At 58.2% G+C, this 115343-nt stretch carries 99 protein-coding genes and 1 riboswitch (2 of these 100 running past the window's edge); of the genes, 65 read left to right on the top strand and 34 right to left on the bottom strand.

Features of this window, described 5'->3' with window-relative positions; all coding sequences use genetic code 11:
* From ACWFTY_RS14185 to ACWFTY_RS14120, 14 genes are all read right to left on the bottom strand, one after another.
* On the bottom strand, positions 1–245 hold the start of the coding sequence (locus tag ACWFTY_RS14185) for a heme-binding protein (protein ID WP_447524833.1). 1780 nt of this gene lie to the left of the window's left edge; 245 of the gene's 2025 nt are visible here — the first part of the coding sequence; the start codon lies at positions 243–245; the stop codon falls past the left edge of the window.
* 10 nt (positions 246–255) lie between these two features.
* On the bottom strand, positions 256–1662 hold the full coding sequence (locus ACWFTY_RS14180; protein WP_447524832.1) for a multiheme c-type cytochrome: 1407 nt from the start codon (positions 1660–1662) through the stop codon (positions 256–258).
* Positions 1663–1873: 211 nt separating this feature from the next.
* Entirely contained in the window at positions 1874–3313 is a 1440-nt protein-coding gene (locus ACWFTY_RS14175) for an aldehyde dehydrogenase family protein (protein ID WP_447524831.1), read from the bottom strand.
* An 11-nt stretch (positions 3314–3324) separates the two neighbouring features.
* Entirely contained in the window at positions 3325–4971 is a 1647-nt protein-coding gene (locus ACWFTY_RS14170) for an acetolactate synthase large subunit (RefSeq protein WP_447524830.1), read from the bottom strand.
* A 144-nt stretch (positions 4972–5115) separates the two neighbouring features.
* Complete coding sequence (locus ACWFTY_RS14165) at positions 5116–6066, bottom strand: D-2-hydroxyacid dehydrogenase (RefSeq protein WP_447524829.1); 951 nt, start codon at positions 6064–6066, stop codon at positions 5116–5118.
* Positions 6067–6177: 111 nt separating this feature from the next.
* Entirely contained in the window at positions 6178–7725 is a 1548-nt protein-coding gene (cysS, locus tag ACWFTY_RS14160; RefSeq protein WP_447526904.1) for a cysteine--tRNA ligase, read from the bottom strand.
* A gap of 58 nt (positions 7726–7783) precedes the next feature.
* Positions 7784–19597 carry a beta strand repeat-containing protein gene (locus ACWFTY_RS14155; RefSeq protein ID WP_447524828.1) on the bottom strand — a complete coding sequence of 3938 codons (11814 nt, stop codon included), beginning with the start codon at positions 19595–19597 and terminating at the stop codon, positions 7784–7786.
* 49 nt (positions 19598–19646) lie between these two features.
* The gene (locus tag ACWFTY_RS14150; RefSeq protein WP_447524827.1) at positions 19647–21440 is read right to left on the bottom strand and encodes a ShlB/FhaC/HecB family hemolysin secretion/activation protein; all 1794 of its coding nucleotides are present in this window, start codon (positions 21438–21440) and stop codon (positions 19647–19649) included.
* 100 nt (positions 21441–21540) lie between these two features.
* Complete coding sequence (locus tag ACWFTY_RS14145) at positions 21541–22341, bottom strand: hypothetical protein (protein ID WP_447524826.1); 801 nt, start codon at positions 22339–22341, stop codon at positions 21541–21543.
* The gene (locus ACWFTY_RS14140; RefSeq protein WP_447524825.1) at positions 22328–24382 is read right to left on the bottom strand and encodes a CHASE2 domain-containing protein; all 2055 of its coding nucleotides are present in this window, start codon (positions 24380–24382) and stop codon (positions 22328–22330) included. Before ACWFTY_RS14140 ends, ACWFTY_RS14145 begins: the two co-directional genes overlap by 14 nt.
* Positions 24382–27528: a CHAT domain-containing protein gene (locus tag ACWFTY_RS14135; RefSeq protein WP_447524824.1), complete on the bottom strand. Its 3147-nt coding sequence runs from the start codon at positions 27526–27528 to the stop codon at positions 24382–24384. Before ACWFTY_RS14135 ends, ACWFTY_RS14140 begins: the two co-directional genes overlap by 1 nt.
* A gap of 188 nt (positions 27529–27716) precedes the next feature.
* Positions 27717–28388 carry a nitroreductase gene (locus ACWFTY_RS14130; protein WP_447524823.1) on the bottom strand — a complete coding sequence of 224 codons (672 nt, stop codon included), beginning with the start codon at positions 28386–28388 and terminating at the stop codon, positions 27717–27719.
* Positions 28385–30217: a cobaltochelatase subunit CobT gene (gene cobT, locus ACWFTY_RS14125; protein ID WP_447524822.1), complete on the bottom strand. Its 1833-nt coding sequence runs from the start codon at positions 30215–30217 to the stop codon at positions 28385–28387. The genes ACWFTY_RS14130 and cobT overlap by 4 nt, the downstream gene beginning before the upstream one ends.
* 87 nt (positions 30218–30304) lie before the next feature.
* Positions 30305–32416 (bottom strand): transglycosylase domain-containing protein, encoded by a 2112-nt coding sequence (locus ACWFTY_RS14120; protein ID WP_447524821.1) that lies wholly within the window; start codon positions 32414–32416, stop codon positions 30305–30307.
* 114 nt (positions 32417–32530) lie between these two features.
* On the opposite strand from ACWFTY_RS14120, the gene ACWFTY_RS14115 reads away from it, so the two are divergent.
* On the top strand, positions 32531–32905 hold the full coding sequence (locus ACWFTY_RS14115; protein ID WP_447524820.1) for a hypothetical protein: 375 nt from the start codon (positions 32531–32533) through the stop codon (positions 32903–32905).
* 13 nt (positions 32906–32918) lie between these two features.
* Here the strand turns inward: ACWFTY_RS14115 and cobS are convergent, their stop codons facing one another.
* Positions 32919–33908: a cobaltochelatase subunit CobS gene (gene cobS, locus ACWFTY_RS14110; RefSeq protein WP_447526903.1), complete on the bottom strand. Its 990-nt coding sequence runs from the start codon at positions 33906–33908 to the stop codon at positions 32919–32921.
* A gap of 54 nt (positions 33909–33962) precedes the next feature.
* On the bottom strand, positions 33963–34571 hold the full coding sequence (locus tag ACWFTY_RS14105; protein ID WP_447524819.1) for a J domain-containing protein: 609 nt from the start codon (positions 34569–34571) through the stop codon (positions 33963–33965).
* Between the two features lie 113 nt (positions 34572–34684).
* On the opposite strand from ACWFTY_RS14105, the gene ACWFTY_RS14100 reads away from it, so the two are divergent.
* The 3 genes from ACWFTY_RS14100 (at position 34685) to ACWFTY_RS14090 (ending at position 36278) form a co-directional block, all read left to right on the top strand.
* Complete coding sequence (locus ACWFTY_RS14100) at positions 34685–34960, top strand: BolA family protein (protein WP_447524818.1); 276 nt, start codon at positions 34685–34687, stop codon at positions 34958–34960.
* Between the two features lie 62 nt (positions 34961–35022).
* Positions 35023–35388 (top strand): cupin domain-containing protein, encoded by a 366-nt coding sequence (locus ACWFTY_RS14095; protein ID WP_447524817.1) that lies wholly within the window; start codon positions 35023–35025, stop codon positions 35386–35388.
* Entirely contained in the window at positions 35385–36278 is an 894-nt protein-coding gene (locus ACWFTY_RS14090; RefSeq protein ID WP_447524816.1) for a pirin family protein, read from the top strand. Before ACWFTY_RS14095 ends, ACWFTY_RS14090 begins: the two co-directional genes overlap by 4 nt.
* Positions 36279–36458: 180 nt before the next feature.
* On the opposite strand, the gene ACWFTY_RS14085 is transcribed toward ACWFTY_RS14090, so the two are convergent.
* Positions 36459–37514, bottom strand: coding sequence for a DUF2332 domain-containing protein (locus tag ACWFTY_RS14085; protein WP_447524815.1), 1056 nt, complete (start codon positions 37512–37514; stop codon positions 36459–36461).
* Between the two features lie 45 nt (positions 37515–37559).
* Between ACWFTY_RS14085 and hisG the strand changes: the two genes are divergently transcribed.
* From hisG to ACWFTY_RS14020, 13 genes are all read left to right on the top strand, one after another.
* On the top strand, positions 37560–38210 hold the full coding sequence (gene hisG, locus ACWFTY_RS14080) for an ATP phosphoribosyltransferase (protein ID WP_447524814.1): 651 nt from the start codon (positions 37560–37562) through the stop codon (positions 38208–38210).
* Between the two features lie 138 nt (positions 38211–38348).
* A complete protein-coding gene (gene hisD, locus ACWFTY_RS14075; protein WP_447524813.1) occupies positions 38349–39644 on the top strand; it encodes a histidinol dehydrogenase in 1296 nt (431 codons plus the stop codon).
* Positions 39645–39666: 22 nt separating this feature from the next.
* Positions 39667–40191: a DUF1993 domain-containing protein gene (locus ACWFTY_RS14070; RefSeq protein ID WP_447524812.1), complete on the top strand. Its 525-nt coding sequence runs from the start codon at positions 39667–39669 to the stop codon at positions 40189–40191.
* Entirely contained in the window at positions 40188–40634 is a 447-nt protein-coding gene (gene nusB, locus ACWFTY_RS14065) for a transcription antitermination factor NusB (protein WP_447524811.1), read from the top strand. Before ACWFTY_RS14070 ends, nusB begins: the two co-directional genes overlap by 4 nt.
* A 33-nt stretch (positions 40635–40667) precedes the next feature.
* The gene (locus ACWFTY_RS14060) at positions 40668–41591 is read left to right on the top strand and encodes an alpha/beta hydrolase fold domain-containing protein (RefSeq protein WP_447524810.1); all 924 of its coding nucleotides are present in this window, start codon (positions 40668–40670) and stop codon (positions 41589–41591) included.
* Positions 41588–42523 carry a thiamine-phosphate kinase gene (thiL, locus tag ACWFTY_RS14055; RefSeq protein ID WP_447524809.1) on the top strand — a complete coding sequence of 312 codons (936 nt, stop codon included), beginning with the start codon at positions 41588–41590 and terminating at the stop codon, positions 42521–42523. Before ACWFTY_RS14060 ends, thiL begins: the two co-directional genes overlap by 4 nt.
* 156 nt (positions 42524–42679) lie before the next feature.
* A complete protein-coding gene (locus tag ACWFTY_RS14050) occupies positions 42680–44803 on the top strand; it encodes a sodium-translocating pyrophosphatase (RefSeq protein ID WP_447524808.1) in 2124 nt (707 codons plus the stop codon).
* 172 nt (positions 44804–44975) lie between these two features.
* Positions 44976–46193, top strand: coding sequence for a GNAT family N-acetyltransferase (locus ACWFTY_RS14045; protein ID WP_447524807.1), 1218 nt, complete (start codon positions 44976–44978; stop codon positions 46191–46193).
* A 5-nt stretch (positions 46194–46198) separates the two neighbouring features.
* Complete coding sequence (locus tag ACWFTY_RS14040; protein ID WP_447526902.1) at positions 46199–47062, top strand: transcriptional regulator; 864 nt, start codon at positions 46199–46201, stop codon at positions 47060–47062.
* Positions 47063–47290: 228 nt separating this feature from the next.
* On the top strand, positions 47291–47683 hold the full coding sequence (locus ACWFTY_RS14035) for a type II toxin-antitoxin system HicB family antitoxin (protein WP_447524806.1): 393 nt from the start codon (positions 47291–47293) through the stop codon (positions 47681–47683).
* A 98-nt stretch (positions 47684–47781) separates the two neighbouring features.
* Positions 47782–48240, top strand: coding sequence for a hypothetical protein (locus tag ACWFTY_RS14030; RefSeq protein ID WP_447524805.1), 459 nt, complete (start codon positions 47782–47784; stop codon positions 48238–48240).
* Positions 48241–48358: 118 nt separating this feature from the next.
* The gene (locus ACWFTY_RS14025; protein WP_447524804.1) at positions 48359–48862 is read left to right on the top strand and encodes a hypothetical protein; all 504 of its coding nucleotides are present in this window, start codon (positions 48359–48361) and stop codon (positions 48860–48862) included.
* Complete coding sequence (locus ACWFTY_RS14020; protein ID WP_447524803.1) at positions 48859–49170, top strand: putative quinol monooxygenase; 312 nt, start codon at positions 48859–48861, stop codon at positions 49168–49170. The genes ACWFTY_RS14025 and ACWFTY_RS14020 overlap by 4 nt, the downstream gene beginning before the upstream one ends.
* A gap of 98 nt (positions 49171–49268) precedes the next feature.
* On the opposite strand, the gene ACWFTY_RS14015 is transcribed toward ACWFTY_RS14020, so the two are convergent.
* Positions 49269–51788, bottom strand: a complete 2520-nt coding sequence (locus ACWFTY_RS14015) for a TonB-dependent receptor plug domain-containing protein (protein ID WP_447524802.1) — start codon at positions 51786–51788, stop codon at positions 49269–49271.
* A gap of 232 nt (positions 51789–52020) precedes the next feature.
* Between ACWFTY_RS14015 and infA the strand changes: the two genes are divergently transcribed.
* The 7 genes from infA (at position 52021) to ACWFTY_RS13980 (ending at position 57553) form a co-directional block, all read left to right on the top strand.
* Positions 52021–52239: a translation initiation factor IF-1 gene (gene infA / locus ACWFTY_RS14010; RefSeq protein WP_066742521.1), complete on the top strand. Its 219-nt coding sequence runs from the start codon at positions 52021–52023 to the stop codon at positions 52237–52239.
* A gap of 111 nt (positions 52240–52350) precedes the next feature.
* Positions 52351–52920 carry a Maf family protein gene (locus tag ACWFTY_RS14005; protein ID WP_447524801.1) on the top strand — a complete coding sequence of 190 codons (570 nt, stop codon included), beginning with the start codon at positions 52351–52353 and terminating at the stop codon, positions 52918–52920.
* Positions 52913–53911: a ribonuclease E/G gene (locus tag ACWFTY_RS14000; protein ID WP_447524800.1), complete on the top strand. Its 999-nt coding sequence runs from the start codon at positions 52913–52915 to the stop codon at positions 53909–53911. The genes ACWFTY_RS14005 and ACWFTY_RS14000 overlap by 8 nt, the downstream gene beginning before the upstream one ends.
* Before the next feature lie 47 nt (positions 53912–53958).
* Positions 53959–54591 (top strand): maleylacetoacetate isomerase, encoded by a 633-nt coding sequence (gene maiA / locus ACWFTY_RS13995; RefSeq protein ID WP_447524799.1) that lies wholly within the window; start codon positions 53959–53961, stop codon positions 54589–54591.
* Position 54592: 1 nt separating this feature from the next.
* Positions 54593–55003, top strand: coding sequence for a GFA family protein (locus tag ACWFTY_RS13990; protein WP_447524798.1), 411 nt, complete (start codon positions 54593–54595; stop codon positions 55001–55003).
* A 42-nt stretch (positions 55004–55045) separates the two neighbouring features.
* Positions 55046–57100 (top strand): TonB-dependent receptor, encoded by a 2055-nt coding sequence (locus ACWFTY_RS13985; protein ID WP_447524797.1) that lies wholly within the window; start codon positions 55046–55048, stop codon positions 57098–57100.
* A gap of 9 nt (positions 57101–57109) precedes the next feature.
* Positions 57110–57553, top strand: coding sequence for a MarR family winged helix-turn-helix transcriptional regulator (locus tag ACWFTY_RS13980; protein ID WP_447524796.1), 444 nt, complete (start codon positions 57110–57112; stop codon positions 57551–57553).
* Positions 57554–57605: 52 nt separating this feature from the next.
* Here the strand turns inward: ACWFTY_RS13980 and ACWFTY_RS13975 are convergent, their stop codons facing one another.
* The 7 genes from ACWFTY_RS13975 to ACWFTY_RS13945 all read right to left on the bottom strand — a co-directional run bounded on the left by ACWFTY_RS13975 (position 57606) and on the right by ACWFTY_RS13945 (position 64672).
* Positions 57606–58592, bottom strand: a complete 987-nt coding sequence (locus ACWFTY_RS13975; RefSeq protein ID WP_447524795.1) for a type II secretion system F family protein — start codon at positions 58590–58592, stop codon at positions 57606–57608.
* Positions 58593–58611: 19 nt separating this feature from the next.
* Positions 58612–59583, bottom strand: a complete 972-nt coding sequence (locus tag ACWFTY_RS13970) for a type II secretion system F family protein (protein ID WP_447524794.1) — start codon at positions 59581–59583, stop codon at positions 58612–58614.
* 40 nt (positions 59584–59623) lie between these two features.
* Positions 59624–60910: an AAA family ATPase gene (locus ACWFTY_RS13965; RefSeq protein ID WP_447524793.1), complete on the bottom strand. Its 1287-nt coding sequence runs from the start codon at positions 60908–60910 to the stop codon at positions 59624–59626.
* Positions 60910–61509: a CpaD family pilus assembly protein gene (locus ACWFTY_RS13960; RefSeq protein ID WP_447524792.1), complete on the bottom strand. Its 600-nt coding sequence runs from the start codon at positions 61507–61509 to the stop codon at positions 60910–60912. Before ACWFTY_RS13960 ends, ACWFTY_RS13965 begins: the two co-directional genes overlap by 1 nt.
* Positions 61510–61530: 21 nt before the next feature.
* A complete protein-coding gene (locus ACWFTY_RS13955; protein ID WP_447524791.1) occupies positions 61531–63156 on the bottom strand; it encodes a type II and III secretion system protein family protein in 1626 nt (541 codons plus the stop codon).
* Positions 63156–64115 (bottom strand): Flp pilus assembly protein CpaB, encoded by a 960-nt coding sequence (gene cpaB, locus ACWFTY_RS13950; protein ID WP_447524790.1) that lies wholly within the window; start codon positions 64113–64115, stop codon positions 63156–63158. The genes ACWFTY_RS13955 and cpaB overlap by 1 nt, the downstream gene beginning before the upstream one ends.
* Before the next feature lie 74 nt (positions 64116–64189).
* Entirely contained in the window at positions 64190–64672 is a 483-nt protein-coding gene (locus ACWFTY_RS13945; RefSeq protein ID WP_447524789.1) for an A24 family peptidase, read from the bottom strand.
* 93 nt (positions 64673–64765) lie between these two features.
* Between ACWFTY_RS13945 and ACWFTY_RS13940 the strand changes: the two genes are divergently transcribed.
* From ACWFTY_RS13940 to ACWFTY_RS13930, 3 genes are all read left to right on the top strand, one after another.
* A complete protein-coding gene (locus ACWFTY_RS13940) occupies positions 64766–65734 on the top strand; it encodes an alpha/beta fold hydrolase (RefSeq protein WP_447524788.1) in 969 nt (322 codons plus the stop codon).
* Positions 65731–66846, top strand: a complete 1116-nt coding sequence (locus ACWFTY_RS13935) for an NAD(P)/FAD-dependent oxidoreductase (RefSeq protein ID WP_447524787.1) — start codon at positions 65731–65733, stop codon at positions 66844–66846. Before ACWFTY_RS13940 ends, ACWFTY_RS13935 begins: the two co-directional genes overlap by 4 nt.
* 84 nt (positions 66847–66930) lie before the next feature.
* Positions 66931–67107 carry a YegP family protein gene (locus ACWFTY_RS13930; RefSeq protein ID WP_447524786.1) on the top strand — a complete coding sequence of 59 codons (177 nt, stop codon included), beginning with the start codon at positions 66931–66933 and terminating at the stop codon, positions 67105–67107.
* Positions 67108–67116: 9 nt separating this feature from the next.
* On the opposite strand, the gene rnhA is transcribed toward ACWFTY_RS13930, so the two are convergent.
* From rnhA to ispH, 3 genes are read right to left on the bottom strand one after another with little or no spacing between them, the layout of a single operon-like run.
* On the bottom strand, positions 67117–67578 hold the full coding sequence (rnhA, locus tag ACWFTY_RS13925) for a ribonuclease HI (protein WP_447524785.1): 462 nt from the start codon (positions 67576–67578) through the stop codon (positions 67117–67119).
* Positions 67575–68534: a homoserine kinase gene (thrB, locus tag ACWFTY_RS13920; protein WP_447524784.1), complete on the bottom strand. Its 960-nt coding sequence runs from the start codon at positions 68532–68534 to the stop codon at positions 67575–67577. Before thrB ends, rnhA begins: the two co-directional genes overlap by 4 nt.
* Positions 68534–69493, bottom strand: coding sequence for a 4-hydroxy-3-methylbut-2-enyl diphosphate reductase (gene ispH / locus ACWFTY_RS13915; protein WP_447524783.1), 960 nt, complete (start codon positions 69491–69493; stop codon positions 68534–68536). Before ispH ends, thrB begins: the two co-directional genes overlap by 1 nt.
* Before the next feature lie 159 nt (positions 69494–69652).
* Here ispH and ACWFTY_RS13910 point away from each other — a divergent pair, with 159 nt between their 5' ends.
* The 9 genes from ACWFTY_RS13910 (at position 69653) to tatC (ending at position 76819) form a co-directional block, all read left to right on the top strand.
* Entirely contained in the window at positions 69653–70312 is a 660-nt protein-coding gene (locus ACWFTY_RS13910; protein ID WP_447524782.1) for a hypothetical protein, read from the top strand.
* 69 nt (positions 70313–70381) lie between these two features.
* On the top strand, positions 70382–72106 hold the full coding sequence (gene argS, locus ACWFTY_RS13905; protein WP_447526901.1) for an arginine--tRNA ligase: 1725 nt from the start codon (positions 70382–70384) through the stop codon (positions 72104–72106).
* 27 nt (positions 72107–72133) lie between these two features.
* Complete coding sequence (locus tag ACWFTY_RS13900; protein ID WP_447524781.1) at positions 72134–72772, top strand: SPOR domain-containing protein; 639 nt, start codon at positions 72134–72136, stop codon at positions 72770–72772.
* 112 nt (positions 72773–72884) lie between these two features.
* Entirely contained in the window at positions 72885–73904 is a 1020-nt protein-coding gene (gene nagZ, locus ACWFTY_RS13895; RefSeq protein ID WP_447526900.1) for a beta-N-acetylhexosaminidase, read from the top strand.
* On the top strand, positions 73901–74686 hold the full coding sequence (locus ACWFTY_RS13890) for a segregation and condensation protein A (RefSeq protein ID WP_447524780.1): 786 nt from the start codon (positions 73901–73903) through the stop codon (positions 74684–74686). The genes nagZ and ACWFTY_RS13890 overlap by 4 nt, the downstream gene beginning before the upstream one ends.
* Positions 74687–74720: 34 nt before the next feature.
* Positions 74721–75386, top strand: a complete 666-nt coding sequence (gene scpB / locus ACWFTY_RS13885) for an SMC-Scp complex subunit ScpB (RefSeq protein WP_447526899.1) — start codon at positions 74721–74723, stop codon at positions 75384–75386.
* 25 nt (positions 75387–75411) lie between these two features.
* Positions 75412–75642, top strand: a complete 231-nt coding sequence (locus ACWFTY_RS13880; RefSeq protein WP_447524779.1) for a twin-arginine translocase TatA/TatE family subunit — start codon at positions 75412–75414, stop codon at positions 75640–75642.
* Positions 75643–75677: 35 nt separating this feature from the next.
* Positions 75678–76046 carry a Sec-independent protein translocase protein TatB gene (gene tatB, locus ACWFTY_RS13875; protein ID WP_447524778.1) on the top strand — a complete coding sequence of 123 codons (369 nt, stop codon included), beginning with the start codon at positions 75678–75680 and terminating at the stop codon, positions 76044–76046.
* Positions 76043–76819, top strand: a complete 777-nt coding sequence (tatC, locus tag ACWFTY_RS13870) for a twin-arginine translocase subunit TatC (protein WP_447524777.1) — start codon at positions 76043–76045, stop codon at positions 76817–76819. Before tatB ends, tatC begins: the two co-directional genes overlap by 4 nt.
* A 95-nt stretch (positions 76820–76914) precedes the next feature.
* Here tatC and ACWFTY_RS13865 read toward each other — a convergent pair whose 3' ends face one another.
* Together ACWFTY_RS13865 and ACWFTY_RS13860 are read right to left on the bottom strand one after the other, a co-directional pair.
* Positions 76915–77004 carry an entericidin A/B family lipoprotein gene (locus tag ACWFTY_RS13865; protein WP_447526898.1) on the bottom strand — a complete coding sequence of 30 codons (90 nt, stop codon included), beginning with the start codon at positions 77002–77004 and terminating at the stop codon, positions 76915–76917.
* A 47-nt stretch (positions 77005–77051) separates the two neighbouring features.
* Positions 77052–79193 (bottom strand): TonB-dependent receptor, encoded by a 2142-nt coding sequence (locus tag ACWFTY_RS13860; RefSeq protein ID WP_447524776.1) that lies wholly within the window; start codon positions 79191–79193, stop codon positions 77052–77054.
* Positions 79194–79333: 140 nt separating this feature from the next.
* On the opposite strand from ACWFTY_RS13860, the gene ACWFTY_RS13855 reads away from it, so the two are divergent.
* From ACWFTY_RS13855 to ACWFTY_RS13845, 3 genes are all read left to right on the top strand, one after another.
* Entirely contained in the window at positions 79334–79798 is a 465-nt protein-coding gene (locus ACWFTY_RS13855) for a VOC family protein (protein WP_447524775.1), read from the top strand.
* 127 nt (positions 79799–79925) lie between these two features.
* The gene (gene purT / locus ACWFTY_RS13850; protein ID WP_447524774.1) at positions 79926–81116 is read left to right on the top strand and encodes a formate-dependent phosphoribosylglycinamide formyltransferase; all 1191 of its coding nucleotides are present in this window, start codon (positions 79926–79928) and stop codon (positions 81114–81116) included.
* A 239-nt stretch (positions 81117–81355) separates the two neighbouring features.
* On the top strand, positions 81356–82054 hold the full coding sequence (locus tag ACWFTY_RS13845) for a glutathione S-transferase family protein (protein ID WP_447524773.1): 699 nt from the start codon (positions 81356–81358) through the stop codon (positions 82052–82054).
* A 19-nt stretch (positions 82055–82073) separates the two neighbouring features.
* On the opposite strand, the gene ACWFTY_RS13840 is transcribed toward ACWFTY_RS13845, so the two are convergent.
* Positions 82074–82991: an AEC family transporter gene (locus ACWFTY_RS13840; protein WP_447524772.1), complete on the bottom strand. Its 918-nt coding sequence runs from the start codon at positions 82989–82991 to the stop codon at positions 82074–82076.
* Between the two features lie 21 nt (positions 82992–83012).
* Positions 83013–83864, bottom strand: coding sequence for a crotonase/enoyl-CoA hydratase family protein (locus ACWFTY_RS13835; RefSeq protein ID WP_447524771.1), 852 nt, complete (start codon positions 83862–83864; stop codon positions 83013–83015).
* 178 nt (positions 83865–84042) lie between these two features.
* Here ACWFTY_RS13835 and ACWFTY_RS13830 point away from each other — a divergent pair, with 178 nt between their 5' ends.
* From ACWFTY_RS13830 to ACWFTY_RS13725, 22 genes are all read left to right on the top strand, one after another.
* Complete coding sequence (locus ACWFTY_RS13830) at positions 84043–85038, top strand: cysteine synthase A (RefSeq protein WP_447524770.1); 996 nt, start codon at positions 84043–84045, stop codon at positions 85036–85038.
* A complete protein-coding gene (locus tag ACWFTY_RS13825) occupies positions 85028–85393 on the top strand; it encodes a hypothetical protein (protein WP_447524769.1) in 366 nt (121 codons plus the stop codon). The genes ACWFTY_RS13830 and ACWFTY_RS13825 overlap by 11 nt, the downstream gene beginning before the upstream one ends.
* Positions 85394–86185 carry a Gldg family protein gene (locus tag ACWFTY_RS13820; protein WP_447524768.1) on the top strand — a complete coding sequence of 264 codons (792 nt, stop codon included), beginning with the start codon at positions 85394–85396 and terminating at the stop codon, positions 86183–86185.
* 271 nt (positions 86186–86456) lie between these two features.
* Complete coding sequence (locus ACWFTY_RS13815; protein WP_447524767.1) at positions 86457–86960, top strand: division/cell wall cluster transcriptional repressor MraZ; 504 nt, start codon at positions 86457–86459, stop codon at positions 86958–86960.
* Positions 86957–87904 carry a 16S rRNA (cytosine(1402)-N(4))-methyltransferase RsmH gene (gene rsmH, locus ACWFTY_RS13810; RefSeq protein ID WP_447524766.1) on the top strand — a complete coding sequence of 316 codons (948 nt, stop codon included), beginning with the start codon at positions 86957–86959 and terminating at the stop codon, positions 87902–87904. The genes ACWFTY_RS13815 and rsmH overlap by 4 nt, the downstream gene beginning before the upstream one ends.
* Positions 87901–88503 (top strand): hypothetical protein, encoded by a 603-nt coding sequence (locus ACWFTY_RS13805; protein WP_447524765.1) that lies wholly within the window; start codon positions 87901–87903, stop codon positions 88501–88503. Before rsmH ends, ACWFTY_RS13805 begins: the two co-directional genes overlap by 4 nt.
* On the top strand, positions 88500–90218 hold the full coding sequence (locus tag ACWFTY_RS13800; RefSeq protein WP_447524764.1) for a peptidoglycan D,D-transpeptidase FtsI family protein: 1719 nt from the start codon (positions 88500–88502) through the stop codon (positions 90216–90218). The genes ACWFTY_RS13805 and ACWFTY_RS13800 overlap by 4 nt, the downstream gene beginning before the upstream one ends.
* Entirely contained in the window at positions 90205–91647 is a 1443-nt protein-coding gene (locus ACWFTY_RS13795) for a UDP-N-acetylmuramoyl-L-alanyl-D-glutamate--2,6-diaminopimelate ligase (protein WP_447526897.1), read from the top strand. The genes ACWFTY_RS13800 and ACWFTY_RS13795 overlap by 14 nt, the downstream gene beginning before the upstream one ends.
* A complete protein-coding gene (locus tag ACWFTY_RS13790; protein ID WP_447524763.1) occupies positions 91644–93041 on the top strand; it encodes a UDP-N-acetylmuramoyl-tripeptide--D-alanyl-D-alanine ligase in 1398 nt (465 codons plus the stop codon). Before ACWFTY_RS13795 ends, ACWFTY_RS13790 begins: the two co-directional genes overlap by 4 nt.
* A complete protein-coding gene (gene mraY, locus ACWFTY_RS13785; protein ID WP_447524762.1) occupies positions 93041–94111 on the top strand; it encodes a phospho-N-acetylmuramoyl-pentapeptide-transferase in 1071 nt (356 codons plus the stop codon). Before ACWFTY_RS13790 ends, mraY begins: the two co-directional genes overlap by 1 nt.
* A complete protein-coding gene (murD, locus tag ACWFTY_RS13780) occupies positions 94108–95442 on the top strand; it encodes a UDP-N-acetylmuramoyl-L-alanine--D-glutamate ligase (RefSeq protein ID WP_447524761.1) in 1335 nt (444 codons plus the stop codon). Before mraY ends, murD begins: the two co-directional genes overlap by 4 nt.
* Positions 95439–96698, top strand: coding sequence for a peptidoglycan glycosyltransferase FtsW (locus ACWFTY_RS13775; RefSeq protein WP_447524760.1), 1260 nt, complete (start codon positions 95439–95441; stop codon positions 96696–96698). Before murD ends, ACWFTY_RS13775 begins: the two co-directional genes overlap by 4 nt.
* Positions 96695–97879 carry an undecaprenyldiphospho-muramoylpentapeptide beta-N-acetylglucosaminyltransferase gene (gene murG / locus ACWFTY_RS13770; RefSeq protein ID WP_447524759.1) on the top strand — a complete coding sequence of 395 codons (1185 nt, stop codon included), beginning with the start codon at positions 96695–96697 and terminating at the stop codon, positions 97877–97879. Before ACWFTY_RS13775 ends, murG begins: the two co-directional genes overlap by 4 nt.
* Positions 97876–99282, top strand: coding sequence for a UDP-N-acetylmuramate--L-alanine ligase (gene murC / locus ACWFTY_RS13765; RefSeq protein WP_447524758.1), 1407 nt, complete (start codon positions 97876–97878; stop codon positions 99280–99282). The genes murG and murC overlap by 4 nt, the downstream gene beginning before the upstream one ends.
* Before the next feature lie 136 nt (positions 99283–99418).
* Positions 99419–100315, top strand: a complete 897-nt coding sequence (gene murB / locus ACWFTY_RS13760) for a UDP-N-acetylmuramate dehydrogenase (RefSeq protein WP_447524757.1) — start codon at positions 99419–99421, stop codon at positions 100313–100315.
* Positions 100312–101244 carry a D-alanine--D-alanine ligase gene (locus ACWFTY_RS13755; RefSeq protein ID WP_447524756.1) on the top strand — a complete coding sequence of 311 codons (933 nt, stop codon included), beginning with the start codon at positions 100312–100314 and terminating at the stop codon, positions 101242–101244. The genes murB and ACWFTY_RS13755 overlap by 4 nt, the downstream gene beginning before the upstream one ends.
* Positions 101241–102122, top strand: coding sequence for a cell division protein FtsQ/DivIB (locus tag ACWFTY_RS13750; RefSeq protein ID WP_447524755.1), 882 nt, complete (start codon positions 101241–101243; stop codon positions 102120–102122). The genes ACWFTY_RS13755 and ACWFTY_RS13750 overlap by 4 nt, the downstream gene beginning before the upstream one ends.
* A gap of 57 nt (positions 102123–102179) precedes the next feature.
* Positions 102180–103439, top strand: coding sequence for a cell division protein FtsA (ftsA, locus tag ACWFTY_RS13745; protein ID WP_447524754.1), 1260 nt, complete (start codon positions 102180–102182; stop codon positions 103437–103439).
* A 106-nt stretch (positions 103440–103545) separates the two neighbouring features.
* Positions 103546–105066 (top strand): cell division protein FtsZ, encoded by a 1521-nt coding sequence (gene ftsZ, locus ACWFTY_RS13740; protein WP_447524753.1) that lies wholly within the window; start codon positions 103546–103548, stop codon positions 105064–105066.
* Between the two features lie 125 nt (positions 105067–105191).
* A complete protein-coding gene (locus tag ACWFTY_RS13735; RefSeq protein ID WP_447524752.1) occupies positions 105192–107015 on the top strand; it encodes an SPOR domain-containing protein in 1824 nt (607 codons plus the stop codon).
* Positions 107012–108172 carry a deoxyguanosinetriphosphate triphosphohydrolase gene (locus ACWFTY_RS13730; RefSeq protein WP_447524751.1) on the top strand — a complete coding sequence of 387 codons (1161 nt, stop codon included), beginning with the start codon at positions 107012–107014 and terminating at the stop codon, positions 108170–108172. Before ACWFTY_RS13735 ends, ACWFTY_RS13730 begins: the two co-directional genes overlap by 4 nt.
* 122 nt (positions 108173–108294) lie before the next feature.
* Positions 108295–108954: an NAD(P)H-binding protein gene (locus tag ACWFTY_RS13725; RefSeq protein WP_447524750.1), complete on the top strand. Its 660-nt coding sequence runs from the start codon at positions 108295–108297 to the stop codon at positions 108952–108954.
* A gap of 103 nt (positions 108955–109057) precedes the next feature.
* Here ACWFTY_RS13725 and ACWFTY_RS13720 read toward each other — a convergent pair whose 3' ends face one another.
* Positions 109058–109987: a hypothetical protein gene (locus tag ACWFTY_RS13720; RefSeq protein ID WP_447524749.1), complete on the bottom strand. Its 930-nt coding sequence runs from the start codon at positions 109985–109987 to the stop codon at positions 109058–109060.
* Positions 109988–110152: 165 nt separating this feature from the next.
* Positions 110153–111076, bottom strand: a complete 924-nt coding sequence (locus ACWFTY_RS13715) for a caspase family protein (RefSeq protein ID WP_447524748.1) — start codon at positions 111074–111076, stop codon at positions 110153–110155.
* Positions 111077–111213: 137 nt separating this feature from the next.
* A riboswitch (glycine riboswitch) is annotated at positions 111214–111315 on the top strand.
* Positions 111316–111505: 190 nt separating this feature from the next.
* On the opposite strand from ACWFTY_RS13715, the gene gcvT reads away from it, so the two are divergent.
* The 4 genes from gcvT to gcvPB all read left to right on the top strand — a co-directional run.
* Positions 111506–112651, top strand: coding sequence for a glycine cleavage system aminomethyltransferase GcvT (gcvT, locus tag ACWFTY_RS13710; protein ID WP_447524747.1), 1146 nt, complete (start codon positions 111506–111508; stop codon positions 112649–112651).
* 23 nt (positions 112652–112674) lie between these two features.
* The gene (gene gcvH / locus ACWFTY_RS13705; RefSeq protein ID WP_447524746.1) at positions 112675–113046 is read left to right on the top strand and encodes a glycine cleavage system protein GcvH; all 372 of its coding nucleotides are present in this window, start codon (positions 112675–112677) and stop codon (positions 113044–113046) included.
* Between the two features lie 148 nt (positions 113047–113194).
* On the top strand, positions 113195–114553 hold the full coding sequence (gcvPA, locus tag ACWFTY_RS13700) for an aminomethyl-transferring glycine dehydrogenase subunit GcvPA (protein WP_447524745.1): 1359 nt from the start codon (positions 113195–113197) through the stop codon (positions 114551–114553).
* On the top strand, positions 114550–115343 hold the 5' portion of the coding sequence (gcvPB, locus tag ACWFTY_RS13695; RefSeq protein ID WP_447524744.1) for an aminomethyl-transferring glycine dehydrogenase subunit GcvPB. Its footprint extends 790 nt past the window's final position; the window shows 794 of its 1584 coding nt (coding positions 1–794); it begins with the start codon at positions 114550–114552; the stop codon falls past the right edge of the window. The genes gcvPA and gcvPB overlap by 4 nt, the downstream gene beginning before the upstream one ends.

The following is a 115343-nucleotide window of genomic DNA, read 5'->3' as shown; positions in this document are numbered from 1 at the left end:
ACCGAAGGCAGATTGCGAGCCTGTGCTTCACCCACGGCCTGGGCGAGGATCGTTTGCACATCCGTGACTGTCAGCGACCGCAGTGCGGGTGCCGTGAACAAGCTGCCGGTTGGCGTGGGCGTTGGTGTGGGAGCCGGAGATGGCGATGGTGTGCCGCCAAAATCATTGCTGTCGCCACCGCCGCCACAAGAGGTCAGTAGCAGCGCTGCGGCTGAAATGGCAGAGGTGAAAAAGGGTTTGCGCATCACCAACTCCCTATCTGAGCGACCGGATCGTGCGGACGGCGCTGCCGAGTGCCCGGCGGTATTTCAGCGGTTCATAATCATTGGGCTCGGCAACGGCCGCATAAGCGACATTAATTTGTCCGCGCAGACTGGAAGCAGCAGATTCGCTGACCTGACCGCTGTTGACCAGTCCGTTGAGCAAAGTGTCGATCGCCATGACCGCTTGCACGCTGCCTTCATAATCGGTGAAGCGCGGCGATATCGCCTGACCGGCGATGGTCTCCATGATCTGGAAAGTCTGGTCGCGGCCAAAGCTGGCGCGGGAGAAGCGGTCGGCGAGTTGCGTTGCATATTGGCGCAGGCGGGCGGCTTCCTCGACCGCAGGGCCGCGGCCTTGCGCCATGGCGGCGTGAAATGCTCTGGAGCGGTTGTCGAATTCACCCGCAATGTCCGGCGCCGCCACTTTGATCGCGGCGCTGAGCATGATCATATTCTCGTCATTATAGGGCGGCATGCCTTCGGGGATCGGACGCCCGGGATTGTCGACCGATGTTGGTCGAGCGGAAGCATTGTCATAAATCCGGCGATGGCAACTGTGGCAGTCGTAGAAATAGAATTCCGGGAAAATGCCTTCGGTGGCGAGAGCCGGTTTGCTGAAAAGATTGAGCGAGCGTTCGAGCGCCATCGCCTGACCGACCGCCCAGAACCGGACGCTGTTGGTCCGGCCCTTGCGGCGGACATAATCGACATCCTCGTCATGATGTTGCTGCAAGGTCGAGAACAGGTCCATCTCGAACGAGATGCGCGGGTGACCGGCGGCCATGATCCTGTGATCGACAAACTGGCCTTTTTTGGCGCTGCCGAAATGACAGTCGAGACAGACGCTGGCGCGGGCCTTGGGATTGTCGAGAGGCGTGAGGCCCTGCGCGACATTGCGGGCATGACTGGCGCCAACGGCATAATGGCTGGAAAGCCAGCCGGAGGATGCGCCGTGGCAGGATTCACAGCCGACACCATCGTTCAGCTGGAACCGCGGGCCCTTGCTCGCGGCCGCTGTGCTGTGACAGCCGAGGCATTCGGATGCGGAGGCTGCGTCCTTGATGCCGAGGCGTTTGGCGATCGCGATGCTGCGGGGTTCGCGGAGGACACGGAAAGCGCGGCTATGGGCGCCGCCGGGGGTGGATTCTTCCTGCCAGCGCATGATTTCGTCTTGGCGGACAATTTCGCCATCGGCTTCCTGACGCCCGTGGCAGGTCGACCCACCGCAGGTTGCCACGCCAAGATGGGTGCCTCTGGCGGTGTCGGTGGCGGCTTCTACCGGTTCCGGGCTTGCCATGGTCGAGACAAATAAAGCCGCTGCGACCAGTGCCGAGCAGAATAGGCTAGCGGCCAGTACTGACCAGCCTGGTACCCGTGAAAATTTTGCCCTCGTTTGCATCGTTGCCCAATCCGGTTTTGAAACCGGTCCCCTTATTCAGCACGAAGCGACCCTTGCCGTTTAATATAACGATCAGGTTACCTATCCCCCAAGTGATGCTCAATGCAAACGAAAATCGCCCGATTTCTTTTATTTTTTAGGGCGTTGACGATCCTATCATGCAGCAATGGAAACTTGGTGTGGCCCCCGGGCCACGGTCAGATCCGGCTGGCTAGCCGGGTTTGCGGCGAATCACCAGATTGCGGATTTCCGTCATGTCCTCCATGGCAAATCTGATGCCTTCGCGGCCCAGGCCACTGTCCTTGACCCCGCCATAAGGCATATTGTCGACCCGATAGGATGGCACATCATTGATCACGACACCGCCGACATCAAGATGGTCCCAGGCATCGAGTGACTTGAACAGATCGCGGGTGAAGATACCCGCCTGCAGCCCGAATTTGCTGTCGTTGACCTCGTCCATCGCGGCACCGAAGTCGCTGAATTTGGAGAGCAGAGCGAGCGGACCAAAGGCTTCTTCGCGATAGGCGTCGGCGCTGCTGTCGACATTTTCCAGCAACGTCGCCTCGAGCATATTGCCCTTGCGGTTGCCGCCACAAAGCAGCTTTGCGCCACCGGCAACAGCGCTTTCGATCCAGCCATGCAGGCGGCTGGCTTCGCCTTCGGAAATCATCGGACCGATGAACGTATCGCGATCTTTCGGGTCGCCGGAGACCAGTGTCTTTGTCTTGGCAACCAGCATGTCCCTGAACTTGTCGTAGATGCTTTCGTGAATGATAATCCGCTGCACGCCGATACAGCTTTGGCCGGATTGATAAAAGGCACCGAAGACAATCCGTTCGAGCGCATCGTCGAGATCGGCGTCGGCATCGACGACGACCGCGGCATTGCCGCCGAGTTCCAAAATGACCGGCTTCTTGCCGGCCTTTGCCTTCAGGTCCCAGCCCACACCGGGAGAACCGGTGAAGGACAAGAGCTTCAGGCGCTCGTCGGTGGTGAACAAATCGGCGCCATCCCGACTAGCGGGCAGAATCGAGAAGGCGCCTTTCGGCAGATCGGTCTCCGCCAATATTTCGCCCATGATGATCGCGCCCAGCGGTGTTTTGCTGGCCGGCTTCATTACGAAGGGACAGCCCACGGCAATCGCCGGTGCAATCTTGTGCGCCGCCAGATTGAGCGGGAAGTTGAACGGGGAAATGAAGCTGCACGGACCGATTGGAACGCGTTTCCACATGCCCATATAGCCTTTGGCGCGCGCGGATATATCCAGCGGCTGGACCTCGCCATAGTTGCGCACGGATTCTTCGGCGGCAATACGGAAGGTGTCGATCAGACGGCCGACTTCACCCTCTGCATCCTTGATCGGCTTGCCGGCTTCCACGCAAAGGGAATAGGCCAGTTCGTCATAGCGTTCCTTGAACCGGTCGACACAATGCTGCAGCACATTCTGCCGTTCGTAGCTGGCCATTCTGGCCATCGGTTCGGTGGCGGAAACCGCCCCGGCAATCGCCTCTTCGATGACATCGGGTGTCGCCAGCGCCGTCCGGAAAGCAACCTCATTGGTATATTTGTCGGTTACTTCCAGATCGGTGTTGGGCTGGACCGCTTCATTGTTGAGATATAGCGGATAGACGTCTTTTAATTTTGTCATAGGGTTCCTACTCAAACCTTTGCGCTGAGTTCCTTGATCTCGTGATTCAAGATGCGATCATTGTCGGAATAATCAACTGGAACTTCGATCAGATGCACGCCTTCGCTGTTCAGGCATTTGTCGATCGTTTCCTGCAGGTTCTGGGCGCTGGTGATCCGGTAGCCATTGGCACCATAAGCTTCTGCATATTTGACAAAGTCGGGATTGCCATAGGTCAGGCCCCAGTCCTTGAAGCCCATGTTCGCCTGTTTCCAGCGGATCATGCCATAGCTGTTGTCGTTCAGCACCAGCACGGTGATGTTGAGTTTCAGCCGGACAGCGGTTTCCATTTCCTGGCTGTTCATCATGAAGCCGCCATCACCGCAGATCGCCATGACCTTGCGGTCGGGATAGACCATCGCCGAGGCCATGGCAGAGGGCAGGCCGGCGCCCATGGTCGCCAGAGCATTGTCGAGCAATACCGTATTCGCCTGACGCGCCTTGTAGTTGCGGGCGAACCAGATTTTATAGACGCCATTGTCGAGGCAGATGATCCCGTCGGCCGGCATCGCTTCGCGGACGACCTTGACCAGATGCGGCGGGTAGATCGGGCAACGGACATCGTCGTCCATTGAATCCGTATGCTCTTCCTCGGCCCGGCGCGCCTTATACATTGCGTCGAAATTCCAGCTGCCGGACGGAACGATATCTTCCTTCATCTGCCAGATGGCATTGCCGATATCCCCGATCACCTCGATCTGCGGGAAATAGACAGGATCGACTTCGGCGCTGTTCATCGACACGTGGATGACTTCGGTGCTGCCGGTAGCCATGAAGAAGGGCGGTTTTTCGATCACGTCATGACCGACGTTGATGATCAGGTCCGCGGCTTCGATTGCGCGATGGACAAAATCGTTTGCCGACAGGGCCGCACAGCCCATGAATTCCTTGTGGGTTTCATCGACCACGCCCTTGCCGAGCTGCGTAGTGACAAAGGGGATGCCGGTCTTTTCGATAAATTGCGTGAGCATGCGGCCGGTGGTGGTCCGGTTGGCCCCGCCGCCGACGACAATGATCGGAGATTTGGCATTCTCGATTTTCTTGGTCGCGGCGCGGACGGCTTTTGCCTCGGCAACGGGCCGTCGGGCGAGGCTAGGCGCGATTGGCGTCGAATCCGTTTCCTCGTCGGCAATATCTTCCGGAAATTCGATATGGGTGGCGCCGGGCTTTTCTTCTTCGGCGAGGCGGATCGCTTCGCGTACGCGGCTCGGGATATTGTCGGCGGAGGCCAGCTGATGGGTGAATTTGGTAATCGGGCCCATCATGTCGACGACGTCGAGAATCTGGAAGCGGCCCTGTTTGGATTTCTTGATCGGCTTCTGGCCGGTGACCATCAGGATCGGCATGCCGCCGAGTTGCGCATAGGCTGCTGCCGTCACCAGATTGGTCGCGCCGGGGCCGAGGGTTGCCATGCAGACGCCGGTCTTGCCGGTATGCCGCCCGTAGGTAGCTGCCATGAAGCCAGCGCCCTGTTCGTGACGGGTGAGAATGAGCTTGATTTTCTTGGAGCGCGATAGGCTGTCGAGCATGTCGAGATTTTCTTCGCCGGGAACGCCGAACAGATATTCAACGCCTTCATTCTCGAGACATTCTACGAAAAGATCGGATGCTTTGGTCATGTGGGTCCTTCCCTGGCCGCGACGACCAGTACTGGTGCGAGTAATTGGTAACGACCCCAATGACCCTCAATCCCCCTCAGAAATGAGACTCACTCTACCCCTATGTTCTTGGTTGATAAGTTAAAATAGCCGCGAAGTCACCCCTCAATATCCCCGGTCGAAGTCGGCCACGGCAATCATATCGTCGCCATTTTTATAGCGTTTCAGATTTTCGACGAAGCGGGCAGCGGCACGCTGGAACATCCGGGTTTGCGCTTGCCCCGACAGATGCATGGTGATGAGGCAATTGGGCGCGTCCCACAAAGGGTGGTCGGCGGGCAGCGGTTCGGGGTCGGCTACATCGAGCGCAGCCCCGCCAATAGTCTTGTCTTTGAGCGCTGCAAGCAAGGCATCCTGATCGACCAGCGATCCGCGCGCAACATTGACCAGCCAGGCGGAGGATTTCATCGCGGCAAACTCGTCTGCACCAAACATATGTTTGGTGTCGCTGGTTGCAGGGGCGGAAACGAAGACCCAGTCAAATTCGCCGAGCCGTTCGCGCCAGTCATCGAGCCCGATGACATTGGGCTCGCCGGTCGCGGTGCGGCGGACAGCGGTCACGTCGACGTCAAATCCGGAAAGCTTTTTGGCGATCTGCTGGCCAATGCCGCCATAGCCGATGATCAGCGCCTTGCTGTCGTCAATCTCGGCTGTGCCCGGTGGCGTTTCGAGCCAGTTGTGCTGGCGCTGGTTGTCGAGAATGACATCGCTACGCTTGGCGGCGGCGAGCATCATCATGACCGCAAATTCGGCGATCGGCGCGCTGTTCAGGCCAGCGCCGTTGGTCAGTTTCGTGCCCTGTGCCTTGAGCTGCTCCAGCGGAAAATGTTCGACGCCGGCGTAGATGCTGTTGAGCCATTTGAGACTGGTCGCGGCGGAGATGATTTCTGCCATCTTGTCCTTGTCATACATGTCGAACCAGCCGATCTCGGCATGCGGGGCGATTTCCATCGCTTCCTCGGTGCTGGTGAACCATGTGACATCCAGATCGCCGCAATGCGGTTCGACCAGTGGACGGACGAGGGAAGCCATGGCGGCTTTCGGTTTGGCGGTCATAAAGTCATTCTCCTAAAAATCGGCGTTCCCATTTTGACGGGAATCTGCATTTCTGTTCAAGCGTTGTCCAACCAGTCTCCCCGTCTTCGCGGGATAACAGGGGACGAAAATCTATATCTCTATCTTCCAGTCCCAACGCAGGGAATCGCCGTCCATCAATTCTACGCCCTGTGCGGTGAGTTCATCGCGGATGCTATCGGCGGAAGCGAAATCCTTTTCCGCTTTGGCTGCTTGGCGCTGGTCCAGTTTGGATTCGATCGCCTGTTCGGTGATTGTCACGCCAACTGGACGAATCCGGAGGTCAGCACGATTGAGCGTTCTCAAATTAAAGCCAAGGATTTCATCAAGAGCTAAGACTGTTCTTAGCTTTTCATCTTTATCGACTTTTTTCATGCCTACGATTTCTTCAAACCAAGGCAATGCATGTGGTGTGTTAAGATCGTCCTCGAGAGCTTGTCTGAATGTTTCCATTCGCAATCTTAACGTACCACCGATTCCGCTAGTTAATGATCCTACGTCAAATTGCAGGTTGTCATCATATGTAACAATTATTGCTCCGTTTGGCTGTCGTAGCTGATTGTCGTATAGGTCGAGCACATCGTTCAAGCTATTTGCCTGCTTTTTAGCGTTCTCCCATTGGATGACAATCCGCTTCAGCCGCGTCAGTGCTGCGACCAGATTTTCCCAGGTAAATTCCAGCTCGCTGCGATAATGGGCCTGCAGGCACATCAGGCGATAGGCGAGGGGATGGATGCCCTTGTCGATCAGCAACTGCAGGCGCAGAAAATCGCCAGACGACTTGGACATTTTGCCGGTCCGGTCGACCAAGAAATTATTGTGCATCCAGATTTTCGCGCCGGAGTGATCGGAGCAGCTGTGTGCCTGATTTTGTGCGATCTCGTTCGGGTGGTGAATCTCGCGGTGGTCTATACCCCCGGTATGGATGTCGAACGGAAGGCCGAGAAGGGCCTCCGACATCACCGAACATTCCAGATGCCAGCCCGGCGCGCCTTTGCCCCAAGGGCTGTCCCATTCCATTTGGCGGTTCTCGCCTGCTGGCGTCTTGCGCCAGATCGCGAAATCGGCGGCGTTGCGCTTGCCCTCGACTGTATCGATCCGGCCTTCGCCATCGTCGGTCGATGCGCGGGCGAGGCTGCCGTAATCGGCCACGGTAGACACATCGAAATAGAGGCCGCTGTCGAGCTCGTAGCAATGTTTGTCGGCTATGCCTTTTGCATAGTCGATCATCGCCGGCACATAGTCGGTGGCAATTGACCAGTGGGCCGGTTGCCGGATATTGAGCGCCTTGATATCCTGCCAATAAGCTTCGGTATAATGTTTAGCAATTTCCCAGATTGACTGGGCTTTCTCGGCCGCCATTTTCTCGAGCTTGTCTTCGCCTTCATCGGCATCATCGGTGAGATGGCCGACATCGGTAATGTTGATGACATGGGTGAGCTTATAGCCCTTCCAGCTCAGCGTGCGTCCAAGAAGATCGGCGAACACATAGGCTCGCATATTGCCGATATGGGGATAATTATAGACTGTCGGCCCGCAGGTATAGACGCGTGCTTCACCGGGGTGAACGGGCACGAATTCCTCCATCTGGCGAGTCAGGCTGTTGAACAGTTTTAGCGGATGCGAAGCAGTGTCAATCATCATCCATCGCCTAATGGCTTTCCGCGCAAAAGGTCAACAGATCAATTGACCGGCGGCGTCATTCCGCCGGTTCGAGCTCTTCCGCTTCGTCGTCAATCACGCACTCTCCGCTATTATCGCGCTCGCATTCAGAGCCGCCAACCCACAGATCGTCATTGCCCGCACCGGTCACCGGCTCGTCGATCAACGGCGCGTCAGCCATGTCCTCATTTTCCCTGATCTCGATAAGATTGGTCGCAAGCGGGTCTGCCACATATTCTTCCGGAGTTACCTCTTCCTCGATCACATCCTGAACCGGATCCATCAATGTGGGCGTGTCCGGCGTTGGAGTGGGTGTCGGAGTTGGAGTTGGAGTCGGAGTAGGGGTCGGCGTTGGAGTTGGAGTTGGAGTAGGCGCACAACTCGTCGGGTTGGCGATCACACAGCCGTTGATGGTTGACTGTTGATCGAAACCGGCCCCGGTTATCGTTGTGACCGGAATAGCGTCAATGCCCGTTGCGCCATTGACCGTGCCATTGATGACGATGGGCGTGACGCCACTGGGACCCGCATCGATGGAAAGTCCGCCAGTGCCGGCAACGAAGCCCCGCCGGGCATCGAAATCAGTGCCATTGCCTGTATTCTGAACATAGAATTGGCTGGCAAGCAGAGTGACGCTGATTGCCTCGGCCTGAATAAACCCGTTGTCTCGAACATTGCCGTCATTCTGGGCAAGGCGCTCATCAATTTCGGCGGCGCCCAGACCCTGGATATCGTCAAAAGCCTGATCGGTCATCGCGTATATATTGCGTGCGGTGAGAGACAGGTTCCCCGAAAGGCTACTGTCATTGCCCATCGCAATAGAGCCGGTCGTGGCGTTGACGAACAGATCATCACCAGCGGCGAGATTGAGGGTGGAATTGAAGTCGCCCTGAACTGAGAGACTACCGATCACACTTATCGATTGATCTGCGGTAATATTAAAATTTCCATCTGTGCCGAAATTGCCGTCATCAAAAGCGCTCGCCGTCAGGGTCTGGATGGTTAGATCAAATCCGCTGAGCCCCGTCTCGGCAACGTTGATTGTCAGGTCACCGCCCGAACGGATCCGGCTGAATTCGTCATTTGTAAGAGAGAAGACTCCCCCCAGATCCGTTTCGTCGCCGAGTCTCATCTGTCTGGTGCCGTCGGTAGAAATACGGATGTCGCTGGTTAAATCTCTCTGGCCAAGGCTGCCCGTCGATCCGATATTCATATCGGCGCTGACCGTCTGGATGGTGCCGCCAATTGTTGCTGCCTGGAGGTCGATCACGCCGCCGGCGGTGATCTGCAGATCATTCGCCGCGCTGACCGAGTCGTTGATCAGAACATTGTCGTCAGCGATCATGGCGATGTCACCAGTGGCTTGCGCGCCATCGACTTCCAGACCTGCTACCGAGGACAGATTGATATCGCCATTGGTAGCTTCGGCGCGGACCCTCGTATTTTGTTGCGTCACAATTGAGACCGCTTCGCCCGACGCGACAATGCCATTGGACACATCGACATTATTGGTGACATTGACCAGACCGTTTATGGCCGTCAGAAATATACTGTTGCCCGCGACATTGGCGATCTCGATGCCGTTGTTGGCGCTGATGTCGACTTCGTCTTCGCCTTGGCTCGTTGTCGCCGCATTCACTTCGCTTGCAGTAAAGGCACCTTGCAACTGGGCTCTGACATTTGCGCCGCTGTTAACGGTTCCGAGACTGGCGTCACCGCCGCCGTTGATCGCGATATCGCCACCGGAAGTCATGTCGCCACCGGTGATATCGCCGCCGGCGTTGAACGCCATGTCGCCGCTGCTCGCGGCGCTGGTGAAATCGATATTGCCGCCGGCATCGACGGTGAACGTTCCGCCCTGCGCATCGAGGTCGCCAAATCCGACATCACCGGTCGCATCGAGATCGATGCCGCCGCCGACCGTTACCGCGCCAGTCCCGTCGATATTGCCGGCAGTTGCATTGAGCGTCAGATCGCCGCCGATGGTACCGCTGCTTAGTGTGACAGATGACCCGGTAATGCTGGTGTCATTGCCGCTGATGACATTGGCAATAGAGGGAGTGCCCAGCGCTGTGACGATGATATCATCATGTGCGTCAAGCGTCCCGGAAACGCCGATATCGCCGCCGCCGTCGAGCATGATATTGGAGCCGGTCGCGGTCTCCGAGGAAAAGACAATGGATCCGGCCTGACCCGCATTGGCGGTGTCGAACGACAGGGCAAACAGATCAATACCTGCGCCGCTGGTGGTCGCGCTGTCCAGCGAGATCATACCGTCAGACCCGACGATGAAATCGTCACCTGCAGCGACAGTTGCCAGCGCGACATTTCCCAGCGCACGGATCGACACATCCTCGCCAGCGCTGAGCGAACCCGTGGCGGCAATATTGTCTCCCGCCAGCAAGCCGATCGAACCAGCGGTCGGAACGCCGGTTCCGGTTGCAGCGGCGGCGAGCGCGATATCTTGCGCCGCGGAAACCAGTATGTCGCCGCTATTGGTGGTAAGCGTGCCGACAGCCACATCATTTGCGTATAGATTGATGCCCGCCCCCACATCGGTTGCCGTGATATCGCCTGGGCCGCTGTTTGCGCCAATCGTGCCGCCGGTTGCGGTCAGGGTGATCGAAGCGGGCGACATGATCGAGTCGAACAATATGTTCGTGGCGCTCGAGAAGTTGATCGAACCGGCGTTCGCATCGCCGATGGCAATATTGCCGCCGTCCAGATTGAGCGCATCGGTCGCCGTCAGGTCACCGCCGTTGATGCTGCCGCCCGCTGTCATCGAGATGGAGCTGCTGCTGGTCGCCGCCGTGAAGGAAATGCTGCTGACTGCATCAAGCGTCATGGCATCACCGGAGTCTAGGCCCGCAGCTAGGATTTCGTCGCCATTGGCACTGATCGTCATTGCGCCACCCGCCGATGAATTGCCGAGCAGTTCGACCCGGAAGCCGGAACTCAGATCCAGGGCTCCGGCTGCATTCGCCGAGGCAAGGCTGATGTCGTCGGCGCTGACCAGGATATCGCTACCTGCGTCAAGATTTCCGGTTTGCACGGCGCCTGCTGCGTCGAGAGTGATGTTGCTGCCCGCTGTGATATCGCCCGGCCCGAAGAGAGCGGAAACGCCACCGTTGACCGCGCTGATGGTTACATCATTTGCGGCGTCCAGTGTTCCGAACTGCACATCGAGAAAATTCGCGACCAGATCGATATTATCCGCTGTGGCCGTGCCGACGAAAATGTAGTCTCCGGCCATTGTCAGGTCGCCGGCCGCATCTGCATTATCAATTGTTATTATGCCGCCCTGAACATCAATCGCGTCACCGGTCAGGCTATCAGCCGCTACACTGAAAAGCCCATTCAGGTTGATCACCGGCGCATCAATGCTGGAAAAATCGAGGTCTTCGGCGTCTATATTGACCGATGTGCCTGCGCTGGCATTGTTCGCGATGATAAATTGCGTATTGATATCCAGGCTGGTGGCTGCGTTCAGGTTGCCGCCGAATATGGCTTCTCCCGATGTCAGAGAGATGCTCGATCCGGTGCTGGTGATCTGGTTGAACTGGATCCCGACTGCTGCATCAACAATGACGGCACCGCTGGCCGTCGCCGTACCGAATATAGTTTCATTACCGGCATCAATCGTAAAGTCTCCACCATCGGCCGAGAGGTCGCTGAAACGGATGCTGTCGGTTGCGTCCAGATCAATGCCACCACCAACGGTCACCGTGCCGTTGCTGCCGATATCGCCTGCGGTTGCGTTGAGGGTCAGGTCGCCGCCGATGGTGCCGTTGTTCAGCGTCACCGACGCACCCGTGATACTGGTGTTGCCGCCGCTGATCGCATTGGCGATACCTGGCGTGCCGCCAGCGGTAACAGTGATATCTGTCGTCGCATCGAGCACACCGGTCACCAGGTCGGTGCCGGTTGTGATGGCGATGGATGCCAGAGAGGTGACATCTCCGACAGTGCCCGATCCGTTGGTGGCGGTCAGACGCAATGCGGTGGTATTGCCGTTTGTCGCCGAGGCGACGTCGAAATTCTCGCTTGCGGCCAGTGTAATGCCGAGGCCCGCGTCCAATGCGCCGGTCGTTATGCTGCCTGCTGTCGCATCGATTGTCAGATTATCACCCGCGGTGACATCGCCGACAGTGACATCCGTGCCGTCGATATCGACAAATGCGACAGCGTCGATAGCGCCGCCGGTAATCACAGTGCCGCTAATGCTGACGAGGCGGTCCGCTGTGACCGACCCGAAATCGGCGGTTCCGCCGGCGCGCAGCTGAATGTCGCTTGCGCCGCCACCGGTCGCGCTCAAATCGCCGGTCGATATATTGCCGTCCAGCGCGCTTACCAGGATCGATATTCCGGTGATGTCGGCGGTCGTGACGTTGCCGCCCGTCGCCAACGCCTGGATGCCGGTGCCAGAGAGCGCGCCTGTCGAGATATTCCCGTTAGCGGCGGTCATCGTGACAATGCCGTTTGATGTTGCATCGCCGGTCGTGATGTCATCCGCTTCGATGCGGACCAGCGCACTGCCGGTGATATTCTCAAAATTGGCGGTGATCGCGTCGACATCGACGATATCATTGGCAAGCATGGTGGTTACGGTGGCCGTCCCGCCGGACACCAGATTGATGGTCTGGTTGGCGCCGGCATTGGTTGCTGTCAGCGAGGTGCCGGTGATATCTCCACCCGCCGTCAGGCCGATTCCCTGGGCCGCGATGTCGGCAAAATCGATCGTCCCGTTATTGGCAACCACGGTAGTGTTATTGACGGTTGTGACATCGCCGAGAATGACATTGCCGCTCAATGCTTCCAGTCGCATCGACGATCCGCCGGTGACGGTGCCGATATCCAGATCACCGGTCGAGGTGGTGACATTCCCGATATTGTCCGAATTTAGCGAATTTGCATCGATAGCCCCGGCAATGATTGCAGTGGTCAGGCCGGCGCTGAGTATATCCGCGGTCAAGGTTCCGCCGGCATCGATATCCAATGTATCCGTCGCAATCGCGCTGCCAACGGTGATGTCACCGGTAGCATTGATAGCCAGATTATTCGGTCCACCGCCGGTTACGCCGAGCGATTCAATATTGTTGCCGCGAACATTGACTGCGTTGACAGTTACGCTGAACGCACCGACATCATTGAAATCGAAATCACCGGCGACGCCGGCGTTAACGGTCAGCGACGCGTTGCCGACGATATCATTCACGGCAATGTCATTTGTCGCGTCAAGAATGATACCATTATTGCCGCCGGTCAGATCGCCGACAGCGATGCTGCCGCCAATGGCTTCGATATCCAATATGTTGACGGTGGTTGCATTACCGCCAGAAACGTCGCCATCTGTCGCCAAAATATCAATTCTGCTGATGATATTGAACGAGGCATCAAGGTCGATGAAACCGACATTATCTCCGCTCAGGAATATATTGCTTGAACCCGTCGAGGTTCCCAGGAACACATCACCGGGTCCTGATTGGGCTGCGAGCAGCTGGATCGAGTTTCCTGGCGCACTGATCGAACCGAAGCTGATATCGTTACCCGCTTCGACCCGGAATTGCTGATTTGCGCCCTGCGTGTAGGCGCCAACATCGATACTGCCGGGAACCGTGTAGACATTCTCGGTTCCGCCGCCAACCAGCGCGATGGTAGTCAACTGCCCGCCAGTCGTGATCGATGCGGCGCTAATGTCCGACCCCACAGTGATGCCGATATCATTGCTGCTGGTCAGCGAGGCAGAGCCCAGCAGGCTGCCATTGACCGCGCTGATGAATATGCTCGCGCTGCCGACCGACGCATCGCGCAGGTTGACGTCGCCTTCGGTACTCTCGACGAGGAACTGGTTTGACGCATCGAGCAGCGTGGCGATGCCATCGGTGCCCATGATGATATCGCGGCGGGTCGTGACCAATATGTCATTGGCGGACACCGTGCCGGACTCGATGATGCCCTGAACCACATCATTGTTGCTCGCCTGGCCGATATAAACGAAATTGTCGGCGTTGAGCGTGCCCAGGCAGATATTGCCTTCGACACATTGTCCGCTGAGCAGGCCATCGTCATCGGATTGTCCGATCGCGGCGATTACGGCGTTGGAAGGGGCATCATTGATATCTGCCGAGACCGAACTGGCGGTGATCGTGCCACCGAGGCCGTCAATCGCGTTGGCCGACATCACCACAGCGAAATCATTGGCATCGATATTGCCGGCAGCGACAATCGAGGCGATCGGGCTAAGCGGCGTGGTGCTCAAAGACGTCAGACTGCCGGCTTGCAGGATCAAATTGTTGGTATTGGAAAAAGGACTGGCCGGGTTCGGCGTCGTTGCCGGGTTATTACCGGCAACGAGGCTCGCGCCGGTCTGGATGATGATGTCATCTCCAGTCGAGACGGTTAGGCCATTATCCGAAACCGTGCTGCTACCGGTGGCGAAAAGCGCGTTTCCGCCGGCGTTTACCGTGATAAAACCGGTGGAGGTGACGTCGCCATCGATTGTGGCGTTATAGCTAGGATCGAAGGGGCTCGGTGTCGGACTTGGATCATGCCCGGCCTGGATCAGCATTTGCGGGCCGAGCACCAGGGTTCCTGCTCCCAAGGTCACCGTCGTCACGGTTCCGGTCACCGCCGCATTGGTAACATTGGCATCCCACATGGCGGAAATATCAACCAGACCAACGCCGGCAATATCGGCGACCGTGGCATTTTGTCCTGTGCGAACCGTAGCTGTGCCGGCGGCATTGACCCGCGAGCCGGCTGTGCTGGTGAAATTGGCTTGCGCTGTCGCAGAAAAGTCTCCGGACACGTCTATGCTATTCACCGGAACCAGATTGTTGCTGTGATTGATCAGGATATTCTGACCACTGGTCAGAGTGGCATTGCCGCCAACCGTCATCTGCGCATCGCCGTCGAGATTATATTGGATGTTACCAGCAACGTCGACGACCAGATCGCCGAGAATCGATACAGCTCCGCTGTTACCAGTCATGAAGAAGCCGCCGGGCAGGGCCGAACCGGAACCGATCCCGGTTCCGACTGCGGTATCGAAAGCGGTGGCTGTCAGGCTGCCGAAACTTATCAATCCCGCGGGATCGGTCGAGCTGTCGGAAATCTGGATAAGTCCACCCGCGCCGACACGGCCGAACAAGCCGTCTCCACCCGTGCCGCTGGAATCTATGGTGACGTTGGCGAAGGTCAGTATTCCGGGACTGCCTTCCTGAATCTCGACAATCGCCGTTCCGCCAGTTCCGATGCCGCCGTAGCCCGGGGTTCCGTCGGTCCCGAAGGCGCCATAAAAGCCGCCGCCGCCGGCGTCGCCCGCCAGGCCGGCTGTGGTTATATTCAGATCGTTGCCGGAAATCGTACCGCCTTGTGCGAGCAGTCGACCGGTGCCGCCCGTTCCGTCACCGCCGTCGCCGCCGTCGCCGGCCACACTGTCATAAGAGTTGCCACCATATCCGCCAACTCCGCCGGTGCCGGTGCTGGTCATGGTAAAATCGGAAGAGGTCAAATTTATCGTTCCGCCCGTCCGCGCGATCAGTTCGACCGTGCCGCCTGACGCGTCACCGCCCGACCCACCATCGCCGCCGTTTATGCCGCCGCCAAAGCTATAGAAACCGTCGCCTCCGTTTCCGCCGGTAGCGTCAGCTTCCAATATGGCGAAGCCGAGATCGAGATTGCCGCCTGCACCTGTGATCTGCAGTCTTGCCGTGCCTGCGGTAGCATCGCCACCATTGCCGCTGTTGCCGGCATTGTTTCCCGGGTCAATTCTGCCCTGACTGCCATCACCGCCGGTCGCATTCGCCAATATCGTCGGATCGTCCAGATCGACGGCCGCGTCGTTGACGTTGATCGCCGCAACACCGCCATAGGCGCTGCCTCCGTTGCCGCCGGTCGAGCCATAGTCGCCTTGCCCGCCGATAGCGCTTGCGTCGACGGTGACCGTCCTGCTTGTGGCATTATTCTGATTTAGATTGAGTGTTGCATTCCCGCCTCGAGCGGTTCCGCCATTCCCGCCCGAACCGTTCCCGTAGAACGAGCCGCGGTTGTCGAAATTGCTCCCGCCGTCGCCGCCTACAGCCACCGACTCTATCGTCGCAGACGTGAAGGTCAGAGTGCCGGAGGTGTCGTTAAGAACAGCATCACCGCCGGTAGCATCTCCGCCTGATCCAGCCGGGCCACCGTCGATGTACGCATCGATGTTGTCGAATCTATCGCTGGTAGTTCCACCATAGCCGCCGGTTGCGGAGGTGCTAACCCGAACGTCTCCCGCGTCAATGGTAGCCGAGCCGGTCATGTTGAATGTCGCTGTGCCACCGATTCCGGCACCGCCGTTGCCGCCGTCGCTGCCATAGCCAAAACCACCCGCCGCATATGCTGCGTAGGGAGCAGATGCCGGGTTGTTCGCTTCTGCCGAGACGGACAGGGTGTTGGTTACGGTCAGGTTGCCAGATATAGCGTTGAACGTAGCATTACCGCCGATGCCACGACCACCATCGCCACCGGCGGTCCCGTCGAGGATATCACCATAAGCGCCGTTGCCGCCAAAGCCGTCCGCGCTGATTGTCAAATTGGTGACGGTGGCGTCGGCACCATCGAGGTTGAAAGTTACATCGCCGCCCTGACCGTCGCCGCCGTCGCCGGCAGAAGTGCCACCTGCCATAGGTGCATCAACCACGCTAAGATCCATAGGCTCGACCAAAGCAGACAGGTCAGGTGCCGGTCCATTGCCGTTGCCGTTCGGCAACGCTACTTCCGATCCGCCTTCTCCGCCAGCGCCGCTTGCGCTGGCGACGACATTGCCTGCGATGAACGTACCGCCGAGAAGATCAAATGTTATGTCGCCACCAAAGCCGCTGCCACCGCTTCCTTCAAAACGCGGCGTTGTTTCCGCACCGGCAGCGATCGAACCATCGGCATTGAAATCAACGTCTGCAAAACTCATGCGGCTGCTAATCGGAGACGTGCCCTCCAACAGGATTCTGACCGATCCCCCCTGGGCATTGGTTGTCGCCGAAATCGCAGGGTCTTTCACGCCCCCTCGAGCGCTTGCATTTACATAAAGGTTTCCTGCCAGAACAATGGCACCATCGTTGGCGTGAAGCAGGACATCGCCGCCAACCGCGTTGATGCCAAAAGTGTTCTCGGTGTTGGTATAAGCATAAAAGTCCGCTGCGTTGCCGGAAATCACCCCACCGTTTTGTGCAATCAAATTGATGTTGCCTGCGGTCGCAAGTGCGCTCATTTCGCCAAAGGAAAAGAGGTCTATGCTGGTATCAATGTATAAATTGTCAAAATTGACTTCGCCATTGTCAGCACCGATCGAAACCGATCCGGCGGTGAGTGCGCCGCCGAGACCGCCGCTGGAAGCAAAGGTGTAGACATCGATGCCATTTGACACGAACAGCCCTGTTTCCCCTCCGGTGTTGAAAACACTGATGGTCACAGCGTCTGCGGCTGGATCGTTGAGAACATTGCCGCTTGTCGAGGCGTCGATGACAATTCTGTCTGAAACGGCCACATTTGTACCGCTGTTGCTGATGGCAAGATTGACCGACGCACGAGTGACGTCGCCGACCATGCTGTTGCCGGCTGCATCGAATGAACTTCCGCCACTTGCAAAGGCGGAGAAATCCAGACTTCCGAAATCGTGATTGCCCCCCGAAATGGTGAGATCGATATCTCCGGCAGTGGCAGCATTATTCTGGGCGGTCGCGCTGTCCGAACCGCTGGATCCAATCGCATAGGCCGTTAACCCGAGATTGCCAGTGACCGACATCTGGCCACCGGTCAGATTCACGTCGATATTGCCTGCGGTGCTGTCGCTACCGACTAGGCCGGGCCCATTTCCGCCAATTTTACCCTCTCCGGCATTTAGCACCGCCGCGTTGAAATTGACATTGCCGCCAAATTGCGCAGTGCCGCTGTCCATATTGAAGGCTATGCTGCCTGCCTGGCCGAAACCATTTTGAGTCTCGCCTTTTCCGCCCTGGGCGCTGGTCAGGAAATTCGCATTACCGCCGATGTCCAACGCACCCCCGTCACTGATATTGATTGCAATATCGCCCCCGACAGCATCCTGCCCGATCCCGGTGTTGCCATTGTTTCTTACGATAAAGAAATCATCGGCGCCGGTTGCGCTGCTATCAGCCGTCAGATCGCCGACCACGCTGAGTCCGGTATTGGCCGCAGTCCCAAAGCCGGTGCGATCAATATTCAGATTGATGTTGCCGCCGGTGGCGCCGGTTCCGGCTCTCAAATTCACATCGCCGTTGACCAATATCTGGCCACCGCCCGATGTGTTCAGATTGATCTGATTGCCCGCTGTCAAATTTAAGTCCTGCGCTCCGACGGTGTTATTGATAAGAATTCGATCGGTTGCTGACTGCGAAGAAATTGTGATGTCGTTTGATGCAAACACCTCGAGCGTCGAACCGAATGCAGTCGCGCCGGTGCCGCCAATCTGGATATTGGTTGCTGCGGTTGACGTTGTATTTTCTTCGATTGAATTAACCGGCGCGGCAAGCGACCCGGATGCCGTAACATTCCCGCCAGCGCTGAGGATGATTTTGCCATTGTCAATCATGGCGGAGGAAGCGGCAAGATAACCTACTGTACCACCGACAAGCATAGTCACGGCATCATTCTTGGGTACTGCGACCATGTAAATGGCGCGGGCATCGGCATCCGTAATCTGGCCGGAGCCGTTTGAAGTCGGGGTCGAAGCGAGGCCGATGGTCGATCCTGTATGAACAACACCATTGGCATCGGATGTTCCAACGCCGATCGAAATGTCAAATAGCCCGTTGTTGATGGTCAGATCGGCTTGTTCCGCAGCGACATAAGCGACGGAACCGTCGGCGCGGACATTGCCGCCTTGCACGACACGCGGTGCCACCATGGCAACATAGGTATCTCCGCCAAAGAATTTATTGACGGTTATCTGATCGGTGCCCGGGCTTCCGGTCAAAAACGGTTCTATGGTGATGGCGCCGCTTGAGGCGTCGCCCCTGAACCGTATCTCGCCGGAAGGACCATATAGTCCGTTGGTCGTATCAATGGCATTGGTTGTGAGCACAAGGCTGCCGACATCAAAACGCGCGTTCCCGCCCACAACAATGCCGCCGGGACTGTAGAACCAGACATTGCCACCTTGCCGTGGAGTGGAGATATCCAATATGCGGCTGGTAACATTGCCGTCAAAACGGATCCCGCGAGTCAGATCAGTCGGCACGATGCGGTTGAGCACTGTGTAATCAGTGTTACCAGAAAATGCCAAAGTGTTGCCATCGGGAAGGAAAGAGATCGCGCCCGTTCCGCTTTGATCGACAAGAGTCCAGTCTATGATGGTCTGGCCGGTTAGCCCGGTAATGCTATTCGTCTCCGCTCCCGGCGTAAAGGCGCCGGCGCCGGAGGTGAAAACCGGGTTGCCGTTTACAGCATGGCCGCTGGCCGTTGGACCAGCCTGTGCCTGAACCAGTCCCGGCACTGGTGCGGATATTCTGATCGGATCGAAATTGGCCGGTGCGGGCGCGGAAATCCGTACGTCCGTAACAGGTGGTCGCGCAATCGGCGCCGAAATCCGGATATCGGCGTCAGGCAGCCGTGCGATTGGCGCGCTGATCCTGATATCATTGACCGGAAGCGGCGACAGCGGCGTAGAAATCCTGATATCCCGCGGAGAGAAATCGGGCGCGCGCAGCATCGACTGGGCTTGCGCCTGCGCTGCTTGCGGAGCAGACGCCAGCAGGAATGCGGCTGCTGCCATCGAGCTTCCCGACAGCCAGCGCATTCTCCGTTCTAGTCGGGGCGTGCCTGTGTGGCTTTTGCTCTTTGATCGTTTGCTCATGATCCTGTCCTCGGTTGAACTGCGGCTGGTCTATCGTCGAAAATCGGTTTCATCTGCGCTTCCAGGGCGCCAGTTGGACGGTCAGCGTCAGTAGTGCCCGCGCGTCCTGGCGGCGGGTTTCGAACGGCGCCCGTTTCAGCGGTACAACCGCGGTCAGATCCAGACTGGCCTGCTGGCCGATCGTCATGCGTAGCCCGCCACCGGCGGAATAGAGTTTCTGGGGATCACCCGGAACATTCTTGTTCCAGACGCCCATGATGTCAAAAAACGCATAGGGTTGAAGCGCGATGCTCTCGGGTGTCTCGGGGACCAGCGAGCCGTAGCTGATTTCCGTCTGCAGGCCATAGCCGCTGTCGCCGATGATCGTTCCCGGATCATAGCCGCGACCCGTGGTATAATTGCCGCCGGACACTTCTTCATAGGAGAACAGCGCATCAGGAGAATATTGCAGTCGCGGTTTCAGCGTCACTGCCAGCAGCGGCGTCGGACGAAAGTCGATCTTGGCCTGGCCCCTGACAACAAAGGCTGTCGGGTCGCCATCGGCGCGGGTTGGGAAGACGGTCTTGCCGACGCAATTGACAAAGGCCGGACCACAGCCCTCGCTGGCGCCCAATATGTCCAAGCCCTGCCGGATTTCGAGCGAACCGCCGATGCCCCATTTTGGTTCGAAGGCGGAATAGCCGCCGCGTCCGGAAATGCTGCCCGCTTCGATCTGGTTGAAGTCCAGCCGGGCAAAGGCCACGCTCAGCCGGTCCTCATTGGTGCGGACACCCAGCAGGTCGGTGCGCTGGTCAATATAGTCGAGACCGACCGTGCCGAAAATATTGTGCGACTGCTTGCGAATGAAAGGATAGCTTGCATAGGCACTTGCCACCAATGTCTGTGAATCGACGTCAAGTCCGCCGGACAGCTCGGGTCTGGTCCAGGCATAGGTGAAATTTCCGCCGAATTTGAGGCCTTCGCCGCCGACCGTGAATTCATGGCCAACTTGCAGAACCTGCTGCTCCTTGAAATCAGCTGACGAATAGCCGCTGATCACGGTTTCATCGCCCAATCCGGTCAGTCCGTTAAACCGGACCCGCGCCAGTCCGCCGAAACGGCCGACCGCTTTGGAGCCGAAATTCTGGACATTGATGTCGGCATATACCGGCGTGCGGACGACGTTGAACTCGCCGACAACTTCGCCGGGCTGGCCACCGGATTCTGCCGAAACCGGGCGGAGCGAAAGCCGTACGTCCAGCCCCGGTATGTCACGAGCGAGCAGCAGATAGCGGTCCGCCGTGTTGATATTGAACACCGGTTGCGCGGCGAGCTTCTCGATATATTTTTGCAGCAGGGCTTCGGATGGCCCGGCATCGCCCCGGACCTGCACCGCGGTCATCCGTGCCATCAGCACATCGAACCGGACATTGCCGGAATCGATTGTCTGCGGCGGTACTTGTACGGCCGCGAGATAGCCATCGCTGCGGAGGATGGTTGCCGCGCGGTCACGGATATCGCAAACTACCGAAACCGGGACGTCCTGACCAATATAATCTGTGTAGGATGAACTTAGTGATGCGGCATCAACCGAAATCAGTCCGGTAAAATCAACCGACTTCAGCGTGAACCGCACGTCGGAAAATTCCGGTCCGGCGAGCGGGCAGGCGGATCGCTCTACGTCTCCGTCAAAGGAAAGCGGCTGGGCCTGGCCCTTCAGCGCTTCATCGATGACTCCGCGCTGGATTTCCTCCCTGGTCGGCGCCGCGGCGGATGATTGTCCCCATGCAGGCACGCCAGACAAGAAAATGGCGAAACCTGCCGCCAGGGCAGTCGTTTTAAGCGTAGTTCGCGAGCGCGTCATATACATCCCCGTTTTGCGGTGATTCCGGCGCAACACAGGGAACCACCATACCGGCTCTGCCGTCCGGCGCCTGGCCGGAACGGCAGAATTCATTCAGAGACTAGCCCTGGTCACCCGGTTCTTCATTATTCGCGTTAAGTGTCTCGACCAGCAAATCCAGCTGGCCCTGACAGCCGTTCTCGATCAGCACAGCCGCCGTCGCATCAAGGTCGGCCGGTTCGCTGTCCAGGACCACAAAATTCACCTCTACCGATTGCTCTACACTCGAGCCGAGCAGTCGATAGTTCGCACCATCGGTTACCGGCAGAACAGTCTTCGGCCATGCCTTTAACGGATTGCCTTTGCGCCATGCGATTTCGGTGACATTGCCAGTTGTCGGTTCAACAATGGAGGCCGTCGCCGATCCGGTGTAATCCGGCCGCCAGACAACCAGTCCCTTCGGATTGCTGACACAGAATTTGCCGCCCTTGGTCACGTCAAGGAACCAGAGATTCGGATTGTTCGGTGTAACGGCCGCCGCGCTGGTATCGCCGCGAACCGCTCCGGTTCTGGCCCGACTGCTGCCACGATTGTTGATGAAGCTCGACAGCCGGCCGGATGCGCTTGAGGCCGAACCGCTGCCCTGTGCGAGCGAATAGGTTCCCGGACCTGACAGAACGCGCGTGCCCGACTTGGTCAGGATGGTGACCTTGTCCTGGGCCTTCAGCGTGATTTTCGCATCATTGCCCATTTTCTTGCCCGCAGGGTAGCTGCTGGCCGAAGGTCCGGTCGAACGCACGACCATATTTTGTGCCAGTGCGACGCTACCGACGCCGAAGAGCAGAAACGTACCGAGAGCCGCCTTCGCAAAGCCGGGAAGAATTCGTCCGGACGGTGCCAGAGTGTTTTTATCCAAGTGCATAGCTTTCTCCATTTTTAGTCTTTTTCAATCGTTTGAGCAGATTGACGAGGCCCAAATCCTCGCCATATTGCTTGATCACGGCACCCAGTGCCTGAATAGAACCACTATCACCGATTTCATGGGCCGCTATGATTGCGGTCACTGCCGCACGATCTTTTTCTTCCCACTCGGGAACCGGTTCGAACACATCGACGGGCGTGGATCGGCCGCGGAGCGTGATCCGGCCCATTGGCCGGTACCAGTCGAGACCGGTCCGTTCCATCGCTTCCCGGCTCAGCAGGACCTTGGTCTCCAGCGTCTTGTTGGCCGCTTCCAGCCGGGCAGCGGTGTTCATCGCGTCGCCCAGTGCGGTATATTGAATCCGGCCTTCGCCACCGAAATTGCCGACGATCGCATCGCCATAATGCATGCCAACCCGGGTTCTGCCAATCGGCGGCACGCCTTCGGGGACATTTTTGCGAAATTCCTCGCCCGCCAGATAGAGAGCATAGGCCGCCTTGGCAGCCCGTTCGCCGTCATCGGGATAGGCGATGGGCGCGCCCCAGAAAGTGACCAGCGCATCGCCGACGAACTTGTCGATCGTGCCACCATATTCCAGCGCTACCTCGCTCAGCCGGTCGAGGTAATCGTTGAGCAAATAGGCCACCATCTCCGGCTCGATGGCGTGGGTCAATTTGGTAAACCCCTCGAGATCGGTGAAGACCGCGAATATTTTCCGCTTCTCGCCATGTAATGCGAGCTTCTCGGGATCCTTCAATATCTCGTTCGCGATTGATTTTGGCAGATATTTGCCCAAGGCGCTTTGCGCAAAGGCCCGCTGCTTGGAATTTATGGTCCGCGCGGCCGAGCCGACCGAGGCATAGCCGAGAAGCCAGCCGACACCCCAGCCAAAGGCCGGCAGGGAAAGCGTGTCAATTCCGACATTTTGCAATATGAAAGGGAAGATCAGGAAAAAGGCGAATTGTCCGAGCAGTATGAAACCGACCTTGAGCGCATTGCCGACGATCAGGGCGGAGAGACCCCCGCAAATCGCTACGATCAGCGCGCCCAGCCACAAGGTCCATGTCGGGATCGGGGTGGGCAGATCATCGTTTAGCAACTGGGCGAGCATATGGGCATGGACTTCCAGTCCGATCATCTTGCCGTCATCGCCCTTGATGTCGGCCAGTCCGCCGACCGGAGTTTCGAACCGGTCGCGATCGACAAAGTCACCGCCGATCAGCACGTGTTTGCCGGCGATGAACGATCCGAGCATCTCGGCAATGGCCGGATCGGCAAAGCTTTCGATCGGGAATTTGTCAAACACCGGAACATCGGTTGTGGTCGGAACGTGATAGCGGATGGCGCCGTCATTCTGGGCAAATTTCGGGTTTGGTCCGGTCAGGGCAATGGCCATAAACGGAGGAGCGCCGGGCCGGTGCGGGGTCCACCGGCGCTGGACGCCGTCGCTGTCGGTTTCCAGCTTGATATCGGTGGGCCGAACATTTTCAGTGCGGGCTTCTGCAAAAAACTGCTGCAGAAATTCATGCTCGGCGAAGGCGATTTCCGGATTTTCCTTCGGGTCGGCATAAGCGAGAAAGGTTGGCGTTTTCATATTCTTGAAGGCCGAGATCAGCAGCGCGTCATCATCCTGCGGCATCGTGAACAATATATCGATGCCGATCGACTTGGGATTGGCAGCATCGATGGTTTCGAGCGCCTGGGCCAGGATCGTCCGGTCGACCGGAGAACGCTGGCCGGTCAGCTTCAGCGTATCCTCATTATAGACGACCATGACGATATTCTCGTCTTTTTCGATCTCCGGCGCGAACACCGATGCCCGCAGATCATATAGCGCGCGCTCCGCTTCCTGGATCAGCGGCGTCGTCCAGCTGTAGCGGGCGACCAGCAACGCGAGGATCATGAACAATATGGTCGATCCCAGGCGGATCGGGCCCAGCTGGTCAAACAGGCGGCGAAGGGATTGCAATATGCCCTTCGCTCCCTCTTTGACGTCGCGGTTATTGGTAACCGGGTCCGTTGGCGCAGCGGTTGCCGTCATTATTTCAGAGGCGCTTTCGCTGTGGTTGCAGGTGTTGCAAGACTGACGGAGCCATTCACGGCGTCCGGCAAAAATGGCCGGGCACCGTCACCGATCAGGGCAAATCCGGCCCAGTAAAAGGGGTGGGACGTAACCGGATCGTTCATCAGCTCCAGCTGGGACAATCTGAGCGCTTCGGTGATCGAGCGTCCCTGACCGTCAGTGAACAGACCGTTGATCAGCCTCTCCGTCGCGCGGAAATCATCCGGGGCAGGCCAGTGACTGGCGAGTACCGAACGGCCACCGGCACCGATGAACGACCGGACCAGGCCATCCAGAGCCGTTCCGCCGCCGCTGCTCACGCCAGCCTCGCGGGTCACCGCTATGCTGGCTTTGCCCGCGGTATCGCAGGCCGAAAGGATAATGATATCCGCATCCAGCTTCAGATCGAAAATTTCGTCAAACGCCAGAAGACCGTCTGATCCCTTGCCGCCAAAGGATGTCAGTAGCGCCGGTTTTGCCGGGCAGGACGGGCTGGGCGCGGTGACCAGACCATGGGTGGCAAAATGCAGGATACGGTAATCATTGATATCGTCATTCGACAGGACGGCGCTGTCGGTAAATGCCGCGCCGGTCAGCAGTTCGGAGTTTGCTGCGCCGATCAAGCTTCGGGCCTCCATCAGCTCGCGATCGGATATCGGGCTGTTCCACTGGCTCAGCGGCCATTGGCACTGGGCACTGTTCTTTTGCTCGCCGCCCCGGATGGCAGCCATTTTGGTATTGGCCACTACCGGCTCGTTTCTGCCCATGCCGAGATATTGACGAGTGGCTTTGGATTGTGGCGCCTTGCGGGCATCGGCGAAGGAGCGTGCGGATACGGCGGTGCTGATATCCAGATCTTTGCCGAGCCATTGGACACCGGCAAAGTCAAAGGGATCGCCGTCGATCGCTTCGGTCCTGCCAAGATATTGCGCAACCGACGCATCATCGGCGACCAGCAAATTGATCGGCAGACGGAGCATGGCGCCGTCGGGTTCGAATATCAGATGTGTCCTTCCGGCAAGCTGGTCGGAAACCGGTCCGAAAAGATCGGAATACAGTGCGCGAGCCGCTTCGATATCGAAAGGATAGGTTACATACTGGCCATTTTCGAACACCGAGATCGAGGCGCGGATCGTATCGACCTTTCCGTCGAGCGCTGCCTCGTCCAGCGGCACCCGGTAAATTTTCGCCGCTGACTGATCGGTGTAGAACATGAATATATCGCCGCCGATAATCGACATGCGCATATAGGCTTCGGAAGGCTGCATGGTGGCGCGGAGCTCGTCGAGGCTGAGGAAACGGTCGGTAACTGCGCGATATTGCGGAAATTCGGAGAGCCTGACCTGGGTGAGCTGCTGGCTTCGTTCCAGCGCCTCTATTTCGGCAGCGAGACCGTCTCTTTGTGTGAGGACCAGCGCCGTCTGCTCAACTCTGCCGAGCGCCGAGAAACGGATTCGCAATCTTTCGATATTGCGTGTCAGATTGATCGATTGCCTAAACAGGCGGGCAGCCTCGTCGGTGCCTCCACTCAGCTCGCGCGAGAGAACGGCCTGGGTTTCGGCCACACCGGGGCGGACCAAAATCTGCGAGGCCTTGAAAAACTGGTCGGTTGCCATTGGGTCAGCGGCCAGCAGAGCAAAATAGGGGGCCAGCTGGTTGGCCATGCCGGTAATCGCGCTTTGCTTGCCGAGCGAACTGTCCACGACTTCCGCATATAATGTGCGTGCTTCGGCTTCCTGTCCGTTGCGCAAAAGAAACGCAGCGAGGCGCGCCTTGGCGCCGTTGACCGCTCTTGTTTCCGGATATTGGATGCTCAGCAAATCGAGGCCGTCGCGCAGATATTGCCGGGCCTCGCCGATATTGCCATCCGCTTCCGCAAGCAGCGACAGTTCGGCGAGTGTTTGCGCTCTCAGGCGGGTAATCGAGGTGACCCGGCCATCGCGCACGGCGATCGCGCGGTTATAAGCCGAGATGAACGAATTCCTGGCGACTTCGCGATCGCCATTCAACCGTTGTGCCGTGCCGAGAAGCTGCAAGGCCTGTGCATCGATAATCTCGCTGCGCTCCTGCGAACTCAATTTTGTTTCGTCGATAAAGCCGAGCAGGTTGCGGGTCTGCACGCTGCCGTTGATTCTGGTTGAAATCCTGGTGGTGATTTCGAGTCGCTCGGCCAGGGCAGCCTGCTCTTCAATGGCGGTTTTGAGGGGAGTTTTGATCCGTGCGATCGCCGCAATTACCTGGCCCTGGTTGAGCAAATGCATGGTTTCGAAATTGCGCTGCAGCCGTTCTGTTATCGGGTCGCGGCCATTGGTTTCGCTGGCTTGCTCGAAAAGGTCATCGGCTTCGGCAAATTCACCGAGATTGGATTTCTGCAACGCCCGGTTGATCAGATATTCGCGAGGATTGATATCCTCCCCCTCGAGGCCGGATGTGCGTTGCTGCAAGGTTTCGAAAAAGGCAGCGGCCTCCGCATAGTCGCCGCTCAGATTTCTGCGATAGCCTTCCGCCAGAGCCTGATAGGGCTTGAGCGTTGCGGCCTGTACCCGGGCAAAGGCGAACGGGTCTTCGATCGACGTGGATGCGACATCGATTTTGCCCGTGGCGATCGAATCATTCAAAATCGACCTGAGCGCCAGCATGGTCGCGCTGTCATAGGCGGACAGACCTTCGGCGACATAGCTGGTGCCACCTTGCCTGCCGGTGATCAGCGAATAGGCAACCGGTTCTGCTGCAAGTTGGCATGCGGTGTGACGAAAGCCGCCGAGTGTCGCTTGTGACTGGTCATCGGTGCAGGTCACCGGTTCGTCCCGATTGGGTGCGATACGGGCCAGCATCTCCTGCTCTGTGGATCGGGAGGAATAGACAAAGCCGACCGGTCTTGCCGAATCGCGGCAAACCACAGCCCAGCTCCGGTCGAACATGTTGGTTTTGGCTTTGTTTTCGATGCTGCGATCCTGCACCTGGCACAAAGTGCCTTCGCTGCTTCCGATCGGGAAGCTGTCGCGCAGTGACACCGGCGTGCCCTGGGCAAGGGCCGCCATCGGGCTTGTTACCAAGCCCATCGTCAATATTATTGTACCGATCCTCATCCGGTGCACGATATTCTCCCCACAATTTTTGTGCATTGCCCAGCCCCCTCAGACTTAGGCAATGTCGATTGCGACCCAGAATATTCTTATAACTACACTAGTTAGCCGAGAAAACCGAGTCTCGGATAGTAGAATATCGACACCGGTGGTGGATTGAGTGACCATCGTCACATTGCGGGACGTTTTTGCCCCGAATATTGCCCGAAAACCGTAGCCTGCAGTGGTTAAAAACCGCGAAACTCTATTGCATCGCTGATCGGCACGCGAGGAACATCGAAATTGTTGATCGGGGCATCCGGGTCGCGATAGCCGATCGCCATGCCGCAAAAGAATATATGCTCATCATCAATATCAAGCAATTCGCGCATATGGGTGCCGTACATCGCCCAGATTTCCTGAGGGCAACTGTCGAGGCCTTCTTCGCGCAGCAGCAGCATCACTGTCTGCAGCCACATGCCCATGTCCGACCATTGCGGCGGTCCCATATATTTTCTGGTGTAGGTGAACAATTGCACTGGTGCGCCGAAACTGTCCCAGTTTTTTGCCATCTGTGCGACCCGTCCCGCGGCGTCGCCCCGTTCCAGACCGACGGCGTCGAACATATCTTTGCCAACTGCGCGGCGCTGTTCTTCATAGCGACCATCGAGATCCTTGGGATAGATCGCATATTCCATATCTTCGCCCATCGGCGCAGTCGCGGCCTTGGCCTTGACGGAAGCGGTGATGTTCTTGAGCGCATCTCCGCCAACGACAACCGCGCTCCATGGCTGGGTGTTGCCGCCAGAAGGGGAGCGCTGTGCCGTTTCGAGAACGCGTTCCAGAATTGCCTTGTCGACCGGCTTGTCAAGAAACTGGCGCACGGACCGGCGGGAGGTGACGGCTTCGGTTACGTTCATTTTGATCCTTCTTCGTCGAACAGCCCGGCCAATTGCTCGACCATAGTTCCGCCCAGTTGCTCGGCATCCATGATCGTGACCGCTCTCTTGTAATAGCGCGTCACATCATGACCGATGCCGATGGCGACCAGTTGCACCGGCGAGCGGCTTTCGATCCATTCGATCACCTTGCGCAGATGGTTTTCCAGATAGGCGCCATGGTTGACCGACAGCGTGCTGTCGTCGACCGGCGCGCCGTCGGAGATGACCATCAATATACGGCGTTCTTCGGGGCGGGCGATCAGCCGGCTATGCGCCCAGAGCAGGGCCTCGCCGTCGATATTTTCCTTGAGCAGGCCTTCGCGCATCATCAGGCCGAGATTTTTCTTGGCATGGCGCCAGGGTTCGTCAGCCTTCTTGTAGACAATGTGGCGCAGGTCGTTGAGCCGTCCGGGATTGGCCGGACGATCCGCCGCGAGCCAGTCTTCGCGGGTCTGGCCGCCTTTCCAGGCGCGAGTGGTGAAGCCGAGAATTTCGGTTTTGACGCCGCAGCGTTCCAGCGTGCGTGCCATGATGTCGGCGGAAATCGCAGCAATGGATATCGGACGACCGCGCATCGAGCCGCTGTTGTCGATCAGCAGAGTCACGACGGTGTCGCGGAAATCGGTTTCGCGTTCGATCTTGTAGGACAGGCTGTGCGAGGGATTGCTGACCACGCGGGCGAGGCGGGCGGCATCGAGCATGCCCTCTTCCTGATCGAAATCCCAGCTGCGATTCTGCTGCGCCATCAGGCGGCGTTGCAAGCGGTTGGCAAGCTTGGTCACCGCACCCTGTAAATTGGTCAGCTGCTGGTCGAGGAAAGCGCGCAGTCGCGTCAGTTCTTCTTCGTCGCAAAGCTCTGAGGCGCTGACGACCTCGTCATATTTTTCGGTCCACGGCGCATAGTTGAAGCCGGGGGGCAGGTCGGACATCGCCCGATTGGGGCGGACCGGCATCATGCCGTCGTCGCCGGCGTCTCCCATTTCCTCTTCGGCGCCTTCTTCCAGCTCCTCGGCATTCTGGTCGCTTTCGCCGTCCTGGCTATCGTCGTCCGATGGTTCGGAGCGCATTTCGGACTCGCCCTGGTCACCGGTCGCTTCCTCGTCAGCGCCGTCATCCTGACTGTCGTCGCTGTCTTCATCGCTGTCATCGTCGTCGCTGTCGTCAGCTTCGGATTGATCATCGCTCTGGATCAGATCAAGATGCTGGAGCAACTGGGTCGACAATTTGGCAAAGCTGTTCTGGTCGTCGAGCGTCAGGTTGAGGCCGTCGAGATCCGTGCCTGCACTTTCCTCGATCCACTCGCGGAGCATGTCGAGGCCCTTGACTGTGCCTGCTGGCGGCGCTTGTCCGGTCAGTTTTTCCCGCGCCAGCAGGGCTAGCGCAGTGGAAATCGGAACCTCATCACGATTCTGTGCCCGTGCAATAGGGTCGGAACGCATCCGCATTTCCAGCGCTGCGTTCAGATTATCCTTGGCGCCGGACATGACGCGGGATCCCAGCGCGTCGGTGCGAACCTGTTCGAGCGCATCGAAGCAAGCGCGTGCTACGGCTTCCTGCGGGGCGTTTTTCCGGTGCGTCGCTTCGTTGTGATGGCGCAATCTCAGCGAAAAACTGTCGGCAAAGCCGCGCGCTTCGGCGACTTGCGCCGGTGGCAGGTCGCGCGCCGGCATTGGCACCTTGAGATGCTGACCGGCTTGCGACGGGGCTTCGGCGGTATAGGCGAGTTCAAGGTCCGGATCTCCGGCAATAGCGCGCGCCGCGCCACCCAGCACGTCTTTCAAGTCATCAAGTTTGGAACGGTCAGCCATAGAAGCGAACAGCTTTAAGCGGAAAGGCGAGGGGAATCAAAGGCCTAATTTCCTGCTTTTTTGTTAGGCGGGATCTTGCGACCAGGTTTACTGTCCCGGTGGGGTTTCCACCTGCCGCCGTTCGATCGCCATGCCATCGCCATCGATCCTCAAATCCACCGGCACACCACCTATTTCCGTACCAACCCGGACACCGGAATCGCCATTTATCCTGATATCGATATTGCCGGGTTCAGCCGGGATATCAGGAATTTCTGGCAGATCGAGTGGAGTGACCGGGCCTTCGGGGTCTGGCTTTTTGACCGGTTTGGCGGTGCCAGCGGGCTTTTTGGACTGGACAGCCTGCTGCATGAAGTCCTTCCAGATACTTGCGGGCAGGCTACCGCCACTAACGCCCTTCAGCGGTGTATTGTCATCATTGCCGATCCAGACGCCGACCACCAGCCGGTCATCGCCGTCGCCAGCATAGCCGACGAACAGCGCGTCGCGATTGTTCTGGCTGGTGCCGGTTTTGCCGTAATTGGGGATCGTCAGCATGGCCCGTCGTCCGGTGCCGTCGTTGACCGCCGTCCGCAGCAGCGATTCCATGTTGGCATGGGTTTTGGCCTCATAACGTCCCGGCCAGTCGAACAGCCACTCGGTCCAACCCTGTTTCTCCCTCTTGAAGGCATAAGGCTCCACCGGCCAGCTGTTGCCGGCAACCCCTGCATAAGCAGCGGTCAGCTCCATCAGGTTCATCGTCGATGTTCCAAGCGCCAGGCTGGGATCATCTTCGGCGAGTCTGGATTTGACCCCGAGATTGCGGGCTTCGCGGATCACGGCCTTGTCGCCGACCTGGCCAAACAGGCGCACCGCCGCGACATTGCTCGATTTGGCGAAAGCGTCTTTTAAACTGAGCGAGCCGCGATATTTTTCGCCGGCATTTTTGGGAAGATAGCCGCCCTTGGTGATCGGCGTGTCGTCGATCATGTCATCCGGGCTCATGCCCGAGCGCAGCGCGGCCAGATAGACAAACAGTTTGAAGGTCGATCCGGGCTGGCGCTGGGCCTGGGTGACCCGGTTGAAGGCGGATTTTGCATAATCCTTGCCGCCGATCATCGCCACGACTTCGCCATCCGGGCGCATTGCAACCAGAGCAACCTGCGCCTGACCGAGCGGCGCGCGCGCCACCGCGCGGCGGGCAATTTCCTGCATCCGGGAATCGAGCGTCGTGGTCAGGTTGAGCTTCTCGTAGCTGAGATCAGCCAGTTCCCGCGCTTGCGGCATCGCCCAATCGGCAAAATAGGTGCCGGTGGGCAGGGCGTTTTTGGCGCGGACGTCCAATCTGGCGATGCCGAGGCCATCGGCCTCGTTCTGGGTAAGATAGCCAGCGCTGACCATTGCCGCCTTGACCAGATTGGCTCTTTTTGCCGCCAGCTCCGGGTTGCGCGTCGGGGCGAGGCGGGACGGCGCCTGAACCAGACCGGCCAGCATGATCGCCTGTTCCAGCTTGAGATTTTCCGGCTGGCGATAGTAATAATGCAGCGACGCGGCGCGTAATCCGTAGACATTGTCGCCGAAATAGACGTTGGACAGATAGCGTTCGAGTATCTCATCCTTGGTCAGCCAGGCCTCCAGCCAGAAGGCGATCAGCATCTCGCGCGCCTTGCGCGTCAGGCTGCGTTCCGGGGTCAGAAATGTCGTCTTGGCCAGTTGTTGCGTGATCGTGCTGCCGCCCTGGGTCATTCCGCTGCCGGAGATATTGCTCAACAGCGCGCGAGCGAAGCCGCGCGGGTCAACGCCCCAGTGCGTATAGAAGCGCCGGTCCTCGATCGACATGAAGGCCTGCATTACATGATCGGGCAATTTTGCGACTTGAACAGGGTCATCGACGACCGCGCCATTGCGTGCGAACGGCTGTCCGTCGGAGGTCAGCAGGGTGATTTGCGGCGGAACGATCGGCTGCAGGGATTTGGATAAAGGCGCGGTGATCGCAAGATAGGCGACCAGCAGGACGAACAGCAACAGCCCGGCGGCAAGAGCGCGGCTAAACCACCACCATTTGCCACGCGGTTTTTTGAGCGGCGCAACAGGTTCGTCAATGCGTGGCGGGATGGCATCGCCATAGGGTTCATAATATGTGTTCTCGGCCGCCGGCTTGCCGCGAAATGGCCAAAACCAGCGTCGTTTAACATAGGAATCAGGGCTAGGCTCAAGCATGTAAATGCTGTGTTGCCATAATAATACGCCGTTGGCGAGAAAGAAGTTTGGAAAGGATGAAGGATTTGCTAGTCAATTGGCATATCTCGGGAATGGATGATGCTAGGAAAATTTTTGAAAATCGGAAATCCATTTAGACTGACCCAACGCGAATATGAAGCGACGATCAATGCGCTGAATATTTTCTTCGGCGCGATTATCGGTGTCAGTCTAGGCAATATCACCGAAATCCCGATGGATGACTATGTGATTTTGCTGGTCATCATCTCGGCGATGGTGAGCAGCATCCTGCTCGTGACCTATACCCATCGCCGAATCTGGAACAGCGTCATGCTGACGGGGGTCTTGCTGGCAGCCTGGTATGCTGAAAGCGACACCGGTGGACTCATCGATTTCCCTGAACGCGTTTTGCCGACACTCACGGTATGGGCGGTGCTGGCCGTGACGACCGAATTTTCGGATCGTGCAGAGGACCCCAAAGCCGACTAGATTTGGCGCGTGACTATTTGCCCATCACGCTTTCCGGCAGATCTTCGCCGAACACCCGCTGATAATATTCCGCTACCAGCATCCGCTCCGCTTCGTCGCATTTGTTGAGGAAAGAGAGCCGGAAGGCGAAGCCGATATTTTTGAAGATCGCGGCATTTTGCGCCCAGCTGATCACGGTCCGCGGACTCATCACCGTGGAAATATCGCCGTTGATGAATCCCTGACGGGTCAGGTCGGCGACCTTGATCATATTTTCGATCGTCTTGTCACCGGCGTCCGGCACTTTCGACAGGATCACCTTCGCTTCGGTTTCAGCGGGCAGATAGTTCAGCGTCACCACGATATTCCAGCGATCCATCTGGCCCTGGTTTATCTGCTGGGTGCCGTGATAGAGGCCGCTGGTGTCGCCGAGGCCGACCGTGTTGGCGGTTGCGAACAGGCGGAAATAAGGGTTGGGACGGATCACCCGGTTCTGGTCGAGCAGAGTCAGCTTGCCTTCGGCTTCCAATATGCGCTGGATCACGAACATAACGTCCGGGCGACCGGCGTCATATTCGTCGAACACCAGTGCGGTTGGCGTCTGCAGCGCCCAGGGGAGCAGACCTTCGCGGAATTCGGTGACTTGCTGGCCATCCTTCAGGACAATCGCATCGCGACCGACCAGATCGATACGGCTGATATGCGCGTCGAGGTTGATCCGGATACAGGGCCAGTTGAGGCGTGCGGCAATCTGTTCGATATGAGTCGATTTTCCGGTGCCGTGATAGCCTTGCACCATCACCCGGCGATTGAAGGCGAAACCGGCGAGGATCGCGATCGTCGTTTCCGGATCGAAAACATAGGATGGATCAAGGTCGGGAACCCGTTCGTCCTTTATGCTGAACGCAGGAACCTGCATATCCACATCCACACCGAAAACCTCGCGGGCATCGACGGTTATGTCGGGTGCATCCATTACAGTTTCGTCGCTGGCGTCCGGGTTGATATCGGGTATGTCGGTCATCATAGTCCTTCGAAAAATCTCTGCTGCCCTAGGCAATGCCAAAGGGGCGAGCCACTATCTAAAATCTGGTGATTCCTTGAGCTGCGTATAGGCCTCGATCACTTTTGCCAACTGTTTCTCGTGGCTGCGGTCACCGCCATTGCGATCTGGATGATATTTGCGGACCAGCGCGGAATAGGCGCGGCGGATATCGCTGCGGACAATGGATTTGGCGTCACTGTTGCCTAGCCCTAGCGTCTTGAGCGCTTTCTGATCCGCGCCGGAGAGAGCAGGGCCGGACGTCTGGCGGCGGTTGAGACCACCGGCAAATCGCGCACCAATTGCATCCAGCGGATCGGTAAAATCGCTCCATGCCGGTTGCGCACCCGCTCCGCCGTCATAGATTCGGCGGGACGAATCCCATCCCCTGACCGGATGCTGTGCGTCGAATATCTCTTCGGCGTCCATGCCGGCGAAATAGTCATAGCCCTGGTTAAACTCGCGAACATGGTCGAGGCAGAGCCAGCGATATTCGCCGGGGCCGTCGTAACTGCGGCCAGAACCATAGATGGGCGGTGCGCGAAATTCGCCACATTCCTCGCATCCGTCCACGGCGCAGGGCTGGCCTTCAGTTTCGACGCGGCCATGAAAACGGCTGGCTTTTCTTTGGGGGGAAACGGTCAATCTTGCTCCGTTGGTCCTGCTGTTCGAAGGACGGTTTGAAAGCCATAAACGCACTTCGACAAGCGCAGCACAAACGGCTAATATGTTGAGTGAAAAAGCAATATGGAGATTCGATGCCCAAAGGTCCAGTCCACAGCGAGATAGAAAAGCGGCTCAACGCCGAACTCGCGCCAATATCGCTTGTCGTGACCAACGACAGCGCCAGCCATCACGGCCACGCCGGCGACGATGGCAGCGGGGAATCGCATTTTTCCGTCGAGATCGAATGCGCGGCCTTTGCCGGTCAGTCCAGGCTCAACCGCCAGCGTATGGTGAACAAGGCGCTGGGTGATATGATGCGGGACCAGGTCCACGCGATGGTGATCAAGGCGAAGGCACCGGGGGAGTGAATTGAGCCTTCTCCCTCACGGGAGAAGGTAAAAGCGTTGCAGCAACGAGCGAAAGGTCGAACATGATCCGCAAAATCAATCTTGCCGAAGCTTTCGCCAGTTTCTCCGATCATTGGTCCCCGAAAGTCGCGGGCGATATCAATGACGCGCAGGTGAAGCTCGCCAAATTCGAGGGCAAGTTCGACTGGCATCATCATGACGAGGAAGACGAGTTGTTTCTGGTGGTCAAGGGCACGATGCGCATGGGGCTTCGTGACGGGGATGTTGATGTCGGGGAAGGGGAGTTTCTCATTGTGCCCAAGGGCGTTGAACATCGTCCGGAAGTGTTGGACGGCGAATGCCATGTGCTTTTGCTGGAACCAAAATCGATCCTGAATACGGGAAATGTGATCACCAAGAAAACCGTCAGAGATCTGGATGTCATATGACTATCATTGCGCAAACGATTACGCCCACCACTCACGACCTAGGCGAGTTTCAGGTCCGCCGCGTGCTGCCATCGCGGCATCGTCGGATGGTGGGGCCGTTTATCTTTGTCGATGAATTTGGCCCGGCATCACTGCCGGAGGGACCAGGCATGGGCGTGCGTCCGCATCCGCATATCAATCTGGCGACGGTAACCTATTTGTTCGAAGGCGCGATTGACCATCGCGACAGTCTCGGCACCCATCAGACAATCCGGCCGGGTGAAGTCAACCTGATGACCGCGGGCAGGGGGATTGTCCATTCGGAGCGGTCTCCGCTTGAAACAATAAATGAACCAAAGCCGATGTTCGGCATGCAGACCTGGCTGGCTTTGCCCGACGGCAAGGAAGAAATTGACCCGGCGTTCGAGAATGTCGGGGAGGAAGGTTTGCCGCTGATCGAGGATGGTGGCGCCAAAGCCCGGATTATCATGGGTAGCCTTTGGGGACAGACGGCGCCGACGACCTGTCACGCAGAGACTATTTACGCTGATATATTACTGTACGCCGGTGGCGCGATCCCGATCGATGCGGAGGCCGACGAACGGGCGGTGATGTTGGTCGATGGCGAGGGGACGCTGGATGGTGTGCCGCTGGAGAAATATGTGCTTTACGTGATCGCCCCGGGCGCAAAGGTGTCGCTTTCATCGCTGTCGGGCGGGCGTGCGATGCTGCTCGGCGGCGAGGCTTTTGCCAGCGAACGCCATGTCTGGTGGAATTTTGTCTCATCCAGCAAGGATCGGATCGAACAGGCCAAGGCGGACTGGTTTGAAGGGCGCTTTCCTGTGGTTCCGGGTGATCCGGACGAATATATTCCGCTGCCTACGGGTAAGCCGAATACAGTTACGGATTGAGAAGCCATCTCCTATAGGGAGAGGCAAGTGTAGCTGGCCCGCTTGCGGGCAAGCGGAACTCGGTGAGGGGATCGTCAAGCCGAGAGTACTAAACCCCTCACCGACTGCGCCTAAGGCAATGAATTGCCAAGGCTTGTTGCATCTCCCTATGGGAGAGGGCAATCTACTCTTCCTACCTTATTAGCCCTCAAACCACTCGACCCAGGCACCATGGGCATGGGCGCGGCCCAATAGCGCCGGTTCTTCACCGCCGGGCCAGTAGCGGATGATCAGTTCGTGGCTGAAGGTCTTGCGATTGGTTTCCAGCGACATCCATGCAAGGGGCCTATCCGCTGTCGCCGCTTTGCCGGCCGTTTCCATGGCTTTGGTGATCCGGTCCCTGGTTGCCTGCGGCAAATATTGCCAGACAATCGAATGCATCAGCACCCGGGTCACGCCGCTTTCTTGGGGCTGGGTCAGCTGCTGTTCGGTCCAGTCGGCGGCATCGGCTTTCGCGACATTGGGCGGGTTCTGTTTGGCCAAGGCGATCGAGGCTTCCATACGCTCGAAGCGGACGGGCATTTCCGGCCAGATATAGCCCTTGAGCCGCGCGGCGGTTTCGTCGTCGGTGAGATCGATCGGATTCTGGTCGCAGCCGCGAGCGCTGACAATCTCGACCGGGGCTTGCGGGGGAGGCGGGCCGCGCCACTCGGGCTTGATCCGCATCGGCGACTCCTCTGGTCCCGTCAGAACGCCGTTCAGGTCATAATGATAGCGGTCCATCATCGTATTCACCCCGGCACTGGCTCCGAGTTCGAGCAGTTCGAATCGCGGCCCGACCCGTCCTGACAGCCAAAGCAGGCCGGCCATGAAACTGGACGATCGACCGGATTCATTGGTCTGCGGTGGGTTGTCGAACCAGGTCAGCAGATTTGCGTCATGGTCGGCGACAACCTGTCCGACCAGACGATCAATGTCGTACTGATCGGTGATCCGGCCTTCGTAAATCTCGGCCAGTCGCGGTTCCTTGCCGCTGAGATAGAGGTGATGCAGCCCGCCGGTGAGGCGCAGCGGCATCGCGTCTTCCAGCGGTTTTCCCGGCCAGCGCGCAATCTTTTGCCCGCAGGCTGTCGGGCCGTTCATCAACGGCAACTGGGCGATGATGATCGAGGCTGTTACCGGTGCATCGTTGCGCAAACAATGTTCCGCCTGACCGCGCATTCCCTGTGCGATATCTTCCACGTCCAAAATGTCCATAACTCGTTGCCCTTTCATCTGCGAAGCCGTAAAGCCGCGGCCATCATGGCCAAACCACTAATCTTTGCAATTCCGAAAGGGAGGATTCTCGACGATGCCTTGCCGCTCCTGGAGCAGGCGGGAATTGTGCCAGAAGACGCCTTTTTTGACAAGTCCAACCGCAGTCTGCAATTCGCGACGAATCTGCCGCATATGTCGATCATCCGGGTGCGGGCGTTCGACGTGGCAACGTTCGTTGCACATGGCGCGGCGCAGATCGGCATCGTCGGGTCCGACGTGATCGAGGAATTTGGCTATAGCGAGCTTTACGCGCCGGTAGACCTCGGTATCGGCCGCTGCCGCCTGTCGCTGGCCCAGCCGAAGGATGATGCAGAGGAGGTCGGCAATATTTCCCATCTTCGGGTCGCCACCAAATATCCCAATCTGACCAGCCGCTATTTCGAGAGCAAGGGCATTCAGGCAGAATGCGTGAAGCTCAATGGCGCGATGGAACTGGCGCCGTCGCTGGGTCTGTCGCGGCATATCGTCGATCTGGTCGAATCCGGCAGCACGCTGAAAGCCAATAATCTCGTCGAAACTGACCGGATACTGGATATCTCCGGCCGGCTGGTCGTCAACCGCGCGGCATTCAAGATGCGCAGTGCCGAGTTGACGCCGCTGGTGCAGAAATTCCGCGAGCTGGCGGGACAGGTCTGATGGTGTCGGTCAACAATTTTCACCCCTCCTCTTCAGAGGAGGGGATCAAGGGGTGGTGCCGATGCTCTTGCATTACTCGCGTCAGCGATATGCGGGCCGGAACCACCCCAACCCCTCCTTTGAAAAGGAGGGGCTAAGATGGCTCTGCGACTATCCATTTCTGATCCGGATTTCGATGCTGCCTTTGACGCGCTGGTTAATGCCCGGCGCGAGGCGGATGCGGATGTCTCGGCCGATGTTCGGGCGATCATTCAGGATGTTCGTGATCATGGCGATGACGCTGTTGCGCGGCTGACCAGCAAATTTGACCAGCATGATCTGGAAGAGACCGGCTGGCATGTCGACAAGGCCGAGTCCGAAGCGGCACTGGAAGGTCTGGAAGCATCTTTGCGCGTGGCGCTGGAACTGGCGGCCTTGAGAATTCGTGATTATCATGACGGCCAACTCCCTGATAACAGGGATTATATAGATGACGCCGGCGTGCGCATCGGCGCGCGCTGGGGCGCGGTCGAGCGGGCGGGCATCTATATTCCGGGAGGCCGCGCGGCCTATCCCTCTTCAGTGCTGATGAACGCCATTCCGGCCAAGGTTGCCGGCGTCGAGCGGATCATCATGGTCACGCCTGCGCCCGGTGGATATATCAATCCGCTGGTGCTGGCGGCGGCAGAACTGGCTGGCGTCGACGAAATCTGGCGCATTGGTGGCGCTCAGGCGGTGGCAGCGCTCGCATATGGTACAGAAAAGATCAAATCTGTCGATGTGATTACCGGTCCCGGCAATGCCTGGGTTGCTGAGGCCAAGCGGCAGGTGTTCGGTGTCGTCGGCATTGATATGGTTGCAGGGCCGTCAGAGATTGTTGTCGTGGCCGATGGCAAGAATGATCCCGACTGGATCGCTGCCGATCTGCTCAGCCAGGCGGAACATGATCCGACCAGCCAGTCGATATTGTTCACAGATGATGCCAAATTTGCCGATCAAGTTTCTGAGAAGATAGCCGAACAACTGGGCGTTCTGAAAACATCCGCAACCGCGACCACCAGCTGGAGTGATAATGGTGCGATCGTCATTGTCGACCGTCTGGAGCAGGCGGTGCCTCTGGTTGACCGGCTGGCTGCCGAACATCTGGAACTGGCGATCGATGAACCGGACGCCATGTTCCGCAAGATCCGCCATGCCGGTTCGGTCTTTCTGGGCCGTCACACACCCGAAGCCGTCGGTGATTATGTCGCCGGTCCCAATCACGTATTGCCAACCGGAAGACGGGCGCGTTTTTCGTCCGGCCTCTCGGTGACCGACTTCATGAAACGCACCAGCTTCATCCACTGTGATGAACAGGCCCTGCGCAATATCGGCCCGGCCGCGGTCGCTCTGGCAGAAGCAGAGGGCTTGCCCGCCCATGCCGCCAGCGTACAGAAGCGGCTCGACCGGCGCTGACAATCAAGAGAAAGAAACGTCCATGACCATTTCCTTATATGATGCCGTAATTCCGACCCAGCTGCAGATCATCGCTGCGGTCCGCAAGCTGGTCGACAAGGCTAAAGCCCATTGCGAGGAAGCGGGCACGGCGCCGGCAGAGATTATCGGCGCGCGGCTGATCGAGGATATGCTGCCCTTCTCCTATCAGGTGAAATGCTGCCGCGAACATTCGCTGGGCGCGATTGAAGCGGTTAGAGAGGGCGTGTTCACGCCAAGCCTGGCTCCGCCACCCGAAGACTGGGCGGGTCTGTACGAAAAGCTCGACGAAGCAAAGGCCGGACTGGAAGCGGTTAGCCAAGCCGAGATGGCGGGTTTTATCGGCCAGGATATGGAATTCCGTTTCAACGAAACGGTGATGCCTTTCACCGCCGAGAATTTCCTGCTGAGCTTTGCCCAGCCGAACTTCTATTTCCATGCAACCACCGCTTATGACGTGCTGCGCCAGCGCGGTTTCAAGATTGGCAAGGGCGACTTTCTCGGCATGCCACGGATGAAAAGAGCATGACCGCAAAATCCACATCCCGGTCCGCCGCTCGTCTTGCAGCCGTCCAGGCGCTATTCCAGCACCAGATGGAAAAGACGCCGGTGCCAAAACTGCTCAAGGAATTTCATGACCACCGGCTGGGCAAGGAAATCGAGGATGATCAATATCATCCGGCCGAGCGCGAGTTTTTTGACGATCTGGTCATCGGCGTAACATCGCGCCAGCAGGAAATCGACGAACTGGTGGCTTCGAAACTGGCTGCCGGCTGGACGCTAGGGCGCCTCGACAAGACGATGGTCCAGATCCTCCGCTGTGGCACATTTGAACTGGTCGCACAGGAAGACGTACCGATCGCAACGGTAATTGACGAATATCTGGACGTGGCCCATGCCTTCTTCAACAAGAAGGATGCCGGTTTTGTAAACGGGCTTCTGGATAGCATCGCGAAGCAGGTTCGGGGCTGAACAATACCCCCGGCTGCCACTGGGGGAAGAATATTGTCCGACTTTCTAGACCGCTTGGATCCTGCGTTCCGCGACATGATCGAGGCGGACGGGCCTTATCTTTTCGAGATATTGATAAGCGACGTGGCGGCTGCCCGTGCCGCGCTGGATGCACTGTTCGCGCAAATGGCGGTCGATCTGCCCGAATATGACGGCCAGAAAGACGAATATCATATGCCGGGGCTGGAAGGCGATCCTGATGTCGCGGTGATCGAATACCGCGCACGGGATGTTCTCTATCCTGATTGCACGATCATCTGGCTGCACGGCGGTGGCTATATGATGGGCGGCGCCGATGATCTTTCGGCCCAAGGCTATTCCTCTCTCGCTCCGGTGGTGTCCGTCGACTACCGGATGGCGCCGGAACATCGCTCGCCGGCTGCGGCCCGCGATGTCTGCGCGGTGATCGAGCGGGTGGCGGCAAACCGCAATCCCCGCAAGATCATTCTTGCCGGCCCGAGCGCCGGCGGCGGGCTCGCGGCGAGTGCAGCATTGATGAACCGCGATCGGGGAGGCCCGGAAATCGCGTTCCAGCTGTTGATCTACCCGATGCTCGATGATCGGCACGATACGCCGTCCGGCCATATGGACATCCCGCCATCGACATGGACCCGCGAAACCTCGCTGCATGCCTGGTCGCTTTATGCCGAGGAAACGGGCGCGAGCCCTTATGCAGCAGCAGCGCGCGCGACGGACCTCGCTGGTCTACCGCCCGCCTATATCATGTGCGGCGATCTCGATCTGTTTCTCGATGACGATATTGCCTATGCAAATCGGCTTCGTTCATCCGGTGTTCCGGTTGAGCTTGCTATCTACCCCGGAGCGCCGCACGGATTCAATGGATTTGCCCCTCAGGCAGCGGTCAGCAAGCGCGCCAACGCTTCCATCAGAATGGCACTGGAGCACGCCCTCTCTTGAACGAATTGCAATTTATTGACCGGTTGAAGGCCATCACCACGCATCCGGCAGCACGCGGATTGACCGACGATGTAGCGATGATGCCGTTTGGCCGGCACAAGCTCGTGATGACCCATGACATGATGGTCGAAGGCGTGCATTTTCTTCGCGACGCCGATCCCGCCGATGTGGCGTGGAAGCTTGTCGCGGTGAATCTGTCCGATCTGGCAGCCAAGGGCGCGAAGCCGCTTGGCATCCTGCTCGGCTATGGCCGGACTTCCGGGGATGAGTGGGATGCAGCCTTTGTCGAGGGTCTGAAGCAGGCAATAGACCGCTTTGCCGTGCCATTGCTTGGCGGTGACACCGTGGCGATGGGCGAAAATGCGCCGCGAACCTTTGGCCTGACCGCAATAGGCGAAGCCAAAGGCCATATCGTGCCGTCGCGCAGCAATGCCAAGCCGGGCCACGCCGTCTATGTTACCGGTACCATTGGCGACGCCTGGGCCGGTCTGCAAATTGCATCGGGAAAGCTGCGTTCCACGGATATCGACACCACTGCATCGTTGCTGAAGGCGCACACCCGCCCGATGCCCAAGCTGGAGGAAGGGCGGATATTGTCCAATCTGGTCAGCAGCATGATGGATGTATCGGACGGCCTGTTGCTGGACGCGTCGCGGATCGCTGCGGCCAGCGGCATAAAGATCGAAATCGATCTGGCGGAACTGCCGCTCTCCAAACAATTCCAGACGCTGGTCGGTGACGACAGCGATGCGCGGATGAAGGCGGCGACCGGCGGTGACGATTATCAATTGCTACTGACCGCCAGCCCCGAAACCGTCCTCTCCGTACCGCTGACTTGTGTCGGTATTTGTCGACCGGGGGAGGGCGTCTCGCTGCACAGCCATGGCGAACGACTGGAACTGCCCGAGCATCTAGGATTCGTGCACGCCTGATCCGGCCGGATTCTATCAAATTGAATAGCTGCAAAAGCCATTCAATTGCGCCGTTAAATCAGGGCTTGCACGGTTCGCGTTTCCCGCACTATACCTGTCACGAAAGCGCTCTGATCAATGGGGTGCTCGTAAAAAAATAGGGGGGGATGCTCAGCAATGACTGTAGTCACCATTTCAATTTTATGTGGTTTCATAGCCATATTATACGGCTTTATAACCAGCCGTCAGGTGCTCAACGCGCCGGCCGGTAACGAAAAAATGCAATCCATTGCCGGCGCCATTCAGGAAGGCGCACAAGCTTATCTGAACCGCCAATATCGCGCGATCGGTCTCGTTGGCATTGTTGTCGCGGTTCTGGTCTTCATCTTCCTCGGCGCAATCTCGACCGTGGGCTTCCTGCTCGGCGCGATCCTTTCCGGCGTCGCGGGCTATATCGGCATGAACATTTCGGTTCGCGCCAATGTCCGTACGGCACAGGGCGCCAGCGAAAGCCTGCAAACCGGTCTCACCGTCGCGTTCCGCGCCGGTGCGGTGACGGGTATGCTGGTTGCTGGCCTCGCGTTACTCGCAATCTCGATCTTCTTCTATGTCCTGACCACCCAGATGGGCATGGCCGCCAATGACCGGACGGTCATTGACGCTTTGGTCGCTCTGGCCTTCGGTGCTTCGCTGATCTCGATCTTCGCGCGTCTCGGTGGTGGTATCTTTACCAAGGCTGCTGACGTTGGCGCCGATCTGGTCGGCAAGGTTGAAGCGGGCATCCCCGAGGATGATCCACGCAACCCTGCAACCATCGCGGATAATGTCGGTGACAATGTCGGTGACTGCGCTGGCATGGCGGCTGACCTGTTCGAAACCTATGTTGTGACCGTTGGTGCCACCATGGTGCTTCTGGCGCTTCTCTTTGGTGATCTGGTTGGCAGCGCAATGCTCTATGACCTGATGTCTCTGCCTCTGATCGTTGGCGGTGTCTGTATCCTGACCTCGATCATCGGCACCTATATGGTGCGGCTGGGTAAAAGCACGAACATCATGGGCGCTCTGTACAAGGGCTTCCTGACCACTGCAGTGCTTTCGATCCCCGCCATCTATTATGTCACCATGCGCACGCTGGGTGACATGGATACGCCAATCGGAACCGAGCTTGATGGTTCTGGCGGATTTACCGGCATGGCCCTGTTCTGGTCGATGATGGTTGGTCTGGCTGTTACCGGCCTGATCATCTGGATCACCGAATATTATACCGGCACGCAATATCGTCCGGTACGGTCGATCGCCAAGTCGTCGGAAACCGGCCACGGCACGAACGTGATCCAGGGACTGGCGATTTCGATGGAAGCAACGGCCTTGCCGACGCTGGTTATTGTTGTCGGCATCGTTGTAGCGTTCCAGCTCGCAGGTCTGATCGGCATCGCCTTTGCGGCAACCGCCATGCTGGCCCTCGCCGGAATGGTTGTGGCGCTCGATGCTTATGGTCCGGTTACGGATAACGCAGGCGGCATTGCCGAAATGGCTGGTCTGGACGAAAGCGTCCGGAACAAGACCGACGCGCTCGACGCTGTGGGCAACACCACAAAGGCTGTGACCAAAGGCTATGCCATTGGTTCTGCCGGTCTTGCGGCTCTGGTGCTTTTCTCGGCTTACACGGCCGACCTCAAGGAGTTCTTCCCGAACCTTGAAGTCAGCTTCAGCCTTGAAAATCCCTATGTGATCGTTGGCCTGCTGCTGGGTGCATTATTGCCCTATCTGTTCGGTTCGATGGGTATGACCGCTGTTGGTCGTGCTGCTGGTGACGTTGTTAAAGATGTTCGCGAGCAGTTTGCTGCTGATCCGGGCATCATGGCGGGTACCTCGCGTCCCAACTATGCACGGACCGTCGATCTGGTGACCAAGGCGGCGATCAAGGAAATGATCCTGCCATCACTGCTGCCGGTTCTTGCACCGATCGTGGTCTATTTCGTGATCACTGCGGTTGCCGGTCAGGCGAACGGCTTTGCCGCTCTCGGTGCCTTGCTGCTCGGCGTGATCGTCTCCGGTCTGTTCGTTGCCCTGTCGATGACAGCTGGCGGCGGTGCCTGGGACAATGCCAAGAAATATATCGAGGATGGCCATCATGGCGGCAAGGGCTCGGACGCCCACCATGCTGCGGTGACCGGCGATACTGTTGGCGATCCTTACAAGGATACCGCAGGTCCAGCCGTCAACCCGATGATCAAGATCACCAATATCGTCGCATTGCTGCTGCTCGCAGCGCTCTATGCGGCGCAGGGCGGCGTTTAACGCGACAATGCTCCCATTGGTTTGAAACAAGACCCCGCCGGAAGCGATTTCGGCGGGGTTTTTTCATGGCCGGAACCCGCCGATTGCTGTCCGGACAGCGTTAATAAGATTTTACCCCTTTTCCGCTAGCCAGAATGGCGACAAGGACAATAATGCGGGCGGGACGATATCGATGGATTTGAGCGGACTTCACAAGATGGAGGGCAAGGATATCCGGGCTAACCGGTTTCGCGAAGGCTTGTCCGCACCCGAATTCGAGACGGAATTCCATGCGGTAGCGGAACTAGATGCCAGTCTGGTCGGAGCGTGGAGCGAACTTGCGGAGCAGGCGAGCGAACCGAATATATTCTACGAACATTGGTTTCTGCGTCCGGCATTGGCGCAACTTGACCATCATCGCAATCTGAAGCTGTTTCTGCTCTGGGCGGGAGAACCGCAACATTCCCAATTGCTGGGTCTGCTGCCGCTCGGCCCGGAAAATCGATACGGGCGCTGGCGGGTTTCCTATGTACAGAACTGGATGCATCACAATTGTTTTCTCGGCACTCCGCTGGTCCGCAAGGGCTTTGAATCGATGTTCTGGGAAAAGCTGCTGACCGCCCTCGATACGAGCAACTGGCCGGGCTTCCTGCATATCAACGGAATGACGATTGGCGGCCCGCTGGATCAGGCATTGCGGACGGTTTGCGGCGACCGGAAACGGCGTTGCGAGCTGGTGCACAGTGAGGCACGGGCGTTGCTTGAGGGGCAATTCACGGCGGACGAATATTACCGGACGAATATCCGCAAGAAAAAACGCAAGGAGCTGCTCCGCAAACAAAGGCGTCTGGGCGAAACCGGCGAACTCCTGTTTTCGTGCCAGCGGGATCGCGAGAATCTGGATAGCTGGATTGACGAATTCCTGGCGCTGGAACGCAAGGGATGGAAGGGGCAGGAAGGCTCTGCGCTGGATTGCACCGATGCCACCCGCGAATTTTTCCGCGGCGCGATCCACGGCGCGGCACAAGGCGGCCAGCTGGAACGACGGACCCTGCGCCTCGACGGTCAGCCGATTACGATGCTGGTCAATTTCCTGTCCGGCCGCGGCGGCTTCGGGTTCAAGACCGCCTTCGACGAAGATTATTCGCGCTATTCCCCCGGTGTCTTGTTGCAGATCGAAAATCTCGATTGCCTCGAGAGAGAGACGCTCGACTGGGTCGACAGCTGCGCATCCGAAGGTCATCCGATGATCGATGGCTTGTGGACCGACCGGCGACATATCGGGCGGTTTTCTATCGAACTCAAAGGCCTGTCCCGCGGCGCAATCTTTCGCGGTGTCAGATTTGGCGAGGCCTTGATGGGCAAGGTCAGGGGGCGGACGATATTTGACCCGACGGAGGTGCAGCCATGAACCAGATGAGCAGCAGGGACGCTTTTCGACAGCAGGTTTTTGGCGAGGATAGTCGGCGGAAATTTGACGCCTGCTATCCCGAACAGGCGCAACTGCTCGATCATGCGATGCAGTCGCACGACTTGCTGACGCTCGACGCGCTGGCGAAGCTGGGCACGGCGCTGCCGGAAACCAGCGTCGAATATAATCCCGGTGACCTGCCGGTCGGTATCCGGCCCGAGGATGTTCCCGGCAATGTCCTGAGCATTGGTGACACGATCCGGACGATCGACCAGTCGGCGAGCTGGGCGGTGCTCAAGAATATCGAGCAGATGCCGGAATATAAGGCTTTGCTGCTCTCGCTGCTAGCGGAAATCCGGCCGATACTGGAGGCCAAGACCGGCCAGATGCTCAAGCCCCAGGGTTATATTTTCGTGTCTTCGCCGGGTGCGGTGACTCCTTATCATTTCGACCCCGAGCATAATATATTGCTGCAATTGCGCGGCGAAAAATGGATGACCACTTTTCCGGCCGGTGATGCTCGCTTTGCCGCTGACGAGATCCACGAAGGCTATCATCTCGGCGGCCCCCGCAATCTGGTCTGGCAGGACGATTTCGAAGCAAAAGGCACGCGCCACCATCTGACGCCCGGCAAGGCGATCTTCGTGCCGGTCATGGCCCCGCATCATGTGCAGAACGGACCCGAGCCAAGCATCTCGCTCTCGATCACCTGGCGCAGCGACTGGAGCTTCGAAGAAGCGGATGCGCGGGCTTTTAACGGCTGGCTGCGGAAGCGTGGGATCACGCCCAAGGCGCCGGGACGCTTTCCGGCGCGGAGCAGGGCGAAGGCTTTTGCTTGGCGGGTTTTGCGGAAGATATCCGGGCAATAGGAGCAGGGATAGCCCCTCCTTTTCAAAGGAGGGCTCGGGGTGGTTCCGTGCCGCCTGTCGCTACGCGAGGGATGATGTCGCATCGCCACCACCCCAACCCCTCCTCTTAAGAGGAGGGGCTAAAGAGGGTAATCAATCTCGACAACCTCAATATAATGTGGATATAAATACACAATCGATGGAGCCGTAAAACCTCATCGGCGGCTTCTTGCAGGCTGGATTTGAAAGGTGAGCAGCATTTTCTATTTCGCGATCATACACAAGGATGAAGACAGCGCATTCGGTATCAGCTTTCCGGAAATCCCCGGCTGTTTCTCTGCTGCGGACCGGGAAGAGGATATCATCCCCAATGCGATCGAGGCTCTGTCGCTCTACTTCGAGGACGAGGAAGCGATCGCGCCCCGCTCGATTGGTGAGATCCGGCAACTGGCCGCCGAAGACTTGGCCGAGGGCGCCTATCTTGTGCAAATTCCCTATCTGCAAAGAACTGGTCGGACCGGCCGCTATAATGTTTCGCTCGACACCGGCGTGGTCAGGATGATCGATAGCGCCGCAAAAAACCGCAAGATGACACGGAGCGCTTTTCTGGAAGATGCGGCGTTGAAAGAAATTGGGGCTTAGGGGCTGTGAGCTAGCGATTTTGAAAGCGGGCTTCGCTGGTGATGGATTGCTGGAGGCTAAACATCGCTTGGACCGATTAAGTGGGAAAGAAGAATAGTATGGCATTTGTTTTTGATCGCGAAATTCATGGCGTCAGAGATGATGAACGAGGTGTTCAAGTCAGAGAAGGTGGCGGTAGGGGAGATTTGGGTGAAATGCGATATCACATTCTGCTCGAAGATTGTGAGTTTGTGAGAACCACTTGGAAGACCGAGCGAGGAATACTGTTTCATTTCAGTGAGAAAAAATCAAATGGCCTTCGGGATAAGCGGGTTACGATTGAAGGAGAGCCAATTATCGTTCTTCAAACATCAAAGAATTTAAGAACGCGTGGAGACTGCAAATGGGATGAGCAAACGGAGGCGCTGTACAGGGAAGGGATCTATTCTCTTTTTTGCATTGTATACGGCACTGATAATATGAAGATAATTCCTTTGTATTTCACCTGGGCTTTGGATCAACAGCTGCCGGAACGATATGTCCCACCACCCACGCTAGCAGTGCTTGAGTCAAAATAGATTTACGGTCACAGCTTCAACAATCCCCAACCTCCTGCCGTAACGACGGCCCCAACCAATCCCGCTTGACATTCCCCCCGCCACCGTCACTCTCTCCCGCAAAACAGGGAGAGAGAATATGGCCACCAATGTCGCCGCAGCCGCACCAACCACCATGGACGCCTTTATCGAGAAACAGGCGCGGGCGGATGCGGTGGTGAATATCGTGCTGGCGGGCGGGATCAATTACTGGCTGACCCGCGATCTGGCCTTTGTTCCGGCTACGCTGCCCTTCGGCGATTCCGCTCCCAATCTTGGCGGCACGCTGATTGCCATTGCCGTGCTGATGAGCCTGATGCTGACTTTGATTGTCTACGCGATCACCGTGTCGCAGCGCAAATCGGGCAAGCTCACGCCCGGGCTGGCCGCCGACACGCGGGTCGGTTTTGCGCCCTTCGTTCTGGCATTCAAACATCTCGCAATGACGCTGATCCCGGCCTTTCTGATCGTGATGGTCTTGCAGGGTGCGGGGCCGGAGCTGCGTTTCACGCCGATGGCATTTACGGTGATTGTCACGATCATCGCCGCGGTGCTGGCCTATTTCATGTCGAAGAGCACGACGCGGGCGACGCTGAAACTATGATCATCATCACCGCCACTATCTCCACCGCGTTCGCGGCCAGCCCGGACGAGATCATCGCGCTGTGCAGCGAGCATAGCGCCCGGTCCCGCGCCGAACCAGGATGTATCTCGCATAACATCTACTCCGATTGCGAAGACCCGGCGCGGTTGTTCTTTCATGAACAGTGGCAGGACGAAGCGGCAGTGGGGGCCCATTTCTCGGTTCCGGAATCGGGGGAGTTTGTGAAGCGATTGACTGTGTTGCTTGGCGAGCGGCCGAAGATACAGATTTACCGCGCGCAAGCGGCTTCGATGGCGGAGCTGGGCTAGATATTAATGTATCGCCCCAGCGCAGGCTGGGGCCTAGCCCGTAGTCCTTTCGAGAAACCAACTGGGGTTGGATCCCAGCCTGCGCTGGGATGACGACGTCAAAACCGCTTGCGGAAATCGATCTCGACATAGCGCCCGACCGGATCGAGATAGCCTTGCTGATAGCTCAGCGGAATCAGGCCGCTGCCGTCGCGGACGGTCTGGATGTCATTGAAGATATTCTCCACTTTCAACGCGATCCGGCTGTTTTTCAGGAACGGGACTTTCTCGGTCAGATTGCCGCGGTCATCGAGATTGATGAACATCCGCAGATTGACTGTGGTCAGATCGGAGAATCGCAGGTCGGAGCCGGTCAGGCCGCCGCTGACGCGGGTTGCGGTCTGGTGCTTGGCGTCGAGCCGGAAGCCGATGCCATTGTTGAACCAGCCACCGTTGACCTCGAACTCGTGCCGCGGGCTGCCGCCGGTCGAACCGGTGGCAGAACCGTTGAGCAGGTCCAGTTCGTCGACGCCGTCGCGGATCTTGATCTTGTCTTCGAGGCGGATGGTGTGAAAGGCCGACAGCTGCCAGCGCCCGCCGCTCGGACGGCCACCTGCACCGGGGCCGCCACCACCGGGACCACCGGACCGGGCATTCTGCCTGCCTTCCGGTGCGCCGCCTTCCGGTGTTCCGCCTTCGGGTGGCGGGCTGCCTTCTGCAGGGCCGTCTGCTGCCGGTTGCGGCTGTGGTGCTGCGCGCTCGGCGCGCCCGCCGCCGCGGCTTTGCTCGCCGAAGCGTTTCGAAAAGTCGATACCATAGCGAATCCGCTCGCTGTAGACATTGGCATAGGTGACCGGCCGCTGGTCGATCGCGATCAGACGGCCATTGGTATCCCGGGTTACACGATCGGGAAAGGCCGCCTCGATTTCGGGCGTCAGCAGCGGAAAGCTGGATGCGACATTATCGCTGTTGTTGCGGAAATATTCGCCCAGAAAAGTGAAGCCTTCGAGCCATTCGGGGCGATAGTTGACGGCCAGCTTGATGTCCCGCTGTTTCTCAGCCGGCAGCGCCAGATTGCCACCGGTCGTGATCGAGGCAAGCACGGTTTCACCATTGGTGAAGTCGAAGGTCGTCACGTTCGGCGTGACGATGAGCGGATTGCCGAGCTGGGCAATCGTCGGCGCGGCGTCTTCGCCAATGGCGGAAGCGGAAAAGACCAGTCCGTCCAGCGGTTCCCAGTTCAGACCGAAGCCGAATTCGACGAGACCTCCGAAATCGGACAGTTCGGAATAGCCGAGATTGCCGTTGATCGACAATTTGCCAATCGCTTCCACGACGTCGATATTCTCGTCGGCAAGCGGGATATCGATGTTGATCCCGGTGCTAATTTCATCGCGGCTGAGGTTGGTGGTTGTGAGGACCGCGCCGCTCGTTTCCCAGCTGTCCAGATCTTCGCGATTATAGCCGGCGCGGAGGGTCGTGGTCACGGCTCCGGATGGCAGGACCAGCAAAGTGCCGGACAGGGTCGCGAGATTGTTGATCGTCTGATCGACAACCTTGGCGCTGTCGGTGCCAGGTGTGCCGAGCAAGGGACCGAAGCTGACCGCCAGCGGATCGACCGTGCCGGCATCTATTGCCGCCTGCAGGGCGCTGGTGTCGCCGGACCGGTCGGTGTCGGTGTTGACCTGCGTGCGGGTGTAATCGCTGGTCAATGACCAGCGCCAGTCACTCAGCATGCCGTTCAGGGTCAGGCCGGCCTGCGCGGTGTTGGTTTCCTGCACCCGGCGGAGCGGGCCATATTCGGTGAAATAGCGGAACAGCGGATCGCCGGCGACCTCCAGAGTGCCGCCGGGCAGGCCCTGCAGGCCCCGGGACTTGTCGTAGACATAGCCGCCGTTCAGGGAGAGCGACATGCCATTGTCGAAGTTGCGGCTGTAATTGGCGTTCAGTTCCACATTGTCGGAGGGCGCGACCAGAGTGCGATAATCGCCCAGATTGACCAGTTCGCCGGCCGCATCCTGGATGATGTCCCGCTCGCTTTCGGTAATCGCGGTGTTGTTCTGCCATTCCAGATTGACGTTGACGCGACTGTTCTTGCCAATGCGGGTGATCGTGCCCTCAAGCTCCGAACGGCCCTGACCGCCTTGCGTCGGAATGCCATATTCTGCCGATACGCTGACGCCGGTATAATTGTCCTTCAGTACGAAATTGATCACCCGCTGGTCGGGGCGATAGCCATATTGCAGGGCCAGTTCTTCCGGGAAGACCTGCACTGTGCGGATGGCTTCGGGCGGCAGATCGCGGATTTCGCGGAAGCCGGATGTGCGCTGGCCGTTGATCAGCACGATCGGACGCCCGGTGCCGCGACCCCGGCTGGACGTGGTCTGCGAAGAAATGGCCTCGAGCAGGTCCTGCACCGATGATGCGCCATAGCTCGCGATATCTTCTTCGCTCAGTTCGACGACGGGCGGTATCTCGGTGACGACCGCACCGCGCGGAAGCGCTGCGGTTACGACAATTTCTTCATCGGCATATTCCGAATCTGTTTCGGTGATTTGCGCGCTGGCGGGAGCCGCGAGCAGCATCGTTGCCAAAATGACGGGGGAGGCGGTGAGGAGGGATTTTGGGGAAGAAATCATGATTTGGTTCATTAGCTCTTAAATAGGGGGAGAGAAGATGTCCGAAGTGCCATGTGAAAGGCGCTAATGGTATAATTTCTTTGTATTAAATTGTCGCAGGGAAAATGCCGTGCCAGCAATAGATATTATCATTTTGGTTGATGCAGCTAATCCTTCCCTTTTTGTACATTTGCCGTTATGGCGCACTGCAACACGCGGGTTTGCCGCGACATCAGGGAAAATGCACCGCCATATGGCAAAAGAAGAATTACTGGAAATGAAGGGAATGGTTCGCGAACTGCTCCCCAACGCCATGTTCCGGGTCGAACTGGAAAACGGCCACGAGATTTTGGGTCACACCGCTGGCAAGATGCGCAAAAACCGCATCCGCGTGCTGGTTGGTGACGAAGTGCTCGTCGAGCTCACCCCTTATGATCTGACCAAGGGTCGTATCACCTATCGTTTCAAATGATGGTATGCCGTTCGTCCTGAGCCTGTCGAAGGACGGCGACGGGCTGGCATTGCATTTGCGTATATGGCTTCGACAAGCTCAGCCCGGACGGTTTAGAGGGTGTTTACTGACATGAAACTGGTCCTTGCCTCCTCCAGCCCGCGCCGTCTGGACCTGCTTTGCCGTCTCGGCGTTACGCCGGACCGGATCATCTCTCCCGATATTGATGAAGCGCCGCACAAGGGGGAGCTGCCGCGCGACTATGTATTGCGCATGGCACAGGAAAAGGCCGCTGCGGTCGAGCGCGAAGATCAGGAAATACTGGTCGCTGGCGATACCACGGTCGCGGTTGGTCGCCGGATATTGGGGCAGGCCAGTGATGCAGCCGAGCAACGCAAATTTCTGGAACTGGTTAGCGGACGGCGGCACCATGTGATGTCGGCGGTCTGCGTGATCGCGGCCGATGGCACGGCGCGGACGAAATTGTCCGACAGCATTGTTAAATTCAAACGTTTCGAGTCCAGCGAGATTCAGGCCTATATCGCCACCGGCGAAGGTCAGGGCAAGGCGGGCGGCTATGCGATCCAGGGCACGGCTGAAGCCTTCGTCACCTGGATGTCGGGCAGCTACAGCGGGATCATGGGATTGCCTCTATATGAAACCCGCAATCTGCTGATCAGCGCGGGCTATCCTCTTGGCTGATTTCGCCAATGGCTGGCTTTACGAAGCCGGGATCGGTGAAAACCGGGCGTTGCGGCTGGAAAATGGCGAACTCTCGCAGATACGCGTCGAGCGGGCCGATGGCAGTGCTAGGGCCGGCGCGGTCGTCGATGCGAAATTTACCCGGCAATGGGTGGCCGGAAAGTCCGGGATCGTTACATTGCCTGACGGGCAGGAGGCGCTGCTGCAGCCGCTGCCCAAAGGACTGACCGAAGGGTCAATGGTCCGGGTGGAGATTGTCCGGGCCGCGATGATCGAACGCGGCGGGCAGGCGAAGCGGGCGAAGGCGCGGCCAGCGGACGAAGACAGTGCCCTCAGCGATGGTCCCGACCTGTTGACCGAGATTGAGGCTAGCGGGCTGCCGGTCAAAAAGGTCCACGCCCATGATGCAGATATCTTTGCCGGGCATGACTGGCACGAAGCCGTCGAGCAGGCAGAAACCGGACGGATCGATTTTGAAGGCGGGAGCCTGCTGGTCTCGCTGACCCCGGCGATGACATTGTTCGATGTCGACGGGCCGCTGCCACCGTTCGAGCTGGCGAAGCGGGCGGCGAAAGAGATCGCGCTGGCGCTGGTGCGCTTTGACATATCCGGCAATATCGGCGTCGATTTTCCCACATTGCAAGCCAAGGCAGAGCGCGCCGCCGTCACCGCTGTCTTTGACGACCATATGACCGCCAATTGCGAGCGCACCGCGATCAACGGTTTCGGTTTCATGCAGATCGTCAGCCGCAAGACCCGGCCATCGGTGCCGGAGATCATGCAGGGCAATCGCTCGGTCAATGCCGCGTTGAAATTGCTGCGGCAGGCGGAGCGGGATCGCGGCACCGGCGCGCTTCAACTGGCGGTGCATCCGGCTGTAGCGAACAAGTTGCATGCGTCACTGCTCGAAGAACTGGCCAAGCGGACCGGGCGCTCCGTGTCGGTTGAACCGCGTGGCGAAATTTCGATCGATGGCGGCTCGACAGGATAATTGCAGCCAAGCTTGCAATTCCGCTAGCCAATCTTCAAAGCCTGCGCATGACAGATATCATTCTTTATGATTATTGGCGCAGCTCGGCGAGCTACCGCGTGCGCATCGCGCTCAACCTCAAGGGCGTCTCTTATAAAGCGATCAATACCAGTCTGCTCGATGGCGACCAGAAAGCTCCGGATTATGTTGCGCGCAATCCGCAGGGTTTCGTGCCGATGCTGTCAATTGACGGCCATGACCTGACCCAGTCGCTGGCGATCATCGACTATCTTGATGCAAAATATGACGACCCGCCGATGGTATCCAGTGATCCGGCAAAGCGGGCCAACACGCTCGCCCAGGCACTAGTCATTGCGGCCGATATTCATCCGGTGAACAATCTGCGCATATTGAAATATCTCAAGAACGAACTGGGACAGGATCAGGAAGCCATCGACACATGGTATCGGCAATGGATCGAAGAAGGCTTTGTCGCGCTCGAAGCCATGGCACCGGAAGCCGGTCTGTTCGGTGGTGACAAACCCAATCTTGCCGATGTCTGTCTCGCCCCGCAAATGTACAATGCGCGGCGGTTCAAGGTGGATTTGAGCGCGTTTCCCAAACTCGTGCGGATCGATGCCGCATGCAATCAACTCGAGGCTTTTCAGAAAGCCGCTCCCGAAGCAGTAAAGGATCAATGATATGACGATTGAAGGTGGATGCTATTGCGGCGCAGTGCGTTACAAGGCCGAAGGCGAACCGATGCTGAAGGCGGAATGTTTCTGCCGCGAATGCCAATATACGACCGGCGGCAACAGTCTGTTGTTGATGGCGATGCCGGCGGACGGATACGAGATTACCAAGGGTGCCGTGAAAGGCTTCAAGCGCGATGACCTTGAAAATGGTGTGACCCGCGAATTTTGTTCGGATTGCGGTACCCATCTGGCCACTCGCGCGCCGGGCTTCGAAGTTGCGGTGATCGTGAAGGTCGGCACGCTCGATGATCCGAGTGTCTTCGGCAAAGCGGACAGCGCGAATTTCACATGCGACGCGCAGGACTATCACCGGCTGCCGGACGATATGCCGGTTCATCAGAAGTGGATGCACAGCTAGATCATGAAAAAATCGGTTTTAGCCTGTCCGCTATTGGCATCAATGGCGTTGGTGTCTGTTCCTGCGTGGGCGCAGGAGCAGGTCGGCAATGATGATGTTCAGGTTGCGGAGATCATCGTTTCCGGATTGCCCGTTACACGCGGCGAAAATGTTTATAACGCGATCGACATTTCGATGGATCAGTCACAAACGGTCGAAAATGCGTTACGTGACGTGCCCGGACTGCAACAATTTCGCCGTTCGGACGCGCGTTCTGCCAACCCGACCAGTCAGGGCGTTACCCTGCGCGGATTGGGCGGCAATGCCTCTTCGCGTGCGTTGCTGATCCTGGATGGTGTACCACAAGCCGACCCCTTCGGCGGATGGGTCGCCTGGCCCGGCTATGATGCCCTTGCTCTTAGCAGCGCCAGAATTACACGCGGCGGCGGCAGCGTGACTGACGGGCAGGGCGCCATTTCCGGAACCATCGAGCTGTTCAGTGACAATGTCGGCGACCTGATCGAACTGGGCGCTGCTTATGGCAGCCGCAACAGCGTCGATGCCGATCTGCTGTTCGGTCGCGAGCTGGGGCAGGGGCAGCTGACGATCTCCGCCAATTACGCGCGCGGCGACGGGTTCATTCCGATCATTGAAAGCCAGCGCGGAACCGTGGATCGTCCGGCGGAATATGAGCTAGCCGGTCTCGCCGTGCGCTTTGTCGCGCCGCTTTCCGACAATGTTGAGCTGCAGACCAATGTCCGCGCCTTCACCGATGACCGCGAACGCGGCTTTGCCTTTAGCGAAAATCACAATGACGGAGCGGATGCCAGTATCCGGTTGGTTGATCGCACTTCCGATTGGCAATGGTCGGCTCTGGCCTATGTCCAGATCCGCAATTTCGATGTCAGCTTTGGGGGCGTCGATGATGATCGCAATTCGGTCAGCCGGGTGTTTGAACAATATAATGTGCCCTCCACCGGCCTGGGCGGCCGCTTTGAGGCGCGCCCTCCGGTTGGTGACAATATCGAATTGCGCATCGGTGGCGACTGGCGACGTACCGAGGGTACAACCAACGAGAATTTCTTCTTTGCCGACAATGATACGCCGCGCCGCAGCCGCAGCGCCGGGGGGAGTACATCCACCTACGGCGGTTTTGTCGAAGCCAGCGTGCAGGCCGGCGATGCGCTGGTCCTGACGGGTGGCGGACGTGTCGACGTCTGGTCGATCGATGACGGTTTTCGCAAAGAGATAGAGTTGATCAGTCCGTTCCCAGGGGCTGTCCGGAGCGACGAGACGTTCGTCAATCGCAACGGCATGGAATTCACCGGACGCGGCGGTTTTGCCTTTGATGCAAGCGATGAGCTTACTCTGCGCGGTGCCGCCTATCTCGGCTGGCGCTTACCGACACTGAACGAATTGTTCCGGCCCTTTCGGGTCGGCTCCGATGCGACGGCGGCCAATGAATTGCTGGAACCGGAACGAGTCAAGGGAGCCGAACTGGGGCTGGACTGGGAAAGCGGCGTTGTCACGCTGGGTATTACCGCCTTTTACAACCAACTTGATAATGCCGTTGCAAACGTAACCCTGGCCAATGGTCCGGGCGTCTTTCCCGGTGTCGGCTTTGTCGCGGCAGACGGCACGTACAGCCAGCGCCAGAATCTCGAATCGATCAAATCCAAGGGCATTGAAATCGATGCCGCGTTTGATCTTGGCGCACTGGTCGACGGCCTGGCCGTCCGCGCTGCCTATGCCTATGTCGATGCGGAGGTTGACGGTTCCGGTGACGCGGCTGCGGTCGACGGTTTCCGTCCAGCCCAGGTGCCCCGGCACAATGCGTCCGGCTCTATCCGCTGGGAAAAAGACAATGGCACCGGTGCCAGCCTGTCGGCGCGCTATGTCGGGCAACAATATGAGGATGACGTCAATATCCTCAGTCTCGCGGATGCTTTCACGATTGATGGCCGGATGGCGCTGGCCGTCAATGATCGACTGCTGGTCGAAACCCGGGTTGAAAATTTGCTCGATGCCCGCGTAGAGGCTGCTGTCAGTAGCAATGGAATAATAGAACGCGCCTTCCCCCGGACATTTTGGGTTGGACTTCGTGCCAAAATTGAATAAATATTACTTATGAACTTTAAGCTTGATGATTATCTGCCCTACCAGCTCTCGACGACCTCCAACGTCGTCAGTGACGTGATTGCGGGCGAGTATAAGAGCCTCTTTGGCCTCAAGATCCCCGAGTGGCGGGTGATGTCGGTGCTTGGTACGCGCGGCGCCTCGACCCAGCGGCATCTGGTGGAGGCAACGTTGATGGACAAGGTGACCGTCAATCGCGCGGTGAAGACTCTCGTTGATCGCGCCTTGCTTGATCGCAGTCCGAACACCGCCGATGGTCGTTCGCATCATTTGCTGCTGAGCAACACAGGGCGCGATCTCTACGGCAAGATCCTGCCCGCCGCCCAGGCGATGGACAAGAAGATCATGTCGGTGCTCAGCGCGGAAGAGAAAGCCGAGCTATCCGCCATGCTGGCACGGATAAAAGAATCGGCGGATACGATCGCGGCGGAATGAAAAAGAGCGGCATGTAACTGCCGCTCTCTTGAAGTCCGGAATTGTTTTCCCGCTATAACATCGCATCGGAGATCGAGCAGGCTGCAGGACCGAGGATCACGATGAACAGGGTCGGCAGGATGAACATGATCAGCGGTATCGTCATGATAGCCGGCAAACGTGCGGCCTTTTCTTCCGCCCGCATCATCCGGTCATTCCGGAATTCCGCCGACAGAACCCGCAGCGAAGAAGCCAGCGGCGTACCATATTTCTCGGTCTGGATCATCGTCGTCACCACGCCCTTGATATGGTCCAGCGCGACGCGATAGGCGAGATTTTCAAAAGCCTGCCGCCGCTCGGTCAGAAAGCCCAGCTCGATCGAGGTCAGCGAAAATTCATCGGCCAGTTCCGGATAGGCGGTGCCGAGCTCTTTCGAAACCCGGGCAAAAGCCGCATCGACTGTCAGACCGGCTTCCGCACAAATGACGAGAAGATCGATGGCGTCGGGCAGACCCTTGCGAACCAGATCGGTCCGCTTGGCAATCAGGTTGTTGATGTAAATATCAGCACCTTTATACCCCAGGATCGCCGCGCCGGCGAATACGGCGAACCGCTTGATGTCGGACCAGTCGGCGAGATAGTCGAAACCATATATCGCCAGAGCCGCACCGCCGCCCAACAGGATCGGCAAGACCAGCCGGCTGAAGATGATGAGAAAGGCCAGATCCTTTGAACGAATACCGGCCTGTGCCAGCTTCTGCTGCGCTTCCTTGACCTGCGTGTCCTGCAGCACCTGCATCGACGACAGTATGTTGCGCATGCGGTCGGTGGTGTCATTCTGCTGGACCAGCTTTGCGCGTTTCTTGGTGGTTGAGGCGGTGATACCGGCCTTCAGCTGTTCGCGGCGCTCGTTGAGAGCCTTGACCCGCTTTGCCATAGGGTCGCGGACCGTCACGGCAGCATAAATTGCGAAGAATACAGCTGCCGCCGCAACGGCAGACAATATTGTCGCCACCCAGAGCACGTCTATGCCAAATAATGTTGGTCCGCCGCTTGTCATTTGCCTTGTACCTTCATCCTTAAATCTCGAAATTGACCATCTTGGCCATTATGAACACGCCGATGCTCATCCAGCACAGCCCGCCGAGGCCGGCGATGATCAGCCGTTCTTCATAGAAGAATCCAGCCAGATATGTCGGGTTCACGCTGTAAACGAGAGCGAACACGATGAACGGCAGCGAGCCCACGATATAGGCCGAAGCCTTGGATTCCGAGGACATCGCCTTAATCTTGAGCTTCATCTGGCTACGCTTGCGCAGCACATCGGCAAGGTTGAACAGCGTCTCTGCCAGGTTACCGCCGGTTTCACGCTGGATCGCCAAAGTGATGCAGAAGAACTGGAATTCGGGCGTGTCCATCCGCTTTGCGCTTTCCTGCAACGCATCTTCCATCGTCTGGCCGATCTTGATGCGATCGACCACTTTCTGGAATTCCTCGCCAACAGGACCGTCAATTTCCTTGGCGACCACACCGATTGTTTCGGTGACCGGAAGACCCGAGCGAAGACCACGAACGAGCAGTTCGATGGCGTCGGGAAAGGTGGAAGTGAACTTGGCGATACGCCGGTTGATCAGGAAGCTTACGGTAAAATGCGGTATTCCGGCACCGACCAGAAGCCCAATAAACAGGCATAGCAAAACCGGGGCGCCCTTGAGCAAGAGCAGGCCGGATATAACCACGAACAGGCCGCCCGCTGCATAGAAGAAATAGGAAAGCGGCCAGCGCTTGCCGGTTTTCTCCAGCCGGATCGCCAGAATTTCCATCTTGGTCATGTTCTCGCCCTTGGGACGAGTGGTTTTGCGACGCGCCGAAAGCGCCTTTTTCATTTGCGCTTCAACCCGCACATTGGCGCTGTCGGAATGGCGATATTTGACCTTATCAAGCCGCCGGGCGGCGGCCTTGGATTGCGATGGGCCGGCATACGCAAAGATGAGCAGCAGCAGAACCGCTAGAACGCCAGCACCCAAAATTGCAGTTTGCATTATACCCATTGTCTAATCCCTTTAAAGCTGAAGAATATCTGCACCCGCTTCAGACTTTAGGAGCATCCTCTTTGGCTTTTTTTGACGGCAGAAATGATTTGAAATCGCCAAATTTATCCATGAAAGATTTCTTGTTGTCCGCGTCTTCGGGATTTGCCCCGCCACTTGCGGATCCGAGCACCAGGCTCGTCAGCTCGATTATTTTCGCCGAGGCTTTGCTGGACTTGCCGGCCTCCACCATTGCCTGACCCAATTTCGCAGCCTGTGCTGCGGTCTTGGCATCATAGGGAATCATGATGTCGATCTTGCGCTCGATGGAGCTTTCAAAATCCTGACGGCCGATTTCCAGATTGGTGGTCTGCACCTTGTTGGCAACGACATAGACCTTGCTCTGTGCAGCGTGGGATTTCAGCCAGGACAGCAAACGAATGCAGTCTCGCGCCGAAGCCAGCGTCAGTTCCGTCACGATGACGGTCGCATTCACATCACCCAGAAGATGGGGATAGTTGATCAGCATGTCGCGCGGCAAATCGATCACCGTGCAGTCGAAGGCGGCGCGAAATTCTTCCTGTAACTGGAAAAACGCGGTGCCATCGGTCAGGATCGGCGAGTTAATCGGCGCTTCTGCGGACAGTAGCGACAGCTTTTCATTAGCCTTGATCATCGCGCGCTCGATAAACAGCCCGTCAATCCGGCTCGGATTGTCGATCGCATCGGTAAGGCCGCGACCGGGCTCCAGGTCCAGTGACAGCGCACCGGTGCCGAAATGGACATCCAGATCGAGCAGCGCGGTCAGGCGCTCCCGGTCGTGGCTGAGCAGCCAGGCCAGAGAAGTGGCAATGGTCGAAGCGCCGACACCGCCACGAGTGCCGATAACGGCCGTGGAAATATGTGGTTTTTCGGCCAGCGCATCGTCCATTTTCGGGGCGTTGATGACTGCTTGCGCCTGCGACAATACGTCGCGCAACTGATCCGGACTGAAGGGTTTCAGCAGATAGTCCTGCAAGCCGCTGACGATTAAATCGCGATAGAGGCGAACATCGTTGACCTGACCCATGGCGATCACGACAGTGCCCGGTTCGCAGACTTCGGCCAGCGAGTTGATGTCGTTCAGCGGATCACCGGATTCCGACAGATCCACCAGCAATATATTGGGACTGGCAGAAACGGAAAGGGTCTGGACGGCGTTGCGCAGTCCACCCTTGCTACATTTGTCGACCGACCAGCCCATTTCTTCGGCAACCGAACGGAGCATTTCCAGCGTGTCATCATCACAAACGAAGGCGGCAAATGGTTCACGTCCGTTGGCCGAGCCGGGTTTCCAGGGAGCGTTCATTATTGTCCTCCAACTTGCTTGTCACGATAGGCACGGATGGCCTTGGAAGCCTGCGCCTGATCTTCACCATCGGCATTCTGGCCGCGGACGAGATCTTCCGGATTGGCAATCATGGCAGAGAGCGTACTGTTCGTGCCGCAACCATAGTTGGCGCTCGTACGCGCCTGAAAGTCTGTGTGGCTGCGATGGCTGAAATCGGGGCATCCCGGCACCGAAGCCGTGGTGCGCGTCACCACAACCCGCATCTGACCCGAAGGAATATTGCCTTCGGTCACGGGTGCGGTTTCGCTGATCAGCAATCCGTAGCTGGCCACGATATTTTCGACAGCCGCCTTTGCCACGGCGCTGGTAGAATAGCTCGGGTCATCGATCGAAACGCGATCGCCATAGCCAAGTTCGAGAGCGTCGAACCAGCCGGACAGGCGATTTTGCTCCGCCGCGGACAGTCCGCCATTGCCCGCACTCAGATCGAGCACGAAGTTCGATTTGGAAACGACCGGTTGGCGTTCGCTATAGACGCTGCGGTTCGCGGTGTTGCTGCCACAAGCGGTAACCGAGAGCCCGAGGGCGGTGATGAGTGCCATTGAAACGATGCGCATGAACTATTCTCCTGACCGAGCTTATTTGTCGAAACTGAAACCGGGAGCAGTGCCGCCGGACTTCTTGGATTTTTTGGCCGATTGGACCGCAGCCGGGCTCTCCAGGCTGCCAAAGCTCTGGCTTTCCGGGGTCGCTGGAGCCACGCTCGGCTTGGGCCGATCGCCACTGGAACCGCTATGGTTACGGTTCATGAGGAACCGTTCCGCGTCATTGGCGGCCTTGAAGCCGTCGGTCGGCAAAACAATCTCGCTGTCGCTGACCGGTTTTACCAGATATGGCGTAACCACGATCATCAGTTCCGTTTCATTGCGACTATAGCCATCGGACTTGAACAAGGCGCCAAGGATAGGGACATCCGCCAGACCCGGAGTTTTCGCGATTGCCGAGTTGTAGCTATTCTGCATCAGACCGGCGATCATGAAGCTTTCACCAGATCCCAGCTCGACTGTGGTCTCTGCCCGTCGGGTGGATACCGCAGGTATGCTGAAACCGTTGATGATGACGGCGCCGTTGGTGGTTATTTCCGACACTTCCGGTGCAACGCGAATGGAAATCCGGCCGTTAGAGAGCACGGTCGGCGTATAAGACAGGCTTACCCCGTAATTCTTATACTGAACGGAGACTTCACCCAGACCGGTTGAAATAGGAATGGGAAACTCGCCGCCAGCCAGGAAGGTTGCGGTTTCTCCCGAAATGGCGGTCAGATTTGGCGATGCCAATGTGCTGACAAGACCAACGCGCTCGGACACGTCCAAGGCGGTGGCAATGTCGATGCCGAAAAGGCGGCCTGCTGCCTGGATTGTGTTGAGCTCTGAACCGGCGTTATAGTTGAAAGCGGTCCCGCCGGCAGTCACGAACTGGCCGGTTGCGGTGTTGAACGGAAGCGAAACCGAACCTGCGGGCAAGCCAAACAGACTTGATGCATCCAGATTGGGGAATGCCGAGGTGTCGAAATCGGTGATCGAACCGAAACTGCGACCGCGCGATACGCCAAATTGGAAGCCACCGGTTGTATCCCGGGTCAGCAGATTGCCGTTGATTTCTTTCGCCAGCGAACGGCTGACTTCGGCAAAACGGACCTTCAGATTGACTTGCATCGGCGTCGCGGTTTTCAGGCGACTAACGACGCGGGTGGCATCGCCGACAAATGCCTGTACCAGATTTTCAGCTTCCTCCGCATCATCGGGATTGGCGATGGTGCCGGTCAGCAGCACGAAATTGTTGGTCGTGCTGACCGCAATATTCGCTTCTGGCATGGCCAGATTCAGCATCTGGTCAATCGATGAAATTTCTGCACCGACTGCGACTTCCGCCGAATAGATGACTTTCCCGGAGGCGCTGGTAGCGTAAAAGCTGGTCTGACCACCCTTTTTGCCGAAAATATAGATTTGACGCGGTGACCGTACCTGAACATCGGCGATGGCATTTTCAGCGATGAAAATATCTTCGATCGGCGAAGGCAGAGTGATTAACTTGCCACGGCCTACCGCGATGGAAATTCGCGAATCCGGCTGAGATATGTTGACCGACTGGGCGTTAAGCGCAGTGGTGCTGTTGGCAGCCAGAGCCAGGGCGAGAGCGGCGACGACGGTAACGCCGATTGCCTTTTTCGCCGAACGGCTATGCTGTGCATATACTACGGCCATTACTTGTCTCCAAATTCGATGTCATTGACCGTATTGCCACGCGCGACGCGGACGACCGGACCTCTTGGTTTTTCCTTTTCGGCCAGTGGCGGTGGCGAGCGCGTTTCAAAGCGCGACACGTCGCCTCCGGTCGAGAAGGTTGATTTAGTGCTGGTGGGGCGCGCAGCCAGCGAACGGATCATGTCGGCTTCAACAACCGGATCATCCGTTTTCGGCAGCTTGATTGCGCCGGATGCAATGGCTTCTTCCAGTTCGGCAGCGCTGTCGGCGAGCGAACGTAGCGACAGGCTCAATGTGCCCAGCGTCTGGGCAACCGAGATCTGTTCGGCAATTTTCGGTGTGGCTTCGAGAGTGACCAGCTTTGCCTTCTTGGCAATTTGCTGTCCCTCTTCATTGGTGGATGCGGTCACCCGGTTGTCGGTGGCCAGGACCCGCAGGTTGCGGATCACGGTTTCGGAAACCTTGAGCTCGGGACCTTCTCCCTGCACCGACTGGGTCAGCATCAGGTCGACCCGGTCACCCGGGAATACAAAGCCGGCGACGCCGGTCAGACCCGATACGGGAATGGTGACTGCGCGCATGCCAGGGCCGAGCGCAGCAGCAAGGAAGCCGCGATCACCCGGCGCTACGAGAGAGCCTTTGGTAAGCGGCTGGCCGGCGGTGACCGGATTGCGGACAACGGTACCGGCAAGCGTCTCCACGTCGGTGCTTTCCTTCATGAAATAAGCGTCTTCGATCAAATCCTTCGGCCATGGCTGGAACCGGAAACTGTCTGGCGTGATGATCGTGCCAACGGGAAGCGCGCGGGTTGCGACGAGGACTTCTTCGCCCACCACTTCGGCCTTCTTGGCAGCAACTTGTGGCGCGGAGGCACCATCAAACATATTTTTTGCTAGCAACGCCGTAACCGCAGCCACGATCAGTGCGCCAATCAGCAAAATGATTTTCTTCTTTTCCATGACGTCTAACGCCTCCTGAATGCCCCCGCCCAAATGGTTCCATTGGCGGTCATTGCCTCTTTCGAGTAAAATGGTTAAAATATCGTTTGTGAACTATGTCCCGTGATGCCCAGGATCATCCAGAGCCCGGCAAAAGCGATGGCTACCCCGTAAGGAACCTTTATTGGACCTTCGGTCTTTCGGATCGTTTTGCTGATCATCATTAACATCGTCAGCAGACCGCCCGCGATCGACATGATCACCAGCAGTTCCAGAAATGTCAGCCAGTGCATCCACAAAGACAGGGCCGTCAGCAGTTTGACATCACCCCCGCCCATTGCCCCGACCGCGAACATTCCTGCAAATATGGTGAATATGATGGCAGCCAGACCTAATTGCCCGATCATCTCCGGCCAGACGGTCATGCCGCTGGATATCCAGAAGACCGGTGCTCCCAGAGCAATGCCGAGATTCAGCCAGTTCGATATATGGCGGCTTTTGAGATCGGTAATCGCGGCTGCAATCAGTGCAATTGCCAATCCGCCCCAGAGCAAGTAGATGAAGGTTTCGCTATCCATGGACAGACCGTCTAGTTAATTTGCCTTACCAAATAGTAACCATGATTTCCGGAACGGTTTTTGTCCGACCCTGTGACAACGATAAAGCGTGATATGACAGACTTGAAAGACGAGCGCTTTGATCGCCGGTCGGTTCCAGAAGACGCCACGGAAGAGACATGGATCGGTCCGGATGGCTGGGAGTTCCGGAAACTAGACTGGCTGCAGGATGATGGGCCGGGCGGACCGCGAGGCTCCATTCTCTTCATGACCGGCCGGGCCGATTTCTACGAAAAATATCTCGAAACATTTCACGATTTCCACGCGCACGGCTGGAATGTCACTTCGGTCGACTGGCGCGGACAGGGCGGATCGGGCCGTTGCGGGCCGCACCCGCATGTCGGCCATATCGACGATTTCGCGACATGGGTGACGGATCTGGTAGCGGTGTTTGACGACTGGCGTGCCACCCATCTCGGGCCGCATATAGTGCTGGGCCACAGTATGGGCGGGCATCTGGTGTTGCGGGCGATGACCGAGCAGCGCATCCGTCCCGATGCGGCGATATTGAGCGCGCCGATGCTGGCTCCGGCGGGTGGCGGCATGCCGGAGTGGACCGCGCAGCTGGCCGCCAAGATCATGTGCCTCATCGGTCGCGGCGAACGGCGTGCCTGGAAACCGATCGAAAACCCGCTGGAACCCTATGTACCACGCCAGGCTCTACTGACCCATGATGCCGACCGCTATTCGGACGAGTTTTTCTGGTTCCGCGAGCGTCCCTTCGTCCGGCTGGGACCGGCGAGCTGGCGATGGGTGGAACGCGCCTATTCCTCGACCCGATCCTTGCGCAATCGCAAAAGGCTGATGCAAATGGATATACCCGTTCTGGTGCTGGCGACATCGACCGACGAGTTGGTCGATCATCCGACGATCGAGCGTGCCGTGCATCTGATGCCCAAGGCCGAGATGAAGCTCTTTGGTGCGGAATCCGCGCACGAAATTTTCCGTGAAGTTGATGAAGTGCGCGACGATGCACTCGACAGCTGTTTTTCCTTTCTCGACCGTGTGGCCCCTAAAAAATGAAGCAATTTGACGTCATCATAATCGGAGCCGGTATCGCCGGCGCCAGCATCGCCTCCGAAATCGGCGCGGATCGTTCGGTTCTGCTGCTCGAGGCCGAGGATCATCCCGGCTATCATTCGACCGGTCGTTCAGCAGCCTTCTGGACGGAGAGCTATGGCGGTCCGCTGGTGCAGCCGCTGACATCGGCCTCGCAAGAATTTCTGGAAAACCCGCCGTCGGAATTTTCAGAATCCGCTTTTCTTGGCCCGCGCGGTGCGGTCAACATCGGCCGGGACGATCAGCAACATCTGGCCGACCAGTTCCTGAGCGATTTCGCCGAGAGCGGACTGTCCATGGATCGCTGGTCCTGGGAGCAAGCCGTTGCCCTGGTTCCGAATCTGAAGCCGATATGGAAACATGCGGTCCATGAGCCGGATTGCCGTGATATCGATGTGGCCGCCCTGCATGCCGCCTATCTGAGAGATGCGAGACGCAAATCTGTCGAGCTGATCTGCCGGGCGCCGGTAAGCCAGATCCGGAAGAAGGACGGGATATGGGAATTGATCGCCGGAGGTGAATCCTATCGTGCGCCTGTGCTGGTCAACGCGGCAGGTGCCTGGGCCGATGACATAGCGCGGATGGCCGATGTGAAGCCGGTCGGCATCCAGCCTATGATCCGCAATATGGTGCAGATCGAAACCGCCCCGCCTTCAACGCAGGCAACACCGCTGGTCGTTGGACTGGATGGCAGTTTTTACTTCAAGCCGGAAGCCGGCGGCGGCTACTGGCTCAGTCCGCACGACGAAATTCCGTCCGAGCCGGGCGACGTCGCACCCGACGAGATGAGCGTTGCCCTTGCCATCGACCGGTTCGAAAAGGTCATGGACGTAGAGGTTAAGCGGGTCAGCCGGAAATGGGCCGGCTTGCGCAGCTTCGCACCGGACCGGCTGCCGGTGATCGGATTTGACGCCGCAGCCGATGATTTTTTCTGGTTCGCGGGGCAGGGTGGCTTCGGCATCCAGACGGCGCCTGCTGCCGCAAAACTGGCCCGATCCGTGCTGCTGGGACAAGATCCCGACGAAAGCCTTCATGCCGTTGACGCCAGCCTCTACACAGCGTCACGCTTTTCCTAGGAAACATCGTTTTACAACGGGCCGGTTGCGCGGACGGGTGGATTGCGCAATAGTTTGCCCATCCAACAGAAGGAGAGGATGGCAATGGCGCATAAATTTGAAATCTGGAAAGACAAGAAGGGCGAGTTTCGTGTTCGCTTCAAATATAACAGCGAGATCATTTTCGCGACCGAAGGCTATTCCAGCAAGGCGAGCGCCAAAAATGCGATCAGTTCGATCCAGAAAAATGGACCGGATGCCGAGATTGAAGACAATAGCTAGGGACTGACCCTAAAAACTACGGCGATTGGCCACGACGTTCATGGCAGCGTCGCTGGCCAATTGGTCTGCGCGCTCATTGTCAGCGTCGCCAGCGTGGCCCTTGACCCAGTGCCATTCGATATGATGGGGCTCTACCGCCTTTAACAGATCCTGCCAGAGGTCGGCATTTTTGACCGGCTTTCTCGCGGCTGTCCGCCAGCCGTTTTTCTGCCAGCCGAAAATCCACTTGGTAATACCGTCTTTCACATATTTGCTGTCGATCGATAGCTTCACCTTGCAAGGGCGCTTCAGCGCGTTGAGCGCTTCGATCGCGGCGCGCAATTCCATGCGGTTGTTGGTCGTATCCGGCTCACCACCGGATATTTCTTTTTCTGTGTCGCCATGACGGATCAACGCGCCCCAGCCACCCGGCCCGGGATTGCCCTTGCATGCGCCATCGGTGGCGATTTCGACAATTTTCGTCTCGGTCATGCGGTGAAAATATCCTTGTGGGTCTGGTAATATTGCAGCCGGTTGAGAAAGGCCTGCGGGTCCTTGCGCGTCACCAGCGCGCCAGCCGGGGTGTTGATCCAGTCATAGGCCCGTGTCAGCAGAAAGCGCAGAGTTGCACCGCGGGCCAGCAAAGGAAGCGCCTGCCGTTCGGCGTCGCTGATCGGAAAGGCCGATATATAGCCTTCGATCAGCGCTCGGGATATCGGTTCGTGGAAATCCGCGCCATCCTCGGAAAAGCACCAGGCCGCATGGGTCACCGCGAGATCATAGGCGCGGATGTCGGTGCAGGAGAAATAAAAGTCGATCAGCCCGGTCACCCGGTCGTCCAGCATCAGCACATTGTCCGGAAACAGGTCGGCATGAATCGCCGATCGGGGCAGGTCATGCGGCCAATATTTGTCGAGATGGTCGAGTTCTTGCGAAACCGCATCTGCCAGGCTTGGCGCGATTTCGTCGAGCTGTGCGGGGCCACATTGGTCAGCCAGCGTCCGCCAGCCATCGTGATCCATGCTGTTGCGGCGCTCTAGTTCGAAATCCGCAAGGGCCCGGTGCATATCCCCCAAGGCTTTCCCGGTTGCTCGGGCCTGAGCGGTTGTCGGGTGACTTACCGACACCCCTGAGAGAAAGGTGATCAGGCAGGCGCTGCGTCCGCAGAGTTGCTGTATCTTCGTGCCTTCGCGGTCGGCAATCATCGGTGGCACCAGGCAACCGTGTTGCGCTAAGTGATCAAGCAGTTCGATGAAAAATGGCAAGTCCGCCGGATCGACCCGTTTTTCATATAATGTCAGGATGAACTTGTCTTGCGTTGTTTCGAGCAGATAATTGCTGTTCTCCACCCCTTCGGCGATGCCCTTGACGGACACCAGAGTGCCGACATCGAAACGGGTCAGGAACCGGTCGATTTCCTCTGCGCTGACCTTCGTATAGACCGCCATCAGGCCGGTTCGAGTCCGCGCGGCAGTTTGAAGACCATATTTTCCTTGGTGGTCTCGACTTTTTCCTGCTCGATATCGAAATGCTCCTCGAGCAGGCTTATGACTTCGCGCACCAATATTTCCGGTGCCGACGCGCCGGCGGTCAATCCCAGTTTGCTGACACCGTCCAGCCAGGCGAGGTCGATCTCACTGGCCCGCTGAATCAATTTCGCGGTTGCGCCTCCGCGTTCGGCAACTTCTACCAGACGTAGGCTATTGGAACTGTTGGGCGCGCCGATGACCAGAACAAGCTGACAGCTGTCGGCGATTTTTTTCACCGCATCCTGGCGATTGGAGGTGGCGTAGCAAATATCCTCGCCTTTAGGCCCGACAATAGTCGGAAAACGGGCCTGCAGCGCCGCAACGATGGCATGGGTGTCATCGACGGAAAGGGTGGTCTGGGTCAGGAAAGCGAGCGCTTCCGGGTCCGCCGGTTGCAGCGCGTGCACATCGTCCAGCGTTTCAACCAAGGTCATCTGGCCGTCGTCGACCTGGCCGAAAGTGCCGATAACCTCGGGGTGATTGGCGTGACCGACAAAGATGATATGCCGGCCGGCTTCGGTCTGCCGTTCCGCCTGACGATGCACCTTGGACACCAGCGGGCAGGTCGCGTCGAGATATTCCAGCCCGCGTTCTTCCGCTTTATGCGGTACCGCCTTGGGGACGCCATGGGCCGAAAATACCACCGGGACACCGTCGGGCACTTCGTCCAGTTCCTCGACAAATATCGCGCCCAGTTTCTTCAATTCATCGACGACATAGCGGTTGTGGACGATTTCGTGGCGGACATAGACCGGTGCGCCATATTTTTTTATCGCCAGCTCGACGATTTTTATCGCCCTGTCGACGCCTGCACAAAAGCCGCGAGGCGCGGCCACAAGCAAGTCTATCTGCCGTTTCTGCTTATCGGAATGAATCATGTTTTTAGCTCTTAGGGAATAAGTTCACCGGCGAAAAGCCTGTCTGTTCATCTTATGGACGGTTGCACCGCATTAAAGGCCCAGATAAGGGTTGCGAAATTTTTATCGGCGCGCATGGAACCTATGTGTGATGCCCGTGATCAAAGGCAAGGATTGAAAATGATGGCGAATGGCCGGTTGAAAAAGATGATAATGGCAGGGGTCGCGGTTCTGGCCGTTACCGGATGTGCCAAAGAAGGCGCGATCGACTTGAGCTCGGGCGTCGGTATTTCGGTTATCCGCAGCGGTTGCCCGGCGGTTGCGGTTCCCGACCACACCGGCGACATCACGATCTTCAATCCTGCAAGCAGCACCGACGCCAGCGCCATTGATGTGGTCGCCTACATCACCAATGTCCGTACGACCTGCAATAGCGAAAGCGCGCGAATTTACAGCGAAGCGGCATTTGATGTCCATGCATCGCGGATGAATCCAGCCGGTGCCCGTACGGTCACGATCCCCTATTTCTCGACGGTCGTCCAGGGCGGTACTGCCGTGGTCGCCAAGCGGGTCGGTAATGTGACGCTGCAATTTGCCGATGGTGCGTATCGGGCAACGGCCGCAGCCAAGGCTGGTTCCTATGTCGATGCCTCCGCCGCGCGTTTGCCGGACGATGTAATTGAGCGCCTGACTCGCCGCCGCAAGGCCGGTGATCCCGATGCAGCGCTCGATCCGCTGGCCGATCCGACGATCAAGGCGGCGGTTGCGCGGTCTTCGTTCGAAATGCTTGTCGGTTTTCAACTGAGCCAGGCACAGTTACAATATAACGCTACCCGATAGGGTTGCCTCAATTGACGAATGTTCGTGCCTGATCAAATCGGGCCCCTTCTCCTATGACGAATTGAACCCATCATGCTGTTCCACATTTTTCAAAAGCATATTGATGCGATATTGGATGAACTGACCGAAGCGGCAATTCTTCCGGCCGGGATCGACCGGTCGAATGTCACGCTGGAGCCGCCACGCGATCCGTCGCACGGAGATCTGTCGACCAATGCGGCGATGGTCCTGTCAAAGGCAGCGGGCATGAAACCGCGCGATCTGGCGGAGAAAATTGCGGAAAATCTGGGTGCGCTGGATGATGTGCAATCTGTGGACATCGCCGGTCCCGGATTTATCAACCTGCGGGTTGCGGCTCCCGTATTGCTAGGCGAATTGCTCGAAATCGAGCAGCTGGGTCCGGAATATGGCCGGTCGGACAAGGGCAAGGGCATCACCGTCAACATCGAATATGTCTCGGCCAACCCGACCGGACCGATGCACATGGGCCATTGCCGCGGCGCGGTGGTCGGTGATGCGCTGGCCGATCTGCTCGAGGCCGTCGGTAACAAGGTGATCCGCGAATATTATGTCAATGACGCCGGGTCGCAGGTCGACACGCTCGCCCGTTCGGCCCATCTGCGTTATCTGGAAGCGCTCGGTCAGGATATCGGTGCGATACCCGAGGGGCTTTATCCGGGTGATTATCTGAAGCCGGTTGGCGAGGCACTGGCTGCCGAATTTGGCGACAAATATAAAGATGCTGCAGAAGCCGACTGGTTGCTGATCTTCCGCAAGGCGGCGGTTGCCAAGATGATGGACATGATCCGCTCTGATCTTGCCATGCTGGGTATACGGCACGACGTCTTCTCTTCCGAAGCCGAACTGCACGAGGCGGGCAAGGCGGATATTGCCGAAGCCGAGCTGCGCTCCCGCGATCTTGTCTATGACGGGGTGCTGGAGCAGCCCAAGGGCAAGGTGATCGAGGATTGGGAAGCGGTCGAACTGCCGCTGTTCCGTTCGACTCAATTTGGTGATGATCAGGATCGCCCGATCAAGAAATCCAACGGGCGCTGGACCTATTTCGGCGGCGATCTCGCCTATCATTACCAGAAAGCACAATCGGCAGACGAACTGATCGATATCTGGGGTGCCGATCACAGCGGTACGGTCAAGCGGATCAAGGCTGCTGTGGCGGCGCTGACCGGCGGCAAGACCAAATTTGACGTGAAGCTTGTCCAGATGGTGCGCCTGCTGCGCAACGGCGAGCCGGAGAAAATGTCCAAACGCTCCGGCAATTTCGTCACCATCGCCGATATGGTCGAAGAAGTCGGCAAGGACGCCGTGCGTTTCACCATGCTGACGCGCAAGGCCGATGCGCAGATGGACTTTGATTTTGCCAAGGTGATGGAAGCCTCTCGCGACAATCCGGTTTTCTACGTGCAATATGCCCATGCCCGGATCCAGTCGATGCTGCGCAAGGCGGCAGACGAAGGGGTGATGCCTTCCGCCGATCATCTCGACCGGCTTGGTGAAGAGGAAATGGACCTCATCAAAATGGCGGCGCAATTTCCGCGGATCATCGAATCGGCGGCCGCATCGCGTGAGCCCCACCGAGTCGCATTCTATCTGAACGACCTCGCAGCCGCATTTCACGCCTATTATAATCTCGGCAATGACCGGCCTGACAAGCGGATCATAATGGTTAACGACCCGGAAATGACTTCTGCGAGGCTTTTCTTAGCCAAGAATATAGGGCAGACTGTGAAGAACGGTCTTGCATTGATGGGCGTAGAGGCCGCAGAATCGATGTGATCAGCCCTTTGGCTAACGGAGCAAAACATGTCAGACACCACCCGCGATAATCTTGATCTCGATGACGAAGATCGTCTGCCCTGGCTGGAATCGGCGGAAGATTATGACGACGACGGTGAATATTCGCCGGTCCGTGTGGCATTGTTCGTCGGTGTCGGCTTGCTTCTCTTGGCGGCAATTGTCGGCGGCATCTACTGGCTGCAGAACCGCGATGGTGGCGGGCTCGATGGCAGTGGCGAACTGATCGCAGCGCAGGAAGGCGATTACAAGGTTCGTCCTGACGATCCGCAGGCAAGGAAATTTGAAGGCGAGGGCGATGCCAGCTTCGCCGCCAGCGAAGGTCAGGAAACACCGGCACAAATGGGTGATCCGGTCGCAACCGAGGCACCGATCCGCAAATCCGACGCGGCGCCAGCCGCAGATGCTGCAGGGAGCGCCCTGATCCAGCTAGGTGCGTTCAGCTCTGCCAGCCTCGCGGATAGCAGCTGGTCCGGCTATGCCCGCCGGTTTGAATCGATCGGCTCGCTGCCGAAGAAGGTCATCCCCGGCAATCTGGATGGTGGTACGATTTACCGGCTGAACGCGGTCGCACCAAGTCGTGAGGCGGCCCAGGAGATATGCAATAATCTCAAGGCCGCTGGCGAAAGCTGCCTGGTCGTTCGCTGATTTTGCCGCAATAGACGGTTGAAGCGCTGTGGATAACGGCGCTTTCGCCTTTACGCGGCTGCGAAACAGCGCGAGTATAAGACATGTTGCGTGAGAAGAGTTCATCATGGCTATGACACCGGCGGTATTCGGAATTTCGGGTCTGAGCCTGGTCCCCGCTGAAAAATCATTTTTCCGCGATAGCGATCCTGCGGGCTATATCATCTTCGGTCGCAATATCGAAAGCAAGGCGCAATTGCGGGCGCTGACCGACGAGCTGCGCGCGATCCATGGCCGCGATGATCTGGCGATCCTGATCGATCAGGAAGGCGGTCGCGTAGCGCGGATGCAGGAGCCGCTCTGGCCCAAATTCCCCGCCGGGGAAGTTTTCGACAAGCTCTACGACATTGCCCCGGCGACCGCGATCGAAGCGGCGCGGCTCAATGCCCAGGCGATTGCGGTCACCCTCAGCGAAGTGGGGATCACCGTCGATTGCCATCCGTTGCTCGATGTCCGCCAGCCGGACGCCAATAACGTCATCGGCGACCGCGCTCTGGGCAGCGAACCGATGCGGGTTGCGGCTCTGGGCCGGGCGATTCTGGACGGCTTGCAGCGCGGCGGTGTGGTCGGTGTGGTCAAGCATTTGCCGGGCCATGGCCGGACCAGCGTTGATACGCATAAGGCTTTGCCGACAGTAACCGCCAGCGACGAGGAGCTTGAGCTTGATCTCGCTCCGTTCCAGATGCTGAACAAGGCGCAAATGGGCATGACCGGTCATTTGTTGTTTACGGCGTGGGATGCGGAAACGCCGTCGACCCTGTCGAAAACCGTTGTGCAGGATATCATCCGCGACCGGATCGGTTTTGACGGTCTGCTGTTCACCGACGATCTGGATATGGAGGCGCTCTCCGGCACGGTTCCGGAGCGGGCCGAACGGGCCCAGGCTGCGGGCTGCGACATCGCGCTCAATTGCTGGGCCAGAATGGACGATATGACCGGGATTGCCGAACGGCTGGCACCGATGTCCGAAAAAACCCAGCAAAGGCTGGATGACGCAATGGCGACCATTGCCGGCATGACAGCTCCCGACCACCCGGATGAACTGGCCAGCTTGCTCGCCCGGCGCGACGGGCTGATGGCAGCGGTAGCATGAGCGACGAGCCCCAGGATGAAGGGTTCTTCTTCCCGCCCGAGCCGGCGGCATCCGACGAAGGGTCGCTGACCCTCAATATCGACGGCTGGGAAGGGCCGCTTGATCTGTTGCTCGCGCTGGCCCGCAACCAGAAAGTCGATTTGCGCGAGATATCGATCCTCGAGCTGGTCCAGGAATATCTCAAATATATCGCCAGCGCCCAGACGCTGCGGCTGGAACTGGCCGCCGATTATCTGGTAATGGCGGCCTGGCTGACTTATTTGAAATCCGGACTGCTGCTGCCCCGTGATCCTGAAATCGAGCCATCGCCCGAAGAGCTGGCGCTGCGGTTGCAGATGCGGCTGGAGCGGCTGAACGCGATGCGGGAATCCGGTGCGCGTCTGCTGGCACGGGACCGGATCGGTCGCGACGTCTTCATGCGCGGTGCTCCGGAGGGGCTGCGGGTCGTGAAGGAGCGGCAGTGGCAGGCCGAATATTATGACCTGATTGCCGCTTATGCCCGCGTAAAGGTTCGCGGGGCGCCGGCAATCCATATTGTCCGGCAGCGGATGGTGATGACGCTGGAGGATGCGCTGACCCGGGTGTCGCTGATGCTCGGAGAAGCAATCGACTGGATGGATATCCGGCATTTTCTGCCCCCCGGCGCGCCGCCCGAATTGCGCAAATCGGCGCTAGCGTCCAGTTTTCTGGCGACACTGGAACTCGCCCGGCAAGGGAAGCTGATATTGCAGCAGGAAGAAAGTTTTTCACCGCTCAGAATAAAGGCGACGACCCATGGGTGAACATGACATCGAAGACAGCAGCCTGATTGATCCGATGCCCGAGGCCATGGATATCGGCAAGCGTGCGGTCGAGGCGACGCTTTTTGCCTCCGAAAAGCCGATGACGATCGCCGATATCAAGGCCTATGTCGGTGAAGAGCTGGATATCCGCCAGATATTGGACGACCTGCAAGAGGATTTTCAGCATCGCGGTATCGTCCTGATCAAAACCGGCGACCGCTGGCATTTCCAGACCGCGCAGGATCTTTCGCATCTTTTGCGCCGCGAACGGGCGGAAATGCGCAAGCTCAGCCGTGCCGGCATGGAGACGCTGGCGATCATCGCCTATCATGAACCGGTCAGTCGCGCTGAAATCGAGGCAATAAGGGGCGTTCAGGTCGCCAAGGGCACGCTCGATGTGCTGATGGAAGCAGGATGGGTGCGCCCGGCGGGCCGGCGCGAAGTGCCGGGACGGCCACTGATTTACGCCACCACAGCAGAATTCCTCACCCATTTCGGATTGCAAAGTCGCAAGGATCTGCCGGGTATCGAGGACCTGAAAGCCGCAGGATTGCTGGACCCCGTCGACCTTGTGCTGGAGCAAATGGAACTGGACGCAGAAGCAGAATCGGAAGTGGATCAGGCCGCTGAAGAGTCCGTAGAGCGAGAATTCGTAGATGATGATGGTGTTTTGCTGGAAAACGAGATTGAAAGCGCTTAAATAGAGCGCTTAAGGAGAATATCGCATGCAACCGAGTGTTTGGCAGATTTTAATTGTAGCGGCGCTGGTTCTGGTTCTGTTTGGCCGTGGCCGGATTTCTGAAATGATGGGTGATGTCGGCAAAGGCATCCGTTCCTTTAAAAAGGGCATTACCGAGGAAGAAGCGGACGCTGCCACCCCCCCTCCGAAGATTGACAGCAAGACCGGCGACAGGTCAGCCGATAACAGCAAGACCGCAGATAAAACGGCTGTTTGATCAGGCCGGCCTCTGGACTTAGGGCCGCATGATATATGTTTGACCTTTCCATATCCGAGATCGCGATTATCGCGATTATTGCCGTTGTCGTAATCGGCCCCAAGGAATTGCCGCGCGCCCTGGCGACGGCAGGAAAATGGATGGCCAAAGGACGCGGCGTGATGGCCAATTTCCGTACCGGGCTTGATGCCATGGTCCGCGAAGCCGAGCTTCAGGAAATGGAAAAGAAATGGGCGTCCGAAAACGAACGGATCATGAGCGAACATCCCGCGCTTCCCGATGACAGCGCGGCGGATGAACCGAAGATGGAACCGCTGGCCGGACCTCCCGCAGATATTTCCGAACCACCTGTTTCTTCAGAGGGCCGGGCCGAGTTTCCGCCGGTGGATGATTCCAAGCCGTGAACGATCAAAGCAAGCCGGATCTTGATGAAAGCAAGGCGCCGCTGATCGAGCATCTGATCGAGCTGCGTCAGCGGCTTCTATGGTCGGTAGCAGCGCTGACCGTGGCATTTCTGATCAGCATATTTTTCGCCGACGAGATTTTCGGGATATTGGTGCAGCCGCTGACCGATGCCTTCCCCGCCGGCGAAGGCAAGATCATTTACACCAAGCTTTACGAAGCCTTTTTCGTCGAGATCAAGGTTGCGATGTTCGCGGCCTTTTTCCTCGCTTTTCCGATCATTTCCAATCAGCTGTGGGCCTTTGTCGCGCCAGGGCTCTACGCAAAAGAGAAAAAGGCATTTCTGCCCTTTCTGATTGCCACACCACTATTGTTCATGGCGGGCGCATCGCTTGCTTATTTTATCGTCATGCCGACCGCGTTCAAATTCTTTCTGGGATTTGAAGGACCGGTTGGCGGCCTGCAGCAGGAAGCCTTGCCGGCGATGGGCGACTATCTGTCGCTGGTGATGCAGTTCATTCTGGCCTTCGGCGTGTGTTTCCAGTTGCCGGTGCTGCTGCTGTTGCTCAACCGGGCGGGAATCGTAAGCAGAGAGCAGTTAAGGGGCATGCGCCGCTATATGGTTGTCGGGGCTTTTGCTCTGGCCGCGATCCTGACCCCACCGGATGTGGTGTCGCAGCTGATGCTCGGTATTCCGCTGATCCTGCTTTATGAAATCTCGCTACTGATCATGTGGATCACCGAGCGGAAGAAGAGCAAAGAAATCACACCCTGAGCGGTATTGAATAGCTTGATGGGTTAGTGGTGAGCTTGTCGAACCACGCCTCTCCTGTGAGAGGTGCACTTCGACAAGCTCGGAGCTAATAGCGATCAGTCAATCGCGTCCTGGCCGGCTTCGCCAACCGACTCAATGTCCTTGCCGACACCTTTGACGGTCGCGCAGGCGCTGAGGAGAACCATTGTAGAAATCAAGATCGCTGCGGTAATTTTCTGCATATCAAAATATCCTAAAAACTGAACTTTGCACTGACGCGAATATCACGACCGGACAGAGGTACATAGTCTTTAGTGAACGACGCATGACGGCGGGCATTGACGTCGAAAATATTATTGGCCGAGGCGAGGAGGGTAACCCCGCCATCCTTGCCGAACGGACGCCATGCTGCTGATGCATTGACCATGGTAAAGCTGTCGGTCGCGGTTTCAAAGGCCGCAACCCTGTTCTGGTCGTCGGACCATTCGACTTCTGCGCGCAAGTCGAGATTGTCGCTATGCGCCTTGAGCCCGCCCAGCAGCCGCAGCGGCGGGATACGCGGAACCGCGCCGCCGCCATTGTTGATCTTGGCCCTGACATAGTCGGCCACGCCGTCGGCGATAAAGTCGAAACCGCCTGCTCGCGCGAACATCACCGATGCCGAGGCTTCGAAGCCATAATAGGTCGCATCGCGCTGGAAATATTGGAAGACGGGCAGTCCGTCTTGCTCCGCACCGGTTTCCGTCTCGAAAATATAATCGTCGAAGAAATTGGCATAGGCGGTCGCGCTAAGCTGGACATTGTCGCCATCCCAGCGGGCATATAGCTCGCCACCCCAGCTTTTCTCGGTGGTGAAGTCCGCATTGCCGATTTCATAGGCCTGGGTAGCGATATGCGGTCCGTCGGAGAGCAGCTCTTCTGCCGAGGGCGCACGTTCCGACCGGGAAATATTGGTGCCGATCTTCAGGGCGCTGTCATCGGGAGCATAGGCCAGGCCGATGGCGCCGGACAATGTGTTGAAGCTGCGGTCAAAGCTGATGCTGTTGGCGGCAATGTCGGTCTGTTCAACGCGCATCGCGCCTTCCACTTCCCAATTGCCGAGATCAACTTCCTGAACGGTGAACAGCGCCCAGCTTTCCAGACTGTTCTTGGGCACGAAGGCTTCTGCGCCGACAGCGTTGAAATCGCGGACCAATACCTGTGTCCCGATCACGCCGCGCCAGCCGTCATGATCCGCCTGCACCAGTTCAGCGCGAGCCTCTATACCCGAAACGGAAAAGACGGTGCCGATCTCGTCACCCTCGAATTCGGTATGTTCATAGTCGGAATAGCCGGCGCGGAAATTGAGAGATTCGAAAAATCCGCCCATATTAACGCCGCCGCGCAGGTCGGCGCGGTATTGCTTCAGGCCGATGGTGACCGGGCCCTCTTCCTCATGGCCTTCCTCTTCTTCCTCACCTTCTTCGCCGTGCGCATGTTCGGTACCGGGGCGCGCAGGAACGCCATAATCCGTGTCATAATAGCTCACCGAAAAACCAAGATTCCCGCCATCGTCAATATAGGCGATCCCGGCACCTGCGGTCTGGGTGCGGCTCGCAGTATTGGCGATCCGGCCGGACTGGTTAGCGGTTTCGGTCAGCTCTTCTGCTTCGTCCAGATGGCCCTCTTCGGTTTCTTCAGCGGCCTGAGCCAGCACTTCTGCGCGCAGCGCAGGGGCGAGAACATATCCAGGTATATTCACATCACCGGTGTCGCGGAAGCTGCCGTCAGCGTGGATCACCAGCTTGGATGTCAGGGGTACGTCGACCGATCCGGCGATGCTCCAGTCGTCCGCAGCGCTGCCATAGCCGCCAATCGCGTCGACATGAACGGCATCGTCCGGAATGTCGCGGGGAATACGCTTGTCGATCACGTTGACCGCGCCGCCGATGGCGTCACCGCCAAACAGGAGCACCGCGGGGCCGCGCAGCACTTCGACCCGCTGAGCGGTCAGCGGGTCGATGGTGACTGCGTGGTCGACCGAAGTATTGGATGCATCCAGCGAACCGATTCCGTCCGTCAGCACGCGAACGCGTGGTCCCTGGAAACCGCGCAGCACAGGACGCGATGACCCGGGGGCAAAGGAAGTCGACGACACGCCGGGCAGGCCGGTCAGGCTGTCGCCAATCTGGCCGCGGAGATTTTCTGCCAATTCATCACCCGTCAGGACAGAAGTACCGGCTAATATGTCGAGCTGGTCGACATAGGGAGCGGTGACGACGATCATGTCGTCATTGTGAAAATCGTCGGACAGTCCTTTGCTGCGCTGTTCGGCGCTATTATCTTGTTGAGCGAAGGCCGGAGCGGCTGGCAATGCCAGGATTGCGGCGGAAATCAGGAATTTTCTATGGGACAAGACTATCTCTTCTCTGCTGGAGGTGGGAATTGGCTGTCGGATAGGTGTAATGATATAATATATCAATAAGTAATTGCGCGGACTCGGCAAAATGAGTGGAATATGCTATAAACGGCTCTTAATCTGAGTGGAGAGTGATGATGGCAGAGTGGAAAGAAGACGGATATCACAGCGTCACACCTTATCTCACAGTGGATGATGCCGAAGAAGCGATCAAATTCTATGCCGATGCCTTTGGTGCGACCGAGCAGATGCGCCTGCCGATGGGCGACAAGATCGGCCATGCCGACCTGCTGATTGGTGACAGCCATATCATGTTGTCGGATGAATTTCCCGAGATGGACAAGCTGGGCCCCAACAAGCGGGGCGGTGCGACCGCGAGCCTGATGATCTATGTGCCCGATGTCGATGCGGCCTTCGCCAAGGCCGTTGCAGCGGGTGCCGAAATCGTGCGTCCGGTGGAAGATCAGTTTTACGGTGACCGTTCCGGCTGGGTGAAAGATCCGTTCGGGCACGAATGGACCTTGTCGACTCATGTCGAGGATGTCTCGGAAGAGGAAATGGGCCGCCGGATGGCAGAGATGATGGCGGGCGAGGGAGCTTAGTCACCATCGTCATCCTGAACTTGTTTCAGGACCGCCTCACTCTTGTCACCAACTCCCGGTAGAGACGCCCGAGGTCCTGAAACAAGTTCAGGATGACGGGGCTGCTGGCTTTGGCTATGGCCAGTCCATGACCTACACCAAAAAAATTCTCCTCCTCGGCTCCGGCGAACTGGGCCGCGAATTCACCATTTCGGCCAAGCGGCTTGGTGCTTATGTTATTGCATGCGATGCCTATGATGATGCCCCCGCCATGCAAGTGGCAGACGCCCGCGAAATTTTCTCGATGCTCGGCGGCGAGAAACTGCGCGCGGCGATTGAAAAGCATCAGCCCGATTTAATTGTTCCCGAGGTCGAGGCGATTCGCACCGAAATTCTCGCCGAGATGGAGGCAGAGGGCTTTCATGTCGTGCCATCGGCTCGCGCCACGCAGCTGACAATGAACCGCGACGCGATCCGCGATGTCGCGGCCAAGGACTTGGGCCTGACCACCTCGCGCTACCATTATGCCGAAAGCTTTGGCGAAGTCGCCAGCGCGGCGGATGACATCGGCCTGCCGCTGGTGATCAAGCCGGTGATGTCCTCCTCCGGCAAAGGACAGAGCAAGGTCGACAGCGCCGATAAGCTGGAAGAGGCGTGGGACTATGCCGTCGCCAATATGCGCGGCGACCGGGCGCGGGTAATTGTCGAGCAATTCATCGACTTTGATTACGAAATCACTCTGCTGACCGTGCGGACGCGCGACGGCATCCTCTTCTGTCCGCCGATCGGTCACAGGCAGGAACGCGGTGACTATCAGGAAAGCTGGCAACCGGCGGCGATGACCGATGCGGCTCTAGCCACCGCGCAGGATATGGCGCGCAAGGTCGTCGAAAATCTCGGTGGCGGCGGCAAGGGCTGGGGCCTGTTCGGGGTCGAATTCTTCGTCACCAAGCAGGGCGAGGTCATCTTCTCCGAACTCAGCCCGCGACCGCATGACACCGGCATGGTCACCTCTATCGGCCAGAATCTCAGCGAATTCGACCTCCACGCCCGCGCCATCATGGGGCTTCCCGTCCCGCATATCGCGTTAACCGCACCAGCCAGCGCCAGCGCGGTGATCCTGGCGGATCGGGACAGCGAGCAGTTTGAATTTACCGGCATGGCGGAAGCGCTGGCGCTGGGCAGTGAAGGCGCAGAAGTGGACGTGCGGATATTCGGCAAGCCGGTGACCCGGCCCTATCGGCGGATGGCGGTTGCACTGGCGACCGGAGCGGATACGGATGCTGCGCGGAAACTGGCGAAGCAGGCGGCCGATGCGGTCGAGATTAAATATAAGTGAGTTGAAAAGCCTCTTTTCCCTTCTCCCGTGAGGGAGAAGGATACAAAGCCTTGCTGAGGAACGAAACCAGGCGATGTTGGATGAGGGCGAACTGCGCTTCTGATCACAGAACACCCTCGTTCAGTTACGCCTAGGCAGCAAGCTGCCAAATCTCCGCATCCGTCTTCCTCACGGGAGAGGGCTTTCAAATATCAAATTAATCCGCCAAAGACCTTCCAAACTTTAGGAGAAAACACCCCATGACCGCATCTCTCGTCCTCTATGGCTCGCCTCTGTCTCCCTTCCAGCGCAAGGTCGAGGCGGTGATGGCGCTCAAGGGACTCGATTATGATTGCGAGGACGTCAACGTCATGGGCATGCCGGACTGGTACAAGGCAATCAGCCCGCTCGGCCGCATTCCTTCGCTGCGTGACCGCGAAATTGCCGAAGACGGCCCTGCCGGGACGATTACCGACAGCTCGGCGATTTGTGGCTATCTGGAAAAGCGGCAGCCGGAACCGGCAGTCTATCCCGCCGATGCATTCGACCATGGCCGCGCGCTCTGGCTCGAGGAATATGCAGATACCGGCATGGCAATGGCTGGCGGTATGGGCGTGTTCAGGCCGATTATCTTCAATCTGTTGCAGCGCAAGGAGCCGGATATCGAAACCGCTCGCAAGACCTGGAATGAAAAATTGCCGCCGCTTTACGACTATCTTGAAGCGCAGCTCGATGGCCACTCCCATTTCATTGGCGATACGATTACGATTGCCGATATCGCAGTCGCCGCACAGATCGCCCAGACGGATATGCTGGCCGGTCTGCCCGACAAATCCCGCTGGCCGGCGCTGGTCGCCCATTATCAAGCGATGAGAGCGCATGACTGTTTTCAGCGCAACAATACCGGCTGCGACAGAATTCTCGCGAAACTGGTAACTGAGAAATTTGACCTGAGCTAGAGATTGTAAGGTGGGCTTCTCAGCCTACGGTCAGCAGATAGAGCGCGTAGATTGCGGGCATGCTCAGAACCGAAAAGACGGTCTGCACCGCGACCAGATTGGCGGATAAAGCAGCGTCGCCGCCCAGCTGTCTCGCCAAAATATAGCCGCTGCTCGCGGTTGGCGTGGCGGCGGCGATCATGACAATCGCAAGACTGTCTGCCTGAAGGCTGAGCATCAATCCTGCAGCCAGTGCCACCAGCGGCAAGCCAAGCAGGCGCACGGCTGACCATGTCAAAGTGGTGTGGCCCGCCCGCTTGAACGCCTCGAGATCAACCGCCGCGCCGACCACGAGAAGGCCGAGCGCAAGCGTGGCCTGACCCAATATATCGAGCGTTTTTTCGGCAATGCCGGTGGGCGCAATGCCCAGCAGATTGAGCGCGATGCCGATCACGCAACCGATGATCAGCGGATTGCGGATCATATCCATCATTACATGCGGCTTTTTTGTCCCGGTGTCCTCGGCGAAATGGGTCAGGGCCAGCACCGAGATGACATTGGCCGTCGGTGTCAGCACCGCGACCGCAATCGCCATTAGCGCCAGTCCCGGTTCGCCGAACAGGGCGCTGGCCATGGACAGGCCGACGAAAGTGTTCCAGCGGACATTGGACTGGATGATTGACCCTTTTCGCGGTCCGTCATCGGCGCGTTTGGCGAACAGCCCGAATATCGCGAGCGTCAATTGCGAGCCAATCAGCACCAATATCATCGCCCAGGGGGCAGTATCGAAAGATGCGGTGGCCAGAACATTGATGATCAGTGCCGGGAAAAATATGAAATAGACTAGCCTTTCGATCGCGCGCCAGCCATCGGCGGGCAGGAAATTCCTGTGCGCCAGCAGCCAGCCCAGAGCGGTGATCAGGACCACCGGGATCAGGGCATATACAAAATTTATCATCGATGGATCGCGCGCGCGAAACTACAATGCTGTGGTTCTGAGAGGCAACAGATCGGGAAAGTCCGGCTCGCGCTTCTCGCCCATGGCGGCGACCGCTTCCTGAATATGCGAAGGCGGGAACATACCTGCGTTCCAGACGCCGATATAGTCCAGCGTATCCGCCGTATTATGATCGCGACCATAGTTGATCAGGACCTTGCAACCCGTGACCGCCAGCGGCGATTTGGAGGCGATTTCTTTTGCGGTTGCCATGACATAAGCGAGACATTCTTCCTGCGTCTCGAACACATCGTTGACCAGTCCGATTTCCTTCGCCTTGGCGGCGTCTATCCGGCGGCCGGTGTAAGCCATTTCCTTGACCCAGCCCTCGGGGATATAGCGTTGCAGGCGCGGGAAGGTGCCGACATCGGCTGTCATACCGATATTGGTTTCCTGAATGCAGAAAATCGCATCCTTGGTGCACCAGCGGATGTCACCGGCGCTGATCATGTCGATCGCGCCGCCGATGACGCCACCGTGAAGCGCGAATAATACGGGTATGCGCGCTTCTTCCAGCGCGTTGAAACTGTGCTGGATGCGTTTGACGTTGGAACGGAACATTTCCGCGATCACATGCTTGTCTGCGGCATCGATTTTGTTGTTCGGTTGCGGCGCGAAAACCGACAGGTCCATGCCGGCGGAAAAATGCTTTCCGGTAGAGCTGATCACAATGACCCGCGCGCGCGCATTGATATCGATATCCTCGACGATTTCCGGCAGATCATTCCAGAATGCCCGGTTCATGCTGTTGAGTTTTTCCGGGCGGTTCATCCGGATATGAGCGATGCCATTGTCTATTTCGACATCGAAACATTCATATTTTTTCTCGAGCATGTTGTTATCATTCCCTATTCCAAGCCAGAAGTTTCCATTGGTCTAGCATGATAATCTGCCCCTGCGTACCAGCAATTTTGCAGAATCGACGCCGTCATCGCTCGACTAAAGCAATGCTATTGCCCCTAAAAAGGCTTCAAGCTTGCGGCGCGAAATCGCGCGCACTATGTATTGTTCTATGAGCATCATTCCAAACACACTCGAACTGATCGGCAACACGCCGCTCGTCCGCCTCTCCGGACCCAGCGAAGCTGCCGGTTGTGACATTTACGGCAAGTGCGAATTTGCCAATCCCGGCGCCTCGGTGAAAGACCGTGCGGCGCTCTACATCATTCAGGACGCGGAAGAACGCGGCTTGCTGAAACCCGGCGGACGGATCGTCGAGGGGACCGCAGGCAATACCGGTATCGGTATCGCGCTGGTTGCCAATGCCAAGGGCTATAAATCGACCATCGTCATGCCGGAAACCCAGAGCCGGGAAAAAATGGATACGTTGCGCGCGCTCGGTGCGGAACTGATCACGGTGCCGGCGGCGCCTTATTCCAGCCAGTGTCATTTCGTCCATCAATCGCGCCGGATTGCGGAAGAAACCGAGGGCGCTGTCTGGGCCAACCAGTTTGACAATGTCGCCAATCGCCGCGCCCATATCGAGACCACGGCGGAAGAAATCTGGAACCAGATGGACGGCAAGATTGACGGCTTTACTTGCGCTGTCGGTACTGGCGGCACGCTGGCCGGCGTCGGCATGGGACTGAAGGCGAAAGACGAAAATATCACCATCGCCTTGTCCGACCCGCATGGTGCCGCGCTCTACGAATATTATGCCCATGGTGAGCTCAAGTCCGAAGGCAGTAGTGTTGCGGAAGGTATCGGGCAGGGCCGGATTACCGGCAATCTGGAAGATGCGCCGATCGACAGGCAATATCGCATTTCCGACGAGGAAGCACTGGTGTGGGTCGAACGGCTGCTGATGGATGAAGGACTCTGCCTCGGCATGTCATCGGGCATCAATGTCGCCGGCGCAATTGCGCTGGGCAAGGAATTGGGCCCGGGCAGCCGGGTTGCAACGATCCTCTGCGATACCGGTTTCCGCTATCTGTCCTCGCTCTACAATGCCGCATGGCTGAGGGAAAAGGGGCTGCCGGTATTCCCGTGGCTCGACAATGATGGGTAAGAAGGCGCAAACTACCGGCCGTCAGGACACGATGCAGCGCATCCAGGTTGGTGTCGTCGGTCTGGCAGCGGTGCTGCTGCTGGTCAGCGTCGCCAATTTCGTCATTCAGCGCGCCAGTCATGAACAGACGGTGATCGAGGAAATGCAGGCCGAAGCAACCGGCAGCGCGCCTCCGCTCGCCAGCACTCCGGAAGAAAAGCCCGCCGAACCGCTGGCAGAGCTGGGCCTCACCCCGGCACCGGCAACCGGGAAGCCGGAAGCGCAAAAGCCTGCGGCGAACCTGCCGGGACAAACCGTACCGGATTTGAAGCCCGATCCGAATCTGGACGCGCCGATGGACCGGGAGCGGCGCTAGTTGGCGCGTTTATGGCAGACGGTTCCGTCGGCCTTGTTGGCTTTACTGGTTCTTGCGCAATGCAGCGCTGGCGAATCCCCGCCTGATCCGCCCCAGGCCAAACCCCGCATCCAGCTCATGACAAGCCTGCCTCTGGTGTGGGGCGACGGTGCCTCGATGGAATCGATTCTCTCCGGTGGGTCGGAACCAGCGCCGATCTACCGCTATTGGCAGCAAAAATATGAGATTACGGCGGTCGACAGTCTGGAAAATCTTGCCGTGCAAGATCCAGATATCGTCATCCTGGCCCAGCCGCGCGCCATGGATCCAGCCGATCTGACCGATCTTGACGCCTGGGTCCGAGCGGGTGGCGCCGTCATCATCCTCACCGACTCCGATCTGGTCTGGCCGTCCCGGCTGCCGCTCGGCGATCCACGCAGACCGCTGGCCAGCGGGTTTCTGTCGCCTCTGCTCGGTCACTGGGGTCTGGCACTTGTCGGTGTCGCCGGAAATAGCGCAGAAGTCGTAAATCTTCACTTTGGTGACGATGTTTTTACCAGCGTGGGAGTGGGCAAGCTAGCGCCGGAAAAGGAGAGCGAGGCGTCGGATGTGAACTGCGACTGGAGCACAGCCGATTTTATCGTCCAATGTTCGGTTGAGCAGGGGCGTGCGACAATCGTTGCCGATGCAGATTTTCTCAATGCGGAGCTCTGGCCGGAAGCGGCCCGCAAGTCACCGCAGAAAAGCGGCGCTGTACGGTTCATTGATTCTCTGGTGAAGGAGCAAATCGATGCCGATGATCGCGGGAAATAGAGATATGGCGAGCGATTCCGGACAGCAGGTGCAGATGCCCAGATTGGCGGTCAGATTGGCGGAAATTTAAATATAGGAATTACAGTAGGTTAATAGACGCTTCCCATAATATCCCGTAAAAAACCCTTTTATCCCAAGCTCACCCCTGTTAGCAATTATTTGTTATCGGGGTATTCTTCCTGTCCGGATTCTAATTTTCGGAAAGGCGCTGGAAAACGCACTTCTGGAGCGGGAAGAGCATTGGCCCCGGTTCGGATAAGGGATTTCCACGGTGTCAGTTGCATATGCATATTCAGGCTCTGCAATATCGGCGATAGACGACAAGGGTCGTCTTTCGGTTCCCGCATTTCTGCGTAAAAATCTGGTGGAAAGCAGCGATGGCCGGACGCTCTGCCTTGGCACTCATGAAAAATGGGATTGTCTGGTCGGCTTCGGTCTCAGCCGCAAATCCGATATGCTCGCCGAAATCGACAAGCAGTGGGAAGCGGCAATCGCGCGCGGCGAAAGCTTTGACAAGGACGCTGCCGGTGCCCGGAAATTTTCTTCGTTGCAGGACCTGAGCTTTGATGCCAGCGGCCGCTTCATCCTGCCGCCGCAACTGCGGGACCTCGGTAATCTTGATGGCAATGTCCTGTTTCACGGCATTGGTACGACCTTCTGCCTGTGGAACCCGCAGACCTTGCTCGACACCACCGACGATGTGCCGGTTGATCGCCGTCTGGTCGAATTCCATCTGAAAGAAGCTGGCGAAAAAAGCGGAGGGAAACAGAAATGACCCCCGCTTCAGCCGCACGCCATGTTCCTGTCCTGATCGACGAAGTGATCGATGCGCTCGCCATTATCCCCGGCGAGACGCATGTTGACGGTACGTTCGGTGCCGGCGGTTATAGCGCCGCGATGCTGGAAGCGGGCGCGCATGTGCACGCTTTTGACCAGGACCCGGATGCGATTGCCAGCGGCCAGAAAATGGTCGACGAGACCGAGGGAAAGCTGACTCTCCACCACGCCCGCTATTCCGAAATGGCCGAGATATTGGTCAATGACGATATCGACGGCGTCACGCTCGATATTGGCGTGTCGTCGATGCAGCTGGATCAGGCCGAGCGCGGATTTTCCTTTCAGAAGGATGGTCCGCTCGACATGCGCATGGCCCGCGATGGCGAGAGCGCAGCCGATTTTCTCAACGAAGCCGACGAAGACATGATCGCCGATGTGATCTATCGCTATGGCGAAGAGCGTCGTTCGCGACGGATCGCCAAGGCGATTGTCGAAGCACGGCCGCTGACCCGCACGTCCGAACTGGCACGAGTGGTCAGAAAAGCGCTGGGATTCCGAGCCGGCGACAAGAAGGATCCTGCTACCAGAACCTTTCAGGCAATCCGAATCCACATCAATCGCGAACTGGGCGAACTCGAAGACGGACTGGCTGCGGCAGAAAAAATGCTGCAGCCCGGTGGTCGTCTTGCGGTTGTGACATTCCACAGCCTCGAAGATCGCATTGTCAAAAATTTCTTGCGGGACCGCAGCGGACAGAAGTCTGCCGGTTCACGTCATCTACCCCAGGTTAACGAGACACGGCCGGCACCCACCTTTCATAAACCAGCCAAAGCGGTGCGTCCGGCCGGGGCGGAGCAGGCTCTTAATCCCCGGGCCCGCTCCGCCACCCTGAGATCGGCAGTGCGCACAGACGCGCCTGCCGGCGACGGTGACGGACAGTGAAGCTGGCGATCAAGCGCCTCGAAGGCATGGGATGGCTCGCCCTGGTTTTTCTGGTGGCGATTTTGCTTTATCCGCTCTCGCTCAGCGTCGCGACCTTGCGCAGCGATCTTGCGCGCACCGATCACAAGATCGTCGAGATCAAGAAGGATATCCGCTATCTGGAAACGGAATTCAGCGCGCGCGCCAATCTGCGTCAGCTGGAGGACTGGAACAAACTGGAATTCGGCTATGCCTCGCCGCAGGCCTCGCAATATCTCGATGGCGAGCGAGCACTGGCCAATCTGGGCGGCAAGAACTTGCGCAAGCCGGTACAGGTTGCCGTGATCAGTTCGATGGAAGGCATCAGACCGGCCGGCATTATCGGTTCGGTCTTCGGAACCGCCAACGCGCAAGACCGCAATGCCGACGGCAGCGCGATCGGTAGCAATCCCGGTCTCGCCACCACCGTGAGGGATTCCGGATCCGCCCAGGGGCTGGGGGGCGCGCAGGCTCGCACCACCCGCGTCGCGCATATGGAAGAAAAACTGCTCGACGACGGGCTTGTCCGCGATCTCGGGCGAAAGGCAATTGCTGAAAAAATCGAAAGCATGGCCGAATGACGACACTTCTGGCCAACAGCAAGAAGGTGCAGTTTTCGGGAAAAGCCAAGGAAATAACCGCGAGTGCTCATTTTCGGCTGATGATATTGCTGCTGGTGTTTCTGGCTGCCTTCACGATTATCGTCGGACGGCTGGTCAGCCTCACGATATTGGAAGATGCGACACCCTATCGCGCATCGAGCAGTGCCTTCATTCCCCCGCGTGGCGATATTGTCGACCGCAACGGCGTGCCGCTGGCCCGGACGATATTGGGCTATGCGGTTCGCGTGGTACCGGCCCGGGTACTGGGTGACAAAAAGACGTTGGCGCGGCAGCTATCCTCGATTTTTCCGGACACCAGCGCAGCCTATTTTCTCGAGAAGCTAAGCGGCTCCCATCCTACCTATCTTCGCCGCAGGGCGCTGCCCGAAGAGGTGAAGCAGATCCATGCGCTGGGTGAGATCGGTATCGAATTTCCCCGGGAGGACGAGCGGCTCTATCCGCAGCGTGAACTGGCGGCCCATGTGCTGGGTTATGTCGACGCTGACGGCAAAGGTGTGATGGGCATGGAGCGGGCGCTCAACGACCGTCTTCTCGATGAGAAATTGCGCGGCACGCCATCAATATTGTCGATCGACAGCCGGGCGCAAGCGGCGCTAGAAAGCGAGCTTCAGGATGCCATGATCATGACCGAAGCGCGCGGCGCAGCGGGAATCATCCTGGATGTCCAGACCGGAGAAGTCATGGCGCTTGCCTCGCTGCCGCTGTTTGATCCGAACAAGATCCGCCGGGCATCGATGAAGCACCAGAATAATGAAGTGACACAGAGCGTGTTCGAACTGGGGTCGACGTTCAAGCCTCTGACCATTGCTGCTGCGCTCGACGCCGGTACGGTTACCGATCTGGCCGTGCGCTACAATGCGATGGAACCGATCAAGGTTGGCGGCTTCACGATCAAGGACGACCATAGCCAGGGGCGCTATCTGAACGTGCCGGAAACGCTGGTGCACAGTTCCAATATCGTCACCGCGCGTATCGCCGACAATCTTGGCCAGGAAGCGATGGAAAATATGTTCCGGCGCCTCGGTTTTGACGAACGACCACATATCGAGCTGTTCGAAAGAGGCCATCCGCTGTGGCCGCGCAACTGGGGCAGGGTCACCAATATGACCGTCGCTTATGGTCATGGTATTGCCGTCACCCCGCTCCATCTCGCCAGCGCCTATGCGGCGATGGTCAATGGCGGCATCTGGCGTCCTGCGACTTTGCTCAAAGTGGAGCCGGGCGAGGAAGCCAAGGGACGGCGGGTATTCAAGGCGGCAACCAGCGCGCGTATGCGGCAGTTGCTGCGGATGATTGTTTCGGACGGAACCGGTCGCAAGGCTGATGCGTCGGGCTACCGGATTGGCGGCAAGACCGGCTCGGCAGAAAAGCCTTCGGAAGGCGGCTATAACAAGACGTCGCTGGTTTCGACCTTTGCCGCGGCTTTCCCGATGGATAACCCGCGCTATGTTGTCATCGCCATGCTTGATGAACCCAAGGGAACCGCTGCAACCTCGTTCCAGCGTACGGCCGGCTGGACCGCCGCGCCGATCGTGCGGAAAGTCGTATCTCGCGTCGGACCGATGCTTGGCGTGATCCCCGATGAACATCGCGATGTCGACGTATCCGAATTGACGCCGCTTCTCTGGAAGCCCAAAACCACAGCCAATGAGCAGAATGATGCGATTGAATAATCTGGTACCAGGAGTGGAAGGCGAGGTCGGCGAGCAGGCCGTCACCGGCTTTGCCATCGATCATCGCAAGATCGCGCCCGGCAATATATTCGGCGCTTTCCGGGGTGCAAAGTTCAACGGCGAAGATTTTATCGAAGCTGCAGTCGCCGCCGGCGCCATAGCCGTGGTCGCGCTACCCGAAACCGTGGTCGAAGGCGCCGTCCATATTTCCGACGAAGAGCCGCGACGATTGTTCGCCCGGATGGCCGCGCGTTACTTCACGCCGACACCAACCCATGTGGCGGCGGTGACCGGTACCAACGGCAAGACATCGATCGCGGAACTGACCCGTCAGCTGTGGCGGATGGATGGCTATAATAGCGCATCGATCGGAACGCTCGGCGTCACAACGGCCGATGAGCAGGTCAAGACCGGTCTCACCACTCCGGATATCGTCACCTTTCTTTCGAACATGTCTGGTCTGGCTCGCGAAGGGGTCAGTCACGCGATTTTTGAAGCGTCGAGCCACGGCTTGTCGCAATTTCGCACCGAAGGATTGCCGGTCAATATTGCCGCCTTCACCAATCTGAGCCGCGACCACCTCGATTATCATGGTGACATGGATAGCTATTTCGAAGCCAAGATGCGGCTGTTTGATGAAGTTGTGGAAAGCGACGGCACCGCGGTCATCTGGGCCGATGACGAGCCCTGGTCCGCTAAAGCGATCCAGCGGGCAAAGGACCGCGGGCTTGAACTGTTCACCGTCGGAGAAAAAGGCGATACGCTGAGGCTGGTGTCGCAAACACCGACTCATTTGGGTCAGGTCCTGATGGTCAAGGCGCAGGGCAACACCCACCGCATTTCGCTGCCGCTGATCGGTGCTTATCAGGCTGCCAACATCTTGTGCGCAGCCGCCATTGTGCTGGCAACCGGCGGACAGTTGCAGAATATATTTGACCATATGCAGCGGGTGCAGCCGGTCCGTGGCCGGATGGAGCGGGCGGTAATCACCCGCGCCGGCGCGCCGGTCTATGTCGATTATGCGCATACGCCGGACGCCTTGCGCGCGGCGATCGAAGCCTTGCGGCCGCATGTGACTGGTCAGTTGATCACGATTTTTGGCGCTGGTGGCGACCGCGACAAGGGCAAGCGTCCGGAAATGGGCAAGATTGCCGTTGAAAAGTCCGATCATGTGATCGTTACCGACGACAATCCACGCAGCGAAGATCCGGCCGCCATTCGCGCCGAAATCATGGCCGGAGCTAGCGGTGCCGAGGAAGTCGCCGATCGCCGCGCGGCGATTGCCAGGGCGATAGGGCTGGCCGGTCCGCAGGACATCATCCTGCTTGCCGGAAAAGGCCATGAACAGGGCCAGATCGTCGGCGACCGTATCATTCCCTTTGACGATGTCGAAGTGGCGAGAGAATGTGCCGGAGCGCAGCCGCTATGACCATATTATGGACATCCGAGGCTATAGCGAAAGCCACATCCGGCAAGGCCAGCGCTGACTTTTCCGTAAACGGCGTTGCCTTTGACTCGCGGGAAATCGGCCCCGGCGACCTTTTTGTCGCGCTGAAGGGCGAGCATAGCGACGGTCATTTGCACGTCGAACAGGCTTTTGCCTCTGGAGCGGCCGGCGCCATTGTCAGCGAGCCGGTCGACGGTCCGCATGTTTTGGTATCCGACACCGTTAAAGCGCTCGATGCACTGGCCATTGCGTCACGAACCCGCACCTCCGCAAAAATCATCGGCGTGACCGGATCGGTCGGCAAGACCGGCACCAAAGAGGCGCTATATGCCGCGCTCGACCGCTGTTCTTTCGGCAAGGCGCACCGGTCGGTCAAAAGCTATAATAATCATGTCGGGGTTCCGCTCAGCCTGTCGCGGATGCCGGAAGATGCGAAATATGGTATTTTCGAAATGGGCATGAATCACGCCCACGAACTATCGGCGCTTACCCGTCTGGTGCGGCCGCATGCCGCGATCGTCACCGCTATAGCGCCCGCCCATATCGGCAATTTTTCCAATGGCGAGGCCGGCATCGTTGATGCCAAGGCGGAGATATTCGAAGGCCTGATGCCCGGCGGTACAGCCATCATTCCGCATGACAGCCCGCATTGTCAGCGGCTGCGGAAAAAGGCGGAACGCCACGCAGATCATGTGATATCGTTTGGATTTGAAGCCGGAGCCGACGTCCGCGCGATTGATGTGGTTGCCGCGCCCCGCGGCGGCTCGCTGGTCACGGCAAAGCTTGGTGAGCAAAGTCTCTGCTTCACGATCGCCGAGGCCGGTCGTCATTGGGTGTCCAATTCCCTGGCCATACTCGCAGCGGTCCGTGCAGTCGGCGGTGATCTCGCGACCACCGGTCTGGCGCTCGCAGAAATGAGCGGTATCGATGGTCGCGGACGTCGCCACCTCGTCTCGCTGAAATCCGGCGGCACAGCCACGGTTATCGACGAGAGCTACAATGCCAATCCGGCATCGATGAAAGCGACGTTACAACATTTTGCCAGCGAAGCCTGCGCCGGACAAAAAATCGTCATATTGGGCGCGATGGGCGAACTGGGCGAGCAATCGGCCCGCTATCATACGGCATTGGCGGATGATATTCTGCTCTCCGGAGCCAAAGCGATCATCTTGGTTGGCGACGATATGGCACATACTGCCCCGAAACTCGAACATGGCCTTGATCAGGGCGTGAAAATGTCACATGCGGCAAGTGCTTCGGACGCGCTGACCGAGGTCGCAAGATTGCTCAGCGACGGGGATATCCTTCTGGTCAAGGGTTCAAATTATCTGGGGCTTTCCTCCGCGGTTTCCGCGTTGGTAAGCGGGGAGTATTGATGTTTTATTTACTGGCCCAATGGCTTGAATTCGAAGGTATTTTCAACGTTTTCCGGTATCTGAGTTTTCGCTCGGGTGCTGCTATATCAACGTCGCTTTTCATCGGTCTGTTGATCGGCCCCAAGTTCATCAACATGCTGCGCATGCGGCAGGGCAAGGGACAGCCGATCCGCGAGGACGGTCCGATCACCCATCTGAAAAAAGCCGGAACGCCTACCATGGGCGGTCTGATGATCCTTATTTCGGTGGTGACATCGCTGTTGCTGTGGATGGATCTCAGTAATATGTTCGTCTGGGCCTGCATTTTCGTGACGCTCGGCTTCGGCGCAATCGGCTTCATGGATGACTATGACAAGGTCCGCAAAGCGAGCCACAAGGGCATTCCAGGCCGCGTCCGGCTGTTGCTCGAATTCATCATTGCCGGTTTTGCCACTTGGTTGATCGTCCAGCAAATCGGCACCAGCCTTTATGTGCCGTTCTTCAACGACGTGCAGATCGACCTCGGCTATTTCTACATTCCTTTCGCGATGTTCGTGATTGTCGGCGCCGGCAATGCGGTCAATCTGACCGACGGGCTGGACGGCCTTGCCACCATGCCGGTCGTGATTGCCAGCGCTACCTTTCTGGTACTCGTCTATCTGTCCGGTAACGCGGTGTTTTCCGAATATCTTGGCATTCCTTTTGTTCGCGGAGCAGGGGAGCTGGCAATTTTCTGCGCCTGCGTGATCGGCGCCTGCCTTGCTTTCCTGTGGTTCAATGCGCCGCCAGCCGCAGTGTTCATGGGTGATACCGGCAGCCTGGCCCTCGGCGGCGCGCTTGGCGCGATTGCCGTTTCCATCCATCATGAAATCGTGCTGGCGCTGGTCGGCGGGCTGTTCGTGCTCGAAGCCGTATCAGTGATCGTTCAGGTCTTTTTCTTCAAACGCACCGGCCGCCGCGTCTTTCGCATGGCACCGATCCACCATCATTTTGAGCAGCTTGGCTGGTCCGAATCCACCATCGTGATCCGTTTCTGGATCATCTCTCTGGTGCTCGCACTCGCCGGATTGGCGACGTTGAAACTCAGATGATTGTCTCATCCGCCTTTGCCGGAAAGCGCTATGCCATTCTTGGACTGGCCCGGTCCGGCATGGCGGTGCTGGAAAGTCTGCATGCCAGCGGAGCGCAATTGCTCGCCTGGGACAATCGCGAAGAATTGCGCGACAGCGTCGCCGACAAGGCGCTCATTGCTGATCCGCTGGAAAGTGATCTGACCGGCTATGAGGCGATTGTTGTCTCTCCCGGCGTGCCGCTCAACAATCACCCGATCGCGCAAAAGGCAAAGGCCGACGGCGTCCCGATCATCGGTGATATCGAATTATTCGCCCAGGCGCGATCAGAACTGCCGGCGCACCGGGTGGTCGGCATCACCGGCACCAACGGCAAATCGACGACGACTGCTCTGGTCCACCATATATTGCAATATGCTGGTGTCCCGGCGGTGATGGGCGGCAATATCGGCGTACCGATCCTGTCGCAGGAACCGCTGCCCGAGGGCGGTGTCTATGTGCTGGAACTGTCCAGCTACCAGATTGACCTGACCAACAGTCTCGACTGCGATGTCGCGCTGCTGCTCAATATCAGCCCGGACCATCTCGACCGCTATGACGGCTTCGACGCTTATGCTGCCGCAAAAGCGCGTCTGTTCGACATGCTGGGGTCCGGTCACAGCGCAATCTTCGCCAGCGATGATGAAAAGACCCAATTGGCCTTGCACGGCCTGCGCGATCTCGGCCGGGTGCAGAATATTTTCGACACCAGTGCTGTCGAGCTTGCCGGGCAACCGGATTGGCCATCGCTGCAAGGGCCGCATAATCTCCAGAATGCCATTGCCGCGATCGCCACGGTCGAGGCTCTCGGCATAACCGAGGATCAATGGCGTCCGGCACTGGCCGCCTTTACCGGCCTGCCGCACCGCATGGAGCGCATCGCCGAAGCCCGAGGCGTATTGTTTGTCAATGACAGCAAGGCGACCAACCCGGCATCGACCGGACCGGCGCTCGGCGCTTATCCGAAAATTCACTGGATTCTCGGCGGCTTGCCGAAAAGCGACACGCTGACCGAATGCGAGCCCTTCTACAAAAATGTTGTCCGGGCCTATACGATCGGCGAAGCCGGACCCCTGTTCGGAAAATTACTGGCCGGCCATGTTCCGGTTGAGTCCTGCGAAATGATCCTCACCGCGGTGCAACGGGCAGCTGCCAATGCGCAGCCCGGCGAAGTGATATTGTTGTCGCCGGCCTGCGCTTCGTTTGACCAGTTTCGCGATTTTGAAGCGCGCGGTAATTGTTTCCGCAGCGCCGTCAATTCGGTGATCGAGAGTGATCTGATCGGGACCGCGACCGGGGAGACAACAAGATGAGTGCATCTGAACAAGAGACCGGCCCCGCACATCCGCTTCCCGAAATTTCCGCTGCGCTCAAGAAGAAGCGCTTCCAGTTGCAATCGCGGTTCGGACGCAGCGACCGCTCTCCGCTCGCGATCTGGTTCTGGGAACTCGACCGGGTGCTGCTCGGGCTGATCCTGACGCTGGTCGCCATCGGTCTGATCGCGGTCGCTGCTGCGTCACCGGTCACGGCGCTGAAACAGAGCACTGCAGCGATCACGATCGAACCGCTCTATTATTTTTACCGCCAGCTCGGCTGGGTCGTCATCGGCGTTCCGGTGATGCTGGTGGTCTCGATGCTGCCGAAGGAACAGGCCCGGCGCTTCGCTATTCTGGCTGCGGTCGCGGCCGTCATATTGCTGTTTCTCGTCCCGGTTTTCGGGAAATCCGTCAACGGGGCCCAGCGCTGGATCGGCTATAGTTTTGCCACGATCCAGCCCGGCGAGTTTCTCAAGCCGCTTTACGCGGTGACGCTAGCCTGGCTGCTGTCGCTCAGGATCAAGGATCCGGCCCTGCCGGTGATTTCACTGTCGGTGATCCTGACGGCGATCATCGCCATATTGATGATGATGCAACCCAATCTCGGCGAGACCATCCTGATCTGCGGCATCTGGTTCGCGGTGATGACCGTCTCCGGACTGTCTGCCCGCCTGATCGCGGGGATCGGTATCGGCGGGGTTGGCGGTCTGGTCGGAGCCTATTTCCTCTATCCCGTGGCAACCCAGCGGATCAACGCGTGGCTGTTCGGCGGCGGTGAATTCGACCAGGTGATGTTCGCTCATAAAGCCCTTACAGGCGGCGGTTTGCTCGGCACCGGCCCTGGACTGGGTACGGCCAAGTTCAAGCTGCCCGAGGCGCATACCGACTATATTTTCTCGGTGATCGGCGAAGAATTCGGCCTGCTTGCGTGCATGGCGATCGCGCTCGTCTATCTCGCGATCGTTGTCCGTGTGTTTCTTCGCCTGCTCGACGAAGAGGATAATTTTATCATTCTCGCCGTAACCGGCCTGACCGCCCAATTTGGCGGACAGGCGCTGATCAACATGGCGGTGAACCTGCAACTGTTCCCGTCCAAGGGCATGACTCTGCCGTTCATCAGCTATGGCGGCTCGTCCATTCTCGCCCTGTGCATCGGCGTCGGACTTTTGCTCGCATTTACGCGGCGAAACCCGTATCTTGACCGTTCACAATATGTCTCGGCCTGGCCCGAGCGGGAACGGATAGCGGTATGAGTTTTTCGAAACATTATGTTCTGGCGGCTGGCGGTACCGGCGGCCATATGATCCCGGCCTATGCGCTGGCCAGGGAACTGGTCCTGCGCGGCCACCGGGTGGCGATGATCACCGATGAGCGCGGCGAAAAAATACCCGGCATGGTCGACGAAGCGCAGGTCCATGTCCTGCCGGCCGGCCGGATTACCAAGAATCCGCGCAGCTGGGTCAGCGGAACCCGCGCCATATTGAAGGGTCGCCGGATGGCGATGCAGCTTTACGACACATTCCAGCCGTCGGCGATTGTCGGCTTCGGCGGCTATCCCGCCTATCCCGCTTTGCTTGCAGCGAACAGCAAGGGCATCCCTACAATCGTGCATGAGCAGAATGCGGTTCTCGGCCGGGTCAACCGGCTGGCCGCGCGTTCGGTCAATGCCATTGCCACCGCCTATCCCGATGTGCTGCGGATCAAGCCGAAATATCAGGACAAGGTCCATCTGGTCGGCAACCCGGTGCGCGAGGAAGTCGTTGCGCTGCGGTCCGAACTTTATCCCATTTTGTCGGAAGACGGCATCTTCCGTGTACTTGTTACCGGCGGCAGCCAGGGTGCTTCCATCCTTTCCGATGTCGTTCCCGATGCCATGGCGATGCTGCCGATGCATTTGCGCCGCCGCCTGCAGATTACCCAGCAATGCCGTGAAAATGATATCGAGCGGGTGCGGGCGAAATATGCCGAACATGATATTCCGGCGGAACTGGCGACCTATCTGCCGGACCTGCCCGAGCGGCTCGGCTGGGCGCATCTGGTAATTGGTCGGGCAGGGGCCTCGACGATCGCTGAACTGACCACCGCCGGTCGTCCTGCTATCCTGATTCCGCTACCCAGTGCGATGGATGATCACCAGACCTATAATGTCAGAGAAATGGTCGCTGCAGGCGGTGCGCGGTCGATCCCGCAGTCGCGCTTCTCTTCCAAGGAACTGGCCAAGCAGATGCAGAAAATGGCGCTGCAGCCCGGTGCTCTGGAAAACGCCGCGCGTTTCGCAGCGAAATGCGGTCGGCCGGAGGCCGTCAATGATCTCGCCGATCTGGTCGAAAGCATCGGCACATCGCCGCTCGGAAAGACGATGAAAGCAGAAAAAGAAATGCCGCAACGGCTGACCGCCCGCAACGAGGCACTGGCAAAGGATGCTGTTCAGTGAAGGGTGTCGGAACGGATATCGGAACGATCCATTTCGTCGGCATCGGTGGCATCGGCATGTCCGGCATCGCCGAAGTGATGCACAATATGGGCTATCAGGTGCAGGGCAGCGACATTGCCGAGGGCTATGTCGTCGAAGGCTTGCGAGCCAAGGGCATTGATGTGAAAATCGGCCATAGCGCGGAAAATGTCGAAGGCACCGCGGTGGTGGTCACATCAACGGCGGTCAAGCGCGGCAATCCGGAAGTGGAAGCGGCGCTGGCCAGCCGGATTCCATTGGTACGCCGAGCGGAAATGCTCGCCGAACTGATGCGGCTCAAGTCTACGATCGCCATTGCCGGTACTCACGGCAAGACAACCACCACGTCGATGGTCGCGGCGATGCTAGACGCGGGCGGCATAGATCCGACCGTGATCAACGGCGGCATCATCAACCAATATGGCTCGAACGCCCGGCTCGGTGCCGGCGAGTGGATGGTGATCGAGGCTGACGAAAGCGACGGCAGTTTCCTGAGGCTCGACGGTACCATCGCGGTCGTCACCAATATTGATGCCGAGCATCTCGATCACTATGGCAGCTTCGACAAGATCAAGGACAGCTTCCTCGAATTTGTCGAAAATGTTCCCTTTTACGGCGCTGCGATCCTGTGCATCGATCATCCCGAGGTCCAGGCATTGTTACCGCGTATCCGCGACCGGCGGATCATCACTTATGGTTTCTCCGCCCAGGCCGACGTCAAGGGTGTCAATGTCACGCCGTTTTCCGGCGGCAATCGTTTTGACGTCGATGTCCGCGATCGCGACGGCGAGACCAGAAGGATCAGCGGTATCGAATTGCCGATGCCGGGCCGGCACAATGTCCAGAACGCGATTGCCGCAGTGGCGGTCGGACTGGAAATGGGCATCAGCGACGAGCAGATCGCTAAGGGCTTCGACCATTTCGGCGGCGTCAAGCGGCGCTTCACCAAGGTCGGCGAAGTCGACGGCGTGACCATTATCGACGATTACGGCCATCACCCGGTGGAAATCCAGGCGGTGCTGTCTGCTGCACGCGAAGGCGCGCAAGGCCGCGTGATCGCCGTGGTCCAGCCGCATCGTTTCACTCGCCTGCGCGACCATATGGAAGAATTTCAGGGTGCGTTTAACGATGCCGATATGGTGTTCGTGACGCCGGTCTATGTGGCGGGCGAGGAACCGATCGAAGGCATTGACAGCGACGCTCTGGTCGAAGGCTTGAAAACCCGTGGGCATCGTCTCGCGGAAACGGTCGCGGACCAGCAACATCTGGCACGGCGACTGGCTGAAGAAGCGCAACCCACGGATATGATCATCTGCCTCGGGGCAGGGGACATCACCAAATGGGCAGCCGGGCTCGCGGATGGTATCGCGGAGGCGCGCAAATGAGCCGGTCTCTGTTCCTTTTTATCCAGAATTTGTCCGTGTGTCCGTTCGTCCTGAGCTTGTCGAAGGACGCCTCCAGACGAGACGTGCCCTTCGACAAGCTCAGTGTGAACGGATCATCCCGCCGGGAGCCGCTTTCATGAACGCGGTCGCCACCATACCCGAAGTCCGCGGCAAGCTGACCGAAGGCGCGGCTCTGGCCCCGCTCGTCTGGTTCAAGAGCGGCGGGCCAGCGCAATGGCTGTTCGAGCCGAAAGATAGTGATGATCTGCAGCAGTTTCTTCGCGATCTTGATCCGGCAATTGCCGTCTGGCCGCTCGGACTGGGGTCCAATCTGATCATCCGTGACGGAGGCTTGCCGGGCGTTGTAGTGCGTCTGGGCAAGGCCTTTGCGGCTATTCAAGCCGACGGAATGACGCTCAACTGTGGTGCCGGTGCGCCGGGAATTTCAGCGGCCAGCAAGGCCCGCGACCATGGCATTGCCGGGTTGGAATTTTTGCGCGGCATTCCCGGTACCATCGGCGGCGCGGTCCGCATGAACGCCGGTGCTTATGGGCGCGAAGTTTGTGACATATTGGTGAGCGCGGATGTGATCCTGCGTAACGGCGATCTGGTGACGATTCCGCTCGCCGACATGGGGTTTAGCTACCGCCATTCTGGCTTGCCGGACGGATCGATCGTTGTCAGCGCCACATTTGTGGGAGAGTCCGGCGATCCCGAAATTATCGGTGCCGAGATGAAGCGGATTGCCGACGAGCGCGAGGCTTCGCAACCGCTGCGGTCGAAGACAGGCGGCTCGACGTTCAAAAATCCCGACGGCAAAAAAGCCTGGCAACTGGTCGATGAAGCCGGATGCCGCGGCCTGCAGATCGGCCAGGCGCAAGTGTCCGAAAAGCACTGCAACTTCCTGATCAATCTCGGCGGTGCGACATCCGCGGATATCGAAGCGCTTGGCGACGAAGTGCGCAAGCGGGTAAAGGCGCATTCGGGCGTCGAACTGCAATGGGAAATCCAGCGCGTGGGGGATGAATCGTGACCGCCAAAGACAAAAAGAGCCTCCATATCGCCGTCCTGATGGGCGGATGGTCTGCCGAACGCGAAGTGTCGCTGAGCAGCGGCAATGGTATCGCCGAGGCGCTGGAGAAAAACGGCCATAAGGTGACCCGCGTCGATATGGATCGCAATGTCGCGCAGGTGCTGACCGCGATCCGGCCCGACGTGGTGTTCAATGCGCTGCACGGTGTGCCCGGTGAAGATGGCAGCGTGCAGGGCATGCTCGATCTGATGCAGATCCCCTATACCCATAGCGGGCTCGCCACATCGGTAATCGCGATCGACAAGGAACTGACCAAGCAGCAGCTGGTCCGCGCAGGCATCCCGATGCCTAGAGGCAAAATCGTTTCCAGCGCCAGCCTGTACAAGGCCGATCCGCTGCCTCGGCCCTATGTCCTGAAACCGGTCAACGAAGGCTCGTCGGTCGGCGTCGCGATCGTGACCGATGACAGCAATTACGGCAATCCGATTGGTCGCGACGTTGTCGGGCCGTGGCAGGAATTTGACGAACTGCTCGCCGAGCCATTCATCAAGGGCCGCGAGCTGACGACGGCCGTTCTCGGCGGCAAGGCGCTGTGCGTGACCGAATTGAAAACCGCGCAGGGCTTCTATGATTATGCCGCCAAATATACCGAAGGCCTGACCCAGCATATCTGCCCCGCCGAAATTCCTCCCGAGATTGAAAAATTATGCCTCGACTATGCGCTGCGCGCCCATCAGGTTCTGGGATGCAAGGGAACGTCGCGCACCGACTTTCGCTGGGATGATGAACAGGGCGCAGCCGGCCTGTTCGTGCTGGAAACCAATACCCAGCCCGGAATGACGCCGCTCAGCCTGGTGCCCGAGCAGGCAAGACAGGCCGGAATCAGCTATGAACAGCTGGTCGAGATAATCGTGAGAGAAGCGCTATGACAGCTACCCGCAAACGCAACAACAGCCAGGCCAGGGGCAAGCCGCGGAAACAGGCGAAACGCAAGGTTCGGCAGGTCTCGGTTTTTGACAAGATATTGCGCGCCATGCCCGTCACCGAAGAACAGGTGCAAAAGGGCCTGACCTGGGGGCTGGTGGCCGTGTTCATTCTCGGTGCCTATAGCGTTGCCCATTATTCCGGCATCAATGACCGGATCAAGACCGAGCTCGCGGCAGCGGTCGGCAATGCCGGCTTCGAAGTAAAAAGGGTCGAGGTGACCGGTGTCAACCGCATCGACGAACTGAAAGTCTACGAAATCACCCTTGCGCAGAAAGACCGGTCGATGCTGCTGGTCGATATTGACGAAGTGCGCGAGGATTTGTTGTCCAATGGCTGGATCAAGGACGCCCGGATTTCGCGGCGGCTGCCCGACACGCTGATCGTCGACATTATCGAACGCGAACCGGTCGCCGTCTGGCAAAATCAGGGCAAGCTCTCGCTGATCGACAAGACCGGCTACCCGCTGGAAGAAATCGTCAAGGAAGAAATTCCCGACCTGCCGGTGATTGTCGGCAAGAAAGCCAATCTGAAATTTTCCCAGCTGGACTCGTTGCTCGACGTCGCGCCCGCGCTGCGGCCGATGGTGACTGGTGCGACCTGGATCGGCAACCGGCGCTGGGACTTGGAATTTGACAGCGGCGAAACGCTGGCTCTGCCCGAAGGCGAAGAAACCGCGTCGGCGGCCTTGCTGAATTTCGCGCGGATGGATGGCGTCAATCGTCTGCTCGGGCGTGGGGTCGTCCATTTCGACCTGCGCGATGCCGAGCGCGCCTATCTGCGGATGCCGCCGAAACAGGAACCGGTCGATCCGGATAGCTGATTGCCTGAATAGTATATAATATAGTGATGATAATGATTGAGGTGAGGGAATAGGCTCATGGCAGCACGGGTAGAAAAAATCTTCACATCGCTGGATATCGGTTCGTCGAAAATTTCGGCGATGATAGCCGGGCGAATGGACAATGGCGAACTGACCGTATTGGGCACCGGCCATCATGCCAGCAAAGGCGTGAAACGGGGCTATATCGCCGATACCGAGACGACCGAGACGGACGTCCGCGCGGCGGTGGAACAGGCCGAGCGCATTGCCGGCACCAATATAGATGATGTCTGGGTCAGCTTCTCGGCTGGCGGACTGCAGAGCATGCTGACCTCGGTTGAAACCGAACTGGGTGGTCACCGGATCGAACAGGAAGATATCGACCTGCTGCTCGACGCGGGCCGCAACAGCATCGACCCCAAGGGCAAGATGGTGCTGCACGCACAACCGGCACTCTATACGCTCGATGGGCTGAACGGCGTGAAGAAACCGAAGGGACTGCACGCCGATCGTCTCGGCGTGGATATCCATGTCATTCTCGCCGAAGCCTCGCCGGTCCGCAATATCGAGATGAGTGTGCGCGGCGCGCACCTGAATGTCAGATCGATCGTCGCTTCACCGATTGCGGTCGGCAACGCCTGCCTGTCCAGAGAAGAGCGCGAGCTTGGCGTGGCGCTGGTCGAAATGGGCGCTGAAGTGACCAATGTCTCGCTCTTTGCCGGTGGCATGCTTGTCGGCTTGAAGACACTGCCTTACGGTGCCGCCGACATTACTGACGATATTGCCTCCTCCTTTGGCTTGCGGCGCGCGCAGGCCGAACGGATTAAATGTTTTTATGGTTCCGCCACCACCAGCCCGCGCGACAATCATGATGTAATCAATCAGGATCTCGACAATGATGCCGAAGTCAACGAGGAAGACGGCCGGATCACCCGGGCGCAGCTGATCGCCGTTATCCGGCAACGGCTCGACCATCTGATCGGTGAAATCGGCCGGTCACTCAAGGAGCTGGGCTTTACCGGTCCGGTGGGCCGGCAGGTCGTCCTGACCGGCGGCGGAGCCGAGCTCAAGGGCATTGCCGATTATGCCCAGTCGGCGCTGGGACGCACGGTGCGGATCGGTCGCCCGACGGGGCTGAGCGCGCTTCCGGAAGCGCATAGCGGTCCGGCCTTTGCCGGTCTCGCGGGACTGGCGCTCTATGCGTCACAGGAACCGGTTGATCTGCGCTTCATGTCAAGAAGCCATCAAAATGTTCACAAATATGGCGGATCAGCAGTAATCGGACGGCTTATGTCGGCGATCCGCGGAAATTTTTAGTAAATTGACGAAAATAAATTAACTTTTCGGGTGATTCCGGCGGGAAATTTGTGCAAAGCGTTAAACAAATATTACAGCACGATAAAATGTCTCGGGAGACAGTGAGATGAGTATCAATATTGGCCCACCGGAAGTCGAAGAACTGAAGCCGAAAATCGCGGTTATCGGTGTCGGCGGCGCAGGGGGCAACGCTATTGCCAACATGATTGCCGCACAGGTTGAAGGCGTTGATTTCATCGTCACCAACACCGATGCGCAATCGCTAAACAGTTCTACCGCCGAACGGCGTATCCAGCTCGGCCCCGATATTACGCAGGGTCTGGGTGCGGGATCGCGTCCCGAAGTCGGTCGTGCAGCCGCCGAGGAAACCATTGATCTGGTCGAGCAGGCTCTGGAAGGCACGCATATGTGCTTCATCGCTGCCGGCATGGGCGGCGGTACCGGTACCGGTGCAGCTCCTGTGATCGCAAAAGCGGCGCGCGACCGCGGCATATTGACCGTTGGCGTGGTGACCAAGCCATTCACTTTCGAAGGCACACGCCGGATGAAAGCGGCCGAAGCTGGCATCGAAGAACTGCAAAAGAATGTTGATACATTGATCGTCATTCCGAACCAGAATCTGTTCCTCGTCGCCAATCCGAACACCACCTTTAAAGAAGCTTTCCTGCTCGCTGACGAAGTGCTGCAGCAGGGCGTTCGCGGCATTACAGATCTGATGGTCATGCCGGGCCTGATCAACCTCGACTTTGCCGACGTGCGCAGCGTGATGCACGAAATGGGCCAGGCGATGATGGGTACGGGCGAAGCGGAAGGCGACGGACGTGCGCTGGAAGCGGCAGAAAAAGCCATTGCCAATCCTTTGCTCGACGGTGTGTCGATGCAGGGCGCCAAGGGCGTTATCGTCTCGATCACCGGTGGTGAAGACATGCGCCTTATGGAAGTCGACGAAGCCGCCAATCATATTCGCGAGCTGGTCGATCCGGACGCAAATATCATCTGGGGCAGTGCGTTTAACCCGAATCTCGACGGGCGCATCCGCGTGTCGGTTGTCGCCACCGGCATCGATAGCGAAGGCAGCCGTTCGTCATCCGCACCATCGGCGTCTTTCGCCATGAGCAGCCCGGTCAGTAAATCGGAAGACACGCCGGCCCCATCCACTTTCGCTTCGTCCATTTCCAGCGACGAGAGCGTAGAGGAAGCCGCCCAGGAAGCTGAAATCGCATCTGCACCGGTTCCCGATATTGAGCAAGAAGTTGAAGCCGAAACCGAAGCCGAGCCAGAACGCTCTCCCGCTCCGGTCGCGACCTATGGCGATGACGATGATCTGGGCGCAACGCCGTCCTTCGCATCGCTGACGCCCGGGATTGCCTCGACCGGTTCCGCTCCGGAAGAGGATGAGCTGATTCTCGGCGATGATGCCATCCAGCCTGAAGATGACCCGGCTCCTGCCGCCAGCCAGGCACCGCCGGCACCACGCGTTGCTACCGGTGGCGGGACGTTGTTCGAACGGATGTCCAATCTGACCCGTGGTGGATCAAAAGGCGACGAAGCCGATGATGGCGAGGAAGATAAATCCCGCGATCCGCTCGATATCCCGCGTTTTCTAAACCGTCAGAATAATCAGTAAATTCCGGTTTCGGCCAAGCGGTTTGATCGGCTGATGGGGCGGCGCGAGGGAGTTTGTCTTTCGCGTGCCACCATTGGCCTTGCCGGATTGCGGGAACGATTGATTTCAGGCGCGATCATTCCTTTATGTATCTTGTGAACCAAAAACTGAAAATATTGCTAGCCGTATCGGCGGCGCTTGCGGCTGTTGTTATGCCGCAGCTGCCCGCCGTTGCCCAGTCCAGCGTCCAGTCCAACAGCGACAATTTGCAAGATGCGTTGCGCCGGATCGCGATTAATTCCAACGATTCCTCGGCGCTGGCCGACGCCGGTCTCGCGGCCCTTGAACTGGGCGACATGCGCGCAGCGATCGGGTTTCTGGCGAAGGCAGACCAGATATATTCGACCAGCGGCCGGGTAAAAGTCGGTCTGGGACGGGCGCTACTGGCAGAGGAAAATCCGTTTGGTGCAATCCGCTATTTTGACCAGGCAGTGGCCAATGGCATAGCCCCGCGCGAGATCGCGGCGGATCGTGGTCTTGCCTATGACCTGATCGGGCGGAACCGGGATGCCCAGAAAGATTATGAGCTGGCGATGCTCTATGGCAGCAATGACGAGTTGATCGGACGCTATGCGGTGTCGCTCGGGATCAGCGGTGACGTCGACCGCGCCGATGCACAGCTCAATCCCTTGCTGCAGAAAAGCGACCGGGATGCCTGGCGCAATCGGGCTTTCATCTACGCGATGAACGGCAGGAAGAAGGAAGCGGACAATATCGTCGAACAGACCATGGAACGGAGAATGGCGAAAGCCATCAAACCGTTTTTTGATCGCATGCCCAAGCTGACCGCAGCCCAGAAAGCGGCTGCCGTCCATTTCGGTCATTTCCCCGCCAGCGAGAATATCGGTGTCGATGTGGCAGCGGTTCAACTGGCATCCAGTCAGGCCGCCCGAAACGGTAACGGAGCGGATGCGGGCCTGATCCCTGTCGGCGAGGCTCTGGGCACAGATGCCAAGCGGCCGCGCGTACTGGCGATGCCCGACAAATCGCCGCGCCGTCGTCCCGGGACAACGGAGCGGAAACCTTCCGAGCGCGAGGTCAGACGGGCGGCGAAGAAAAAAGAAGCTCAGGCGCTGTCGCAGACAACATTGCCAGCGCCGTCAACCGGCCGCTCATCTCGTTCGACGACCACTGCGAGCAGCAAGCCGCTTCCGGCACCGCAACCTGTAACGCCGCAGACGATAGAGGCGGAACCAATCAAAACCGTCGAAATCCAGCCCGAAAGAAAGGCGGCTGCACCCGGCTTTGCCACCACGCTTGGCGTCAGTCAGCCACCGGTGCTGGTATCGCAAACCCTGGAGCGCAAGGTGGAAATCGCCGGTCGGCAGCCCGATTCCGCATTAGCTGTCCAGCGGTCTGCGCAAGGCCCTTCCGCAGAGGAAGCCAAGACAGGCGGTCCGGTCAATCTGATCAATTTCGATCTCGCGCAACAGCGGCCTGCCTCTACCGAGATGGCAGCAGCAGTTCCTGTGTCGCGGCCGCTTGCCGATATTATCAGCGGAATCGATATACCGGATCGGGAAACCAGAAGTGCGGTTGTTCCGGTCGATCTCGACGAAATCGAACCGGCCAAGCCGGAACCGAAGATCGTTGCCAAACCGGTTGAGAAAACCCCGGTCAAACCGAAAGAACCGGCCCATCCGAAACGCTATTGGGTACAGATAGCAACGGGTTCAAATCTCGACGCGCTGAAATTCGACTATCGGCGGATGACAAAAAAACAGCCGGATATATTCAAGAGCCAGAAGGCATGGACATCGCCCTGGGGCAGGACCCGGCGACTTGTCGTCGGACCATTTGACGATTTCAAGGCAGCCAAAGCCTTTGAAGCGGATTATCGCAAGGATGGCGGTGACGGCTTTGCCTGGGCCAGCGCCGATGGTGTCGAGGTCAACGAGCTCGGAAAATGACCCAGTTGAAAATTTACGCCAGCGACCCGGCCAACAGCCGGGGGCGGCTGCACGATGAAAAACGCGCTGTTACACGCGGCCCCCGCGATGATTTCCAGCGCGACCGCGACCGCATCATCCACAGTATTTCCTTTCGCCGGTTGCGCCACAAGACCCAGGTCTTTGTCGCGCCCGACGGTGACCATTATCGCGTTCGCCTGACCCACAGCCTCGAGGTCGCGCAAATCGGCCGGACGATGGCGCGGGCTTTGGGTCTGAACGAGGACCTGACCGAAGCACTTTGCCTCGCCCATGATATCGGCCATCCGCCGTTCGGCCATGCCGGGGAAGATGCGCTGCAGGAGGCCCTCGCTGATTTCGGCGGTTTCGATCATAATGCCCAGACCATCCGGACGCTGACCAGGCTGGAAACACCTTATCCGCGCTGGGACGGCCTTAACCTGACATGGGAAATGCTGGAGGGGCTGGCCAAGCATAACGGACCTGTGGCGCAGCCGACCTGGGCGCTGGCCGAGGCCAACGCGGCGAGGGACCTCGATCTGCACAGCTGGCCGTCACTGGAGGCGCAAATAGCCGCCATTGCCGACGATATCGCCTATGACAATCATGATATCGACGACGGCATGCGGGCAGGTCTGCTGACGCTTGAGCAGCTGCTCGAACTGCCGTTCATTGCCGAGCGGTGGCAAGTGATTTGCGACCGCTTTGATGATGTACCGCAGGAGCGGCTGCTTCCCGAACTGATCCGCGACCAGATCGGGCTGATGGCCAATGATGTGCTGGAAACCACGCAGGCGAGGATCGACCGGCTCGGCGTGAAATCGCCCGAGGACGTGCGACAGGCAGGCCAGATGATTGGCGGATTTTCAGACGCGATGGCGGAAAAGGAACGCACGCTGAAGCGCTTCATGTACGAAAATCTCTATCATCATCCCAAGCAGATGGCAGCAGCGGAAGAGGGCAAGATGATGGTCGGCGATCTGGTGAAAGCCTATCGCGAACAGCCCGACCTGATGCCCGATAGCTGGGCTGCAGCCTTGCCCGAAAAAGAGCCGGAGCGCATCCGCCATATTGCCGATTTTCTTGCCGGGATGACCGACCGCTACGCGCGCAACCGGCACGGCGAAATCTTTGGCGAGCGCGTGGACCGAAGTTGATCCTTCATCCCGGCGAAGGCCGGGGCCCAACCCAATCGGGTGAGTCTCACAAAAACTGGTTTGGATAGCAGCCTCCGCTGCTATGACAGCTTATCAACAGATAATATGCGGGGACCCTGACCATGGCCGAAAAAATCCTGATCGTCGGAGCCTCCGGCCTGATCGGCGGACTGCTGACCCGTCAACTGGTCGACCACGGCAGGGACAAGGGGCTCCATCTGCTGCTGCGCAGGCCCTATCGGGAGGATGTCGGCAAAGCGAAAATCCATGTCCAGTTGCAGGAAAACTGGCCCGCTACTATCGCGAAGATCAAGCCCGATATCGTGATATCCTGTTTGGGATCGACGATGAAAAAGGCCGGCTCGAAAGCGGAATTTGCAGCGGTCGATCGCGACCTGGTTGGTACGGTGGCAGCGGCGGCGAAGGCAGCGGGCGCTAAACAGATCATTGCCATATCCTCGACCATGGCCGACAGCAGCGCATCGAGTTTCTACCTGAAGACCAAAGGCGAAGCCGAAGACCTGATGCGCGCGCAGAATTTCGACCGCCTCGACATCATCCGCCCCGGCCTGTTGCGCGGCGAACGCGCGAACGATAACCGTCTCGGCGAAAGCCTCGCCATCGCCGCCAGCCCGGTCATGGATCTGTTGTTGCACGGAAAACTGCGTCGCTTCCGTTCGATTTTGGCCAGCGATGTCGCCGCTGCGATAGTCGCGCTGACAGGGCAAAAAGCGCCGGGCGATTTTGTCCATGAAAATGATGCGATCTGGGCAATGGTCTGAATGTTACGAACATCAAAAAGTCGCAAAAAAATTGACAAAAAACTGGCCTCCGTCTTTCGCTAGTCCCGCCCCGGACGCGCTTCTGCGCGCAATTTTTGTCCGCTTATTCTTCGTCCAGGACCTTGGTCATGGTTTTGGCAATCTCGTACCGCTTGCGCCGGGATTGCATGGCCAGCTTGCCGGTGTAGAGGCCCTTGAGAAATGCCGTGTCCCATTGCGATAAACCATTTTCGGTCTCTGTCGTGCGTTTGACGGACTGGAACAGATTGAGAATGGATTGCCCCTCGACCGGAGCGCCGCGATCTGGAATGCCCGAGAGAAAGCGCATCGCGATATAGGACGCGAGGCCTTCGAAGGTGAGGCCGTCGATTTTATTGACGTCCACTATCGCCACCCCGGAAACAAAGTCATATTTGATCGATGTTTCGATGCGGGAGTCACCAACCCCGGTTCCTTGGACAATCCGGTCGCTATATGGCCTCAAGTCGGAAAGCCCGGGGGGCGGGCGCAGTGCGCCATCGAGGCTGATAGTTCTTCCATCGCTGTTCAATAACCGGGCGCCGAGCAACATCCTGACCGGTTGATCGCTGTTCTGGACTGCTTCCCGCTGATCTTTCTCAAAGCGGGAAAATAGCGACGGTGCCGCCTCTTTCAACTTCGTAACAAAAGCATCGGGGTCTGCGGTCAGCACAACCGCCATATTGGGCTTGCAGCCTTCCGCAGCAACTTCATGGCCGATCGCGATCGTCGTGGATTCGATGATTTTCCTGACTCGGTCAGCATGTTCCGGCTGCCATCCGGTCATTTCGAGGCAGACCGGTACATCCCATCGCGCATATTGGCCGTTGAATTCTGGGATATCCAGCCTGTCGACGAATGATTTTGTGGCTTTTCTGACATCTTGTCCGGTCACCACGATCTGGTCGTCGTGACGCGATTCCAGTTCCGGTTCGCCGATAGTCTCCAGGTTTGCGGCATGGACGGGAAATCCTGCCAAATGGGCGGCGCAAATCAATGTAGCGAGTTTTCTCATGGCAGCCTGCACGCCTCCTTGATATCTCTGGACAATTTCCAGGTTAGTCAATTCCCGTTCGCCAGTCAATTTTCGGGACAGGATCATCGCGGGAGATGGATCGCGGCTATCCAGTTCGTTGAGGAAATCATCGACCTGTTGATCGGAACGACCGGTCTGCCGCCCCTAAGGGATCGGCAAGCTGCGCATGCCAGCCAGATAGACATCAAAGGGCAGGTCACCCTGTCGCCAGGGGGATTGGCGGCCGTTGGTCTGCTTGTTCACCCGAACCGCCGTTTTGCGCATTACCTCGTCGAGCGACTGACGTTTCCGGATCTCGCGCGCGAAAGCTTTGGCGAAAGGGCTGCCTTTGCCGGGTACGTCCCCGTCCTCGGCGACATTGCCGGGTTCGGTCGAGAATAATAAAATGGCCGAAAGACCGCGCAGATTGCCGAGCTGGGCAAGGCCGGACTGGGCATTTCTGACATCATCCAGGGTAATCGTTTCGGCCTGCCGGCTGGCTCTCGCAATGCTGTGGACCGCCATTTCGCGGGGTGCCGGGTTTTTGACGAGGGGATTGTTCCGGCACGCATCGACGATGATGATCGCGCCCTTCGCCGCTTCGGTCAATTTCTGCACCATCGCATCGAGCGGGATCAGCGAGACGCCATCGGATGCGAGGAAATAGTTGCGGCCCCTGATCTGGAAGCCGTGTCCGGCATAATAGAGCAGGGCGATATCGTCCGGTCCGAGGCTATCCGCAAAGGCCGTGAAATTTTCGTCCCAGTCCTCGACCTGTGGTTCGTTGATCAGGGTGATATGTTCAATCCCGCCCTTCTCCAGTGCCCGCGTTACCAGCCCGGCGTCGGCCAGGGGATTGGCGAGCAACAGGGCGGCATTTGTATCAATCAGATCGTAATTGGACGCCATCACCAGTGCACGGGTTTCGGCGAAAGCGGCAGCGGGCGCCATACTGCACAGAAACAGCAGGCAAAGGGTGAGCAATTTTCTAATGGTCATAAACAAGGCATCATCGCCAAATTCTTCCTGCAACCGCTGTTCCCCCTGAAATGCGCCAATTGCAATGGCTTTAACTACGATCAGCGTCATAGGCAAATATCAGGCTGACATGGCTATGACGGACCTGCTGATAATTTTCCGCACCGCACAACAGAATCATTGACTCCGCCGACACGCTGATCCACTCATAAATCTGCTTTTTGATCGGCGCTTTCGGGCAAGGATCATGAGGCGTTGCGGGAGAGCGTTTTGCTGTCTCACAGGACTGCAAGGCCGCCGAAGGAGCAACCGCCCCGGAAACTCTCAGGCCAACGGACCGCAACGGCTCGCAAGCACTCTGGAAAGAGAGCGGATGGTCAAATGACCGGCGCTCCACCGAAGGGGTAAATCTTTGTCGCTTTTGTGCCGGTGGGCTTGTCCGCCGAAGCCTTGGCGAAGGAGGATGAAACTCTCAGGTTCCGTGACAGAGGGGGCAGTTTTGCAGGGCTTTGCTGCGGGCTGTCTTCTTGATGCGGAAATATGATGAGTGAAAATAGCGAAAATCTGAAACAACTTCCTTTAGGCGACTGGCATCGCGGCCTCGGCGCGCGGATGGTGCCGTTTGCGGGCTATGAAATGCCGGTGCAATATGAAGGCGTGATGGCTGAGCATATCTGGACCCGGACCGAAGCGGGTCTGTTCGACGTATCGCACATGGGTCAGCTGCAGCTGATCGGCGAGGGCGCAGCCGATGCGCTGGAACGGATTACGCCGGGCAATCTGTCGGCGCTGGCTGCGGGCAAAATCCGCTACACTCTGCTGCTCGCCCAGGATGGCGGGATATTGGACGATCTGATGGTGACCAACACCGGCCACCATCTCTATCTGGTGGTCAATGGCGCGACCAAGCATGATGATATCGCCTATTTGCGCGAACAGTTGCCGGACAGCCTGACCCTCGAGCATCTGGAAGATGCGGCATTATTGGCGCTGCAGGGACCGAAGGCTGCGGAAGCGCTGGCCAAACTGGGTATTGATCCGCTCAAACCAGACTGGCCAAAGCCGACCGATCTCCATTTCATGGAAGCGGGTCCGTTTCTGTGGCGCGGCATCCCGCTCGGCATCAGCCGCTCGGGCTATACCGGCGAGGACGGTTTTGAAATCAGCGTGCCGGCGGAACATGCCGTCACTCTGGCCGCCGCTCTGACCGAGTTGGACGAAGTGCGCCCGATCGGCCTTGGTGCCCGAGACAGCCTGCGCCTCGAGGCAGGCCTGCCGCTCTACGGTCATGACATGAATGCGGATATATTGCCGGTCGAAGCCAATCTGAATTTCGCCTTGTCCAAGGTGCGCCGAGAAGAAGGCAATTTTGCCGGAGCAGAGCGCGTGCTCGCGCAATATCCGGACAAGGCCGCGAAAAAACGCGTCGGCCTGTTCGTCGATGGTCGTCAGCCCGTTCGGGAAGGTGCGACCGTGGTAGACGCTGCTGGTACGATCATTGGCAATGTGACCAGCGGCGGTTTCTCGCCGACGCTCCAGCGCCCGATCGCCATGGCCTATGTCCCGATGGACCTGTCTGAAACGGGAGCCCCGATTACCGTCGAACAGCGCGGCAGGAAAATCGCCTGCACCGTCGCCGATATGCCCTTTGTACCGCATAACTATCACCGCAAACCCAAGCCATAGATTGACAGCAAGAGGATACGAGAATGAGCCGATATTTTACCGATGAACATGAATGGGTCGATGTCGAAGGCGACACGGCAACCGTCGGGATTACCGACTATGCGCAGGAACAGCTGGGCGACATTGTGTTTGTCGAAACACCGGAAGTCGGGGCCCAGTTAGGCCAGGGCGACGATGCTGCGGTGGTGGAATCGGTCAAGGCCGCGTCCGACGTTTATGCGGCGGTCTCCGGCGAAGTGGTCGAAGTGAACGAGATGCTGGAAGAAGAACCGGCGCTGGTCAATTCATCGGCAGAGGAAGACGGCTGGTTTTTCCGCCTGACCCTGTCGGACAAGAGCGAACTCGACGACCTGATGGACGAGAAGGCCTATCGCGCCTTTGTCGACGAACTGTAGGATTAAATAGCCACTCCCCTTCAGGGGAGGGGTTGGGGTGGGGCCTGTCCTCACTCGCAAATTTGGATGCTGGCATCGAGCCAGCCTCCTCATAACCCACCCCTTTCCCCTCCCTTGAAAGGGAGGGGCGATTGGAAGGAAGAATATAATGCGTTATCTCCCGCTGACCCCTGACGACCGGCAATCGATGCTGGCGACCATCGGCGCGCAATCGGTTGACGATCTGTTTGTCGATGTGCCCGAGGAAGCCCGGCTGAACGGGCCGATCCACGGCCTGCCAATGCACGCGGGCGAAATGGCGGTGGAAGCGCATATGAAGGCGCTGGCGAAGAAAAACCACGCTGCCGGCGACATGCCGTTCTTCCTCGGGGCAGGGGCTTATCGTCATCATGTTCCGGCGAGCGTTGACCATATCATCCAGCGCGGCGAATTTCTGACCGCCTACACACCTTATCAGCCGGAAATCGCGCAGGGCACGCTGCAGACCTTGTTTGAATTCCAGACCCAGGTCGCGCGCCTGTTCGGTGTCGATGTCGCCAATGCATCGATGTATGACGGCTCGACCGCTTGCTGGGAAGCGATCACCATGGCCCGTCGCATCACCAAGCGTGGCAAGGCGATCCTGTCTTCGGGCCTGCACCCCCATTATGTTTCGGTGGCCAAAACGATGGCGCGCTTCACCAAGGACAATCTGTCCTATCAGGCACCGACCCTCGATGCTGCGACCGACGGTCAGAATATGCTCGACCAGATTGATGACGAAACCAGCTGTGTGGTTGTGCAATATCCGGATATATTGGGCCGTATCGGCGATCTCTCCGCCATCGCGGAAAAGGCGCATAAGCATAAGGCTTTGCTGATTGCCGTCGTCACCGAGCCCGTCGCTCTCGGCGCGATCAAATCGCCGGGCGAGATGGATGCGGATATTGTCGTTGGCGAAGGCCAGTCGATCGGTGTCGGCCTGCAATTTGGCGGTCCCTATGTCGGGTTGTTCGGCTGCAAGGCAAAATATGTCCGGCAAATGCCGGGCCGGCTGTGCGGAGAGACCGTCGATGCCGAAGGCAAGCGCGGTTTCGTCCTGACGCTTTCCACCCGCGAACAGCATATCCGCCGCGAGAAAGCGACGTCCAATATCTGCACCAACAGCGGCCTGTGCGCCCTGGCTTTTTCGGCGCACATGACCTTGCTGGGCGAGAAGGGGCTCCGCGAACTGGCGATGCTCAACCATAAAAAGGCGGTGCAGGCAGCGGACCGGCTGTCAAAAATCAATGGCGTAAAACTGTTGAATGAAAGCTTTTTCAACGAGTTCACGCTGGTGCTTGAGAAGGATGCGCGGCAAGTTGTGCGGCAGCTTGCCGACCAGCGGATCCTGGCCGGTGTTTCTCTCGGTCGCCTCTATCCGGAGGAGGCACCGCTTGCGCATGGACTGCTTGTCGCGGTTACGGAAACATCAAACGATGGAGAGATCGAGCAATTTGCGACCGCTCTGGAAGGAGCCCTGTCATGAGCATGCTCTCCGAAGGACGCCCAACCAGGCAGGAAGAAAATTTGCAGATGACCGACGATGGCTCCATCACCACCCACACCGGCAATCGCGCCCTGATGGTTGACGAACCGCTGATTTTCGAAATCGGTTCGTCCGATCGCAGCGGTGTCGATCTGCCCGAGGCACCACAAGTCGAAAGCCGTCTCGGTGGCCTCGAGCGCGAAGCGCCGATTGCCATCCCCGGATTGTCAGAAGGCGAGATGGTGCGTCACTATACCCGCCTCAGCCGCCAGAATTATGCGATCGATGTGGGTTTGTTCCCGCTCGGCAGCTGCACAATGAAGCACAACCCGCGGCTCAACGAGAAAATGGCGCGGCTCAAGGGCTTTGCCGATATCCATCCGTTGCAGCCGATCGACAGCGTGCAGGGCGCGCTGGAACTGATCCATGAATTGGCTGAGTGGCTGAAGCTTCTCACCGGTATGCCAGCGGTCGCGATGTCGCCGAAGGCCGGCGCCCATGGCGAACTGTGCGGCATATTGGCGATCCGTTCTGCGCTGGAAGCGCGCGGCGATGCCCGCGAAGTGATCCTGGTGCCGGAAAGCGCCCATGGCACCAATCCGGCGACCGCCGCCTTTGCCGGCTACAAGGTCGAGGATATCCCCGCCAATGGAGATGGCCGGGTCGATCTCGAGGCGCTCAAGGCGCGCTTGGGACCCGATGTGGCCGGTGTGATGATCACCAACCCCAATACCTGCGGCCTGTTCGAACCGGACATGAAGGCGATTTCCGACGCGGTGCACGCGGCCGG

The organism is Parasphingorhabdus sp. NYA22 (assembly GCF_976973735.1).
This window is presented reverse-complemented; position numbering and strand designations above follow the sequence as displayed.

Coding starts and splice junctions, on each gene's coding strand:
- ACWFTY_RS13900 (WP_447524781.1), top strand. CDS start 72,134: ATGTCAGACACCACCCGCGATAATCTTGATCTCGATGACGAAGATCGT.
- ACWFTY_RS13980 (WP_447524796.1), top strand. CDS start 57,110: ATGAACTTTAAGCTTGATGATTATCTGCCCTACCAGCTCTCGACGACC.
- purT (WP_447524774.1), top strand. CDS start 79,926: ATGACCTACACCAAAAAAATTCTCCTCCTCGGCTCCGGCGAACTGGGC.
- thrB (WP_447524784.1), bottom strand. CDS start 68,534: ATGGCGGTCTATACGAAGGTCAGCGCAGAGGAAATCGACCGGTTCCTG.
- hisD (WP_447524813.1), top strand. CDS start 38,349: ATGGCTCTGCGACTATCCATTTCTGATCCGGATTTCGATGCTGCCTTT.
- ACWFTY_RS14020 (WP_447524803.1), top strand. CDS start 48,859: ATGATCATCATCACCGCCACTATCTCCACCGCGTTCGCGGCCAGCCCG.
- ACWFTY_RS13960 (WP_447524792.1), bottom strand. CDS start 61,509: ATGCGCATCGTTTCAATGGCACTCATCACCGCCCTCGGGCTCTCGGTT.
- ACWFTY_RS13735 (WP_447524752.1), top strand. CDS start 105,192: ATGTATCTTGTGAACCAAAAACTGAAAATATTGCTAGCCGTATCGGCG.
- scpB (WP_447526899.1), top strand. CDS start 74,721: ATGCCCGAGGCCATGGATATCGGCAAGCGTGCGGTCGAGGCGACGCTT.
- ACWFTY_RS13975 (WP_447524795.1), bottom strand. CDS start 58,592: ATGACAAGCGGCGGACCAACATTATTTGGCATAGACGTGCTCTGGGTG.
- nusB (WP_447524811.1), top strand. CDS start 40,188: ATGACCGCAAAATCCACATCCCGGTCCGCCGCTCGTCTTGCAGCCGTC.
- ACWFTY_RS14140 (WP_447524825.1), bottom strand. CDS start 24,382: ATGACGGCAACCGCTGCGCCAACGGACCCGGTTACCAATAACCGCGAC.
- ACWFTY_RS13890 (WP_447524780.1), top strand. CDS start 73,901: ATGAGCGACGAGCCCCAGGATGAAGGGTTCTTCTTCCCGCCCGAGCCG.
- cysS (WP_447526904.1), bottom strand. CDS start 7,725: ATGATTGACACTGCTTCGCATCCGCTAAAACTGTTCAACAGCCTGACT.
- ftsZ (WP_447524753.1), top strand. CDS start 103,546: ATGAGTATCAATATTGGCCCACCGGAAGTCGAAGAACTGAAGCCGAAA.
- ACWFTY_RS14040 (WP_447526902.1), top strand. CDS start 46,199: ATGAGCAGCAGGGACGCTTTTCGACAGCAGGTTTTTGGCGAGGATAGT.
- gcvH (WP_447524746.1), top strand. CDS start 112,675: ATGAGCCGATATTTTACCGATGAACATGAATGGGTCGATGTCGAAGGC.
- ACWFTY_RS13795 (WP_447526897.1), top strand. CDS start 90,205: ATGCGATTGAATAATCTGGTACCAGGAGTGGAAGGCGAGGTCGGCGAG.
- ACWFTY_RS14165 (WP_447524829.1), bottom strand. CDS start 6,066: ATGACCGCCAAACCGAAAGCCGCCATGGCTTCCCTCGTCCGTCCACTG.
- ACWFTY_RS13935 (WP_447524787.1), top strand. CDS start 65,731: ATGAAGCAATTTGACGTCATCATAATCGGAGCCGGTATCGCCGGCGCC.
- tatB (WP_447524778.1), top strand. CDS start 75,678: ATGTTTGACCTTTCCATATCCGAGATCGCGATTATCGCGATTATTGCC.
- murB (WP_447524757.1), top strand. CDS start 99,419: ATGAACGCGGTCGCCACCATACCCGAAGTCCGCGGCAAGCTGACCGAA.
- ACWFTY_RS14170 (WP_447524830.1), bottom strand. CDS start 4,971: ATGACCAAAGCATCCGATCTTTTCGTAGAATGTCTCGAGAATGAAGGC.
- ACWFTY_RS13970 (WP_447524794.1), bottom strand. CDS start 59,583: ATGGGTATAATGCAAACTGCAATTTTGGGTGCTGGCGTTCTAGCGGTT.
- ACWFTY_RS14085 (WP_447524815.1), bottom strand. CDS start 37,514: ATGGACATTTTGGACGTGGAAGATATCGCACAGGGAATGCGCGGTCAG.
- ACWFTY_RS13910 (WP_447524782.1), top strand. CDS start 69,653: ATGATGGCGAATGGCCGGTTGAAAAAGATGATAATGGCAGGGGTCGCG.
- ACWFTY_RS14130 (WP_447524823.1), bottom strand. CDS start 28,388: ATGAACGTAACCGAAGCCGTCACCTCCCGCCGGTCCGTGCGCCAGTTT.
- ACWFTY_RS13775 (WP_447524760.1), top strand. CDS start 95,439: ATGAGTGCATCTGAACAAGAGACCGGCCCCGCACATCCGCTTCCCGAA.
- ACWFTY_RS13715 (WP_447524748.1), bottom strand. CDS start 111,076: ATGACGCTGATCGTAGTTAAAGCCATTGCAATTGGCGCATTTCAGGGG.
- maiA (WP_447524799.1), top strand. CDS start 53,959: ATGACAGATATCATTCTTTATGATTATTGGCGCAGCTCGGCGAGCTAC.
- ACWFTY_RS13730 (WP_447524751.1), top strand. CDS start 107,012: ATGACCCAGTTGAAAATTTACGCCAGCGACCCGGCCAACAGCCGGGGG.
- ACWFTY_RS14150 (WP_447524827.1), bottom strand. CDS start 21,440: ATGACGCGCTCGCGAACTACGCTTAAAACGACTGCCCTGGCGGCAGGT.
- ACWFTY_RS13945 (WP_447524789.1), bottom strand. CDS start 64,672: ATGGATAGCGAAACCTTCATCTACTTGCTCTGGGGCGGATTGGCAATT.
- murG (WP_447524759.1), top strand. CDS start 96,695: ATGAGTTTTTCGAAACATTATGTTCTGGCGGCTGGCGGTACCGGCGGC.
- ACWFTY_RS13720 (WP_447524749.1), bottom strand. CDS start 109,987: ATGAGAAAACTCGCTACATTGATTTGCGCCGCCCATTTGGCAGGATTT.
- ACWFTY_RS14070 (WP_447524812.1), top strand. CDS start 39,667: ATGACCATTTCCTTATATGATGCCGTAATTCCGACCCAGCTGCAGATC.
- ACWFTY_RS14180 (WP_447524832.1), bottom strand. CDS start 1,662: ATGCAAACGAGGGCAAAATTTTCACGGGTACCAGGCTGGTCAGTACTG.
- ACWFTY_RS14025 (WP_447524804.1), top strand. CDS start 48,359: ATGGCCACCAATGTCGCCGCAGCCGCACCAACCACCATGGACGCCTTT.
- ACWFTY_RS13965 (WP_447524793.1), bottom strand. CDS start 60,910: ATGAACGCTCCCTGGAAACCCGGCTCGGCCAACGGACGTGAACCATTT.
- ACWFTY_RS13825 (WP_447524769.1), top strand. CDS start 85,028: ATGATGGGTAAGAAGGCGCAAACTACCGGCCGTCAGGACACGATGCAG.
- mraY (WP_447524762.1), top strand. CDS start 93,041: ATGTTTTATTTACTGGCCCAATGGCTTGAATTCGAAGGTATTTTCAAC.
- ACWFTY_RS14015 (WP_447524802.1), bottom strand. CDS start 51,788: ATGATTTCTTCCCCAAAATCCCTCCTCACCGCCTCCCCCGTCATTTTG.
- ACWFTY_RS13845 (WP_447524773.1), top strand. CDS start 81,356: ATGACCGCATCTCTCGTCCTCTATGGCTCGCCTCTGTCTCCCTTCCAG.
- cobT (WP_447524822.1), bottom strand. CDS start 30,217: ATGGCTGACCGTTCCAAACTTGATGACTTGAAAGACGTGCTGGGTGGC.
- nagZ (WP_447526900.1), top strand. CDS start 72,885: ATGACACCGGCGGTATTCGGAATTTCGGGTCTGAGCCTGGTCCCCGCT.
- ACWFTY_RS14030 (WP_447524805.1), top strand. CDS start 47,782: ATGGCATTTGTTTTTGATCGCGAAATTCATGGCGTCAGAGATGATGAA.
- gcvPA (WP_447524745.1), top strand. CDS start 113,195: ATGCGTTATCTCCCGCTGACCCCTGACGACCGGCAATCGATGCTGGCG.
- rnhA (WP_447524785.1), bottom strand. CDS start 67,578: ATGACCGAGACGAAAATTGTCGAAATCGCCACCGATGGCGCATGCAAG.
- ACWFTY_RS13940 (WP_447524788.1), top strand. CDS start 64,766: ATGACAGACTTGAAAGACGAGCGCTTTGATCGCCGGTCGGTTCCAGAA.
- ACWFTY_RS14100 (WP_447524818.1), top strand. CDS start 34,685: ATGCCCAAAGGTCCAGTCCACAGCGAGATAGAAAAGCGGCTCAACGCC.
- ACWFTY_RS13835 (WP_447524771.1), bottom strand. CDS start 83,864: ATGCTCGAGAAAAAATATGAATGTTTCGATGTCGAAATAGACAATGGC.
- ACWFTY_RS14175 (WP_447524831.1), bottom strand. CDS start 3,313: ATGACAAAATTAAAAGACGTCTATCCGCTATATCTCAACAATGAAGCG.
- ACWFTY_RS13985 (WP_447524797.1), top strand. CDS start 55,046: ATGGCGTTGGTGTCTGTTCCTGCGTGGGCGCAGGAGCAGGTCGGCAAT.
- ACWFTY_RS14050 (WP_447524808.1), top strand. CDS start 42,680: ATGACTGTAGTCACCATTTCAATTTTATGTGGTTTCATAGCCATATTA.
- ACWFTY_RS14045 (WP_447524807.1), top strand. CDS start 44,976: ATGGATTTGAGCGGACTTCACAAGATGGAGGGCAAGGATATCCGGGCT.
- ACWFTY_RS14145 (WP_447524826.1), bottom strand. CDS start 22,341: ATGCACTTGGATAAAAACACTCTGGCACCGTCCGGACGAATTCTTCCC.
- ACWFTY_RS14135 (WP_447524824.1), bottom strand. CDS start 27,528: ATGCACAAAAATTGTGGGGAGAATATCGTGCACCGGATGAGGATCGGT.
- murD (WP_447524761.1), top strand. CDS start 94,108: ATGATTGTCTCATCCGCCTTTGCCGGAAAGCGCTATGCCATTCTTGGA.
- ACWFTY_RS13725 (WP_447524750.1), top strand. CDS start 108,295: ATGGCCGAAAAAATCCTGATCGTCGGAGCCTCCGGCCTGATCGGCGGA.
- ACWFTY_RS13800 (WP_447524764.1), top strand. CDS start 88,500: ATGACGACACTTCTGGCCAACAGCAAGAAGGTGCAGTTTTCGGGAAAA.
- ACWFTY_RS13865 (WP_447526898.1), bottom strand. CDS start 77,004: ATGGTTCTCCTCAGCGCCTGCGCGACCGTCAAAGGTGTCGGCAAGGAC.
- ACWFTY_RS13840 (WP_447524772.1), bottom strand. CDS start 82,991: ATGATAAATTTTGTATATGCCCTGATCCCGGTGGTCCTGATCACCGCT.
- ACWFTY_RS14090 (WP_447524816.1), top strand. CDS start 35,385: ATGACTATCATTGCGCAAACGATTACGCCCACCACTCACGACCTAGGC.
- ftsA (WP_447524754.1), top strand. CDS start 102,180: ATGGCAGCACGGGTAGAAAAAATCTTCACATCGCTGGATATCGGTTCG.
- ACWFTY_RS13790 (WP_447524763.1), top strand. CDS start 91,644: ATGACCATATTATGGACATCCGAGGCTATAGCGAAAGCCACATCCGGC.
- ACWFTY_RS14095 (WP_447524817.1), top strand. CDS start 35,023: ATGATCCGCAAAATCAATCTTGCCGAAGCTTTCGCCAGTTTCTCCGAT.
- ACWFTY_RS13955 (WP_447524791.1), bottom strand. CDS start 63,156: ATGGCCGTAGTATATGCACAGCATAGCCGTTCGGCGAAAAAGGCAATC.
- ACWFTY_RS13990 (WP_447524798.1), top strand. CDS start 54,593: ATGACGATTGAAGGTGGATGCTATTGCGGCGCAGTGCGTTACAAGGCC.
- cpaB (WP_447524790.1), bottom strand. CDS start 64,115: ATGGAAAAGAAGAAAATCATTTTGCTGATTGGCGCACTGATCGTGGCT.
- ACWFTY_RS14120 (WP_447524821.1), bottom strand. CDS start 32,416: ATGCTTGAGCCTAGCCCTGATTCCTATGTTAAACGACGCTGGTTTTGG.
- infA (WP_066742521.1), top strand. CDS start 52,021: ATGGCAAAAGAAGAATTACTGGAAATGAAGGGAATGGTTCGCGAACTG.
- ACWFTY_RS14005 (WP_447524801.1), top strand. CDS start 52,351: ATGAAACTGGTCCTTGCCTCCTCCAGCCCGCGCCGTCTGGACCTGCTT.
- ACWFTY_RS14155 (WP_447524828.1), bottom strand. CDS start 19,597: ATGAGCAAACGATCAAAGAGCAAAAGCCACACAGGCACGCCCCGACTA.
- gcvT (WP_447524747.1), top strand. CDS start 111,506: ATGATGAGTGAAAATAGCGAAAATCTGAAACAACTTCCTTTAGGCGAC.
- ispH (WP_447524783.1), bottom strand. CDS start 69,493: ATGATTCATTCCGATAAGCAGAAACGGCAGATAGACTTGCTTGTGGCC.
- cobS (WP_447526903.1), bottom strand. CDS start 33,908: ATGACCGACATACCCGATATCAACCCGGACGCCAGCGACGAAACTGTA.
- rsmH (WP_447524766.1), top strand. CDS start 86,957: ATGACCCCCGCTTCAGCCGCACGCCATGTTCCTGTCCTGATCGACGAA.
- ACWFTY_RS13830 (WP_447524770.1), top strand. CDS start 84,043: ATGAGCATCATTCCAAACACACTCGAACTGATCGGCAACACGCCGCTC.
- ACWFTY_RS13855 (WP_447524775.1), top strand. CDS start 79,334: ATGGCAGAGTGGAAAGAAGACGGATATCACAGCGTCACACCTTATCTC.
- ACWFTY_RS13750 (WP_447524755.1), top strand. CDS start 101,241: ATGACAGCTACCCGCAAACGCAACAACAGCCAGGCCAGGGGCAAGCCG.
- ACWFTY_RS13930 (WP_447524786.1), top strand. CDS start 66,931: ATGGCGCATAAATTTGAAATCTGGAAAGACAAGAAGGGCGAGTTTCGT.
- ACWFTY_RS13880 (WP_447524779.1), top strand. CDS start 75,412: ATGCAACCGAGTGTTTGGCAGATTTTAATTGTAGCGGCGCTGGTTCTG.
- hisG (WP_447524814.1), top strand. CDS start 37,560: ATGGCCAAACCACTAATCTTTGCAATTCCGAAAGGGAGGATTCTCGAC.